The following is a 97461-nucleotide window of genomic DNA, read 5'->3' as shown; positions in this document are numbered from 1 at the left end:
GGCATATTTTCATTGATCCGGATCCGGTGGCGGGGGTGTCGTTCGGGGAGCGGAGGCGGTTGTTCGGGTTGGCGCGGTCGTCGTGGGCGGATTACGACACCTCGCTGATCAGCGAGGGCGGCGGCGTTTGGGATCGCACCGTGAAGGCCATACCGGTGAGCCCGCAGATCCGGCGCGCCCTCGGTCTCGACGAGGATGTCGTATCCCTGTCTCCGCCGGACATGATCCGGGCCATTCTGCTGGCGCCGGTGCAATTGCTGTGGAACGGTGGAATCGGTACCTACATCAAGGCCAGTACGGAATCGAACGGCGATGTCGGCGACAAGTCCAATGATGCGGTGCGCGTGAATGCGAGCGATCTGCGCGTGCGCGTCATCGGGGAGGGTGGCAACCTCGGCGTCACCGCCTTGGGACGCATCGAATTCTGCAAGCTCGGCGGCAAATGCAATACCGACGCCCTCGACAATTCCGCCGGAGTCGACTGCTCGGACCACGAGGTCAACATCAAGGTGCTGCTGGACGGGGTCGTCTCCGCCGGCGAACTGCCGCTCGGCGACCGCAACCCGCTGCTGGCCTCGATGACCGACGACGTATCGGAAATGGTGTTGCGGGACAACGTCTCCCAGAACTTCCTGATGGGGATGTCACGCACCGAGGCTCCGCGCATGCTCAACGTGCACATGCGGGTGATCGAGGAGCTGGAACAGCGGCGCGGTCTGGACCGGGAGCTGGAGGCGCTGCCCTCCACGAAGGAACTTGCTCGCCGTGCCGAGGCGGGGACCGGTCTCACATCGCCGGAAATGGCGAATCTCCTGGCACATGTGAAGTTGTCGCTGAAGGCCGATCTCCTCGACAGCGATCTGCCCGACAGCGCGTACTTCGCCGCCCGGTTGCCGAAGTACTTCCCGGCAGCGCTGCGGCAGCGATTCGGCGGTGCCATCAAACGCCACCGGCTGCGCCGCGAAATCGTCACCACGATGGTGGTGAACGAGATGGTCGACCTCGGCGGCATCACCTATGCGCACCGGCTCAATGAGGAAATCGGCGCCAGCGCAACCGATGTGGTGCGTGCGTTCGCGGCCACCAGTCAGATCTTCGACCTCCATTCGCTGTGGGAGCGCATTCGCGCCGCCGACGTGCCGACGGCGGTGAAGGACGAATTGGAGTTGGAAACCAAGCGGACCCTGGACCGTGCGTCGCGCTGGTTGCTGAGCAACCGCCCGCAGCCGGTCGCGGTCGGCGCGGAAATCCACCGCTACAGCCGTCCGGTCCGCGAACTCGCGCCGAAGGTCCCGGGGTGGTTGCGCGGCCATCATCTCGACACGCTGTCCGAAGCTTCGGCCAAGATCGTCTCGCGTGGCGTACCGGAGGACCTGGCGACCGAGGTTTTCGGTCTGCTCAACCTGTTCCCGCTGCTCGATGTCATCGATATCGCGGACATCACCGACCGCAGTGGCGAGGAGGTCGGCGCCCTCTACTACGCGCTCAACGAGCACCTCAAAATCGATTGGCTGCTGCAGGCCGTCAGCCATCTCGAGCGGGGTGATCGCTGGCATGCGCTGGCCCGGCTCGCCCTGCGCGACGATATGTACGGGTCGTTGCGGTCGCTCACCCTGGACGTGCTATCCGCCGGCGATCCGGAGGAGACCGCAGAGGAGAAGATCGCCTACTGGGAGTCGAAGAACCAATCCCGGCTCGGCCGCGCGCGAGCGGCGCTGTCGGAATTGTTCGCCTCCGGAGCGCACGACCTGGCGACCCTCTCGGTGGCGGCGCGGCAGGTCCGCAGCATGGTCAGCGGGGTGGGGGCACAGTCGGAGGTGCCTCGCTGATCGGTGGTTGCGCCCCGAACCTGCATACTGGTTACCCGAAGCGGTCCCGGCGCGGAGTCGGACGCTGCTTCGGCTTGCTCGACCGTCCGCGCCGGCACCGTCGCACGATGCGCGCGGGGCGGTAATCCGATCGGAGGTGAACAGTGTGACCAGTGTCGGCTCGGTGAACGGAGTCCCGAGAGCGGGAGGCACCGTCGTCCTGCCCAAACGTTTTCACGCGAAGGTCGATGTCCGATGGTCGGATATGGACGTCTTCCAGCACATCAACCATGCCCGCATGGTGACGTTGCTCGAGGAGGCGCGGATTCCGTGGCTGTTCGAGGGGGAGCGGCCCACCGCCGGCCTGCGTACCGGCTGTGTGCTGGCAGATCTGCACGTCCGCTACCGCGGCCAGCTCCGGCACGAGGACACGCCGCTGGATGTGGCGATGTGGATCGAACAGCTGCGCGCGGTGGATTTCACCATCGGCTACGAGGTCCGCGCGAACGGCGTGGCACTGGATTCACCGCCGGCCGTCGTCGCTACGACCCAGATCGCGGCCTTCGATATCGACGCCCAGCGGCTGCGCCGGCTCACCGACGACGAACGGGACTATCTGAGCCTGTGGCGGGCCGAATAGCGGCGGCGACACTCACGGACGACATCGGTTCGATGCTGCGTATATCCGATCCCGCCGAGCGGGAGAATCTGGCGACCTTTCTCACCCACGCGATCCGCCTGGATCCGGCTGCCGTCGTGCGGCTGCATCGCCGCGGCGATCGCTACGTCACCGCCTGGACGGCCACCGGATTCGAGGTGCTGGCCGCCCGCACGGTGGTCGGCGAACTGGACGTCGTGGACGTCACCGTCGCCGGCGACGCCGCGTTGTCGGGACTCGAGCGGCCCGGCGCCGACGGGCACATCGAGGTGGGATATTCGATGGATTCGGCCTGGCGCACCGCCCTGCCGCCTGCTGTGGGTTTTGCCCACATCGACGATGTTCCGGCCCGGAGCCTGGTCGAACTCGCCGAACGCGGTGCGCAGGTGGCCGCCGAACACAGTGGCGGGCACGGCCCGCCGGCCTCGCTGCTGGAGCAGACGGTACTGACCGTCACCGGCGGCGACGAGCGGGTCGAGGTGCCGATGCGAGTCGTCTTCGCGCTCACCGCAATGGATTTCATTCCGCACACCGGGGGCGAAGCCGACTCTCGGCGCATCCCGCCCAGCGAGACCGTGCGGGTGCGTGCCACCCGCACCTGGTTGCGGCTGGACGCCCGTTACGGCTCGGTCGCTCGTCGTCGCAGCGGGCCACTGCTGGCCGGGTGACCGGCGCCGAATCGTTCTCTTCACTTCCCTTCCGCCACCGCAGTTCTCCACCATGCGACGGTTCCGGCCGCGACCTCCGACAGCGGTGTCGGCGCCAGGCCGAGCAGTCTCTCGCTGTGTGTGGAATCGAGCCGGAAGGGCCGCTCGAACTGGTAGTTCATCTCTGCCAGCTCCCGCATCATCGAGCTCACGACACCGGCCGTGCGCAGCGTCCAGCCGGGCAGCGCGACAACTTTCGGCATCGGCATCCGAGCCGCTTCGGCCAGCGCGGCGACCAGTTCGCGCATCGTGACGGCCGGGGCGGTCGGCGCGTGCAGGAAGGTGTTCCACAGGGAGCTGTCCGCGGTGGCCCGGATCATGGCGGCGGCGAGATCGGGCATATAGGTGAACGAATGCGGCAGATCGGCCTTGCCGAAGATCTGAACGGTCTTGCCCGCCAAGATATTCGGCACCATGCGGTCACCGGCATGTGAGGTGCGCACATGCGGCCCGATGAAATCGGAGGCGGCCACACTGACCGTCGGCGTCGGCGATGCTTCCCGGGCGCGCAGGAGTTGCACCCGGATCGCCGGTTTGCCGAAACCGGCGGTGCGCGGCATATCTTCGGTCATCGGCCGGTCGACCGGGCCGTAGGAGTACAGGCTCTCCGGGAACACCACGACCGCCCCCGCGCGCCCGGCGACGTCGAGGATCGTCTGTTCGGCGGCGGGCAGTTCCGCTCGCCAGGTCCGCGCGGAGTATCGCGACGCGTGGATGCAGTGGTAGATCGCGGTGGCGCCGTCGACCGCGGCGGCGAGCTGGTGCCGATCGTTGACGTCCACCGAGCGCCGCTCGATGAGCGGATGATCCGGACCGCTGCCCGACCGGGTCAGGATGCGGACCGTCACCCCGGTGGCGGCGAGGTGTTCGGCGATCGTGGTGCCGACGGGTCCGGCTCCGGTGACGACATGTAGATCCGACATTGTGGGCTCCAATCACTTTAGTGAGCAGCGCTCTTGCGTCCATGGACGAGTGTGCCCTACGTCCGTGGAAAAAACAAGAGCAGCGCTCACTCTGGTGAGCGACGCGCTGCGGAAGGGTCAGGCAGCGCCCTCGCCCAAGTACTGCAACCACACCGGATCCAGATCCGAGGTCGTCGACAGCAACCGCCAATGCGGCCCGGTCGGCGAGACCAGGGGGTGCATGAGCGTCCAGCCCAACTCGCTCAGGAGTTTGTCGGCCTTGCGGTGATTACAGGGAGCGCAGGAGGCTACGCAGTTTTCCCAGGAATGCGCGCCCCCACGACTACGTGGAATGACATGGTCGATGGTTTCGGCCTTCCCGCCGCAGTAAGCGCAGCGATAACGGTCCCGATGCATGAGTGCCGCACGGGTCATCGGGACCCGGGCGCGGTAGGGCACTCGCACGTAGTTTCGCAGCCGGATCACCGACGGCAGCGTGACCGAGGCTCCGGCGGAGTGAACGACCGGGCCCTCGGGATTGTGATGAACGGTATCGGCCTTGTCGCAGACCAGCAGCACGATGGCACGCCGGGCGGGCAGTGCGGTCAGTGGCTCGTAGGTGGCATTCAGAAGCAGCACCCGGTTCTTCACCCAGGCGGTAGCTGCGGATTCGGTGTTTCGGTGCGTGATCGCACCCGGGGACGAATGTCCCGGTGACGAGGACGAATGTCCCGGTGTCGAGGACGGATGTCCCGGAGAGGAATATGCGGAGAGGATGTGCAGCGGAGTAGCCCCCGACCCACGATTGTGGACATCGGCGGGCTGGAGTTGTCGGTGCGTTCTCGCCTCGTGTGACCGGGCGCCGTGCCGCTGCTTCATTGAGGGACCCCGAATTCTGCTAGGTCGGTTCGTGTGCTGATCGGCAGACACTGTCACCAAGTTGACCACGGAACGTGCCCGTGTGCACAGTGATTTCGGTGCCGAAATTCGGGCCGGTGCGCGGATCGCCGGTGGTCGACGCGGTGCGGCTCGGTATCCGATGCTCGGATACCGGTGTCGGAGGCGATTATCTGCCGTGTCGCCGTCCCCGCGACGACCGTCGTCTGAACGCCGTGTGATCCGCCGATGACAGGCGAGCGGCTCCCGCGCGGGTGGGCCGTGCGCGGATGGTACGGGCACAATGGTTGTCGGATACGGGGCAGGCGAGCAGATCGAGAGGGTCGATGACTTCCGGCGAACAGACGGCGACATCGTTCTACGAGGCGGTCGGCGGGGCGGAAACGTTCCGGCGGATCGTCGCGGCGTTCTATCGGGAGGTGGCCGCCGACGAGATCCTGCGGCCGATGTATCCGGAACAGGACCTCGGCCCGGCCGAGCGCCGGTTGCGCATGTTCCTCGAACAGTACTGGGGCGGCCCGCGCACCTATTCCGACGAGCGCGGACATCCGCGGCTGCGCATGCGGCATATGCCGTTCAGCATCGGACCGCTTCAGCGTGACGCGTGGTTGCGCTGCATGCACATCGCGATTGCCGAAATCGAGCCGGATGTTCTCGACGACGAACACCGGCGTGCGCTGCTCGACTACCTGGAGATGGCCGCGAATTCGCTGATAAATTCCCCGATGTGAACCGAGCCGGGGATTCGACTGTGACAGCGTCATCGGCCGGGGAGCAGGCTGACCTCGATGCGGTGGGGGTCGCCGCTGGGCAAGCGGAGGAATCGACGCCGCCGTGGTGGCGTTCGGCGGTCTTCTACCAGATCTATCCGCGCTCGTTCGCCGATTCCTCCGGCGACGGTGTCGGCGACCTCGCTGGTATCCACGACCGGCTCGGCTATCTGGAACTGCTGGGTGTCGCCGCGCTGTGGCTCTGTCCGGTGATGCGGTCGCCGATGGCCGACGGCGGATACGACGTCAGCGATCCGCGCGATATCGACCCGCTGTTCGGCGACCTCGCGACGATGGACCGGTTGATCGCCGAGGCCCACGAACGCGGTATCCGGGTGACGATGGATCTGGTGCCCAATCACACCAGCGACCGCCATCCGTGGTTCGCCGCGGCGGTGGCGGCCGTGCCCGGCAGCGCCGAGCGAGCCCGCTACATCTTTCGCGACGGTCGTGGACCCGACGGCTCGCTACCGCCCAACAACTGGCCCAGTATCTTCGGAGGTCCGGCGTGGACGCGCGTCACGGAGGCCGACGGCACGCCGGGGCAGTGGTATCTGCATCTGTTCGCCCGGGAGCAGCCGGATCTGAACTGGGACAATCCGGAGGTCGTCGCCGATTTCGAGCAGACCATGCGGTTCTGGCTCGACCGCGGTGTCGACGGCTTCCGCATCGATGTGGCTCACGGGATGGCCAAACCACCCGGGCTGCCGGATATGGATCCGGCCGTGGTGGCCGCGGTCGGGCTCTCCGCCGACCCGTCGGCGGCCCATACGCCGGACGCCGACGCGAAACTGCTGGTGCACGACGACAGCGATCCACGCTTCAACAATCCGGGGGTGCACGACATCCATCGTCGGCTGCGCAAGGTGATCGACGAGTATCCCGACGCGGTGTCCATCGGCGAGGTGTGGGTCGAGGACAACGTCCGCTTCGGTGAGTACGTGCGCCCGGACGAACTGCACCTCGCCTTCAACTTCCGGCTCGCCGAGACACCCTTCGACGCGGTGAAAATCCGCGCGGCAGTGGATAATTCGCTGGAATCGGTAGCGAAGGTGGGTGCCGTCCCGACCTGGACGCTGTCCAATCACGACATCGAACGGGAAGTAACCCGCTACGGCGGCGGCACGTCCGGAGTCGCCCGCGCCCGGGCGATGATCCTGCTCGAACTCGCGCTCCCGGGTGCGGTTTTCGTCTACAACGGCGCGGAATTAGGGCTGCCGAATGTCGACCTGCCTGAGGAGGTGCTTCAGGATCCGGTCTGGGAACGCTCCGGCCACACCGAACGCGGGCGCGACGGCTGCCGGGTGCCGATCCCGTGGGAGGGGACGAAACCTCCCTTCGGATTCACCGCCGGTCCCGGCTCCTGGCTGCCTATTCCGGCGGCATGGGCCGATCGGACCGTGGAGGCGCAACTCGAGTCGCTCGATTCGACGCTCTCGCTCTATCGGACCGCCCTCGAACTGCGTGGTACCCGAGCCGAATTCGACGGCGATACCGTCGACTGGCTCGGCGGGCCGCCCGACTGTCTCGCCTTCCGCCGGCCGGGGGGACTGATCTGTGTGCTCAACGCCTCCGCGGACCCGATCGCACTGCCTCCGGGCTCGGTGCTGCTGGCGAGCGAGCCACTGCACGGTGGCCTGCTCGCGCCCGAGTCGGCGGCCTGGTTGGTGTGACACGACGGCTCGGCGCGGACCGGCAAACCACGATCGTCTACCGTTGTTCTGTGAGCATTCTCGAAACAGTGCTGATCTTTCTCGGCATCCCGCTGGTGATCTACGCGGTGATCGCCGGACTGTCGTTCCTCGGCAAACCGCTGCCCGGCGAGAAGCCGGTCCACTACGACCTCGGGAAGAAGTGGACCGCGGAGCCGGTGCTGTGGAGCGCGACCGATGAGGTGACCGCCGTCGGTCACGGTGTCGCTGAGTCGTCGCATGGGCACCATGCGGCCATCGAATCCGCCGGGGCAGATCTGATCGGAGGCCGGGCAAGTGGCAACTTCTAATTGGCCTGTGGTGGACCCGTCCACCCTGCCGCACGGGTACGCCATCACTCCCAGCGGCCGGGTGTCCGGCGTGCACGAAGCCGGTGATGTGTTCAAGGAAGCGCCGTTCAACGATCGCGAGCGGCTGCTGATGGACAACACCCTCACCGAGGCGACCCGTAGCACCAAGGTCCGGTTCAACATCTACATCGGCGACCTGGGCGCGGATGCCGCCGCCGGTGCCGACGCGGTGTTTCCGTCGACCCCCGAGGCGGCACGTTCGGTGCTCATCGCCGTCTCGCCCAACGACAAGGCGGTCGAGGTTCGTTCCGGTCGCGATGTCGCCGACCGCGTGAACGACCGGGTCTGCCAGCTCGGCGTCACCGCGGCGCTCGCGTCGCTGCGGCGAGGACAGCTCATCGACGGACTCGTCTCCGCCGTCCGCGTGATGGCGTCCGCGATCGGCCGCCCGAGCTGATTCGTTCGCACTGATCGGCACGCTCGCGCCGGTTCGCATCAGGGCCACGCACCCTTTCCCGGAACAGCCGGGGAGGGGTGCGGCTGTATTCGGACGACCCGAAATACGCTGTGAGCGTAAGCAGCTCGCCCGGTCCGGCCGCGGCCGTAGGCTCACCACATGGCCGAGTATCCGCAACTGCATTCGATCCCCGGCGGACGTCACCTCGAGCCCGCGCCCTCGACCGGCGCGGACAGCGCGGCAGAGTCCGCGCCGCCGGCCGACAGCGATCCCCGACCGCAGCGAGACGTGCTGCGTTCGGTGCCGGCGCGCCCCGGCCGACCTCGGGAATCCCGCGCCGCTGGGGAACCGCTGTGGCGTGAGGTACTCGGTGAACGGTTACGCGAACTGCGCCGCGACCACGGCGAGACGTTGACCGAAACGGCCGGCCGAGCCGGGATTTCACCGCAGTATCTGTCCGAGATCGAACGCGGTCGCAAGGAACCTTCGAGCGAGATGATCGCCGCGCTCGCCGGTGCGCTCGGCACCACATTGGGCGAACTGACCGCGGAGATCGCCGCCGACCTGCTGCGTGCCACTCGCCTCGCGCCGGTACGCCCGCTGGCCGCCCGCCCACCTGCCGGCCCCACCATGCTCGCCCGCGCAGCCTGAGTGGATCGCGCCGTACGGGTGTTCGTCTACGGGCACCTGGGTGCGCACCGCGCCGTACGGGTGCTCGCCTGCGTCGCGCCTGAGTGGATCGTGCCCGGGAGTACGCCTGCGACCTCCTGAGCACTTGGTCCGGCCGGTCGAGCATTTCCCGCGCCGGGCCGAGCGCTCGTCTCGCGATGCTGGGAGGGAGGGCGGCCCGGATCGCCGCTTGTGGCGGCAGGCGAGTGCCCGTGGCGGCGGGTGAGTGCCGGCGGCGGCGGGTGAGGGCCTGCCGTGACGGGTGAGCGCTCGCCGGTCTCGACGAGCGCTCACGCGATCCGGTCAGGTCCGGGCGCCGAGGATGGTGTCGGCCAACCCGTATTCCACCGCTGCCTGCGCGGTGAACACGCGGTCGCGATCGGTGTCGTGTCGTAGCGTCGCGACGTCTTGGCCTGTGTGACGGGACAGTATCGTCTCGATTTCGGCGCGCATCCGGACGAGTTCGTCGGCCTGGATGATGACATCGGGAATCGCTCCCTGTCCACGGGTCGCCGGCTGATGCAGGACGGCGCGCGCATGCGGCAACATCGCTCGCCGCCCGGCCGCGCCGCCTGCCAGCAGCACCGCACCGACCGCGATGGCCTGGCCGACACAGGTGGTCGCCACCGGCGACGAAATGTGCTGCATGGTGTCGTAGATCGCCAGCATCGCCGACAGATCGCCGCCCTCGCAGTTGATGTAGAGGTTGATCTCCTGGCCCGCGCTCTCGGCGTCCAGATGCAGCATCTGCGCGATCAGCGCGTTCGCGACCCCGGAATCGATCGGCGTGCCGAGGTAGACGATCCGCTCGGTGAGCAGGTGCGAGTAGACGTCCATGATCCGCTCGCCGCGCGGATGCTGCGCGATGACATTGGGAATGGTGTAGCTGGTCATGTCGTGCCCCCTATGCTGTCCCAGCCGAGATTCCGATGCGCTGGCGTTGCGGGATGACCTGGTCGAAGGAGTCGACGATGTGGTCGATGAAGCCGTACTCCCGTGCCTCGGTCGCGGTGAACCAGCGGTCGTGCAGTGAGTCCTCGTAGATGCGGTCGAACGGTTGCCCGGTGTCCTCGGCGATGAGTCCGAGCACGGTGTTGACCGTGTGGCGCAGATCGTCGGCCTGTACCTCCACCTCACCCGCGCTGCCGCCGATGCCCGCCGATCCCTGATGCATGAGGATGCGCGCGTGCGGCAGCGCGTAGCGGCGGCCACGGGTTCCGGCCGAGAGCAGGAATTGCCCTGCGCTGCAGGCCAATCCGAGCGCCAGGGTGGATACCCGGCACGGCACCAGTCGCATCACGTCGCGAATCGCGAGCATCGACGGCACCGACCCGCCGGGCGAGTGAATCCACAGTGAGATGTCGGCGTCGGAGTCTTCGGCCGCGAGGGTGAGCATCTGGGTCGTGAGCAGCGTGCCGTTGTCGTCGTCGAGCCCGCCGTCGAGGACGAGGATGCGGCGGCTGAGCAGTTGCTCGCGCGACCGCCAACTGAACAACGGAATCTTGTTGTCGTCGTGAGCCATACGCCCACCGTGCCGCAGCGGACACGGCACGGGCCCGCAATGCTGCTGTGAGCAGATCTGCCCACGGCAGCGGCAGTGATTCGCGGCCGAGGCTGCGCGTCGCTCAGGTCTCGAGGCGAGCCGGCACGTCCCGATTCCGGGCCCGTGGTGGCGACTGCACCACCACGAGCAACCAGACCTCAGGCGATGTCGGCGGCGCGGGCGCGCAGCGAGCGCTCGATTCCCGCCTTGCCCTCGATCACCAAGCGGCGCAGGGCCGGCGGGTGTTCATCGGCGAGGAATTTGTCGGCCACGGCCACCGCTTCCTCGCTGATCGCCCAGTGCGGGTAGAGGCCGACCACGACGGTCTGCGCGACCTCGCTGGAGCGGCGCTCCCACACCGAGGCGATCTCGTCGAAGTAGCGCTGCACGTAGGGCGCGAGCAGTTCGCCCTGGCCGATGGGAGCGAAGCCGCCGACGATGGCGCGGGCGGTGATGTTCGGGACGGAGTCGTCGTCCATCACCGTCCGCCACGCCTTCTGCTTGACCTCGGCCTGCGGCCGGGCGGTGGCGGCCGCGGCCGCCTGGCGCCGGCCCGCGGCCGTGGGGTCACGCTCGAGTTCGGCGTCGATGACCGGGGTGTCGATGCTCTCGGCATCGAGCTGACCGGCCGCCGCCAGCGCCTGCACGATCCGCCAGCGCAGATCGGTGTCCACCGCGAGCCCGGGCAGTTCGACCGCGGCCGGATCGGAATCCAGCAGCAGCGTGCCCAGCACTTCGCTGTGCCACGGCGACAGGCGCGCGGCGGTGAGGGCGTTGACGAAGGCCAGCTGATGGTCCGAACCCGGTTCGGCCGCACGGGCCAACTCCAGGAGCCGGTCGGCGAAGGCCGGCCATCCGGTCTGATCGGCCCACTCGGGGTCGGCGTAGCTCGCCAGGGCGGTCTGCGCCTGCATCAGAAGCCGTTGCACCACACCGATTTCGGTTTCGGCGCCGATCCCGCGTTGCACCAGCGCCACGAAATCCCGCGCCCGCATCTCCGCCTGCCGTGTCATCTCCCATGCCGCCGACCAGCACAGCGTGCGAGGCAGGGATTCGGCGATATCGGCGATGCGTGCGACCACGGTGTCCAGTGACTGCGGATCCAGGCGCAGCGAGCAGTAGGTCAGGTCGTCGTCGTTCACCAGCACCAGCTGACCGCGCTCGACGCCCACCAGTTCGGCGACCTCGGTGCGCTCGGCAGCGTCGAGATCGAGTTCGACCCGCTTGGTGCGCACCAGCTTTCCGTCGCGATCGTCGTAGACGCCGATGGCCAGGCGGTGTACCCGATATTCACCGGCGCCGGGTTCGGCGCCGCCCTGCACGACCGCGAATCGGGTGAATTTCCCGTCGGCGTCGACCTCGAAGTCGGGACGCAGCGTATTCAGGCCGGTGGTCTTGAGCCACTGCGCGCCCCACCCGGAAAGGTCACGCCCGGAGGACTTCTCGAGCGCACCGACCAGATCGTCGAAGGTGGCGTTGCCGAAGGCGTGTGCGGCGAAGTAGTCCCGCAGCCCGGCCAGGAACGGCTCCAGCCCCACGTAGGCCACCAGCTGTTTGAGCACCGAGGCACCCTTGGCGTAGGTGATGCCGTCGAAGTTGACCTCCACGGCCGCCAGATCCGGAATGTCGGCGGCGATGGGATGGGTGGAAGGCAGCTGATCCTGCCGGTATGCCCACGACTTCTCCACATTGGCGAAAGTCGTCCAGGCGCCGGTGTATTCGGTGGCCTCGGCCTGGCACAGGACCGAGGCGAAGGTGGCGAACGATTCGTTCAGCCACAGATCGTCCCACCACTTCATGGTGACGAGATCGCCGAACCACATATGCGCCATCTCGTGCAGCACGGTCTCGGCGCGACGTTCGTAGGAGGCCCGGGTGACCTTGGACCGGAACACGTAGTCCTCGAGGAACGTCACCGCGCCGGCGTTCTCCATCGCGCCGGCGTTGAACTCGGGAACGAACAGCTGATCGTATTTCCCGAACACGTAAGGGACACCGAAATTGCGGTGGTAGAACGCGAAGCCCTGTTTGGTTTCGGTGAAAAGCCTTTCCGCGTCCATGAATTCGGCGAGCGAGGCGCGGCAATAGACGCCGAGCGGGATCGTGGACCGATCGTCGGTGTACACATCGATCCACTTGGCGTACGGCCCGGCGATCAGCGCGACCAGATAGGTGCTCATCCGCGGCGTCGTGGCGAAGGTGTGCTCGACCACCTCGCCGACGGTGCGGGTGGCGGTCGCGGCGCCGTTGGAGATCACCTCCCAGTCGGCGGGTGCGGTGACCGTCATGTCGTAGGTCGCCTTGAGGTCGGGCTGGTCGAAGCAGGCGAACATCCGCTTGGCGTCGGCGGTTTCGAACTGCGAGTACAGATAGACCTTGTCGTCGGTCGGATCGACGAAGCGGTGCAGACCCTCACCGGTGTGCGAGTACACGCAGTCGGCCTCGACCACCAGGACATTGTTCTCGGCCAGATCGGTCAGGGTGAGGCCCTGGGACTCGTCGTAGCCGGAAACGTCGAGTTCGGTGCCGTTGAGAACGGCCGAACGCACACCCGCGGCGACGATATCGATGAAGGTCCGCGCGCCAGGGGTGGCGGTGAACGTGACGGTGGAGCGCGAGAAGAACGTCTCGCCGGCGGTGGCCGCGGGACCGGTCGGCTGCCCGGTGAGGTCGAGTTCGACGCGATAGTTCTCCACACTGATCGTCGCGGCCCGCGCGATGGCTTGGTCGCGGGTGAGGTTCGGTGCAGACAAGGAGACTCCTTCGCTCGGACCGGTCGTGTGAACCACGCTGCGGATGCAGTCGCTGACGGTGCCCAGAATGCCACGTTCGCCACCACACGGCTGGGCCGACCGTGCATCCGCACCCCGTGCGGGACGAAACGCCGCGCGCCACGCCACCGAGCGTCCGGGCCCGCCGGGGCGCTCGGTAGGCTGGGCGTTCGTGTGCGGCGGACAGCGAAGCGAGGAGGGCCGGTGAAGCACATCCACGCCGGTAAGGTGCGCGATCTCTACGAGGACGGGGAATCGCTGATTCTGGTCGCCTCCGATCGGGTCTCGGTCTACGACGTGGTGCTGCCGACGCCGATTCCGGACAAGGGCGCGCTGCTCACCCAGTTGTCGAACTGGTGGTTCGACTACTTCTCCGATGTGCCGAACCACGTGCTCTCGACCACCGACGTGCCCGGCGAATTCGCCGGACGGGCGGTGCGCGTGCGGCCGCTGAAGATGGTGCAGGTGGAATGCATCGCCCGCGGCTACCTGGTCGGCTCCGGCCTGCAGGAGTACCGCCGCACCGGCGCGGTCTCCGGGGTGGCGCTGCCCGGCGGGCTGCGTGAGGGCGACAAACTTCCCGAGCCGATCTTCACTCCCACCACCAAGGCGTCCGCGGGACACGACGAGCCGATCACCTTCGACGATGTGGTGAGTCAGGAGGGCCGCGAGGTCGCCGAGAAACTCCGCGACCTGACCCTGCACATCTACACCCGCGGCGCCGAGCACGCCGCGGGGCGCGGGGTGATCATCGCCGACACCAAGGTCGAATTCGGCTGGGACGGTGAGGTTCTCACTCTGGGTGACGAGGTCCTGACCTCCGACTCGTCGCGGTTCTGGCCGGCCGACGAATGGGAGCCGGGCCGGGCGCAGCGTTCGTTCGACAAGCAGTTCGTCCGCGACTGGGCGACCTCCACCGGCTGGGACAAGGAACCGCCCGGCCCGGAGATTCCCGCCGATGTCGTAGCCGTCACTCGCGAGAAGTACATGGATGCCTATCAGCGCATCACGGGCAACACCTGGTCGTGAGATCGGTCGCTTCGCATTCGAAACGGTTGCGTCGCATCGAATTTCGATGATCGGCGGGTCCCGGCGCCGGCCGACTACGACGCGCGCAGCTCGGCCGCGCGCAGCATGAGGTAGTCGCGCTCGGGCGTACTCGTGGTCAGGTGAGCAGCTGCCGTATAGGACTCGATCGCCGCCGGGCGGTCGCCCGCCATCTCGTACAGGTGTCCCCGTACCGCCTCGAGTCGATGGCTGCCTCGCAGGCGATCCGCCAGCGCGTTCACCGACTCCAGTCCGGCGGCGGGCCCGTGCACCATGGCCACGGCCACGGCGCGATTCAGACTCACCATCGGATTGTCCGAAATCCGCTCGAAGACGTTGTACAGCAGGAGAATTCGCTCCCAATCGGTCTCCTCGGCGCTCGGTGCCCGGGTATGCAGTGCGGCGATCGCGGCCTGGACACGGTAGGGACCGCCCAGTCCCGCCTCGACCGCCGCCGTTGCCAGCCGCATTCCCTCCCGGGCGCGTTCGCGGTCCCACCGGGTGCGGTCCTGTTCGGCCAGCGGTATCAGTTCACCGCTGGGGCCCAGGCGTGCCGCGCGGCGGGCGTCGGTGAGCAGCATCAGTGCGAGCAGCCCCGTAACCTCCGGATCGTCCGGGCGCAGCCGGTGGACCTTGCGGGTCAGGCGAATCGCCTCCGCCGCCAGATCGGTGCGGTACAACCGGGTGCCGCCGGTCGCGGTATGCCCCTCGGTGAACATCACGTACAGCACGTGCAGGACCGGTCCGAGCCGCGGCCCCCATTCTTCCGGCGCCACAGCGAATTCGGCGAACGGGCGCGGCAGTGCGGCGAGCCGCTTCTTGGCGCGTGAAATACGCTGGGCCATAGTGGTTTCCGGCAGCAGGAAGGCCCGGGCGATCTCCTCGGTGGTGAGACCGCCCACCGCGCGCAGCGTCACCGCGATCGCACTGGCGGGCGACAAAGCTGGATGGCAGCACAGCAGCAACAACGTCAACGTGTCGTCGGCGGCCGAATCGGTATCGGCGGGTGGCACGTCCTGCAGGGCAGCCGTCGTCTCGCGAGAGCGGCGTGCGATCTCCGAACGCACCGAGTCGATCAATCGCCGTTGCGCGACCTGGAGCAGCCATGCCCGCGGATTGTCCGGGTAGCCCTTGTCCGGCCACTGGGTGACCGCGGCGAGCATCGCCTCCTGCACCGCGTCCTCGGCCGCGTCGAAATCGCCGTAGCGGCGCATCAGAATTCCCAGTACGACCGGTGCGATCTCACGCAGGAGCCGCGCGGCCTCCTGAGCGGAGTCGCCGCGCTGCTCATCACGCTCCGACGGCTGGGGGACAGGGTCGTCCGGTACCTGTGATCCGGGCATGGCGCGGCGGCTCAGGCCTCGCTCACCGGGGCGTCCATCACCGCGCGCACCTCGATGTATTCACCGATCGGGGCGCCGCCCGGGCCCGGTGCGGCCGATGCCTGCGCGGCGATCTCCAACGCCCGGTCGGCGCTGTCCACATCGACGATCCAGTAGCCCGCCAGGAATTCCTTGGTCTCCGGGAACGGGCCGTCGGTGACCACCGGCGCGGACCGCCCGTCGGCGCTGACGATGCGGGCCTGATCCGGAAACGCCAGGCCCTGGGCGTCGACCAGTTCACCCGATTCGCGCAGTGCCGCACCGAGCGCACGTTGGAATTCGATATGGGCCGCGATGTCCTCCGGCGGCCATTCGCCGATCGGAGTGTCGCAGTGCGCGGCGGGGCGGTAGGTCTTGAGCAGCATGTACTTCACGATGATCTCCTCGGCTCGCCGGCGCGCCACCGCGGCGCGCTCACGATCGGGTCGGAGCCGGCCGCGGCTCGTCGACCTACCTCGACTGTGACTGTGGTCACAAGTTGGTGCTCGGGTCGGCCAGTGCGTCCGGATTCACCGGTTCGCCGCCGAGGATCAGTTCCTTGATCCGATCGGTGACGTCCCAGATGTTGACGTTCATCCCGGCCAGCATGCGATTGCCCTGGTCCAGCCAGAACGCGACGAATTCGCGGCTGCCGGTGTCGCCGCGCACCACCACGGACGTGGTCGCGCCTGGTGCGACGAAACCGGTGTACTCCATGCCGAGGTCGTACTGGTCGGTGAAGAAGTACGGCAGTCGATCGTAGGTCGCGGGCCGGTCGAGCATCGTCAGCGCCGCCACGGCCGGTTGGTTGAGTGCGGTCGCCCAGTGTTCCACCCGCACCCGCTGTCCGAGCACCGGATGCTGCTGGTCGGCGATATCGCCCACCGCGACGATATCCGGATCGCTGCTGGCCAGGCTCTCGTCGACCAGCACGCCGCCCTCGACCGCGAGCCCCGCGTCGGCGGCCAGTTCGATATTCGGCCGGGCGCCGACCGCGATCAGCACCGCATCGGCGTCCACGACCGTGTCGTCGGCGAGCCGGACTCCGGTGGCCTTCCCGCCGGCGGTCACGATCTCGGCGGCCTTCACGCCACAGCGCAGATCGACGCCGTGCGCGCGGTGCAGCTCGCCGAAGACCGCGCCCATCTCCTCGCCGAGCGCGGCCTGCAGCGGGACCGCGCCGACCTCCAGGACGGTCACCTCGAGACCTGCGGTGCGCGCGGCCGCGGTGACCTCCAGGCCGATCCAGCCCGCGCCGATGACGACCAGCCGCCGCGCCGAGCCGAACAGTGAGATCAGCGCATCGGACTGCTCGATCGTGCGCAACATGTGCACGCCCTCGGCATCGGCGCCGGGAATCGGCAATCGGCGCGAGCGCGATCCGGTGGCGAGGGCCAGTTTGTCGTAGGGCCGGGTCGAACCGTCCGGCAGCGCAACCGTTTTCGACGAACGGTCGATGGCCGTGACGGTGGTGCCGAGCAGCAGTTCGACCTCGTGATCGCGGTACCACTGCTCGGGGTGCACGGTGAAATCGGCGAGCGACTTCTTGCCGAGCAGATGTTCCTTCGACAGCGGCGGCCGCTCGTAGGGTAGCTGCGCCTCCTCGCCGATCAACGTGATGGCGCCGTCGAAATCGTTGTCGCGCAACGACTCCGCCAGCTTCGCGGCGGCCAGACCACCACCGACGACGACGAATCTGGAATCTGTGGGCATGGGGAAAACCTCCGGGCAGCGGGCAACCAGGGTCGCATCCGACCCTACTGTGCGATCTCGCGGCGATCGGGAAATATCGCCAACTTCGCTGCGTTGACCAATGCTGAGGGCGGGTGGCGTGCGGCCTCCCCACTGTTTCTTCGAAGGGACGAAATGTGAGCGATCAGACGACCACCGCCGGTTCCAGGGACCGCGTCGATTTCTGGTTCGATCCGCTGTGCCCGTGGTGCTGGATCACCTCGCGCTGGATTCTGGAGGTCGGGAAGGTCCGCGATATCGACACACACTTCCACGTCATGAGTCTGGCCGTGCTCAACGAGGGCCGTGAGGATCTCCCCGAGCGCTACGTCGAGATGATGAAATCGGCATGGGGGCCGGTCCGGGTGGCCATCGCGGCGGCCGAACAGCACGGTGAGAAGGTGCTCTCGCCGCTGTACACCGCGATGGGCACCCGCATACACAATCGCAAGGAAGAGTACGAGCGCGAAAACCAGGCGGACAGCCTGGCCGCGGTCGTCGCCGACGCTCTCGCCGAGGTGGGGCTGCCCGCCGAGCTGGCAGGGGCCGCCACGAGCACCGAGTACGACGAGGCGGTGCGCAAGAGCCACCACGCCGGCATGGACAAGGTGGGGCCCGATGTCGGCACGCCGACCATCCATATCAACAACACCGCCTTCTTCGGCCCGGTGCTGTCGCGGATCCCGCGCGGCGAGGAGGCGGGGAAGGTGTGGGACGGGGCGGTCGCCCTGGCGTCCTACCCACACTTCTTCGAGCTCAAGCGGACCCGCACCGAGGACCCGCAGTTCGACTAGTGCGTCGACGGCACGGGGCGAACCGCGCCCCGTGCCGGGCGCACTGCTATCGCGGCGGCAGCCCCGGAATCTCGCCGTACCCGGGGTAGCTGCCCGGCTGGGCGGGCGGTCCGGCCGGTGGCGTCGGCTGCGGCGGGGCCGCTGGCGACGACGGGTACAGCGGGGCTGCCGGTGACGGGTACGGCGGAGGCATCGCCGTCATTCGCGGCGGCGGCGGACCGCTCGGCCGCAGGAACATTCGCCCGTGCCGGCTACGGTCGCGCAGCGCCCACATCCGCCAGGTCAGCACGGGATGCGAGGACATGGCGTTGACCATCCAGACGAAGAAGCCCTTGTCCTGTGGCGCGCGGTCGGCCATCTCGTCGAAATCGACCAGCGAGTTCAGATATTTACCGCCCGCAAGGGTTTTCATCGCGCCCGGGGCGCCGAGATGGCGGTTGCAGAAACCGTGATTGTCGGCGGTGTACTCCTGCGCGCGAATCAGCGAGTTGCCGATGATCGGCAGGAACGGCACGAGGAACATGCCCAGCTGGCGCCAGTACGACACATGGCCGGCCGCGATGTGGCCGACCTCGTGGCCGATGATGAAGGCCAGCGCGTCAGGGTCACGAGCCTGACCGCCGATCTCGAACAGATCGCTGTAGACGACCACGTAGCGGCGGAATCCGTGTCCCGAGGCGAAGGCGTTGATCTGCCCGTTGCCGAGCACCACGTAGGCATCCGGTACGGTCGCCATGCCGAAGCGCGCGGCCGCCTCGACCACCATCCGGTATCCCTCCGGAAACTGAGTGGGCGACATCTTCACGGCATTGAGCCGCTGCATCGAATAATTGGTGCCGCGGCCGAACCACAGCAGCAGGGGCGCGAGGATCAGCAGCAGGACGTAATAGTTCACCGCACCGACGAGCAGGAACAGCAGCGCGATCAGATATCCGCTGACGGTGGCCAGGATCACGACGATCAGCAGCGGGATCTCCCAGCTGTGCCGGGCCGGCATACCCCACGGCGACAGCCCTCGCGTCGGTTGGTACGGAGGGATGTGCGGCGGCGAAAACGTTTGCTGCGGACCCCATCCCGGCGGTCCCAGCCGAGGATCCCACCCTGCCATACCGGTCACCGGATTCCACCCCGGTCCGCGCTCCTGCTGTGGTGACTGATCGGCCCACTGATCTTCGGACTGCATGGGCTGAACTCTATAGAGGATCGGGAAACGACCCCATGTGGAGCGAAACCACCCACCTGACAGAATCTCAGCCATGCGCGTATACCTGGGTGCCGACCACGCCGGCTTCGAATTGAAGAACCAAGTGAAGGATCATCTGACGCAGGCCGGTCACGACGTGGTCGACTGCGGAGCCCACGAGTACGACGCCGTCGACGACTACCCGGCCTTCTGCATCGAGGCCGCCCGCCGCGTCGTCGCCGACCCAGGCAGCCTCGGCATCGTATTCGGTGGCAGCGGTAACGGTGAGCAGATCGCCGCGAACAAGGTTCCCGGCGCGCGCTGTGCGCTGGCCTGGAGCGTGGAGACCGCGAAACTGGCTCGTGAACACAACAATGCGCAGCTCATGGGCATCGGCGGCCGGATGCACAGCACCGAGGAGGCCTTCGCCATCATCGATGCGTTCCTGGCGACGCCGTGGTCGGACGAGGCGCGGCATCAGCGGCGGATCGACATCATCGCCGAATACGAGAAGACCGGTCAGCCGCCGGCGGTGCGGAGCTAGCGGGTACCGAACCGGGCCGGGCGGCGCCGTCCGGCCGAGGGCCGGTGGAAGTGGAACGGAATTCGGTCGATGCCTGAGGGGCATACGCTGCATCGCCTGGCGAAGCTGCATCAGCAGCGCTTCGCGGGCGGTGTGGTGCGGGTATCCAGCCCGCAGGGGCGGTTCGCCGACGGTGCCGCCCTGGTCGACGGAGCCACGCTGACCAAGGCCGAGGCGTGGGGTAAACACCTTCTGCACCACTACGACTCGGGCCTGGTGGTCCATGTGCACCTCGGTCTCTACGGCACCTTCACCGAATCGCCCGCGCCGCTGAGCGATCCGGTCGGCCAGGTGCGGATGCGGATGATCGGCGCCGGCAGGTCGGCGAGCGCGCTGTATGGGACCGATCTGCGCGGGCCGACCGCGTGCGAGGTCCTGCACGGACCGGAAGTCGACGTCCTCATCGCCCGGCTCGGGCCGGATCCGCTGCGGCGCGATGCCGATCCGGATCGGGCGGCGCAGCGGATCCGCCGCTCGAACCGGCCGGTCGCGGCGCTGCTGATGGATCAGTCGGTGGTGGCGGGTGTGGGCAATGTCTACCGCGCGGAAGTGCTCTTCCGGCACGGCATTTCACCGCAACGTCCCGGCCGAGCGGTCACCGCCGGGGAGTGGAACGCGCTGTGGGCGGATCTGGTCGCGTTGATGAAGGTCGGCGTGCGCCGGGGCGCCATCGTGGTGGTGCGCCCCGAACACGACCGCGGCGCGCCGTCCTATGCGGTCGGCAAACCGCGCACCTACGTCTATCGCCGTGCGGGAGAGCCCTGCCGGATCTGTGGAACCACCGTCGCGCACGTCGTGCTCGAGGGGCGAAACCTGTTCTGGTGCCCCACCTGTCAGCCGGACTGAGCGGCCGGTATCGCCGGGGCGCGACGCCGGAGCACGCGCGTGAGCGCGAGTCCGAGCAGCGCGACGGCGACGAGGACGTAGGTATTGCCCAGCAAGTGCTGCCACCAATTCCAGTCGAGCTCCCGGTCCCCACCACCTGGCACCAGCACCTGTCCGATCAGGAACGGCGCGGCGACGGCGGCGACCGCGCCGGCCACCGCCGTCGCGGATCTGCTCGTGGACCACAGGGCGGCGGTCACCAGTGCGGGCGCCACCCACACCCAGTGATGGGTCCACGACACCGGCGAAACCAATAGCAGCACCGCGGCATTCACCAGCAGGGCGGCGACCGAGAATTTCGTGATCGCGGAGGCATCCCCGGATGCGATCGGGCCGGTGCCGGCGGTGCGCTCGGCGCGCAGGAGCAGGTACATCGCGACCGCGCCGGCGGCGACGGCGGCGAGCCCGAGTCCGAGCCATATCGCCACTGCCGCGGATTCGGGCAGGCCGAGTCGATAGACCAGGCCTTTGAGGGACTGGTTACCGGCGTAGTACGGCGCGCCGATGCGTCCGGTCTCGACGATCGCGTGCAGCCAGTACTGCGTGGACGTCCGCGGGAACAGCACGAATCCGGCGAGCACCACCCCCGCGGCGGTCGCCGCCGCCGTTCCCGCCGCCTTCCAGTCCCGGCGGATCAGCAGATACAGCACGAAGGCCGCGGGAGTCAGTTTCGTGACGGCCGCAATGCCGATCAACACGCCTCGGGGCCAGCGGGGTTTCACGGTGAGGCAGTCCAGCGCGACCGCGGCCATCAGGATGATGTTGATCTGCCCGAACCACAGCGTCGTATGCACTGGTTCGAGCGCCGCCATCGCGATGACGACCGGGGTGGTCAGGGTTGCTTTCGACCGGGGGCTGAGATCGGGCCGGATCCGGGAGAGGACGAGCCAGACGGTCACCGACAGACAGGCCAGCGAACTGGCCGTCACCGCGATCTCCGCCAGCCAGAGCGGCATCACGGCCAGCGGCGTCATCAGTACCGCCGCCGACGGGGGATAGGTGAACGGCAGGTCGGTGTGGCCGGCCACCGGGAGCGGGGGTCCGTACAGTGCGCCGCGGTGCAACCAGGCCTGGGTGTCGACCCGATAGACCTGCAGATCGAGGAAACCGTGCAGCGCCGAGATGAGCAGGGCGGCCGACACCGAGAGCAGAATTCCGATCACGATCGGAATGCGGGGGAAATATCTCGTGTCGTCCGCACGCTGGTGGCGGAGCAGCCGGCGCCGTTCCGTCCGCACCGTGATCATGAAGCTGAGACCGACCTTTCGATGTTCGCCGTTCGGCGCTCGGGCGCGGCGAACCACGTCGTGTAGAAGAGGGAGATCACGGCGGCGAGTGCGGCCAGGACGGCGAGTCCGGACGGCAGCGGGTGGGCGGCCATGGTCTCCGCGAGGAAACGATAGGACAGCAGCAGCCCCGCGAAAACCCCGGCGCCGAGCGCCACCATCCGGATTCGGTGGCCGTCCCAGCCGCGATCGGGTTCGCGCAGCGCGGATTCCACGGTCAGGCACAGGACCGCGCCCGCCACGAGATCGCAGCCGTAGTGGTAGCCGAAGCCCAGCGTCGCCAGCAGCGTGCACACCAGCCACACCGCCCCGCCCCAGCGCAGCCACCGCGGGCCGGAGCGGGAATGAATGAACAGTGCCGTGGCCCAAGCGGTATGCATCGACGGCATGCAGTTACGTGCGGTGCCGGAATCGAAGAGCATCGGCGCCGGGGTGCCGGATATCGCCGGCACCGCATGCGGCCAGTCGCCGATCTGCATGCCGTGGCCCAGCGGACCGTAGGCGAAGACCGGGCCGACCACGGGAAACAGCACGTAGACGAGCGGCCCGACGATGCCCAGTGCCAGGAACGTGCGCAGCAGGTTGTGCCGCGGCCACGGCCTTGTCGTCACATGGCGCAGCTGCCAGACCGCGACCACCACGGCCGCCGCCGGCAATTGGATGTACACCGCGTGCAACACGTTCGACGGAATCGGGCCCGCGGCGTCGAGCATGCTGCCCACCACCCACGCCGGATCACCCAATGCCCGATCGGCATACTGCACGTACTGATCCAGTACGCGGGGACCGGCGGAAATGCTCACCAGCAGCCACGTATCGGCGAGCTTCGAGGCCATGATCAACAACACGCCGAACGCGATGGCGCGCAGAGCGATCCGCCGTGGCCGGCCATGCCATCGGGCGACGGTCAGCACCAGCGCGGTCAAGACCAGCGTGGGTCCGGTTCCGATCGAAAGGTGCCAGCCGCACAGCGCCTGCACGCCGAGCACCAGCAGGTCCAGCACCGCCGCGGAGGCGAGGCTGACGATCCGGATGCGCGCGGGCACACCGACGCAGGCCAGGCCCAGCCCCGCCCAGGAGACGAACGCCGACTGCGGGTCGGCCGCGTAATCGGCGAGGAGACTACGAAGGGGCCCGAGGGCGCCGTGGGCGGACGCCCACACCTGGGCAATGGTGAGCAGGGCCACAGCGGCGGCGAATGCGGCAGCGGCCCATAGTCGGGGCTTTGTCCCACCCCTGGATAACGACGACGAGGGAACTACCCTCGCCTCGTGGTCGATCAACACTGAAGATCGATAACACAACGTAAACGGAGGCGCAACTTCCGGTTGCCGGAAAGCTAAAAACCTCCGTCGAATCCGCCGAAGTCGCCCCCGTCGAAGCCGCCACCACCGCCGTCGAAGAAGCCGCCCCCATCGAAGCCACCGCCGTCATATCCGCCGCCGTCGTACCCGCCACCCTGGTCGTAGGCGCCGCCGTCGTACCCGGCGGTGTCGTATCCGCCCTGGTCGCCGCCGTCGAAGCCTTGCCCGGGATCCTGACCGGCGTCCTGCCCCGCGTCGAATCCGGCGTCATAGCCTGCGCCGTAACCGTTTTCGAAACCGGCCGCGCCGTAGCCGACGCCGTGCATGCCGCCGAACAGCGCGTCGAACAGCAGTACCGAGCCCACACCCCAGGCGCCGGCCACCAGTGCGGTCTTCCACCACGGCTCGGAGTACCAGCCGGCGGGCACCGGACGACCGGCGACCCGGCCGCCCGGGTAGTAGTTCGGAGTTTGCGGGGAGGGTGTGGGCGACGCCTCGATGCGGCGGCCGTCGAAGTCGACGGTGCGGTCCTCGGTGACGCGTCCGGCGGACCGCTGCCCGTCCAGTTCAGGCACCGGGGGACCGGGGTCGAGATTCATCGCGGTCCGCGCCGCGCGCACGTAGTACAGGCCCTCGATCGCGGTTTCCTTGGCCAGCCGCGCCTGGGTGACGGTGGTGGCCTGATCGATCTGCGAGCCGGCGGCGTTGAGTCGTTCACCCGCATCCGCGAGCGCCTGTTTGGACGCCTGGTCGGTCCCCGTGAGGTTGTAGACCTGGCCGCCGAGGCGTTCGATCAACCGGCGGGCGTCAGCCTTCGCGTCGGCGAGTTGGTTGTTCTCCCGGGTGCGTTGGTTCGAACGCCCCGCGACCGCCATCGCGACGAACGCGATCAGCACGACGACCAGAAGAATCAGCAAGAGCCACACGTCGACCAGAGTACGCGTCGACGGTTTGCCCGAGGCTTGCTCTCAGCCGGCGACGGCCGCGTCGTAGTGGAGTCGGGCGGCGCCGTAACCGCCCGGCTCGCCGTCGGAATCGCCGAGTTCGGAGAGTGCGAATTGCCGCTTGCCGGCCGTCTTGGCCGAGTACATCGCGCGATCCGCGCTGCGCAGCAGATCGGAGAAGTCGCACGGACGTCCGGGTGGGGAGAACGCGGTGCCGACGCTCGCGGACACCGGCACCGGCCCGGCATCGGTCGGTACCGGATCGCGCAGCGCGGTCAGCACACGCATCGCCACCTCGGCGAGCGTATTGCGGCGGGCGGGCAGGGCGAGGACGAATTCGTCGCCGCCGTAGCGGCATACGACCGTTTCGTCCGGGCAGGCCGCGCGCAGCCGCCGCGAGATCTCCACCAGCACCTCGTCGCCGACGGAATGGCCGTAGCCGTCGTTGATCTGCTTGAAGTCGTCCAGATCGATCAGCAGCAGGCCGACGCCGCGGGTGTGATCGGTGGCCATCAGTCGCATCCGCTCCTGCAACAGGGAGCGGTTGGCGAGGTCGGTGAGCGCGTCGTGCGTCGCCTCGTGCCGCAGCCGGTTCTGCAGCGCGGCGATCTCCTGCACCCGCACCGAAACTGCCGCGGTGAGACTTCGCTCCTGCTGGGCCAGGGCGCGTTGCTGCAGGGCCTCGGCATAGCTGTCGATGGCATGGCTGGCCACGAACGGCCACCGGGTCGCCACCAGGGAGCCGGACTCACCCGGCGCGAAGCCCAGCAGCGCTCTGGTGGCAGGGGCGAGCATGCGGGTGCGGTCGAAGGGCGCTTCGGCCAGCCGTCGCCCGATCGCGCGGGCGGCGGGCACCGGAAACGGTTCGGACTGTGCAAGATTCAACAATTCGTCGACGATGGCCGCGAACACCTGCTCGAGGTGTTCGGGACCGACTGTCAGCCCGCTGCCGGGATAGACGGCACGAACCCAGTCCCGTGTCGTCGCCGCGACGATCGCGGCGGTCTGCGCGTCGAGTTCGGCAGGCATCGCCGATCACCTCGCGCAGACGTCGTCGACGCCGGCGCTCCGGCCGGTCCCGCCCTCCGGAACGCGCTCACTGCTTCGCGGTCGAGTACACCTTCGGCGCACGCTCACCGCCCCCTTTCCAGATACCCCCGTCCGGCAAAAAGGATCCTAGCAAGCCACTCGGCACCGAAAGACGCTGTTTTACAACCTGTTCCGACACCTCGCGAATGGCGATCGGCAGTGTGATCGACGCCGGGCCTGCGGCGTTACACCGCGCCCCAGCGTGTCGCTCACGGCGTGTTGCCGCTCACGTTCACCCGCGGGTGGGCGGGACTTCCCGAATCGTTCTTATCGCAGGCCAGGGGCCTTGACGTCGCACCGGATCGAGCGGCTGCGGCGAGAGTCGCCGGTGACGAGTATCACAGGGCGCTGGGGGGTCGGCCGTGGAGTAAATGTTCGGCGTCGCACCCGCGAGAAGGGTCGCTGCGGTACCGCGTGGTGCCCAGGTGTGGGAACGGGCCGCGCCGGATGGGCGCACCGGCCGCCGGTGGGGTGAGCATTGCCTTCGGGTGTCGCGGCGGTGGAATGCCGGAACCGCTCGGGAGGCGCCACTCGACCGGTCGACGTGGTTGCTGTGCGGTCGCTGTAGGTAAGTTGCGGGTGGAGTCGGGCGCATCGGTGAGCGGGCCGGCGGACGCGCCGTGTGAAAACCGGGTGTGCGATTGGCATTCCGGAACTGAAGTTCGGTACAGTCCTACACGCAGACGACATCGTGGCGATCCCATTGGTGTCGTATGCCTGCGGGTGTAGTTCAATGGTAGAACCTCAGCCTTCCAAGCTGATGGTGCGGGTTCGATTCCCGTCACCCGCTCCGATGAGGGATTGTCGGCAATCCCCGCCGCCGGATCCCGTCCATCGGGAGGCGCCAGCGGAGCCGCTGGACGGAAACGGGATGTAGCGCAGCTTGGTAGCGCATCCGCTTTGGGAGCGGAGGGTCGCAGGTTCAAATCCTGTCATCCCGACGTGAGCGGCCTTAGTTGAACCAGCGACCGAAAAAACGCTGGCGAGACTAGGGCCGCTTTGGTCTTTCTGTGGCGGCTCGCCGTTCAATGCCGCTCTCTTCGCTGGATGTCCAGCACGCTCCTCGACCAGGGCAAGCCCGTCCGGAACGGCCGCGTGATGCTGCCGGTAGGCACAGTGTGCGTCGTGCAGCTCATGCATGATCGGCGTTTTGTCGTCTTCAACCACTTCAAGGTCATCGAGGTAGAACCGCTCGTAGAACGTCTCATTGAGCAGTCGCCGAGTTGCGTCGTCGGCGCCTTGGTAGAGCTGCTGCGGGTCCGAAGCCAGGTGCAGCGCATCGTTCAGGACCTGCGCACCGGCGGCGAGTTCGGCGCTGGTTTGGGTCAGGCCTGCTTCTGCTCGTTCACGCTCAATCTGAACATCGAGCAGTTCGGTACGGATCTTCGCCTCCGGCATAGAGCCGAAGCGCATGAGTCGGATTAGCCGGTCCTCCTGGTCATCGAGTTCTTTCAGTCTGCGGGTGAGGGCGGCGTGCATCTCTCGGGTTGTTGTCGTCTCGTCAGCGACGACCTTCGCCATCCGGGCGCGAATCTCCGTGATGAAGTCGGCGGGCAATGTGAGGGTGTCGTAGTGGTCGATGACGGCTTGCTCCACCAGCTCGACTGGGAGATGTGGCAGGTTACAGACGCCATCTTGCCGGCCGCGGCAGACGAAGTAGCGGTAACGGATGCCGCCCCGGCCTTGGGGCTCGGTGTAGATCAGACGGGACGTTCGTCCGGCCTTTCGGCACCGCTGGCAGAACAAGAAGCCCTTGAGGTGATGCTGGTGTACCCGGTCGCGCTGTCCTCGGCCACTGCGCAGTCCGAGGACTTCTTGCACGCGCTCGAACAGTTCGTGGCTGACGAGGGGCTCATGGCGTCCGGGGTATACCTGCCCCTTGTACCTCACAAAGCCGATGTAGTAAGGGTCGCTCAGCATCGTGTGGAGTTTGCTGCCCGAAACAGGCTGCTCTGGATAGCGTTTCGTCGCCTTCGTGGTGAGCCCGAGGTCGGCCATTGTGGCTTCGAGCCGTTCGATCGAGTACTCGTTGGTGGCGTACAGCTCGAATGCTCGTAGCACCAACGGTGCTCGTTGCTCGTCCAGTCGGATCGTGTTGACGTCGTGGCCGTCCACTTTGATCGTGACGTTCAGATAACCCAGCTTGGCCCGTCCCAGCGTGCCGCCGAGATCGACAGCCTTGCGGCGCATCTTCTCCTGGATGTCGAGGCCCTGGACGGTCGTCGTGAGCTGGTTCATTACGTCGACCACTCCAGCGATGGCGTCGGCGTAAGGGCCTTCGCCGAAATCCTCGTGGACGCTCACCAGACGGATGCCGAGCTGTTTGAGCTGGTGCTCCACGATGGCGGCTTCGTAGCGGTTGCGGAATATCCGCGAGCGCATGTAGACGATGACGTACTCGACATCGCGGTGCGTCGTGACGTATGTCCAGAGGTCCTTGAACACCGGCCGCTGCTCGATGGTGAGCTTGGATGCGGAGTAGCCCGGCTCGATGAAGAACTCGACCACCTCTGCGCTCAGGGAGACGGCTTTAGTCTGGGTGCTAGCGCGTTGGGTGCCGATGGACAGCCCGTCAGGGTCAGCATCCATCGCAGCGCCAAGTTGCCCCTTGCTTGATACGCGAAGCAGCGCGACGGCCTTCTTGAGCCTGAAACGCTCATCGCGTGCGGATGGTTCGGTCAACGGTTCCTCCTAGAAATCAAGGTCTGCTGGCGACGGACTATTGGTGAATGGCGTTGTGAGCGGCGTGAGGGTTTCCCGCAGTGGAATCCACTCCCACAGCACAAGATTCGCCTGGTCGGGTTGACGGCTATTTCTGACGGCTACAGCGCCGAGGACGTGCGTGTTCGTAGCAACGCGCAGACGTTGGAGTATTGAGGTGGCACCGGGGTCGCGCCGGAGGTACGAGATTTTAGTGGAAAAAAAATCTTCTCGGATTTGGAACGTCACGGCTGACCGCTGTTGAAATGGAGCACTAACCGCAGCCAATGCCAGTTTTGACGGTTGAGTTTGACGGCTACCGCCACTGTCATCTACGGCCAGTAGCAATCGATCCTCCAGACGGCTCAAAGCTTCGTGCTGAGCTTCACTATCGCCGTGTTGATAGATTTCCTGAGTCGTTGATATTCGTGAGTGCCCAAGAATGAGCTGAATGTCGCGATCCGGGACGTGATAGTTCTTTAGCAAAGTTGCGGCAGTATGCCGAAGGTCATGTATGCGAATGCGACGCACTCCAGCACGCTTGCAGATATCCGAGAAGACTCGGTATAGCTGGGACTGTGACAATGGTTCGCCGTTGTCGGCAACGAAGACGAAGCGACTCGGGTTAGCGCGAGAAGAGCGATCGTCGACGACGGCCTGGTACTTGTTGAGCGCCTGGCGCACGAAGGTGAGCAGAGGGAGGCGTCGTTTTCCCTTGGCCGTCTTGACCGGCCCCACGTGCATCTTTCCTCGTATTACCTGGCGCTGCTGGCGTATACGAAAGGCGTCTCTATCCCAATCAATATCAGACCATTGCAGCCCAAGCGCTTCGCCCTTTCTCATACCATAGAGCGTCAGTATCAGAAAGAGGGGATATAGTTCTTCCGATTGGGCGGCCACAAGAAACCGCGCCGCTTCGTCAGCCGACCAGGGTTCAACTTCCTTCGGGTCGTGGTGCGGCAGCACGACAAGGCGTGCAACGTTCCTGACAATAAGGTCTTCACGCATGGCGCGGGTAAGAGCCGCGCTCAACACAAGCTTTGCTTGCATCGCAGTCGGAATCGTCATGCCTCCAGCGATCTCGTTATCGAAGACCTGCTGCAAGCCAGTGACAGTTAAGCGGGTGAGCGGGCGTGACCCGAGCATCGGCTTTAGATGGTGCTCGATGACGTTAGAGTAGCCGGATATGGTTGCAGGTCGGAGCGTCTTCGGGGCTACTTCCTGAATGAAGTAGTCCAGGTAAGCTCTGACTGACCACGATTGTTCTGGAATGGGAATACCGCGCCTTGCGTCGGCAATTTGGAGAGTTAGCTTATCGCCGGTTTCCTTGCGAGTTTTGCCATATACACGCACTCGGCGCAGTTTTCCGCTCGCAGTGGGCAGATAGGCAGCACCCTCCCAACGCCCATCTTTTCGCAGATAGATACTACCTTCACCTCGACCACGACGAGTCATAGAACACTCCCATCGGCAATGAGAGTCTTGAGGAAGCGCTCGACCTCGCGAGCAGGCACAAACCTTCGGCTACCAACCTTTACGGTTCGCAGCTCACCGTTGTGCATCAGCTTGTAAACACTCCATTTGCTGAGCCGAAGACGCGAACACGCCTCCGCAAGCGTGAGCAGATCATCATTATCGACGCGGCGGATATTGAGTCGCGCAAGCTCGCTGGTCAGCCAACGATGATCGGGAATATCTCCCTCCGATAGTTTCAAAGCAAGTGTGCCGAGAACTCGAAGGAGTGGCTGAACGTCACGAAGCAGAGCAGGGGAAATATCATCATTTCGTTGCGCCGCTCTCATCGGTGCTTTCGGTTTCTCTAGTAGTTGATTCATGATCCCTCCTCTCTCCTGTTAGGTCGAAAGATTTGCTATATGAACGGGGTACGTTCAGACGGGTTGTACGGGTCGAGATCAAAACTGACGCCATATTGTTCAGACAGCGCCACAAGGTAGCCCCTGATACGTTGATGCGCCTCAGCGGGCAACTCGCTGTACCTAGCCTGTAGATACGGGCTGATGGTCGGTAAATCTGCCGACGGTAGCCAGCCGAGTAGAACAAACAGATCAGCACACGATAAATCGAGAGCACGTGCAATTGCGGTAATGTTCTCAACTTGCGGCTTGGCCACTGTACCTGTTTCGATACGCCAATACGTCGTATGATCGAGATTGGCACGTTTGGCAACTTGTTGACTGCTCAGGTGCAGCACTTGCCGCCGTTCGACTAGCACCGACTGTAGTATTGAGCTGCTGTCTGATTTCATTTTTATTTAATAATTCTCCTTGGTATTGCAATGATACCGAAATTCATTGCATCCATGCAATAGAAAAATACAATTTGACAACACGAATTGGAGACGATTCTTCTGTTTTTCATTTCTCTTTCAGTTTTGTGTGTTGAGCCGGTCGGGCGGCAGCCGAACAAAATGTTCGTGCTGCCACCCTTCCGGCGTGCCGAGTGCTGAACGTTCAGTTCAGCTTTCCGTTGACCCCTGATCGCTCTTCTGGCCCCGGCGGGACCGGGTGCGCGTCCCGCTGTCGGTGTCACTGTCGGGCGACGGTGACGGGGCGGCGGGAGCAGTGAAGAGTGCGTCAATCGCCTCTTGCCGAGCGCGGGCCTCGCGCTCGATCTCCTCACGGACCTTGGCGGCCTGGCTCAGGAGTTCCTGATCCTGCTTCGCCGCCTCGATATGGGCGTCGATGGCGTCGAGGAACTCTTGAGTCAGTGTGTTGCCGCGGAGCTTCGCGATCCAAGAGAGTTGGGTGTGACGGTAGGGATTGAGCCCGACGGCAAGTTTCTTTTCTTGCCCGTCGGGTGCATCGGGTGTGGACATTTTGGTGCCTCCTCGGCGGTGGTGCGACCGGTAAGCGCTGGTGACTTACGACAACGGCCGCATAGCGCCGATGAGGCTGTTACGCAGCAGCTTCTACCGGTCCCGCTCGCGGCCGGATCGGTGAAGCCGCTGTACGTGCCGCCTCGATCCGTTTGCTCGCAAGCCGGGCGAATACCGGGTTGAGTTCGACCCCGATCCAGTCGCGGCCGAGTCGTTCGGCAGCTACTGCCGTCGTGCCGCTGCCCATGAAGGGGTCGAGCACGAGTCCAGGCTCCGGCACGGCGTCACAATGACAGGACGGAGCGAGCGCCGACCGAACGGCCCGGCCGCCGAGCTGGCGAATCACCCGGCGCCGCAACGGCAATCTGCACACGGAGCAACGCTGCTCGGGTGCGCCGGCCTGGATGGCACGATCAGCCAGCGACAGCGGAAAGGTCGCGTGGTGGGCTCCCCGAAAGGTAGAGGTGGCCAGCCGCCAGACGTCGCCAGGATTCTTGCCGAGCGGATGCCCGACGCGCCCCTCTTGCTTGACCACAGCGAGGCCATTCGTCGTGTCGGTGTTCGGTCCACGCCACTCGCGGCCCCGGTGTGGCACGGCCGTGAGAGGCGATTTCGGAGGACGTGAGAGGTGCGGCGTGCGGATGCTATCCAGATCGAAGAAGTACGACGACTGTTTCGCCAGCACATACACCAGTTCGTACGTCGTGTTCAGGCGGTCACGGGTGTTGCTCGGGATCGGGTTGGACTTCGCCCAGACAATCTTGTTGCGCACGATCCAGCCGTCCGACTGGAGCCCGAGCAGTAGTCGTTCGGGTGCTAGGAGCAGACTCTTGTATGCGGCTCCCTGGCGTCGATGGGTCGAGTACGTGTCGCCGAGATTCAGCCAGTACGTCCCCGTGGGCACCAGTACGCGGTGTACCTGGCGACTGACCTCCAGTAGGCGGCCCGTCCACTCGTCGACGTGGCTTTCAAGTCCGAGTTGCCCGGTGGCCTTGTAGTTGCGCAGGCGAAAATACGGCGGGCTGGTCAGCACCATATCGACTGCGGCGTCTGGCATTTGGCGAAGCCTCGTCGTAGCGTCACCGATGAGCAGGCTATTTCTAGATAGAGTCATAGGCTGCCTCCTTGCTTCGTGAGGCTGACCAACTCATCGGCAACGATGACGCAGAACAGTTCACTCGGGAGATTTCGATCTCGGTCGATCGCCTCCCGAAGCGCCACCTTGCGCCGCTGCGCTTTGGCCGGATCTTTGGCGGACATGCTCCAAATGATGCGCGGGAATGCGCCGTCATTTCGGTCCTGTTCGATACCCGTCCGCCGATACGTCTCGTAATCTCGGCACTTCTTGATAAGGCGAGGTATCGGCTCGGTGCCCCGGTCTACCTCCAAGAAGTAATCGTCTATATAGTCGCTCCCGACGCTTGGCGAGACGCTGAAGTGCATATCCGGCTTGAGAGTGAGGCGCGCGCCGCCGGGAGCAATATAGCGCCGCCAACACGCAGGCTCCATCGTGTACGACAAAAGCTCCAGTTCGCCCGTACGGTGAGCGCACGCCAGTGTCACATGCACGTCCGCGATGGCGAGCGTGTGTTTTAGGAACGTCTCGCTCGGATCGGTGAGATGACGCCTGACCGGTCGCCCGGTTTCCGCGCGTAGCAGCCGTTCGCCGTTCGTGTCGACAAAATGCACCATGCCGTCCGAGCCCGCTTCAGATCCTCCTTTTCGCCGCTCAATATCTCCCAGGACGTGCAGCCCGCGCAGCCGTTCGAGCACGCGCTGTGCACTGCGTCGTCCGTGGGTTAGGCTGAGGTCGGCAAAGTGGAGTTCGTAGACCTGCCTGACCGTCAAGAACCGGTGTTCGTAGACGGAACGGAGGATGTCCCAATCCCGTTCACTGAGACTTTCGCCGATGCTCCACACATCGCGGCGCACGACCACCGATCTGCCAGGGTCGGCCGGGGGTGTGGTGCCCGTATGGGCACCATCAGTCGTTGCACGAGTGGCCCGATGGACACGGCTGACCAGCGGTGATGCTGTGGAATCCGCTGAGGCGAAGTGGCTACCGATACGGCTACTCGGAACGGCTCTAATCTTCACGTCTACCTCCACTGTCATGTCTTGAGAACCGTTCATGTCTGCCTCCTTCGCCGATGCGTCGCGGCAGGTGCGTCGCTGATGTCGTCGAGCAGTCCCGCGAAGTCGGCCTCGATCTCATCGAGGGGCTGTCCGTATTGCGCTCGACTCAGGCGACGAATTTCCTCCGGATTGCTCACGACTGGAGGTGGCGGCAACGTCACCCCTGATATCCAGGGCTGAACGCTGTTGTCGCGCACCAGGCGGGCGTATATGTGATAGGCGGGCAGTTCGCTGAAATCTTCAGGGCTGAGGACGGATTGCCCGGCCGCTGCGTTCTTGGCGTCGCCTGGTTGTAGTTGAAAGGAAATGCGGTTGCGAGCATTGTTGCGAAATGCCTCCAACATGGTTTTGGGGAGTTGCGCCTCATGCTGGTGTGCCACGTGGAATCCAGCTCGCAGGCTGCGAGCCATCGCCAGCGCGTCGGGGAGGTCCTGCGAAAAGCGTAGAAATTCTTGAGCTTCATCGACATAGACCATGACGGGCGTGCGGCTCGCTTCGGGTGTCCCGGCGCGTTCCAATATGGCGTTCCACAGCTGATAAAGCACTCCTGCGGATAGCAGCTGCGCCGACTCGGGACCAATGACACCTTTCTGAAGTGGCACCAAGAGGACCTTGTTTTCGGTGAGTACCTGTCGCACATCGAACTTCGGGCTGCGCTGCGCTAGCACGCCGCGAAGCTGTTTCGTCAGCAGTGGGCGCAGTTTGTTGGACAGCGGGGCAATGATGCTGGTGGCCGTCTCTGGCGATAGGCTGTCGAATTTTTCCCAGAACCAGGCCGCGTTATATGGATCGTCTTTAATGACGCGCTGGGTGATCGACCGCCGAAAACCTGGATTGGTCAACAGGATCGGCAGCATGATGAGAGAGGTGCTGTCGTGAAAAGCGAGGGCGAGCAATGCGTTTCGCAAGATATCCTCACTGCGGTAGCCGAGGTTATCGCTGTAGATGGACTTGAACATGCCGAACAGCGAGTCGGCTACGACGTACGGCGTCCGGTTGCCTCGGTAGCGTCCGCCAAGCGGATTGAGGCCCACCGGCGCGCTGTCCATCGGATCGAGCAGCACCACATCATGTTTGCGGTGCTCGGGGATGCGTTCCAGCAGATCGACAATCAGATCCTTTGGCTCGATCACCACCACGGAGCGATTGGCTTCGAGGTCTTGCACGATCAGGTTGAGCAGCAGCGCCGATTTGCCGACGCCGGACGGGCCGGTGATCCAGGTGTGCCGAAGGGCGTCAACGACGTCGTACCCGATCGTCCCGGCCGCGCCGGGTGCGTTGGCCAGAGCGACGGTCCGCGTGCCAGTTTGGACGGCAGCGGTGGGCCGGACCGGCTTCGGGTGTATCGGCGGTTGTCCGGGGAACTGGTCGCTGTCGTGGTCACTGATCGGCCAGGCGACAAGCGAACTCACTTCGGGCACGCTCAGGTGCTGCGATGGCATGAACAGCGACCAGCGGGGTTGCGGCGTATTCACGTGTGCCGCTTTGTCATCAGCGAGGCGCAAGCGGACTCCGGCCGCTTCTACCGTGCTGATCGCCGCGGCCAATCCGAGCAGTAACGTCCGGCGCCGCTCGGCCGTCACTGCGTGTACGCCGAGCCGTAGGACAACCTCGAACCCGTGTTGACCGAGCTTGCGGGTCAAGGCCTGCCGCACGTCGGCGCGACGGTCGGGCAAAATCCCTTGGAGCAGTTTGCTCGTAACCGTCTGATCGTCGCGGGCTCGAATCGGCGGCGGCAAGGCCGGCTCGTGTCGAGGTCCGAGAACAGCTTGGATGACCAATCGTTCGTTTCGCCCGACTGCGGTTAGCGCACTCAGGATGGAGCGGTGAGAGGCCACCGCGTCGACCGGCTCCAACGGCCGGTTGGTGGTACTGGCACGCAAGCGGCGAGCCGTGCTGACGGTCGCCCGGTCGGTGTGCTCGAACTGGGTGACGATGCTGCCGCGCACGAGCTGTTCGACAGTGCGCCGAATCGCCTCTGCGTGACGGAGGCGGCTGCCGATCAGATATTCGACTCCGGTCACATCAGCACGAGCTTCGAGGATCAGGAGCGGCGCGTGTTTCTGCGCGGCCCATGTCGTCAGGAGCGACAGCGCCGCCGCTTCTTTGAGCGGGTGCGGCCAGTGCACCTGTTGCCACACCAACGTGTCGGGGCCGAGTGAGGAGGGATGCTCAATCGTCATGGTCGAGTTCCTCCTCTTCGCTCCCGGCCGCGAGGGCCTGCGCTTCGGCCTCGGCCATCGCCGCGGCAATGACAGCCCGACCGAGCTTGCGCAGATCCGGCACGCCGCGCCGTTCGCTGTGAACTGTGATGCGACGATTCGGCCGACTACGCCGACCGCTTAGTCGTGGGTTGGTACGTCCTGTTTTTGACATGCGTCGATCCCTCCTTGAATATCCGTTAGTTGATTGGCCCACTCAGACTGCCACTGCGGTCCGGGGCTCCTTGCTATTGCATCCGTGCAATAGCTCTGCACTCACTATGTATTGCACGAGTGAAATAGACAATTGAGGTTGGCATTTCTACAACACCCGATACGGCTGCGCGCCCTTGCGACGAAAACGCTTGCCTTACCACTTTTGTCGAGTTGTACGGAAGACAACAATCCCCAGCCACACCAGTCCGGCCAGGCCCGCGACGGCCAGAATGACAATGAGGATGGGCAGCAGTACTTTTAAGACCTGGACGGCCAAGTAGAGGAGGATGACTCCCAAGAAGACGCGGAGACAGCGGCTGAAAAAGCCGTCTATCATGCCGCTCGGTTCTTTCACTAGCTTCTCCTGTTCACTTCGTCTCGGATACGTTGTTGGGCTTGCCAATACGCAGCATGGAGGCGACTCACGCTCTCGGCCGCGTCGTCGTCAATACGCTGCAAGGCAGCGCCGGTGGCCTGGCGCAGTTTCTTGGCCTCACGGCGCTGCTGCCGATGCTTGTCACTCCTCAATAGGAGTTCGAGGAACACGATCGACAGCAGAAAGCCAAGAGCGACCAGAACGAACACTCCGGTGATCGCGCCGGTAACGGCCCAAAAGCCCTGGGCGAGAATGGCGGTCGTCACTGCGCCAACCCCTTCACCCACGCCAAGGTGGCCTGTGCGACCTCTTGGGCGAAGGTCATGACGCGGTGTGCACTCACCGGAGCCATGTCCTGATGGACGTCGACCATCATCCTGATGTCGGCCAGTGCGCTCGACATGGAGACGACGACACCGGTCGCCAGGTGTTCGGCGACGATGGGGTGATCGCCGGGCGGCGTCACCTTCAGCAGATCGGCCAGTTCGCGGGCCATCTGGTCGAAGTCTTCAGGCTCGCTGGCGTTCTCGGGAAGATCGGAAATACTCATGGTGCATCCTTTCGTGGATTGGGTTGAGGGAAGAGGGTGAGCGACCTGCGTAGATCGCTCACCCAGCGATGCGTCAGTGGCGGAAACGGGCGACCTCGCTGCCGACGTAGGTGGCGTACTGGTCGACGATGTGCCCGAGGCGGGCAGCCGCCGCTGGATCGCCGTCAGCCTGAAAAGCCGCCTCGCGGCTGAGCATGGCTGTGGTCTGGAGGCCGACAGCCGCGACCATGCCGGCGGCTTGCACGCGGGTGGCTGTCACCAACCCGCGGGCGAGCTCCTTGTTCTGAAGGCGTTGCAGCTCCTTGCCCTCGGAGCGGCTGAAGCCGTCCGGAATGGTTGACTCCAGCTGAGCACTGGGGCGGGGGATGAGGTTGGACATGCTTTGCTCCCTACTGAGTGGTGATGTTCAACGACATCCAGGCTGCGCCAAAAAAGCGGGCTGAACTGAGCGGATATTCGGCCCAAAGTGGGCGGAAGTGAGCAGAAGTGGGCGCGCTGTCATGTTGCTCGGCTCCACCAGGGTTCGCCCCGTGACGTCACGCTGGATGGGGCATGATCGGTGGATGACCGACAGCGCGCTGCTGCCCTCTACCGACGAGGTCTACGGGGACTTGGTTGTTGTCCGAAAGAAGGGTGTTAACCAACTTGGCCGAGTCAACGTACCGGCGCTTCAGAAGTGCGCTGAGCTCGTTCAGTCTTTAGCGACACCAAAAGACATTGAAACCCTTCTCAACATCAGCGTCGATCGCATGGCGATTGAGGATGAACGGGCTGCTATAAAATGCCTACTGGGTCTCGCGTCCGACCTACGCCGCACATCACTTACGGTCCGCCGCGACCAAGCCGCAAGAGCAGTCCATCTGTCATCCGAGGGTTTCCGGCGGCACATGGAAGCGACCCTTATTCGTAAATTCGCCATCGCGGTTTTGGATGAGTGCAAAGAGCGAATCACCAAGGAGGAAGAGCGGCGGGCGGAGGAGCCAGAACCAGAGCCGGAGGAAACAGCCAACGCCGAGGAAGAGGCACAAACCCCAGAGGAAAAGCGTTGGCGGCGGTTCTACCAACGCATGGAGGAAAGAGCGAAGAAGCTCAATGATTCAGAGACACTAAAGGCGGTAGGCATGGGAGGCGGGGCGATCTTAGCCGTTATCGCCCTAATAGGGTGGCTTAGCCAGTGTCAGAGCCCGCACGACACAGCGCAGCAAAGTCCACCCGCAGTATCCCCGCAGCCCTATCCAGGGGGACCGCCGCCGCCCTCGAATCCGTCAGCCACGAATGAGATATATATCGCAGGCAATAGATTCGTAAACCAAGGGTTCGAAGACGCAGATGAAGCCTACTGCGGCAAATCACCGGCCTCGAATCGCGCCGATGCATATCTTTGTGCGATTCCACCACAACTAGGACCGACCCGCGCCAAGCTCGACCCATGCTTCGGTGTCGATGACAAGTCCGTCGTATGCGGCAATCTCAGCGAACCGCAGAAGTTCTGGCGATTTCACGCCCGCGGCGTCCAGGCGGCTGACTCAAACCCTGTACCTCCTGGCACGCATACCTGGCCATTTCAGGTTGTTCTAGACGACGGCACCGTATGCCGTTCATTTACCGGCGTAATGGTCCGGGAGGGTGACAGCTATCTTATGGATCTTCGAAACCAGCCTTCGCTTGAACACCAGCCCGGCTATTTCTGCGGTAATCAGTTTGGCTCAACATTGGCAACCGGGTGGCGAGTCGGCAGTGATGGCCTTCTTGATGCCGTGCGCTGGCTTGAACCGCCTGATACAAAGAAGTCTCAGCTCAGTAGCTTAACTGTTGAAGGCGGTTCTTGGTACGCCATGTACTCACCCCAGGAGGGCACACCGTACAAGCGTACCCACATTGCTATGGCTGCCTTCTAAGGGCATTCTTGCGCCGAGGTCGGTCAATAAGAAACCACCTAATCCCGAGTTGGACGAGTCCTACCAAGCCGATGAGAGGGAAGATAAACAGAAGAACTACATAGATTATTAGTTCAGTCTTCATGGTACGCATCTTACGATGCCATGTTGTTTCATCGGCATAATCTTGAGATTTGAGAGCTGATTCATTTTTCGTCATAATTGCTTGTAATTATACTTAAATATAATCTATCTGCAAACACTCGCTAAGGTCACCCCTTCCTCTAATTGACTATTAATACAAAATATGATACAATAATGTTGCCGTATTCAATACGCCACAAGTCTTAATGGCGCGGTGTCTGCGGTCGTCGGCATTCTCGTCGCGACCCCTGGTTTTATCCAGGAGCTTTCGCTTCGGAGGTTCTAATGACGGCGATACTCCGTTCCTTCAATCAGTGGCACGATGGCTGGCGCTACAGTTGGTACGGCGTGTTTGTGCACGCCGTCTACGAGCCCGCGCTCATCGTCTTCGGGCTCGTCAATCTGTACTACCAGTGGGACTGCATGTCGACGTGGAATCGAGCATTTTTCATCGTCTGTGCAGCTGGCGTTCTCGCCTGCTTCGTCAAGACGGTCAACTGCTTCCGATACCGGCTGGACGAATACGCCGAGCGGTGTGATCTGGCCCAAGACTACTGGGACACAATGATCCAGTTGCAGGACGAGTTGGCAGAACTGCGGGGCGAGGAGCCCAGCACAGTCGACACGAACACTGACGCCACATGAAGGGACAGGGCCGCATTGTCAAAAGGCAATGCGGCCCTCTTCATTTATTGAATTTCCGTTACGAGAAGTCTTCTTTCATCCACGGAGGTCGCCGAATTGGCGTGCTGCGTCGGGCAGGCAGGAGGTCCTGTATCCGCGGCAGTACCTCCGTATCGTCCTCGTCACTCCACCAGCGGCGAGCCTGGGGCGGGGCCGGCGATGGGCTGCTCTCGTCGTTGATCTCGCCGTCATCGTCCGCCAGCTCCTCGTCCCACTCATCTTCTGTCGGCATCATGCCTGCGCGGTGCCGCCCTGGGGTATCAGCCGAACGCCAATGTGCCCCAAGGCGAAAGCTCAGCACCGCAGTGAAGAACAGGGAACTTGGCCACAGAATCCAGACGAGCGAAGCTGTCACCTCAGTCGACCTCGATTAGCAGCAGGTAGGCCGCCTCCAGATGCACCACGCACTCGTCGGGGTGGTGGTGCCGGTGGATGAATCGCAGTTCCTCGGCACGCTTCGGCGTCAGCTCCATCAGGTGCGCACAACACAGCACTTCGGCCAGCACGCTATCGGCGTAAACGAATGTCCGATCCGGCACTGACCTGCTCATGCCGGATTCCTCCCGGTAGTGCTGCTCTCAGGCCACACCCGCCGTGGCGGAAACTCGGTTCCGTCCCCCTCCGGTCCCTGTTCCGGCGGCAGTCGCAGCCGTCCAGCCTGCACCGCTACCACCAATTCGTTGAACGACTCGATACACCAGTTGAGTTCAGCCGCGTCACGCTCGCGGTGCGCGGGATCGTTCTGCCGGAGCGCATAGAGCAGGTATTTCCAGACCAACCACGCGACCCATTGGCCATAGGTTGAGGGTGCCAGCGGCGTATCTGCTTGGTGTGCAACCTCTTTGATGTGTCCGCCCGCTTCGCGGTCGATGAACCAAATAGACAGATTGATTTGTTCGTTCAGCTTCTCCAGCTCGCCCGGATCGCGTGGCCGCTGTTCATGGATATGACGCCAGAGGCCGACGAGTTGCACGGTCACGCGCTCAATGACCGTGGTTGGCTCTGCTACCCCGGCGCACACCCGCAGAAATGGCCCGGCGTCCGGTAGCGGCTGCTCGGGCGTCGCCTCGACCGGCGGCACCGTGAAGGCCACCGGCCGGGTGGGGTCGAAGCCGTAATAGACGGTGTGCTGAGGACGATCTTCGGGCATGGGCTGTGTTCCCTCCAGCGGATGATTCGTTAAAGTTTCTGGGCTGCAACAGCTTTGGCGCTCATTTCCAGAGTTCGGCACACGGCAACAGCGGGAGATCGGCGCGCACGTCGTCGTCCACCGTGACGATCAGTTCCAGCGCGGCCAGCAGGCCATTCGCCAGCTCCTCGGCAACCTGGCGGGCTTGTTCGGCTGAGGCTTGGTAATCCAGCTTCAGCGCGCCGGACTCGATGTGGATGTGTCGCACACGGCGCATGTCCACCATCTCCGTTTCGTTAATCGGCCAAAATGCCTGGTAACGAGGGTGAATGGCCGACGCGCCCGCATCCATACGCGAACCCATTGGTCGGTATACGTCGGGCGTATATGGCGGTGCGCGGGAGGGGAATAAGCTCAGCCTGCTCGCGTCTTGTCGCAAAACTGCAGGTCAACTACTATAAAAGAAGGAACTTCACTTCATGACTGAGACGATTGCTCCGCAGACCGCCAGCTCAAAGCCCCAGCGCCACAAGGTGACAGGGGATGCACATCTCGTATTGCGCCGAGGCAATGAGGTGCTGTTCGGTCAACGCCAGAACACCGGCTTCGAGGATGGAGCCTGGCACCTGCCGAGCGGCCACCTCGAAGCCGACGAATCGGTGATCGACGCCCTGATTCGCGAGGCCGAAGAGGAGATCGGCGTCACCATCGCGCCGGGTGATGTGCACTTCAGCCACATCATGCACAACTCGTCGTCCGGCGGTCGGATGGCCTTCTTCTTCACTGTGCGTACGTGGCAGGGAGAGCCGACGAATCGAGAGCCCGAGAAGTGCAGCGCGCTCGAATGGTTCGCGGCCGACACCTTGCCGGACCACATGATCGACTACTGCCGAGTGGCGATGGAGCACATCGCCCACGGTCGTTCGTTCTCCGTCTACGGCTGGTAGCAATGAGCAGCCCGGCCGGGCCGGTGGTGTGCGTCAGCTACTTGGCGCTGGCGGAACTGTGGACGGTGCCGCAGTTCCCGCTTGCCAACCACGGGACGGCAATCCGAAGCATCGAATGGTCGGTAGCGGCCGATGGACCGATGACAGCGGCGGCACTTGCCTCTATGGGAGCGCCAGCTCTGCTGATCGCCAACGATATTGGCGATGACGAACACGGCCACTACGTTCGGGGGTGGCTCGATGAGCGTCACGTCGAACATGCGGTTGCCGCGCGGCCGGAGCTTGTCACGCCGCGGATCGTCGTGACTGGCGACGACCAGCACACGCGCACTTGGTTCGCGTACGTGCCGGATGTGGTGGCCAGTTTGCAGCGTGCCGACCTCTCATCCCTGGCCAGGGCCTCGTTCATCTATCTGGACTGCTACGAGCTGATCGAGGTCGCAGCGCTCCGCGTGATCGAGGCCGGCCGGGCCGCCGAGGTGCCCTTGCTGCTCAATCTCGGAGGTTCCGAACTCTCGCCTGAACTGGTGGCCGCGGTACGCGGGTACTCCGGCCTCCTGGTGCAAACCAACGTCGATGACGCTGCACATAATGACGCCGCAGCTCTGGCCCGATCTGTTCTGCATCAGACGCAAGCAGCCTGGGCGATCGTGACCGCTGGCGCCTACGGTGCAGTAGCGCTCAGCTGTTCGGAACTGGTTGAGGTGTCAGCGTTCCCGGTGGAGGTTCGCCATACTCACTGTGCCGGTGCCGCCTTTTCGGCTGGTCTCGTCTACGGCCTGCGGGCAGGGTGGCCGATGCAGCGGAGCATGTGGCTCGGCTCGGCGAGCGGTGCGCTGAGATGCGCACGACTTCAGAAGGCCCCGCTGCCAACGCTGGCTGAACTTCTGGCGATGCTTCCGACAGTAGAGCGCCCGGCTGCAAGCTGACCCGCAGCGGGGCAAGGAAGTGTCATCGTAAGAAACCCACGTCGTCATGGAGGTCACTATGTGTGAGCAGGTATATCGGGAGCGGGCGCATCTGGTAGCCCATCTTGCCGCCGTCTACCCGAGCGTGCGAGTGACCGATCCTGAAGAACCCGATGCTCCAACTGTCGTCACCGTATGGCTGCCGACAGGTCCGGCAGGCTGGCACATTCGACCTAATGATCTGCCTCTGTTCGATCACGTGCCGCTGGGCGATAATCACTACGATGGTTACAACACCGAGGAAAAATATCGTCGCCTCGATGAGGCGACGAAGCGACTGGTGGAAACTGAAAAAGGTCGGTAACTCCTAGAGTCGACCTCTATGCGTTGATCTCCTGATCTAAGTTCTTTTTGAACTCGTCTCTCCACTCGACGTCGCCTTTACCCTGGGCAACTGCGGTTAACTCACCTATATATTCACTCAAATTCACCGCTACACCGTTATCTTCTCCAACCCATGAAACCAACAATGACACGAGTCCGCGTAGGCGATCCAATTGCACAGGATCATCTTTTGCAGCCTCCGTTAGGATAAGGATGTCTTTTGCGAATTTGATTTGGTCTTCTCGTGATATTTCCATAATAATATTCAGTCCATACCCATAAGGTAGTGATTGAGCAGTTTTGCACCATGCTCAGGGTGAAGAGGTTTTATATCACTCTCAGGATGGGAGAAGGTGAGGGATTACCGCCCGCGACCGTTGTACTGGCCGCGATTGGTGCCGTTGTTGTTGGGACCGCTCCCCGAGCCGTAGTGGTCGTGGTTGGGGTGATCGAGAAAGTTCACCTCACTGCGATCGCCGTCACCCAACATGGTTTCACCCTCCCTTTGCCCCGAGCCGAATGAGACCGTGAGCGGATTTCCATCCGCATCACCGCCGCCCATCGGCTCGCTCCAGTTGCTGGGGCGCTTCTTGGGTTGCCGCTGCCGACTCTTCTTGGGCTGCGACTGCCGCCTCTGGTGCGGCGGCTGCCAACCTCGTTTGCACGAGGAGCACGGACAACCGGGTTCGTACGAATGGCCTGCCATTTCCATATCCTCTCAAGGGGATGTGCGAGGTCGTTCTCGCGCGGGAATTGCGCCTATTCGGAATCTACTACTATCAGTAGTAGATTCTTACCATAACATCTAAATAGTGACCTGACAATACAAATAGCCCGAAATGGCTGACATTTCAATTACCATTTAATGGTGATTTAATAAATGGAGCATCAAACGGCCTGCTAGTACTGCAATATCGCCAAAAAGGCCACTATCCGCCAGTCGGTAGGATAGTGGCCTTTTGTCAGCAGTTCACGCTACGCCCCACTCCTCCAGCCACCCCGTCACCTCCGCGAACCGCGCCCGGCTCATCTGCTTCTTTTTGGCATCCGCTTTGGATTCATCCTTCGCCCCGAACTGCCACCACGCCTCGTTCGTGTGCCGATCCATGACCAGGAACTTGTCTTTCACCGCTGGCCCGCGGACGACGAGGCTCGCGGTGAACGGCTCGGCGACGACGGCGTGCACCATCGAGTGATGCAGGGCGTACGTGGCGCCCACCGGCTCCTCACGAACGTGCAGCACGGGCAACTTGTCCGGCTCCACTTGTTCGTCCAGTTCGGCGTTGCCGAACAGGTAATGCCGGTAGTGCCCCCGCAGAATCTTGCTGGCGTAGCTCCAACGGTGGTTATGTGGCCGGTCGAAGTACCCCGGCAGGAACACGTGAAGCCGCACCCGCACGCCCGGATCGTCCTCGCTGGCCAGCACGATTTTGTCCAGGACGTCGTAGTGCTCGCACAGCTTCAGCAGCTCCGGCCGATTCACGAGGTCGGCCAGCCGGCCCCGAACGATGCTCGGATTCGCCACCAGTTCATCGAGGGCAGCCCGACACATCACCTCAACTTCATCGATGTCGTGCCAATCGATCCAGCACAGCTCTTCGACCACTCGGTCCATGTCATCCATCGGTGTCACTCCTCAGGCTTCGCGCTGGATTTCCAGAGGCGGCAGACCGGCACGATGTCGTCGTAGGCCGCACAGGAGGATTGGCCCATCACGACCTCTTCGGCCGGGCAGCCACCCAGACAGGCTCCCGCCTTGCAACCACCACAAGCACTTTCAACGAGCGGCTGCGTGAACAGATCGAACTCGTTGACGCCGTGGTTGAGCTGGACGTGGCCGTCGACCATCTGCGCGAAGTACAAGTCGGTGTCGAACAAGTACGAGCAGACGTAACACCGACCGTCCGGGAAAATGGAGATCCGGTCCAGCGTGCGGCCGATACATCCCTGGTAGCCCTCGGCGGCGTAGCGCTCCATGTCGCTGACACGGGCGTACGTCGGCTGATACCACACCCGCGTCTTGTACTGCGGCGCAACTTCGCTCAGCCGATCGCAGAAGCCCACCCATTCCGGCGGCGTCATGGCCATGTCAGCGTTGCCGTGGCCAGTGCCGATGGTCGAGAAGACGTGAAACTTCACCAGGTTGACGCCCAACACGTCCGCAATGTCGAGGAGCTGCAAGACATCTCGCTCGTTGGCCTTGTTGACGGTGCAGATGATCCGAACATCGAAGCCGCGTTCGGCCAGCTCGCGCGTGGTTTCCATCGCCTCGTCAAACGTGCCAGACCCGCGCACGGCATCGTGCGTCTCCCGGCTGCCGCCATCGAGACTGACTTGGACGTAGGCGAAGTCATCCGGCGCGAGCTGACGGAATCGGCGAAGCGCGGGCTTCTGCGCGTTCGTCGTGGTGATGACGTGCTCGTAGCCGAGTTGCCGACTGAGCCGGATCACCTCGCAGTAATGCGGGTGCAGCGTCGGTTCGCCACCGAGGATGGTCAATTTGCTCCCACCCAGCCGGCGCCAGGTGGTGAGCGTGTCGACGATCTTCGGGAGTGGCATTTTCAACGCCCGCTCCAGACGTTCGCCCATGTAGCAGTGCTCACAGCGCAGTTGACAGGCCTCGGTGATGTAGAGGTAGACGTTGCGGAACCGCCCGTACGCCACACGGTCGATCTTCTGCGGCTCGGGGACGTTTCCGCCCCTGGGCATCCGGGCGTGGCCGTAGCCGTTGCCGCTCAGCTTCAGCGACGGCATGGGCAGGTTGGTACTCGTCATGACACTGGACTCCGTGAAATAAGTAGCGGTGCAAGCAGATTGGCTGCGCCGTCGATGGTGTTGGTGGTATCGAGCTGCGTGACCGCCAGGCCGGAGGCGGCAAAACCCTCCCGGATACCTTCGGCCGCTTGGTGGTAACGCTGGAGCCGGGCTTTGAACAGCCGCGGTGAATCGCCGCGCCTCGGATGGAGCAGGCCGCCGCATCGGCTACATGCCCAATCGTCGTCCTGCGCAGGTACAGCAGGCAGCCGAGGATCGTGAATCGGGTCGTGTTCGCACCGGTGACAGACCTTGCGGTTACGGGCGCGCTGCTTCAATGTTCGTGCGTCCGTGACGATCTCGACCGGTTCGATATGGACTCGTGGCAGAAGCGGCCAGACCGTTGCAAGCAGTTGGCTTACCTGAGAGCCGGAACCGGGAAAGTTGTCCAGGAGTACCGTGTGCACCGTGGAATCGGCCTGGACGTTCGCGAAGTAGGCACGGAGCGCATCGGCCACGGTGAACTCGTCAATCCAGCCCAAGCGAGCGCTATCCGTAGCAGTGGCGGCAAGTACCTCTTTCGGAACGTGTTCGCGCAGACGGAAAATGGTCCGGCCTGGCGACAGACCGAGCTGGAGCGTGAGCGTTGTTTTTCCTGCGGCCGGTGGGCCGAATATGGGCACTACCAGGCTCAATGGCATGGCCAACCCCTTTCGATAGGACCGGGTGTGTCCGGTCCCCAGGGTCGGTTTCGGGCCGACATGCCACCACGACCACGGCGAATGCGCGGTATACATGAAATGTATATCCATCCGGAAAATCCGGTGGTAGCGTCGTTCGACCAGGGCAAACGGGGTGGTAAGGGTGCCCCAACGACCAAAACCGGAGCGGCCCCATGACGCGCGTACCCGACCAGCAGCGCTACTGCGCCCGCTGCGGGAGCAGGCTCAACAGCTATAACGGCGAATCACTATGCGGCCCTTGTACTCTCGGTGCTCGCCGCGAACTGCATCAGCCTCCGGCCGTGCCACTCGCGTTCTGGCAGACCGACCAGATGCGCGATGCGCTCGCTACGTGGCACATGGGTCGCGTGATCTACGCCTACCGATTCCACCCGTACCATCGGCAGCCTCTGCCGCAAGATCGGGTTGCGGAGTGGCTTGGCGTGACACAGGCGCAGCTCAGTCGATTGGAGAACGGGCCAGCTCCAGAAAATTTGTCCAAGCTGCGGCGCTGGGCTGAAACTCTGAACGTCCCTCCGGAACTGCTGTGGTTCAAGCTGCCAGGGGCTGTGATCGCTACGCTCGAAGACGTGAAGCGCCAGGATTTTCTACGTGCCGCCCTCGGCGTCACAGTGACGGGGGCTGCCGCACCGCTGCTTGAGTTGCTGAACACGCTGGAGCCAACCCCGGTGCCGTCCCTGGTCGGCCCGACCGAGATCGAACAGATACGGCGAACTGCGCGCGAGTTCAGCACCTGGGACCACACCTACGGAGGTGGGCTCGTTCGAGAAGCGGTCGGTGCGCAGCTCCGCTACGCCGTGACCCTCCTGAACGCCAACTGTTCGGAGAAGCATCGAACCGACCTCCAAAGCGCTGTCGGGTTCCTCGGTCATACCGCGGCGTTCATGGCCTTCGACGCCTACGCCCACGCCGACGCTCGAAGCATGTTCCGGCTGGCTTGGACATGCGCCGAGGAGGCCGGCGACTGGCACCTACGTGGCAAGGTGCTCTCGTCAATGGCTCGCCAGGCGATCTGGTGCGGCAGTGCGGACGACGGACTGACCTACATCGAACTCGCGATGGTGCGCTCTGACCGACTGACAGCGACCGAACGCGCCATGCTGCATTCGGCAAGGGCACGGGCACTCGCCAAACTGCATCGGGTAGAAGAAGCAGCTCAAGCGGTTGGGCAGGCCGACGAGGAGTTTGCCCATTCCGCACCGCAGAACGATCCACCTTGGATGAGTTACTACGACGCAGCGCAGCACTCTGGCGATACCGGCCACGCACTGTTCGACCTGGCGCTTCAGGGCCACTTCGTCAGCGAGGCGCGCTCGCGACTTCAGACGGCGGTAGAGGGCCACACCGAAGCGTACGTTCGGTCCAAGGCGATTTCGGGGATCAAATTGGCGTCGCTCACGATGGCGATCGGTGATCCGGACGAGGCCACAGCCTTCGGGAACGCTGCGCTCCTCGATGCCGGACACATTCGGTCACGACGGGCAGCCGACGATCTGCGCGAGCTGGCCGGATTGTCCGAACAGCACAGCAAGACAACCGAAGTCGAAGAACTTCGAACCCAGATCAGCGCCACTGTGGCGGGTGTATGACCGCCGAGTCAACCGCAAACGATTCGCTCCGCATCCTTCGTGCCGCCTGCGCGAAGGTCGGTCACGACGCAGATGGCGCAGAGTTGATTCATCGGAGCGAGAACGCCATCTACCGGCTGCCGGGTAGCGTGGTGGCACGCATCAGCCGACCAGGCCAGTATGCCGCCGCTCAGCGTGAGGTCAACGTCGCGCGGTGGCTGGAGACCTCCGGCATATCCGCCATACGGGCCGTTCCGAACGTGGAACAGCCCGTTGAGGTCGACAACCGGTCGGTGACGTTCTGGCGAGAGCTGCCACCTCATCACCACGGCACACCTGCTCAGGTTGCCGCTGCACTCAAGCAGCTTCACGCGCTGGCACCGCCGGCGGATTTCATGCTTGGCGAGGTCGCGCCTTTCGTTCGCCTCGAAGACAGGATCAAGGCGGCAACCGTTCTTTCAGACGACGACCGACAATGGATGTTCGAGCACTTGGCGGAACTGCAACGGCGGTGGGGCGAACTGCCAGAAGGGTTGCCGTGGTGCGTGATCCACGGTGACGCCTGGGTGGGCAACGTCGTAGCTGCTGACGACGACCGCGTGATCCTTCTCGACTTGGAGCGGACCTCCATCGGGCCGCCTGAGTGGGATCTGGTGCACACGGCGATCAAGTGGACGTCCTTCGACTGGATCAGCGCGAAACAGTACGGCGAGTTCTGCGATGTCTACGGGTATGACGTCACGACGTGGGAGGGCTTCGAGCTGCTGCGGGACATCCGGGAGTTCCGGATGACGACGATGGCAGTGCAGACAGCCTCGACCAACCCTGATTGGCGAGACCAAGCCGATCACCGGCTCAGGTCCATTCGAGGCGGGATGGACGAGCGACCGTGGAAAGGATGGGCCGCGCTCAGCTAAGCGCACTGGACCTCGCCCGAGGTACCTCCCAATAACGACGCGCAACGGTATTCTCAATGCCTTCAAATTCTGTTATTTTTATCATATGCAGGGGAGTAAAGTGTGACAAATTCCGAAAATGAAACACCAAGCCCGCCACCGGGCTTCAAAGCGTTAACGCTGCATAACTGGCGTCAGTTTGAGAAAGTAGAGATCGACTTTCACCCTCATCTGACAATCCTTACAGGAGCCAATGCAACAGGCAAGAGTACAATTCTAGGCCTTCTTGGTCGTCATTTCAATTGGCAGCAGTCATATTCCGCATCCCCTGTTCGACGTCAGGGAAAAGACGATGTGGAATGGAAGACTTTCTGGAAGCAGAGGGCTGACGAACAAGACGATGCCCCAATGATAAATGAGCCAATGGTCGAGATCGGTAGCTTAACCTATGGTATCGGGGAGCCTGCGCCGATTAGTGTACCCACTCGCCCAGCGAATGACTCTCAGCGATCCAACTACGATCTACATATGCCGCACATGCAAGAGGTAAAGGGCGCATTCCTTACCTCTCACCGCTCCATGACTAATAGTTACACTCAGGTCGACACAATTCCCACCTTATTCGGTGACGCTAACCAGATTTTTGAGCAGTTCACAAATGAATTGCGCATACGGTGGGCAGGGAGCTGGAGCGGTAAGAGCCCACAACGTGCGCTAAAAGAATCGCTCATCGCAGCAGCAACGTTTGGTGGACGAGGAAATGATTCCGTTGACTTCAACCCCGAAGCCGCTGCGGTGTGGACTGGGTTTCAAGAAGTCTTGAAGAAAGTAATGCCCCGCTCCGCCGGATACACCGGCATGAGGGTCCGGGTGCCTGACGTAATAGTGCAAATGCGCTCGGGTGATTTTATTCTCGATGATGTTTCAGGCGGTTTGTCTGCAATAATCGAAGTATCGTGGCAGATCTTTCTGAAGTCTAGGACGGAGCCTTCGTTCACCGTCCTACTCGACGAGCCAGAGAATCACCTCCATCCTAGTTTGCAGCGGGAGATACTGCCGAGCCTGCTTAGGGCCTTCCCGTCGGTGCAATTCATTGTCGCTACCCATAGTCCATTCGTTGTGACCGCAACCCCCGACTCGGCAGTCTACGCATTGGACTATAATGAGTCCGAACGTGTCGAATCGAGGCTGCTCGATTATGCCAATAAGGCAGCAAACGCGGATGCGACATTGCGACGAGTACTCGGCGTGGAAAGTACTATGCCGAGATGGGCCGAGGAAGCATTCGATGAAATCGTAAATCGGTATGCATCTGCCCCCCTGGACGCTGAACGGTTGAGAGCGCTTCGGAGCGAACTTAAAGAACGTGGCCTGGATATGGAGTTTCCTGATGCTGTTATCGCCTTGACCGACCGGGACCAGCCAGGGACGTCAGTATGAAGCAGTTGACCAAAGGCGAGAAGCCAGCAATCCTCAAGGAAAAAGAAGATGAGTGGACGGCCGCCTACGTTGCTGCGGTCGCGGCCGGGAAAGAACGGAAGCCCGAACGCTGGCGAGATCCTCAAATTAAGACTGCTCTCAGTGAAGAGACTTCGGGAAAATGCGCCTATTGCGAGGCTCTTATGGCGGATATCTCGTACCCACACGTAGAGCATCTGATTCCGAAGAAGCTAAGGCCTGAGCTGGCCCATCAGTGGACTAATCTCACATGGGCGTGCCAAGTCTGCAATACGGAGAAGGGTGATTTCTACGATGAAACCGAAGGGCTAATCAATCCATACGAGGACACGATAGCCACCCATCTGCACTTCTCCGGCCCATATCTAAGCCCCCATCTCGGAGCTCAGCGGGGAGAGACAACCGTTAAGCAGCTGAAGCTCAACAGAATAGATCTGGTACATGCGCGAGCAGAGCGACTGACTAAGGTATGGGAAATGCTGGATCGCTGGCATTCTGCGACGGGCCCTCGCCGCGAGATTTTGGCCGACACCATCCGCTTAGATGCTGTGGACGGAGAGTTTACCGCGATGGTCCAAGCATACCTTCGGAGCCATGGTTTCCCCGTTGATATCGAAACGGAGGTATCGTAATAGCTGGTACTTATTCGGCGATTTGCTCGTCTCATCGACCGTACTTGAAGAGCTGAAACCCTGGTTCTTGAAAATGTGCGACAGTGCACAAATGACACCTGAGGACTTGTCAAAAATGTAATGCATTTTTGCGTAAAAGCATTGCTTTTCTGTATTACATTTGTAATACTAGGGGTATAACAAGACGCTAGGTGCAGGATGCGACAGCCTCAATCGCCAGCGGTAAAGCTTGTTTTCCCGTTTTATACGCCAAACGAATCCGGCCAACAGGCCGGGTTTTGTTTTAAACTAGTACTTACTCAGTAACACAAGAAATCCCCGTTGGAAACGGGGCTCTTGGGTGAGATTAACGTATAGTTGGTCGACCTATGTTCCCATTTTGTACGCCAAGTACTTTTTGGATTAAACTACCTTGCAGTCAATCTCTGACTCAATTGTATCGCATATCGACCGGCGCTTGCAATAGTAGAATATGCCTACTTGTGGCGAGAATGACGGGCTAAATATATCAGGTTGAGATCATGAAGGCGAAGGATTCTCTGGACAATCGGTGCGCGAAACCCTAAAGGTTGAGGTCGTTTATCGGGATATTCCGCCTCAAGACTTCGCGAACACTGCTTTTCGCCTTTCCAAGGCGTCGGCCGATCTCAGCGTACGAGTGACCCTGGTTGTATAGCTCCACAGCCTGCGCCACCTGCTGATCGTTCAAACCGCGCTGCCTCGTCTTCATTCCGGCCTCCCGGAGCAGCTTCAGGACACTGGTTTTGGACAGGCCGTAGCGCTTGCATAGCTTCGGTGTCGACATGCCCGCCTCGTAGTCGGCCACCAGTTCGGCCACCACAGCAGGCGACAACCGCCAGTCCAGCCGCCGAGCTCGAACCGGCGCGGCGTCCTCCGGCTGACGTGGCGGAACTGTGTCGACTTGCTCGATCACTCGCCGGAGTTGGTCAGATGGCCACGGGTTCGAATACCGTCCCAGTATCTCGACCACGGACGACCGGGAATTTCGCTCGGTCGTGTGCGCTGAAATCGGGAGGTCGCGTTCTGCGGCCGACCGGACGATCGCAACCGTACCCGGGCCCCGACAAGACGGTATTTCCGAAAGGAATGCCGACTATGGCGTGGATCGTATTGGTGCTGTCCGGAGTCTTCGAGGCCGTCTGGGCCACCGCCCTGGGGAAATCACACGGCTTCACCCACATCGTGCCGTCGCTCGTCTTCGCGGCCGCGTTGGTGGCCTCGATGTCGGGTCTCGCGTATGCGATGCGCACCGTGCCCGTGGGCACCGCCTACGCGGTGTGGGTAGGCATCGGGGCCGCGCTCACCGTGCTGTACGCGATGGTCACCGGGACCGAACAGGCGTCGCTGGTGAAGATCGTGCTGCTGCTGTTGATCGTTGCGGGAGTGGTGGGCTTGAAGCTGACCGGATAGCCGGTCGAGGATCACCGAACACGCCGGCGGCATCCCGGCAGCGACGTTCACCCAGATGGGGTGAGCGCTCGCTGCCGGGACCGCCGATCGGTGGACGTTCCCTATCGGTTGCCGCGCACCGGCCGCGGCGATTCCGCCGAACGAGCATGCGCCTGAGCGCGTTTCGTTCCACCGGACGAGCCGCGCTCGGTCCGGCCGGTGGCCGCCGCCGCGCGCTCGCGCGCGGGCTTGCCACCCGTGCGGGCAGGCACATCGGCGGTGCCGCGGGGTCCGCGACCCGTGCGCGCGCGTGCGCGGCCGTTGTCCGCCGCGGCCGGGCGTTCGTCGGCGGTGGTGCGCCGGTTTCGCGCCGCCGGGCCACGGCTACGCCGCGGCTTGCGAGACGGGCTGTCGGCACCCGATGCGGGACGGCGCGAATCCTGTTCGGCGCGTCCGGGTTTCGAGGCGCTGGGAGCCACCGGCGCGGCGACCGGGCCGACCAGGGCGGTGACCTCGGCGGAGTCCGGACGCACCTGTTGCGGGCGGACGTCGAGTCCGGCCTTGCGCAGCAGTACCGCGACGTCCTTGCGCTGTTCCGGCAGCATGATCGTCACCACGTCGCCGGTGCTGCCGGCGCGGGCGGTGCGCCCGGAGCGGTGCAGATAGGCCTTGTGTTCGGCGGGCGGATCGACATGCACGACGAGTTCGACGTCGTCGACGTGGACGCCGCGGGCGGCGATATCGGTCGCGACCAGGACGCGGGTGGTGCCGTCGGCGAAGGCCGCCAGATTGCGGTCGCGCGCGACCTGCGACAGATTGCCGTGCAGATCGGCGGCCGGAATTCCGGCGGTGGTGAGCTGCTTGGCCAGTCGTCGCGCGTGATGTTTGGTGCGCATGAACAGGATTCGCCGTCCGGTTCCGGAGGCGAGGGTGTGGACCAGCGCGCGCTTGGCCTCGCTGTCGCCGATCTCGAAAACGTGATGGGTCATCGCGGGCACCGGCGAGTGGGCCTCGTCGACCGTGTGCGACAACGGGTTTCGCAGGAAGCGCTGCACCAGCTTGTTCACCCCGTTGTCCAGAGTGGCGGAGAACAGCATCCGCTGACCGTCGGCCGGGGTCGCGGCGAGGATTCGGGTGACACCAGGCAGGAAGCCGAGATCGGCCATGTGGTCGGCCTCGTCCAGCACGGTGATCCGCACCTCGTCCAAAGTGACCAGACCCTGCTTGACCAGATCCTCCAGGCGGCCCGGGCAGGCGACGACGATATCGGCGCCGGAACGCAGTTCGCGGACCTGCCGGGCCTGCGGCACGCCACCGAACACCGTCACCACCCGCAACTGGCACGCATCGGTCAGCGGCTCGAGAGTCGCCGCGATCTGAGTGGCGAGCTCGCGGGTGGGTGCCAGCACCAGACCCCTGGGGCGGCCAGGGAGGCGCCGGTGACCGAGCCGGTGCAGCCGGTCGACCATGGGGATCGAGAAGGCGAGGGTCTTACCGCTGCCGGTACGCCCGCGGGCGAGTACATCGCGGCCGGCCAGCGTGTCCGGAAGCGTCGCGGCCTGGATCGGCAGCGGTGCGCTGAAACCCTGCGCGGCCAGCGCGCGCAACAGCGGCGCGCCGACGCCGAGAGTGTCGAAGGTGGCGGCAGGGCTCGGTGAACGAGTCGTCATGAGTAGTCGTGGTGCCTTTCGAGCAGCAGAGGTGATCCGCAGCGGCGCTGGGTTTCGTGGCCCGCACGAAGGCTGACCGCTGGGTGGCCGACGCGAAGAGTAGACATCCACGACGGAGGGAGTGCGAGTAACCGATACTCCCCGGCAAGCCTATCCCGTCGTGGCCGTTTCCCGGGCATCGCGCGAGGGTGACGGTTCTCTCCTCACCGGGCGGTGTGGACGACCGGGTGGCGGGGGACATCGCTGGGCGGGTTCACAGGTTTCTCCCAGCCGCGTCCCAGCGCAGCGGGGGCACGGCCGACCATCATGGCGGCCATGACCGAAACTGCTATCGCGCCTGGCCGCCCCGCCGACGGCGTGACGACGCCCGGTCGGGGCGGCACCCGGACGACGCCCGGTCGGGGCGGCACCCGGAGCCTGCCGTGGGAGTACCTGGGACTCGCCGCGCTGCTGGGCGGCACCGCAATCGCCTATCTGTGGAATCTGAGCGCGAACGGCTGGGCCAATTCCTTCTATGCGGCCGCGGTGCAGTCCGGGGCGAAATCGTGGAAGGCGTTCTTCTTCGGCTCCTCCGACTGGGGCAATTCGATCACCGTCGACAAGACGCCGGCGTCGCTGTGGCCGATGGAGATCTCGGCCCGCATCTTCGGGATGAACAGCTGGAGCATGCTGATCCCGCAGGTGGTGATCGCGGTCGCCGCGGTCGCACTGCTCCGGTCGACGCTACGCCGGACCTTCGGCCCCGGCGCCGGGCTGCTGGGCGGGCTTGCGCTGGCGGTGACGCCGGTGGCCACGCTGATGTTCCGCTACAACAACCCGGACGCGCTGCTGGTTCTGTTGATGATCGCCGCCGTATGGGCGATGACGCGTGCCCTGGAGGATGGCCGGTGGCGCTGGCTGCTGCTGTGCGGCGGCTTTGTCGGACTCGGGTTCCTGGCCAAGCAGTTGCAGGTGCTGCTGGTCGTGCCCGCCCTGGCGCTGACCTATCTGTTCGCCGGGCCGCCCCAGCTGGGTAAGCGCCTGCTGCAGCTGGTGGCCGCCGGAGCCGCGCTGGTCGCCGGTGCTGGATGGTGGGTGGTGATCGCGCAGTTGTGGCCGGCCGATTCACGGCCGTATTTCGGCGGTTCGAAACACAATTCGATCATCGAGCTGACCCTCGGCTACAACGGGCTGCAGCGGCTCGGGGTGGATTCCGGCAGTGGGTTCGGCGCGCCGCCCGGACCCGGCGGCCGCGGCCGCGGACCGTCGTTCGGTTCGGAGGCCGGGATCACGCGACTGTTCAGCGAGACGGTCGGCGGTCAGATCGCCTGGTTGATTCCGGCGGCGCTGATCCTGTGCGTCGCGGCTGTCGTGCTGCGCGGCAAGGCGTCCCGCACCGATACCCGGCGCGCCGCACTGCTGCTGTGGGGCGGCTGGGCGCTGGTCACCGCCCTGGTGTTCAGCTTCATGAAGGGAATCTTCCACCAGTACTACACCGTCGCCCTGGCACCCGGTGTCGCCGGCGCGGCCGCGATCGGGGCGGTGGTGCTGTGGCGGCAGCGCGAACGGCTCGGTGTCCGCGTGGTGCTGGCCGCGGCCACCGCGCTGACTACGGTCACCGCGGTGATATTGCTCGATCGCACTCCGGATTTCGTGCCGTGGTTGCGGTGGATCGTCGGCGTCGTGGGCGCGGTCGCGACCGTGGCGCTGGTGATACCGCAACCGCGCCGGACCGCCGCCTGGACGGCCGTTCTCGCGGTGCTCGTCGCGATCGCCGCACCGGTGGCCTATTCGATCCAGACCATCGTCTCCGCCCACAACGGTGGCATCGTCCTCGCCGGACCGAAGACCAGCGGTGGATTCGGATTCGGTTTCGGACCGGGCGGCCCCGCGGGCGCGTGCGGTCCCGCTGGGCCGAACGGATGTGCCCCGGTGGGGCCCGACGGCGGGCCGGCCGACGACGGTTCGGATTCGGCCGGCGCCAACCGATCTCCCGCACAACCGGGCCGGACATCGCGGCCGGACGTCTCGGCGGCCGCCGGACCCGACGCCACGGAACGAGGTGGTGCCGACCGCCCGGCCGGTCCCGGCATGGGTGCGCGGACGAATCAGCAGCTGATCGATCTGCTGAAGAACAACGGCGCCGGTTACACGTGGGTGGCCGCGGCCATCAGCTCGATGGGTGCCGCGGACCTGCAGCTCGATTCGGGCTACGCGGTCATGCCGATCGGTGGATTCGGTGGCGGCGATCCGTCCCCGACCCTCGATCGGTTCCGAGCCGATGTCGCACAGGGACGGATCCACTACTTCATCGGTTCCGAGCGGCGCGGCCCCGGATCGGGTGCAACCTCGGAGGCTAGCCGGATAGCCCAGTGGGTGGCGAGTACATACGAGGCCACCGATGTCGGCGGCACCAAGGTGTACGACCTGACGGCGCCGACGGCGACCCGGTAATCCGGGCGGCACAGGGTGGCGGTGGCGGCCCGGTGCCGCCGCCCCGGTCCGGTGCGGCAGACTGCGACCATGACCGGAGCCACGGCGTCGAAATACAGTGCGGGAGTTCTGCTGTTCCGGCAGGCCCCGCGGCTGCAGGTCCTGCTCGGACACATGGGTGGTCCGTACTGGGCGCGCAAGGATGCCGGCGCCTGGTCGGTGCCGAAGGGGGAGTACGAACCGGATTCCGAGGATGCCCGGACCGCCGCGGCGCGTGAGTTCATCGAGGAACTGGGCCTGCCCGTGCCGGACGGTGAGTGGATCGCGCTGGGGCACGCGCAGTACGGCAGTGGTCGCTCCCGTAAGCAGGTCACCGTATGGGCCGTGGCCGGCGACCTGGATCCGGAGCAGGTGGTCCCCGGCACCTTCGAGATGCAGTGGCCGCCGAGATCCGGGCGGATGCAGACGTTCCCGGAGATCGATCGGGTCGAGTGGCTCGAACCGGAACTCGCCCGCGCGAAGATCGTCGTCGGTCAGCGTCCGTTTCTGGACCGGCTCACCGAGGTACTCGCCGCCACCTGAGGCTCAGCGGTAGGCGTCTGCGAACCGCTCGCCGCCGGCTTCGATGAGCCGCACGCCCTGGAGTTCGTGGACGGTCAGCCGATGCGCGGGGCGCGCCGCGTCCCAGGCCGGGATGAGATTGCGGCGGCGGGCGGCGTAGGCGGTCATGAGATCGCGTGCCAGCAGGGCCGGCGATACTCGGTCGACCGCGGCCCGCCGCAGAATCACCACCAACAGATGTTGCGGAATCTCCTCGGCGTCGCCGAGCGGCCGGAAAGTCCTCGCCCGCACCGGAACCGAAAGTGGCGCAGCCGTTTCCGTCTCCACGAATTCGCTGATCGCCTCCGGCAAATCGGCCGCGGCCACCGGCGTCGGCACCAGTCGCGGCAACACCGCGGTGGTCGCGGACAAAACCCGGGCCGCGGCACTCGAACCGGGCATCGGATATACGGTCCGCAACTGTTCGTGCCGTGCGATCAGATCGGCGAAGGCGTCACGCAATCCGACGGCGTAGAGATATCCCGTGAAATGCAAGGTGAACGATGCCGTGCCCGCGGGCGTCGGATCGACAGGCGGCACGGCGGGGACCACCGCGGGGGTAGAGCGCAGTTCCATGCGGTATTTCCGTTCCTCGTTCGCACCCCCGTCCCGGCGGGCACACGCGGAGCCTAACTCCGAACGGCCGCCCGCGCTGTTCGACAGGTGCGACGAGGATTATCGGCCGTACGGCCAGCGCCAGTCGGCCACCTCCGGAATATCGGCGCCGTGCTCGCGAGTCCAGATACGCGCGGCCAAACGGGCGTCGGCCATTTCCTGGCGGAGGCCGGCCGCCTGGGTGCCCAGCCCCGGAACCCGGTCGATCACGTCCATCACCAGGTGATAGCGGTCGAGATCGTTGAGCATCACCATGTCGAACGGAGTCGTGGTGGTGCCCTTCTCCTTGTATCCGCGCACGTGCAATTCGGAATGATTGGTGCGCCGATAGGTGAGCCGATGGATCAGCCAGGGATAGCCGTGGAAGGCGAAGATGATCGGCCGATCCCGGGTGAACAGGGTGTCGAATTCGCGATCGGGCAGGCCGTGCGGATGTTCGTCCGCCGGCAGCAGCCGCATCAGATCGACCACGTTCACCACGCGAATGCGCAACTGCGGCAGCCGCTCGCGCAGAATGGCGGCGGCCGCCAGCGTCTCCAAAGTTGGTACGTCACCGGCACACGCCAGCACCACATCGGGTGTCGTGCCCGCCTCGTCGTTGTGGCCGGCCCATTCCCAGATTCCGGCGCCGCGGGCACAATGCAGCCTCGCCTCTTCGACCGTCAGCCAATCCGCCTGCGGCTGTTTGCCGGCCACCACCACGTTCACGTAATGGCGGGAACGCAGGCAATGGTCGTAGGTCGACAGCAGCGTGTTGGCGTCGGGCGGCAGATAGACGCGAACGATCGACGGCTGCTTGTTCATCACCACATCGAGAAAGCCGGGGTCCTGATGGGTGAATCCGTTGTGATCCTGCCGCCACACATGGGAGGTCAGCAGATAATTGAGGCTCGGAATGGGCCGGCGCCAGGGCACCGCGCCACTGGCGTCCAGCCATTTTGCGTGCTGGTTGAACATCGCGTCGACGATGTGGATGAACGCCTCGTAACAGGTGAAGACGCCGTGCCGTCCGGTGAGCAGATATCCCTCCAGCAGCCCCTGGCACATATGTTCCGAGAGCACCTCGATCACGCGGCCGCGGCGGTCCAATTTCACGTCGAATTCACCGATTTCGGCCTGCCAATTGCGGCCGGTGACGGTGAGCACGTCCTGGAGCCGGTTACTGGCCAATTCGTCGGGGGCGAAGATCAGAAAATTGTCGCGATTGGCGTCGGTGACATCGCGTAGCCACGTGCCCAGCACCTGGGTGGCCTCGTGCGCGGTGGCGCCCGGTGCGGGGAGCTCGACGCCGTAGCGGCGCCAGTCGGGTAGTCGTAGATCTTGCATCGTGGCGCCGCCGTTGGCCACCGGATTGGCGCTCATCCGCCGCGGCCCCGGGGGAACCTGGCGCAGCAGCCGCGGATATGGCCGGCCGTCCTCGTCGAAGAGCTCCGCGGGACGATACGACCGCAGCCACTGCTCGAGCACCCGGCGGTGATCGTCGTTGGAACGCGCGGCCGGCAGCGGAACCTGGTGAGCCCGGAAGGTGCCTTCGACGCGGTCGCCGTCGACCACCGGCGGGCACGTCCAGCCCTTCGGCGTGCGCAGCACGATCATCGGCCAGCGGGAACGCGTGCCGTCGGCGCTCTCGCGCGCGGCGCGCTGGAATTCGGCGATGCGGTCCAGGCTGCGATCCAGCGCCGCGGCCATCGCCTGGTGAACGGCCGCGGGGTCGTGCCCGGCGACGATGATCGGGTCGTAGCCGTAACCGTGCAGCAGCGACAGCAGTTCGGCTTCCGGAATGCGGGCCAGCAGGGTGGGATTCGCGATCTTGTATTCGTTGAGCGCCAGAATCGGCAGTACCGCCCCGTCGCGCGCCGGATTGAGGAATTTGTTCGCGTGCCAGCTGGTCGCCAGAGGTCCGGTTTCGGCCTCGCCGTCGCCGATCACGCAGAACACGGTCAGGTCGGGATGGTCGAGCGCGGCGCCGTAGGCGTGCAACAGGGAATAGCCGAGTTCGCCGCCCTCGTGGAAGGAGCCCGGCGTCTCGGGCGCGCAATGGCTGGGCACGCCGCCGGGAAAGGAGAACTGCGCGAACAGCGCGCCCATTCCTGTCGCGTCGCGCGAAATATTGCTGTACAGCTCGGAATACGTGCCTTCCAGCCAGGCACACGCGTTGGGCCCGGGGCCGCCGTGGCCGGGTCCGGCGACGAAGACCGCGTCCAGATCCCGTGCCCGGATCGCCCGATTGGCATGTGTCCACACCAGATTCAGTCCCGGCACGGTTCCGAAGTGCCCGAGCAGCCGCGGTTTGATGTGTTCGGGCGTCAGCGGGGTGCGCAGCAGGGGATTGTCCGTCAGATAGATCTGGCCCACCGCGAGATAGTTCGCGGCGCGCCACCAAGCGTCCAGATCGGCGAGCTCGTCCGGGGCGAGCGGGCCGGGAACCTCGGCCAGCCGATACGGCTCGGGCGCGATCGTGGCACCGCCGCTGCCGCCGACATTGTCGGCCGCGGTATCCGTTTCGGTCGGGGCGGTGGCCGGGACCTGTCCTTCCGAGCCAGCCAAGTCGGTCACGGTCGTGCTCCTCACAGTGGGATGTTCGGGTTACCGCTTCGGATGGAGACTCGACGCCAGGCTACCGGGCCGAGACCGTGCCGGGCGGATCCGCACCCGCTGCCGGAATATCCGCCCTCGTGCCTCGAAAACTTCCCGGCGTGGCGGTGACGGGGCCCACAGGTAGGCCGTGCGGAGCACCGATTAGGGTGCCGCGCATGCAGACTTTGGCCAGGATCATCGGCTCGGCCGCCGTCGCGGTGGCCGCGGTCGCTCTCACCGCCTGCGGGGGCAACGACGACAACAACTCGGCGAGCCCGTCGACCACCGCGCCGGGCACCCGCGCGCCGGCCGCGACCTCGGCCGCCGCGGCGCCGACGGCGAGCCACGGCCGCGAATGCACCGCCGACGACATCGGCGTCACCGGCGGCTTCGGCCAGGCGCCGACCATCACCATCCCCGACGACTGCGATCCGCCGAAGCAGCTGGTCACCAAGGACCTCGTCGAGGGCACCGGCCCGGCGGCGGCGACCGGCCGGCCGGTGGAGATGAACTACTCGCTGGTCACCTGGTCGGACAAGAAGAAGCTGGACAGTTCCTTCGATCGCGGCCAGACCTTCCCGCTCACCCTCGGCACCGGTGAGGTGATCCAGGGCTGGGACCAGGGCCTGATCGGTATCAAACAGGGCGGCCGCCGCCTGCTGATCATCCCGCCGGACCTCGGCTACGGCCAGGGCGGGCAAGGCGTGAAGCCCAACGAGACCCTGGTGTTCGTCACCGATGCCGTGAAGGTCGGCTGAGTACCGCACGCCAGACGTGGGATAGCCGATTGTCGGGTGTAGGCCGGTGTCGACTACCCTGATCGGGATGCGATTTCGGGGGGAAACGACGCCGTCGTCTCACGGCACCCGAACATCGTCGTCGGCGGATCACACCTCCGTCCGGCGGCCACACAGACCACTGAACAACGAACAAGGAGCATGTCCGTGAAGAGCACCGTCGAGCAGCTGAGCCCGACCCGGGTCCGCATCAATGTCGAGGTGCCCTTCGAGGAGCTGAAGCCGGACTTCGACAAGGCGTACCGGGCGCTGGCGCAGCAGGTTCGCATTCCCGGCTTCCGCCCGGGCAAGGCCCCGGCCAAGCTGCTCGAGGCCCGCCTCGGTCGTGGCGCCATCCTGGAGCAGGTCGTCAACGACGCGCTGCCGGCGCGCTACAGCGAGGCCGTCACCACCTCCGAGGTGAAGGTACTCGGTCAGCCGGAAATCGAGATCACCAAGATCGAGGACGGCGATGAACTGGCGTTCACCGCCGAGGTCGACGTCCGTCCCGACATCGCGCTGCCCGACTTCGAGAGCATCGAGGTCACCGTCGATCCGCTGACCATCGGCGACGAGGACATCGAGCAGCAGTTGCTGTCGCTGCGCCAGCGCTTCGGCACCCTGAAGAGCGTCGAGCGTGCCGTCCAGGAGGGTGATTTCGTCTCCATCGACCTGTCGGCCACCGTGGACGGCGAAGAGGTCTCCGAGGCGACCACCTCCGGGCTGTCGCACGAGGTCGGCTCCGGCCAGCTGATCGAGGGCCTGGACGACACCCTCGTCGGCCTGAAGGCGGAGGAGTCCAAGGACTTCACCTCCACGCTGGTGGCCGGCGAGCATGCCGGTAAGGAAGCCGTCATCACCGTGAAGGTGAACTCGGTCAAGGAGCGCGAGCTGCCCGAGGCCGACGACGAATTCGCCCAGATGGCAAGCGAATTCGACACTATCGACGAGCTGAAGGAAGACCTGCGCAAGCGGGTCGAGCAGAGCAAGAAGGTGCAGCAGGCCGGCGAGATCCGCGACAAGGTGCTCGAGGCGCTGCTGGACAAGACCGAGGTGCCGCTGCCCGAGGCCGCGGTGCAGGCCGAGGTGGACGCCGTGCTGCACGACGCGGTGCACGGCTTCGACCACGACGAGGCGAAGTTCGCCGAGGCGCTCGAGGCCCAGGGCAGCACTCGTGAGGAGTTCGACAAGGACTCCAAGGAGGCCGCCGAGAAGTCGGTGAAGACCCAGCTGCTGCTGGACGCCGTCGCCGAAGCCGAGAACACCGAGGTCGGCCAGCAGGAGCTGACCGAGCGGATCCTGTTCCAGTCGCAGCGCTACGGCATGGCGCCGGAACAGTTCATTCAGCAGATCCAGCAGGCCGGACAGCTCGGCGCGATCTTCGCAGACGTGCGTCGTGGTAAGGCGCTGGCCGGCGTGGTGATCAAGGCCAAGGTCACCGACACCGAGGGCAACACGGTCGATACCGCCGAGATGTTCGGTGAGCCCGCCGAGGCGGTGTCCGATACAGCCGAGGCGGTGTCCGATTCCGAGGGTGCCGAGAACGCCGCCGAGTAGCCATCGGCGACATATGAGTCAGCTGTAAGCGAAGCAAGGCGGTACCGGGAGTTCGGTGCCGCCTTGTTTCGTTAGGGTTTGTGTCAACCGAATCAGGCCGCGGTCGAGGCCCGGGATCGAAGGCGGTAGCTTGCGTAACCGGGCCCCGCGAGACCGCACATTGGACAGATGCTGTGCCGGCAGGCATCGTGCCGGCGAGAGAGGGCAGGTATCCGTGACAATCAATCAGGCTGTGGCACCTTTGAAGTCGGGGCCGGTCATGACATCCGCGACTGCTGGGCTCAACCTCAGTGATTCGGTGTACGAGCGTTTGCTCCGCGACCGCATCATCTTCCTGGGCACCCAGGTCGACGACGACATCGCCAACAAGCTGTGCGCGCAGATCCTGCTGCTGGCGGCCGAGGACCCGACACGCGACATCCAGCTGTACATCAACTCGCCCGGTGGTTCGGTCACCGCGGGCATGGCCATCTACGACACCATGCAGTTCGCCGAGTGCGACATCGTGACCATCTCGTTCGGCCTGGCCGCCTCGATGGGCCAGTTCCTGCTCACCGCGGGCAGCAAAGGCAAGCGCTACGCGCTGCCGCACACCCGGATCATGATGCACCAGCCCTCCGCCGGTATCGGCGGTAGCGCTGCCGACATCTCGATCTACGCCGAGCAGCTCGCCCACACCAAGCGGGAGCTGAACGAGCTGCAGGCGCTGCACACCGGCCAGTCCGTGGAGCAGGTCACCGCCGACGCCGACCGCGACCGCTGGTTCACCGCGAAGCAGGCCCTGGAGTACGGCTTCATCGACCACGTGATCACCAATGCCCGCCAGGCGAACGGCACCGGTAACTGAGCGCGAGACCGCTCATACCCCATCGACTTTGGAGACGAAGATGACCCTCATCGATCCGCGTGCCGGCCTGTCCGGTATCGCACCGGCGAGCCCGCAGGCCCGCTACATCCTGCCGTCGTTCATCGAGCACTCGAGCTTCGGCGTCAAGGAGTCCAACCCCTACAACAAGCTGTTCGAGGAGCGCATCATCTTCCTCGGCGTACAGGTGGACGACGCCTCGGCCAACGACGTCATGGCGCAGCTGCTGGTGCTGGAGTCGCTGGATCCCGACCGCGACATCACCATGTACATCAACTCGCCCGGTGGTTCCTTCACCTCGTTGATGGCCATCTACGACACCATGCAGTACGTGCGTGCCGATGTCGCAACGGTCTGCCTGGGACAGGCGGCCTCGGCGGCGGCGGTGCTGCTGGCGGCCGGTACTCCGGGTAAGCGGGCCTGTCTGCCCAACGCCCGCGTGCTGATCCACCAGCCCTCGCTGGAGGGTGGCATCCAGGGCCAGGTCTCCGATCTGGAGATCCAGGCCGCCGAGATCGAGCGCATGCGCCGGTTGATGGAGACCACGCTGGCCCGCCACACCGGTAAGGATGCCGACACCATCCGCAAGGACACCGATCGGGACAAGATCCTGACCGCCGACGAGGCCAAGGACTACGGGATCATCGATACGGTGTTCGACTACCGGAAGCTGAGCGCCCAGAAGAAGTGATTCCGCCGCGGGGCTCGCGGTGCGAGCTCCGCGGGCGCTGGTCCGGGCGGCGGAACGAGGTCGGCACCGCCCGGATCGGCAGCCGGGATGGTCGTGGCGAGCGTGTCGGGTGAGCTTTGCGACACTCTCTCCGCGAGAAACATCCTCGAGTTGTCGACCTCCGTCGCGTCGACCGGGTACGGTCGGTCTAGGGACCTTGGCTCATTGGGTGTCGGCACAAACGACCGACCCGGACGACATACGCCGAAGTGCGAGAATCCGATCGACGCGCGACACTGATCGGATGCACGGCGGGTAGCGTTGTTCGAAGGCGGCTTGTCGGCATCCGGGACAGACGGTTGCACGCGGACAAGGAAGTAGGGACCCACGAGATGGCGCGCATCGGTGATGGCGGCGATCTGCTGAAATGCTCGTTCTGCGGAAAGAGTCAGAAGCAGGTCAAGAAGCTCATTGCGGGACCAGGGGTGTACATCTGCGACGAGTGCATCGACCTCTGCAACGAGATCATCGAAGAGGAGCTGGCCGAGTCGAGTGAGGTCAAACTCGACGAGCTGCCCAAGCCGGCCGAGATCCGCGAATTCCTCGAGCAGTATGTGATCGGCCAGGATTCGGCCAAGCGCACGCTGGCGGTGGCCGTCTACAACCACTACAAGCGCATCCAGGCCGGTGACAAGGGCCGCGACAGCCGCGGCGAGCCGGTCGAGCTGATGAAGTCGAACATTCTCATGCTCGGCCCCACCGGCTGCGGTAAGACCTACCTCGCGCAGACGCTGGCCAAGATGCTCAACGTCCCCTTCGCCATCGCGGACGCCACCGCGCTGACCGAGGCCGGCTATGTCGGTGAGGATGTCGAGAACATCCTGCTCAAGCTGATCCAGGCCGCCGATTACGACGTCAAGCGGGCCGAGACCGGCATCATCTACATCGACGAGGTCGACAAGATCGCCCGCAAGAGCGAGAACCCGTCGATCACCCGCGACGTCTCCGGTGAGGGCGTGCAGCAGGCGCTGCTGAAGATCCTCGAGGGCACCCAGGCGAGCGTGCCGCCGCAGGGCGGACGCAAGCATCCGCATCAGGAGTTCATCCAGATCGACACGACGAACGTGTTGTTCATTGTGGCCGGCGCCTTCGCCGGACTGGAGAAGATCGTGCAGGACCGGGTCGGCAAGCGCGGCATCGGTTTCGGCGCCGAGGTCCGGTCCAAGGCCGAGATCGACACCGCGGATCATTTCGCCGAGGTCATGCCGGAGGATCTGATCAAGTTCGGCCTGATCCCCGAGTTCATCGGCCGCCTGCCGATGGTCGCCTCGGTGACCAATCTGGACAAGGAGTCGCTGGTCCGCATCCTGTCCGAGCCGAAGAACGCTCTGGTGAAGCAGTACGTCCGGCTGTTCGAGATGGACGGCGTGGACCTGGAGTTCACCAAGGACGCGCTGGAGGCCGTGGCGGATCAAGCCATCCTGCGCGGTACCGGCGCTCGCGGTCTGCGCGCCATCATGGAAGAGGTGCTGCTGCCGGTGATGTATGACATCCCCAGCCGCGACGACGTGGCCAAGGTGGTCATCAACGCCGATACGGTCAACGACAACGTGCTGCCGACCATCGTGCCGCGCAAGCGCCAGGCGGCCGAACGCCGCGAGAAGTCGGCCTGATCGGAGCGCATTTCCGAAAGCTGCGAAGAGGGGCGGGAGGCCGAAACCTCCCGCCCCTTTCTGGTGTCCGCGATCGTCGCGTCTCGCTCAGTCCTGTGCCCAGGGCACTCGACAGGAATCGGTGCTGAAGCCCTGCGCGATGATGCCGAGCGCCGAATACGTTCGGGCGCGGGAATTCTCCAGTGCGATCTGATAACTCAACTCCACCACGCCCGCGTCGCCGAAGCGGGCCCGTAGGTCCTCGATCTGCTCATCGGTGACCGTGGTGGGAGTGGCGGTCATGGCGTCGGCGTAGGCGATCGCGGCGCGCTCGTCCGCGCTGTAGGCCGCCGAGGTCTCGTAGTCCGCGATCTGCTTCAGCTTGTCGATATCGAGGTGGCTCAGCCGCATGAGCATCGTGCCGAAATCGACGCACCAGGAACAGCCGACCGTCCAGGCCACCCGGTAAACCGCGATCTCGAGAACATCGTCGGGTACGACGGAGGTGGCGCGGCCGACCAGGGATTCGTGGGCCGCGTAGGCCGTGAGCATCTTCGGGTGATTGGCGAGCACGGCCATCGGCTCGGGCACCTCGCCGAACCTGCGCTTGCTGACGCGGTACATGATCCGGGTCAGTAGGCCCGCCTGCTGCGGCGGCACCGGGGGGATGCGGGTGGCACTCATGATTCTCCCTTCGGAAGACGGTTCACCCCTTGGACGAGACGCCGTCCCGCGATGTGACGGGCCACGAACGTGATGCCGGTCTCACCTATTCCCTAGCGTAATCGCCGCGGTAAGCCGAAATAATAAGCATAGACATATGATATGCAGGAGCATACGATAAGCTCATGAGTGATATTTCCGATCTCGACCGCAAGGCGGTCGAGTACAGCGTGACGATCGTGTCGAAGGTGGCCCGTGCCGATCTGCACCGGCCTACACCCTGTGGCGAATGGGATCTGACCCAACTGCTCACCCATATGGCCGTGCAGCACCGCGGTTTCGCGGCCGCCGCGCGTGGCCACGGCGGCGATACGGCCGTCTGGCGGCTGGATCCACCGGCGGATCCGGTGGTCGTGTATCGCGAGGCGGCGGCCGATGTGACGGCGGCCTTCTCCGAAACCGGGGTGCTGGAAAGGGATTTCGAACTTCCCGAATTCGGCCCCGGGTTCACCGCGGCGGGCAGTCAGGCGATCGGCTTCCATCTCATCGACTATGTCGTGCACGGGTGGGATGTGGCCCGGGCGATCGGTCTGCCCTACGAACTGGACCCGCAACTGGCGGAGCCCGCCCTGCGGATCGCCGAGGCGGTACCCGACGGCGACTTCCGCTTGCGGCCGGGTTCGGCGTTCGCGCCCGCGGTGCCGGATACCGACCCCTCCGATCCGCTCGCTCGGATCCTCAGCCTGCTGGGCCGGTCGCCGTCCTGGCCGGTAGGGGTGAAATAGGCGCCCGCACAATGGGATTGCGCAACCGGGCGCTCGAGCTCCCGGTTGTACCGGCGAAGTCGGCCGGACCCCGGCCGAAGCGGACCGGCGGGCACGTATCTTGTTCGGCATGGCGGATGCGCAGCGACCCGATCTGGCGGCGATGATCGTGCCGCTCGGACGTGCCCTGATGGCGGCCGAGCGGCCGGTACTCGAATCGCACGGGCTGACGATGTGGGCCTATTCGGTACTGCTGGCGCTGGGCCGAGGGCCGGCGCGAGGGCAGGGCGTGCTCGCGGAGGAGATCGGCGCCGACAAGACCCGCATCATCGCCGTCCTCGACGATCTGCAGGAGCGCGGCCTGATCGAGCGCTATCCCGATCCGGCCGACCGGAGGGCCCGCCTGCTGGCCGTGACCGCGGCAGGGCAGGCCCTGGCGCAGGCGGCCCAGTCCGATATCCAGGCCAAGGAGGAGGAGTTGCTCGGCCGCCTGGATGCGGCGGATCGAACCGGGTTCCTCAATGCGCTGATGGCGCTTGCGGCGGTTCCGCGCGCCGACATCGTCGATGCCGGCGCGGATTCGCAGTAGAAGTATCGAGTTGTATCGAGTTGTGACGGTAGCGAGTGGAGCTGGTCGGAGGCGGTGACGACCGGTCGCCCCGTCGCGCCCGCTTGCCGAAGATCGCCGTTGATCTTCCGTGGTTCGCCGTTGAACCTTTTCTCCGATGCTTGCTCATCGCCTCGGGGAGTGGTCCCGTTACTGCTGTTCGGAGAGCATTCCTGCGGCTGCCGAGCAGCTTCATCTACTATGACGGCGCGGGAAGCGGATAGTCATCGGCGCCGGATCGCGTAGCCGCACCCGTTCTCGCGGCGCGGCCACGACAATGGCCGCGGCCAGTGCCGGCAGCAGGGTGGCGGCGATCAGGCTGACGGCGTAGTTGTCGCCGCCCATCTGCTCCGGCTTGTGCGCGACGTGATAGATCAGGTGCGGAATTCCGAAGACCAGCCAGCCGATTCCGGCGACGCGGGCGACCATGCTGTCGCGGTAGTACAGCGCCGCCAGGCTGAGCGCGCCGAAGCCGAGGAAGAAGGCACCGACATCCGTCGCCAGGTGGTGGTTGTACGGACCGTCGCTGCCCACCCAGTTCAGTCCGAAGCCGGGGAAACTGCGAAACCACGGCTCGGGGAGCAGCACCGCCCAGACACCGACCACGATGCCGTTGATCGCCAACAGCCACAACGAGATTCTGGTGATCAGCCGGCGGCGGCGGTTGGCGTCCAGGCGCATCCGCACCTGGACTCCCCCACCCGTGCCGTGTACCGAAATTCGCATCGCGCGCCCTCCCGTCCGCCGGGTTGTCGCCTTACGGTAAGCCGGGCAAAACGGATGGACAAGAGGTCCATGTGGACTCCCTGGAATTGAAACGTGTTCTAGTTGGCGGGTAGCAGGCTTGCGTGGATCCGGTCGCCGGTTCGCGGGTCAGGTGCCGGTGGCCGCCGCGGGCGTGGTCGCCAGCCGGTCGACCCCGCTGTAGATGTTCATCGTGTCGCCGCGCAGGAAGCCGGCCAGGGTGAGTCCGTTGTCGGCGGCCAGGTCGACGGCCAGCGAACTGGGCGCCGAGACCGCGCCGAGTACCGGAATGCCCGCCATGACGGCCTTCTGGACGAGCTCGAACGACGCCCGGCCACTGACGATCAGCAGTGTGTCGTGAGCCGGCACGCGTCCTTCGCGCAGCGCCCAGCCGACCACCTTGTCCACCGCGTTGTGCCGGCCGATGTCCTCGCGCACGACCAGTGCGGTGCCGTCGGGGGTGAACAGCCCGGCCGCGTGCAGTCCGCCGGTGGCATCGAAAACCGCCTGACGCGAACGCAACTCACCGGGCAGGGCGGCCAGCAGCGTCGGATCGACGCGCGGCGAGTCGGCCGGTGGCCGGAAGCGGCTGCGCGTGCGCACCTGATCGAGCGCGGTGGTACCGCACAATCCGCAGGCGCTGTTGGTCACGAACCCGCGGGGCTGGATGGGAACCGCACGGCGTAATCGGATATCGAGCACGTTGTAGGTGTTGCGACCTTCGGTGTCCGTGCCGGCGCAGTACCGGGCCGAATCGATGTCGTCCGCCGACTCGATGATGTTCTCGCTGAACAGGAATCCGTGCAGCAGGTCGATGTCGTGGCCGGGGGTGCGCATGGTGACGGTCAGGGCCGTTCCGTCGACGCGCAGTTCCAACGGCTCCTCCACGGCCAGCGTATCGGGCCGGGAGACGATGCCCGCGGGTGTGATGCGCCGGGTGGGTCTGCGCGCGGTTACTCTGCTCACAAGCTGCCTCGCAGTTCTGGTCGGTGCCGTCGTGCGGTCACGCGGTGAGGTGGCGGTGCGGCTCCAGCCGGATCACGACAGCCTTGGACACGGGGGTGTTGGAGCGCTCGGCGACGTGGTCGAGCGGGACCAGAGGGTTGGTCTCGGGATAGTAGGCCGCGGCGTTGCCGCGCGGCGTGGCGTAGCCGACGATCCGGAAACCGGTGACCCGGCGCTCGACGCCGTCGCTGAATTCGGAGATCACATCCACGAGATCGCCGTCGGCGAAACCGAATTCGGCGATATCGTCCGGATGCGCCAGCACGACGCGGCGGGCGTTGTGTATGCCCCGATAGCGGTCGTCGAGGCCATAGATCGTGGTGTTGTACTGGTCGTGGCTGCGCAGCGTCTGCAACAGCAGCCGCCCCTGCGGGATCCGCGGCCAGTGCAGGTCGTTGACCGCGAAGTTGGCCTTCCCGGAGGCGGTACGGAACTCGCGGTTGTCGCGGGGCGGATGCGGCAGCTGAAAACCGTTGCGACTGCGCACCTTCCGGTTGTAGTCGGCGCAGCCGGGTACCACCTGGGCGATGGCGTCGCGAATGTGGTCGTAGTCGCGCCGGAATCGCTCCCACGGTACGGGATGATCGGGGCCGAACAACTCGGCGGCCAGCTCGCAGACGATCGCGACCTCACTGCGCAGATCGTCGCTCACCGGCTGCAGCCGGCCGGTGGACAGATGCACCATCGACATCGAATCCTCCACCGACACCTGCTGTCTGGTCCCCTCCTGCAGATCGAGATCGGTGCGGCCCAGGGTCGGCAGAATCAGTGCGGTACGGCCGTGCACGACGTGGCTGCGGTTGAGTTTGGTCGAAATCTGCACGGTCAGCTCGCACGCGCGCAGAGCGGCCTCGGTGACCTCGGTATCCGGCGTCGCCGAGACGAAGTTGCCGCCCATGCCGATGAACACCCTGGCGCGCCCGTCGCGCATGGCGCGTATGGAATCGACCGTGTCCCAACCATGTTCGCGCGGCACGGTGATACCGAATTCGGAATCCAACGCGTCGAGGAAACTCTCGGGCATCTTCTCCCAGATACCCATGGTCCGGTCGCCCTGCACGTTGGAATGCCCGCGTACCGGGCAGACGCCCGCGCCCGGTTTGCCGATCATGCCGCGCAGCAACAGCAGATTCGTCGCCTCCTCGATGGTGGCGACACCGTGGCGCTGCTGCGTCAGACCCATCGCCCAGCAGATGATGGTGGACTTCGAGCGGGCCAGCAGCTCGGCCGTGCGGTCGAGCTGTTCGCGGGTCAGACCCGTCGCCTCGACGACCTCGTCGAGATCGACTGCGCGCATATGCTTTTCGTATTCGGCGAAGCCGGCGGTGTGCGCGTCGACGAAGACCCGGTCCACCACCGTGCCGGGTGCGCGATCCTCCGCGTCGAACAGCAGTTTCGCCAGACCCTGGAACAGGGCCATATCGCCGCCGAGGCGAATCTGCAGGAAATCGTCGGCGATGGTGACGCCGGAGGTGAAACCCTTCACCGTCTGCGGATCCCGGAAGCCGATCAGCCCGGTCTCCGGCAGCGGATTCACCGCGATCACCGTGGCGCCGTGCGCTTTCGCGGTGCTCAGCGCCGACAGCATGCGCGGATGATTGGTGCCGGGATTCTGTCCCGCCACGATGATCAGATCGGCGGCGGCGAAATCGTCGATCGACACCGACCCCTTGCCGATGCCGATCGACCGGGTGAGCGCCGCACCGGAGGATTCGTGGCACATGTTCGAACAGTCGGGCAGATTGTTCGTGCCGAAGCTGCGCACCAGCAGTTGATAGAGAAAGGCCGTCTCGTTGGCGGTGCGCCCGGAGGTGTAGAACACGGCCTCGTCCGGTGAGGCCAGGCCGCGCAGGGTGTCCGCGATCAGCCGATAGGCCTGCTCCCAGGCGATGGGGGAGTAGTGGGTGTCGCCGGGCCGCAACACCATCGGATGGGTCAGGCGTCCCTGCTGCCCCAGCCAGTACCCGGTCTTGCCGGCGAGGTCGTCCAGCGAGTGGGTGGCGAAGAATTCCGGCGTGACCGTGCGCAGGGTCGCCTCCTCGGCGACGGCCTTGGCCCCGTTCTCGCAGAATTCGGCCGGGCGGCGGTGGCCGGTGGGTTCGGGCCACGCGCAGCCGGGGCAGTCGAAACCGTGGCGCTGGTTGACCCGGGTGAGGGTGCGGGCTGTGCGAACGACGCCCATCTCCTCGACGGCCCGGTCGAGGGCGACCGCGACGGCAGTGACGCCGGCGGCCTGCTTCTTCGGCGGGGTCACCGCCAGCTTGGCTTCATCGATATCGCGAGTCGGCGGTTTGCGGTGCATAGCCCCATCGTCCTCCTGCGCGTGCGGGCGCCGTCCGCGGCCCGCAGATCGCGCCACATCGACGCCGCGAACCGGGCCGTGCGGGGCGAGCCTACGGGGTATCGTGCCGACAGACCGTGCGGCGCTGTCGGGGAGGTTCGCGCACGCCAGACGGTCTCGGTTCGCGCCGCGGCGCCTACGACGAGGACGGCATCATGCACGAGACGACGATCAGCGGGCCGCCCCGGCAGCGGGTGCGCCGTCGGGCCGCCACGGTAGTGTCCGGCGGCATCCTCGGCGCGGCGGCCGTGTTCGCGGCGGCGTTCCCGCAGACGGCGAATGCCGCGGTGACCAGACTCGGCGCCACCCCCGACATGAACTTCGGCATCGCCACCGATTACGGCAGCGGATGCAGTTACACCCTGCAGGCGAATGTCACCGATCCGGTCGCGCCGGTCACCTTCTACGACAACGGAGTTCCGATCGGCGTGACGCCGCCCGGCGGCGCGTATGCGCTCATCACGTGGGTTCCGGCGGTTCCGGGGCAGCACACGCTCAGTGCGGTGCAAGCCGGCCGGCCCGCGCAGATGCCGTCGGCGACGCTCGATCTTCCGGTCGGCACCGGCATCCGCCTCGGATATGCCTGCCTGGTCGCCGGCGGTTAGGGCTCACCCCGGCGGGTGAGCTCCTCCCGCGCGCCCGGTAGCCCCGCGTCGGCGGCGAGGACGGCCAGTGCCGATTGCAGTGCGGTGCGTTGTGCGCCGGTCAAGGACCCGGTGAATTCGCGGTCGAGCCGTCGCGCCCGTTCCTCGGTCGCGGCGAGCAATTCACGCCCGTGGTCGGTGAGGGTGAGGATCTGACGCCGGCGGTCGTCCGGATCTCGATCGCGACGGACCGCTCCGAGTCGTTCGAGATGGTCGGCCAGCGCGACGACCAGGCTGGGGGCGACACCCAGCCGTGTCGCCAGGTCCTGCTGTGAGGTGGCGACGCCGTGATCGAGTGCGACCAGCACGCCGACGTGTTTCGGCTTGAGATCCAATTCCTCGATCGCCACGGCGAAACGATCGGTCACGTTCGCGCCCAGGGTGCCGAGGCGGAAGGCGATCGTCGCGGGAACCGCGGTCTTGACGTGCGTCACGTCCACTAGTATATCTTTTCCTGAACGATTCAGATCGTGAATGATTACACCTGGCGACAGCGGCATGGTTGTTCGCGCGGTGACGCGGCGGTTGTCTCAGCCGACCCGGGTCGGTAGGTCGCGCCGATCGAACGAGACCGCGCTGCCGTCGTTGCCGGCACCATGCCCGCCGGGGTTCCCGACGGCCGCATCGCGGCCTTCCGGTCGCAAGCCCAGCAGTGCCGCCAGCACGGTCGCCGCACACGCCGCGGCGCCGACCCAGAACGCGATGATGAACTGACTGTCCTGTGGCAGCGGCAGGTGGGGCAACAGTTTCGCCGTCAGCAGGGTGGTGATGATGGCGCTGGCCAGCGAGCTGCCGACGGTGCGGGAGATCGAATTGATGCCGTTGGCGATTCCGCTCTGGTGATGCGGGACGTTTGCCGCGATCAGTGCGGGCATCGCCGCGTAGGCGAAGCTGATCGCGACGCCGATCACCACGCTCGCGGCGATCACCGAGCCGGTCGCGTCGTGTGCCAGTGCCAGCCAGCCGAATCCGGCCGCACCGATCGCGCCCGACAGGGCCAGCACGCGACGGCCGCCGAGCCGGCCGACCAAGATTCCGCCCGCCGGTGCGGCCAGCATCGACGAGAGTGTCGCGGGCAGCAGATATTCGACCGAGGCGCGCAGGATCGAGGCGCCGAATCCGTAACCGGCCACTCCCAGAATCGGCACGGCCTGGGTCTGCATGACCGTGACGATCATCGCCGCGAAGGCCAATACGCCGGTCAGCAGCGAACCTCTGCGTTCCACAGCCACCTCCATAAAATTGAAGACCTATATGTTTGAAGACCTATATGTTTGAAGACCTCAAGCATTTAAGGAGTCGACGATAGCCGTTGTCAATCGTTTGGGTAGCATCGGAGCTATGTCACCGGACACAGCGCAGAGCCCGCTGGCATTGCTGATCGCGCGCTTCGTTTCGGCCTACCTGCAGGATTTCCTGACTGCGGCCGAGGGGCACGGGCTCACGCTGACCCAAGCCAAGCTGCTGCTGGCGCTCAACGAACCGCCCGCCGAACTGCCCATGCGGGTACTGGCCGACCGGATGGCGTGCGATCCGTCGAACCTGACCGGTGTCGCCGATCGCATGGAGTCGCGCGGCCTGGTCCAGCGCACGGTGAATCCCGCCGATCGGCGCGTCAAATACCTCGTGTCCACCGGCGCCGGCCGTGAGTTGGCCGCGCAGATCCGCGGCTCACAGGTGCGCGCGTACAAGGCGCTGGCCGAATTGGCGCCGGAGGACGAAGCGGTGCTGCGGGAGTTACTGGAACGTCTGGTCCCGAAACTCGAGAACGCGGATTAGAGCCGCGGCGCCACTGTTCTCAGGAGACGAATCGTCCGCTGCGCACAGCGCTTTCGCGGTGCTGCGGCGGAAAGCCCGGCCCCAGCCGAGCTGAGACTTCGGCATGCCGCAGGGGTTCTCCACAGTGCGCGCACACTACTTCGGCGTGGGTGTCGTGCCCGCAGGTGTCGTGGTGGACGACCACCGGCGGTCCGGCCTCCGGGGCGAGCCAGCGGTCACCCCAGCGCATCATGGCGGTGAGCACCGGGAAGAAATCGCGTCCCTTGTCGGTGAGGCGGTATTCGTAGCGGACCGGACGATCCTGATAGGGGACCTTTTCCAGCATTCCCTCCTCGACCAGCCGCGTCAGGCGCTGGGTGAGGACATTGCGGCTCAGGCCCAGCGTGCGTTCGAAATCGTCGAAACGCGTTGTGCCGTAGAATGCTTCGCGCAGCACCAGCGGCGTCCACCAGTCACCGATCAGATCGACCGTGCGGGCGACCGAACAGGGCCAGGTGGCAAAGGTGGTGCGCTTCATGTACCCACCGTATCGATCCGGGCGGGCACGTACTTGTGCCACGGGGTGCCGACCCATTCGTCGCGATCGTCGAAAGCCGTCAACTCGTTGGGGGCGGCCCCGCTGGTGAGGACCTCGCCCGCCGCTACGACGGACAAGCCGAGGCCGTTGGGCAGCGCCAGATGTCCGCTGCGCATGCGATCGGTCGGCTCGACGGTCACCTGCGCACTGCCGGTGCGGGTGGTGAGTCGCACCTCATCGCCGGAGGTCAGGCCCAGCCGGAGGGCATCGGCGGTGCTGATTCGCAGCGCGCCTCCGGGATCGCGTTTGCGCCACGCCGGATCGCGCATGATGGTGTTGGCGGTGAAGGCGCGCCGCTCCCCGGCGGCAAGGACGAACGGCCAGTCGTGGTCCTCGTCCGGTACGGGGAGCGTGGCCAGCGCCGCCAGCAGTTCCGGAACGGCGAGCCGGACGATGCCGCCGCGCACCCGGTTCCAGGTCTCGTCGACCTCGTCGTCGGTGATGACGACGCCGTGTTCGCCGGTGAGGATCGCCTCGAACAGCCGCTCCCCGGCAGCGAGTCCGGTGCCGTAGCCGGCTCGCTCCACGCCGGCCGGGTTCTTCCGGGCGCAGGTGTAGGCGGCGCCCCACAACACCGCGGCGGCAGCGGCGCCGTCGGGCAGGGTCGGGCCGAGGGTGCGGTAGAGCAGGATCGGAGCCAGCTTCGCCTTCGCCGGATCGGTGAGGACGGCGAGAAATGCCATGGCGAAGGCATCGCGGCCCTGGTCGAGTGCCCGGCGCAGCGGTCGGTAATCGTCCTCGGTCAGGACGCCGGCGGCCTCGACGAGCCGGGCGTGGATCTCGGGTTCGGCGAGGACGCCGGCCGGAGCCGGAAGCACCGGATGCCGGAGATGGAAGATGTTGCGCGGGAATTCGAAGTTGAAGAAGGTCGCCTCGTACTTTTCGAACTGGGTCGGCGCGGGCAGGACGTAGTCGGCCGCGCGGGCGGTTTCGGTCATCGCCACGTCGATGACGACCACCAGTTCCAGCGCCGCGAGTGCGTCTCGCATCCGGGCCGAATCCGCCAGTGAGTGAACGGGATTGGCGCTCTCGACGATCATCGCCCGATAGCGGGCGGGATGGTCGGTCAGAATCTCCTCGGTGATCACATTGCACGGCACCAGTCCGCTGATGATGCGCGCGCCCACGACCGGGCTGCGCGGACCGGAGTCGGCCGGATGGCCGCGATCGTGCCCGATCGCCGCCATCCCGGAAAAGGCATACTGCGTCCCGGGTTTGCCCAGGTTTCCGGTGAGCAGCCAGAGCAGTTTCTCGACGTAGCTGACCAGTGTCGAGTGGCGGTTCATCTGGACACCGAGGTCCTCGAGCGCGGCGACCGAGTCCGCCGCGGCCAGGCGGTGAGTCGCCGCGGTGACCAGGTCGATCTCGACATCGGCCAGGGCGCAGTACTCCTCGATCGGCACCGTGCGCAGCACCGCCGCCACCTCGTCGAAACCTTCGGTGCGCGCGGCCAGCCAGTCGTGGTCGACCAGGTCGTCGCGGACCAGGATCGCCGCCATCGCCGCCAGCAGATAGATGTCGGTCCCGGGACGTAGTTGCAGATGGAAATCCGCCAGTTCGGCGGTTTCGGTGCGAACCGGGTCGAGCACGATGATCGACCGCTGCGGATCGCGCGCGATCTCCTTCAATACCGAGCGGGCGCGCGGGAAGCCATGGGATTGATACGGATTCTTACCGACGAACAGCGCCACCTCGGCATGTTCGACGTCCGAGCGGACCGGATGGCCGGTCATCCGCGCGCCGACCCAGAAGTCGCCGGTCTTCTCCTGGGCCAGCGCGCTGGATCGATAGCGCATGCCGTAGGCGGCCATGGTGGCCGGAGCGTAGGCGCCGCCGAGATGATTGCCCTGACCGCCGCCACCGTAGTAGAAGATCGATTCGCCGCCATATTCGGCGCCGATCTCGCGCATGCGTGCGGAGATCTCCGAAATAGCTGTGTCCCAATCGATTTCGGTGAAAGATCCGTCGGAGTTGCGGCGCAGCGGCGCGGTCAGGCGACCGGTGCGCCCGTTCTGGTACCGATCCAGCTGCAGGGCCTTGTTGCAGGTGTAGCCGGCCGAGGAGGGATGGAGCTTGTCGCCGCGAATCTTGTCGAAGCTGCGGCCGTCGGCGCCCAGCAGCACCTGGATGCCGCAGTTGCACTCGCAGAGGATGCATGCCGTCGGATGCCATTCGGTCATAGGAGCAGCGTAGAAGGGTTAGTTCACAAACGCTACCCGCAAATCGGGCCGGCGGCCGCGTCGTGCCAGGCGTGGACCGGGACGATGAGTTTGTCCGTCCGACGCCGTCGTATCGGTGAGAGAACGCAATCCCCATCCAGAGGAGCGAGCATGTCCTACACCTTCGAACCCGGAGACCCGTGCTGGATCGAGCTGTTCACCGCCGACACCGATCGAGCCATCGATTTCTACGGCGAGTTGTTCGGCTGGACCGCCGAGAGCGATGAGCGGTACGGCGGATACATCACCTTCCGCAAGGACGGCAATGCCGTCGCCGGCGGGATGCGCAACGACGGCACCGACGGTGCGCCCGATCAATGGACCGTGTATCTGACCAGTGTCGATGTTCATGCCACCGCCGCCTCCGCCGCCGACCACGGCGGCCGGGTCGTGGTGGAGCCGATGGCCGTCGGCGACGTGGGCGCTATGGCCGTACTCGCCGATCCGTCCGGCGCGGGCGTCGGTGCGTGGCAGCCCGGCGTCCATCGCGGGTTCGGTTCCTTCGGCGTCGCCGGTGGCGGCAACTGGAGCGGGCACGTCGGGTACCCGTCGTGGTTCGAACTGCACACACCGGCCTATGCCGAGGCGTTGCAGTTCTACCGCGAGGTATTCGGCTGGCGCGATCCCTTCACCGTCGGTGATTCGCCCGAGTTCCGTTACACCACAATTCATTCCGCGACGCCGATGCTCGGTGGCGTGATGGATTCGGCGGCGCACCTGCCCGCGGGATCGCCCGGCGGGTGGCGCGTCTACATCGGCGCCGAGGATGTCGATGCGACGGTGAAGCAGGCGGTGAGCCTGGGTGGTTCGGTCGAAGTCGAGCCGCAGAACTCGCCGTACGGGCGGTTGGCCGCGCTGCGCGATCCGAGCGGCGTCGCGTTCAGCGTGGGTGGCAACGCGTCCTGACATTTCATTACCTGTCCGGTAATCGCGCCGGGGGAATGGTCGTCGCTACCGTCGAGGTTGTCCCGAGCAATCGGGAACGCGGAACGAGATGTGGAGCGGTGATGCCGGACGAACGGGCGCTGGTGATCGGCGGCGGTGGAGTGGCGGGTATCGCCTGGGCGAACGGCGTGATCGCCGGGTTGGCCGATGCGGGCCTCGATCTCACCGCCGCCGATGTGTACATCGGCACGTCGGCGGGCGCCAATGTGGCGGCACAGCTGACCAGCGGGCTGACCCCGGAGGAGCTGTTCCGCCGCCAGATCGACCCGGCGTTGCAGAGCGTCGAAATCGTGCCGGAGGGCAATCCGCTCGAGGGGGTGTGGGAGACGATCGGCCAGATCATCACCGCGAGCGACGGGGATATGGCCGCGGCGCGGCGGCGACTCGGCAACCTCGCCCTGGCGGCCGAGACGGTGCCGGAATCCGCGCGGCGCGCGGTGATCGAATCGCGGCTGCCGGTGCACCAATGGCCGCGGCAGCGGCTGCTGATCACCGCCGTCGACGCCGGCACCGGTGAACCCCATATCTTCGATCGGGACTCCGGAGTCGCGCTGGTCGACGCGGTGACCGCCAGTTCGGCGGTGCCGCTGGTTTGGCCGGCGCACACCGTCGACGGTGTGCGCTATACCGACGGTGGCGTGCGGACCAGTGTCAATGCCGATCTGGCGGCCGGATTCGGCCGGGTGCTGATCATCGCGCCGCTGCCCGATCCGGCGCTGGAAGGCGAGATCGCGGGACTGGCCGAACGGGGCGCGCGAGTGGAATCGATCGTCCCCGACGAGGCCGCGGTGGCCGCCTTCGGGGCGAACCCGCTCGACACCGCCTCCCGAGTCCCGTCGGCACACGCCGGTCGGGTGCAGGGGAAGTCGGCGGCGGCGCGGATCGCCGGGCTGTGGGGATAGTCGGGCTGTGGGGATAGTCGGGCTGTGGGGATAGTCGGGCTGTGGGGATAGTCGCCGTTCCGGGCTCGTGACCCTGCCGCCCCGACGTTGCGAACCGATCCCGCCGTGCGGGGCGCGGCTCCCTGTGGGCGGTGGCCGCCCCGCTGTTCCGGGATGACGTCACGCGGGCTGAGGTCGCTCAGGCGCGGCTGGCTGCGAGCACTTCCCGCGCGGCCGGAAGGGCGGCGGCTCGGTCGCTGTCGACCAGGCCGATCCGGGTCCGGCGGTCCAGCAGATCGTCTTCGTCGAGGGCACCTTCATGGGTTGTCGCATAGGCGAACTCGGCGCGCAGCACGTCGATACCGGGTGCGACCGATTCCGCGAGGCGCGGATCGCGCCGCGCCGCGGCGAGCACCTGTGTGGCCTGATCTCCGTACCGCTCGACCAGCACCGGCGCCGCCGCGACACGGTCGCGTGCACGACCGGATACCGCTCCTACCAACGGGATTCGCTTGGTCCGGCAGGGCGCCGCGGACAGGCCGGCGGCGGCCACGGCGGCGTCGACCGCATCCTCGGCCATCTGCCGGTAGGTGGTCAGCTTGCCGCCGACGATGGTGATCGGGCCACCGGGGGAGTGCAGGACCGCGTGTTCCCGGGAGATGTCGGCGGTGGAATCCCCGGCGGTGCGCAGCAGTGGCCGCAGGCCCGCGAACGATCCGCGAATATCGCTGCGCCGCAACGGTTCCCGCAGCACGGTGTTCACCGTGTAGAGGAGGAAATCGACCTCGGAGTCGGTGGGCTTCGGTTCGTCGGGGACCGGGCCGGGTGCGTCCTCGTCGGTCAGGCCCAGATATACGCGGCCGTGCGCGGCCGGGAGGGCGAAGACGAAACGGCTGGTGCTGCCCGGAATCGGCACGGTCAGCGAGGCGGTGAGCCCGCCGAAGGCCGCGGCGTCGAAGACCAGGTGGGTGCCGCGGCTGGGCCGCAACTCGATGCTCGGATCGACCTGGTCGGCCCACACCCCGGACGCGTTGATCACCGAACGGGCTCGTACCGACAGGGTTTCACCGGTCAGCACATCGTGCAGCACCGCGGACTCACCGGTCACCTGCTCGGCGCGTACTCGGGTGAGCACGGTCGCGCCGTGCGCCGCGGCAGTGCGTGCGATCGTCACCACCAGCCGCGCGTCGTCGACGAGCTGGCCGTCCCAGGCCGTCGTCCCGCCGCGCAACCCGGCGCGGCGCAGTGTGGGCGCCAGGCGCAGCGCTTCGGCCGCAGCCACCCGGCGCGATCGCGGCAATACCTCCGGCGAGGTTCCAGCGCTGCGCCGCAGTACATCTCCGGCCAGGAAGCCCGCGCGGACCAGCAGTCGCTGCGGCAGGGAACCGCCGGAGAACGCCGGGACCAGCTGAGGAATCGAGCGAGTCAGGTGGGGTGCGGTGGTGGTGAGCAGGATGTCGCGTTCCACCGCGCTCTCGTGGGCGATGCCGACCCCGCCGGAGGCCAGATAGCGCAATCCGCCGTGGACGAGTTTCGAACTCCACCGGCTGGTCCCGAAGGCCAGATCGTGCGCCTCCACCAGGACGGTTCGCAGGCCGCGGGCCGCCGCGTCCAACGCCACCCCCGCACCGGTGACACCGCCGCCGATGACCAGGACGTCGATGCGGTCCGCATCGCCGAGCACCCGCAGTTCGCGGCCGCGGCGGGCTGCGTTGAGTGCCGAATCTCCCACGGTATCGCCGAGCCCGTGGCCCGCCGTCGATGCGCTCTCGTCGAGCATGCGCTGTCTCGCTCTCTGTTTTCGGGACTAGTCGGTATCGGGACTAGTCGGTATCGGCACGCAGGTACCGGTCGACGACGCGGGCGAGCTCGACATCGAGCCCGGCGTCGTCGAGCAGATGGCTGACCGTGTTCGCCGACTGCACGGTGGACTGGCCGATCAGTAGCAGCATGGTGGCCAGGTGATCGGGATCGCCGGCGCGGATGGACCCGTCGCGCTGTCCCTCGCGCACGGCGCTGGAGAACACCTGGATCAACTGCCGCTGGTTGCGGCCGAGCCGGCCGAACACGTAGGTCAGCATCAGATCGGTATCGATGCGGAAGATCTTGGCGAACAACGGATTCGAGCGGATCTCGGCCGCGCCCGAGACGATGCCCTCCACCAGTCGCGCACGGGCCGGACCGTCGGTGGGAATGCTCGCCGTCACGATCGCGCTGAGTTCCCGAACCAGCAGCTCGGCGATCAGCGACCGGGTGTCGGGCCAGCGCCGGTACACCGTGGGGCGGCTGACGCCGGCGCGCCGGGCGACTTCACTCAGCGTGGTCCGGCGTACGCCGAACTCCTCGACACAGGCGCGTCCCGCCTCCAGGATCGCCAGGTCGATGGCCGGCAGTTCGCCATCGGGGCCGGGGGATTCGTTGGGCTCCATCAACAGCTCACCATCGATCTGTGTTCGTCAACTACGTCCGTGTTCGTTACTGCTTGACAGTCTATGTCAGACTGTAACGCATGGTCGATACGCGACAGGACACATCGGAGGGACAACCGGAAAACTCGACGCCGGGCGAGTCGTCCGATCGTCCGAGTATGGTGTGGGACGCCTGGGGCATCGCCTCGGCGCATGCGCCGCTTCCGGACCGGATACGGACCCTGGTGGCGCGGGTGTTCGGAGTGTCCGGGGAACCGGTGGCTCGTCGCGATGAGGGCGACGTGCCGCTGCGGGAATCCGGCTTGACGGCCACGCATCGAGCGGGGCTGTCGGCGGTGGTCGGTGCGGATCAGGTCGCGGCCGACCACCGCGACCGGTTGCTGCACGCGGGCGGTAAGAGCACCCCCGACCTGCTGCGCCGCCGCGCCGACGAGCCGCAGGACGCGCCCGACGCCGTCGTCTTTCCCGCCGATCACGACCAGGTGCTGGCCGTTCTGGCCTACTGTGCCGAACAGTCCATCGCGGTCGTCCCCTTCGGTGGCGGCACCAGCGTGGTGGGTGGCGTGGATCCCGGGCGGGGGCGCTTCGCCACCGTGATCGCCCTGGATCTGCGGCGCCTCGACGGACTGACCGAGGTCGACCCGGTGAGCGGCACCGCGACCCTGGGCGCCGGACTGACCGGGCCGCAGGCGGAGAAACTGCTCGCCGGCCACGGGCTGTCGCTCGGGCATTTCCCGCAGAGCTTCGAATACGCCAGCATCGGCGGCTTCGCGGCCACCCGATCCTCGGGCCAGGCCTCGGCCGGCTACGGCCGCTTCGACGACATGATCATGCGCCTGAAGGTCGCAACACCCACGGGCACAGTCGATCTCGGCCGGGCACCCGCCTCGGCCGCCGGACCGGATCTGCGCGAGTTGTTCGCCGGATCCGAGGGCACGCTCGGCGTCATCACCGAGGTGACGCTGCGGGTGCACCCGATTCCGGAGACCACCGCGTATCAGGCGTGGTCGTTCCCGGACTTCGCCACCGGCGCCGCCGCGCTACGCACCGTCGTGCAGAACGGCGCGGCGCCGACCGTGCTGCGATTGTCCGACGGGGCCGAGACCGGGCTCAATCTGGCACGGTCCGGTGATATCGGCGGGGCGCCGGTCAGCGGCTGCCTGGCCGTGACCACGTTCGAGGGCACCGCGGCTCATGTCGCCGCGCGCAGCGCCGAAGCCTCGGCCCTGCTCGCCGCGGCGGGCGGCACCGCACTCGGTGAACAACCGGCGCGTGAATGGGAACACGGCCGGTTCGCCGCGCCGTATCTGCGTGATGCGCTGCTCGACATCGGCGTGCTGTGCGAAACGCTCGAGACGGCGACCAGCTGGTCGAATGTCGATCGCCTCAAGGCGGCGGTCACCACCGCACTCACCGAATCGCTCGGGGCGCAGGGCACTCCCGCGCTGGTGATGTGTCATATCTCGCATACCTACCCGACCGGCGCCTCGCTGTACTTCACCGTCGTCGCCAAGCAGGCCGACGATCCGCTGGCGCAGTGGGCGCAGGCCAAACGCGCCGTCGGCGACGCCATCGCCGGACACGGTGGCACCATCACCCACCACCACGCCGTCGGCGCGGACCACCGGCCGTGGATGACCGCCGAGATCGGCGACCTCGGCGCGCGCATCCTGCGTGCGGTCAAGGATGCCGTCGACCCGGCGGGAATCCTCAACCCGGGCAAGCTGATTCCATGACCGCCATCCGATCGGTCGCGCTGGTGACCAACCCGCACTCCGGCCACGGCCGGGGACTGGCCGCGGCCGCCGCGGCCACCGCCCGCTTCGCCGAGCGCGGTGTGCGGGTGCGCGAGATCCGCGGTGCCGACGCTGCCGAAACCGTTCGCCTGATCCGGGATTCGGTGCGCGGACCCGAGTGTCCCGACGCGGTCGTCTGCGCGGGCGGTGACGGACTGGTCTGCGTCACGCTGCAGGCCATCGCCTCGACCGGAGTGCCGCTGGGGCTGCTGCCCGGCGGCACCGGTAACGACCTGGCCCGGGAGCTGGGGGTGCCCGACGACGATCCGCGCGCCGCGGCCGATATCGTGCTCGGCGGTTCCGTGCGCACCATCGACCTCGGCGCGATCGAATCCCGGCCCGATCCCGAGCACACCCAGGGGTGGTCGGCCGGCATCGAACCCGCGGTCGCGCATCGGCCCATGCGATTCGCCACCATCGCCGGCACCGGCTTCGACGCGCGAGTGACCTTGCGCGCCAACAGCATGCGCCGGCCGAAGGGCTCGCTGCGGTACTCCTTCGCCGCGGTACCGGAACTGCTCGGGCAACTCGGGGTGCCCTACCGGATCGAATTGTCCGGCGAGCCGGGTGCGGCCGGTGATCGCGTCTTCGAGACCGAGGCCGTGATGGTGGCGGTCGGCAATACCCGGACCTACGGCGGAGGCATGCTCATCTGCCCCGACGCGATCGTCGACGATGGCCTGCTCGATGTGACCGTGGTCGGCGCCATGTCGCGGCTGCAGATGGTTCGTCTGCTCCCGGCGCTGGCCGCGGGCAAGCGTATCGATCATCCGGCGGTCGGGCACTATCGGGCCCGCACCATCACCCTCACCGCCGCGGTACCGGCGACCGCCGACGGCGACCCGGCGGGACTGCTACCGGCTACCTTCCGCGCCGAACCCGGAGCGCTGGCGATCCTCGTGCCGTGACCCGCCGCGCGCAAGCGGGGCGCGGCCTCCGCATCCCGGCGGCGAACCTGCGAGCATGCTGAGTGGCAAACCCACACCTGCACAACGGATTCGGGCAAAAGCTGAGAATTGCATATGGATTGGTGTATTGCGCCGATCCGGGCGGTAGTCTCGAAGACGTGGGCGGGGTTTTCGGTGTCCCTCATCCGCCGAAACCCCCGCCCTATATCTTTCTCCGGTGCCGTGTGCAGGGCCGTGTCGAGTCCACCTGTTCAACTCCGTAGAATCGCACGGTGACCAGCGCAGCCCCTGATAACTCGCGAAATCGTGCCGACGCCCTCCCCAAGACCTGGAACCCCAGCGATGTAGAGGCCGACCTGTACGAGCGCTGGGTAGCGGCCGGTTACTTCACCGCCGACCCGGCCAGCGACAAGCCGCCCTATTCGATCGTGCTGCCACCGCCGAACGTCACCGGCAACCTGCACATGGGCCACGCCTTCGACCACACCCTGATGGACCTGCTCACCCGCCGCAAGCGGATGCAGGGCTACGAAGTGCTGTGGCTGCCCGGTATGGACCACGCCGGTATCGCCACCCAGACCGTGGTCGAGAAGCAGCTCGCCGTCGACGGCAAGACCAAGGAAGACTTCGGTCGCGAACTGTTCGTCGACAAGGTCTGGGATTGGAAGCGCGAATCCGGCGGCGCCATCCAGGGCCAGATGCGCCGCCTCGGCGACGGCATCGACTGGAGCCGCGACCGCTTCACCATGGACGAGGGCCTGTCCCGCGCGGTGCAGACCATCTTCAAGCGCCTCTACGACGCCGGACTGATCTACCGGGCCGAGCGCCTGGTGAACTGGTCGCCCTCGCTCGAGACCGCCATCTCCGACGTCGAGGTGAAATACGAGGACGTCGAGGGTGAACTCGTCTCGCTGCGCTACGGCTCGCTGAACGACGACGAACCGCACGTCATCGTGGCCACCACCCGGGTGGAGACCATGCTCGGCGATACCGCGGTGGCGGTGCATCCCGAGGACGAGCGATACCGGGCACTGATCGGCACCACCGTCTACCACCCGATCACCGGCCGCCAGATCCCGATCGTCGCCGACGACTACGTCGACCCCGAATTCGGTTCCGGCGCAGTGAAGATCACCCCCGCGCACGACCCCAACGACTTTGAGATCGGCCTGCGGCACAACCTGCCGATGCCGACCATCATGGACAAGACCGGCAAAATCGCCGACACCGGAACCGAATTCGACGGGATGGACCGGTTCGAGGCGCGCGTCAAGATTCGTGAGCGGCTGGCCGCCGAGGGGCGCATCGTCGCCGAGAAGCGTCCGTACCTGCACAGCGTCGGCCACTCCGAGCGCTCCGGCGAACCGATCGAACCGCGCCTGTCGATGCAGTGGTGGGTGAAGGTCGAATCGCTGGCCAAGGCCGCCGGTGACGCGGTGCGCAACGGCGCGGTGACGATCTATCCGGCGAGCCAGGAACCGCGCTGGTTCGAGTGGGTCGACAACATGCACGACTGGTGCATCTCGCGGCAGCTGTGGTGGGGCCACCGCATCCCGATCTGGTACGGCCCCGAGGGCGAGATCGCGTGCGTGGGCCCCGACGAGCAGGCGCCCGAGGGCTGGGTGCAGGACCCGGACGTCCTCGACACCTGGTTCTCCTCCGGCCTGTGGCCCTTCTCCACCATGGGCTGGCCGGACGCCACCCCGGAACTGGTGAAGTTCTATCCGACCAGCGTGCTGGTCACCGGCTACGACATCCTGTTCTTCTGGGTGGCCCGGATGATGATGTTCGGCATGTTCGTCTCCGAGGATCCCGTCATCGCCACAGGCAAGGATGCCGGGCGACAGCAGGTTCCGTTCGACGACGTCTTCCTGCACGGCCTCATCCGCGACGAATTCGGCCGCAAATACTCCAAATCCAAGGGCATCGGCGTCGACCCGCTGGTGTGGATCGACGAATACGGTGCGGACGCAACACGTTTCACCCTCGCCCGGGGCGCTCAGCCGGGCAGCGACCTGTCGGTCGGTCCGCCGCACGTGCAGGCCTCGCGCAACTTCATCACGAAGCTGTTCAACGCCAGCAAGTTCGCGCTCATGAACGGGGCCGCGCCGGGCGAACTGCCCGAACGCGCCACCCTCACCGATACCGACCGCTGGATCCTCGACCGGCTGGACGAGGTGCGCGCCGAGGTGGACTCGGCCTTCGACCGCTACGAATTCGGCAAAGCCTGTGAGGCGCTGTACCACTTCGCCTGGGACGAGCTGTGTGACTGGTACCTCGAATTGGCCAAGGTGCAGTTCGCCCAATCGGAGGAGCGGGCCGCGAGCACGCGCGTCGTCCTCGGCAACGTGCTGGATTCGGTGCTGCGCCTGCTGCACCCGGCCATCCCGTTCGTCACCGAAACACTGTGGCAGGCCCTCACCGAGGCCGGCGAGGACCACTCGCTGGTGATCGCGGCGTGGCCGCGGTCCTCGGGGGTCGCCACCGATACCGTTGCGGCGCAGCGCATCGCGGATCTGCAGAAGCTCGTCACCGAGATCCGCCGGTTCCGCAGCGACCAGGGCCTGACCGACAAGCAGAAGGTCGCCGCGAAACTGATCGGCATCGATATCGCCGACCTCACCGGGCTGCACGCGGAGATCGCCAGCCTGGCCCGGCTCACCGATCCGGACGCCGGCTTCTCCGCGACCGCCGCGGTGGAGGTGCGCCTGTCCGGCGCCACCGTCACCGTCGAACTGGACACCTCCGGCGCGGTCGACCTCGACGCTGAACGCCGCCGGCTGGAGAAGGATCTCGCGGCCGCACAGAAGGACCTCGCCGCCACCAGCGCCAAACTCGGCAACGAGGCCTTCCTGGCCAAGGCGCCCGACGAGGTGGTCGCCAAGATCCGCACCCGCCGCGAGGTCGCCGAATCCGAGGTGACCCGGATCGGGGCTCGGCTGGCGCAGATCACGGAGCTGGCGGCGAAGAAGTGAGTGGCGGCGAAGGATTCGACCGCGAACCGCTCGCCGGCGGTGCGGACCGGCTGCGCACCGGTCCCTCGCCGGTGGACCTCGCCGAAATGGCCCTGGTCGAGGCCGAACTCGACCAGCGTTGGGGTGAGACCAAGATCGAGCCGTCGCTGACCCGGATCGCGACGCTGATGGACCTGCTCGGCTCCCCGCAGCAGAGCTATCCCGCCATCCACATCGCCGGCACCAACGGCAAGACCTCGGTCACCCGGATGGTCGACGCGCTGCTCACCGCGCTACACCGGCGCACCGGGCGGTTCACCAGCCCGCATCTGCAACTGGCGACCGAACGCATCGCCGTCGACAACGCGCCGATCACCCCGGCCCGCTACGTCGAGATCTATCGGGAACTGCTGCCCTACGTCGAGATGATCGACGCGCGATCGACCGACGGCGCTCTCGGCGACGGACCGGGACCGCGGATGAGCAAATTCGAGGTCCTCGTCGCGATGGCGTACGCGGCGTTCGCCGAGGCGCCCGTCGATGTCGCGGTCGTCGAAACCGGGATGGGCGGCACCTGGGACGCGACCAACGTCATCGACGGGCAGGTCGCGGTGATCACGCCGATCGGCCTGGACCACACCGACTATCTGGGGCCGGATCTGGCCTCGATCGCCGGTGAGAAGGCCGGGATCATCAAGAAGTCGCCGCAGGATCTGCTGATTCCGCGCGACACGGTCGCCGTCATCGCCGAACAGGATCCCGAGGCGATGCAGGTGCTGCTGCGGCGCGCGGTGGAGGCCGATGCCGCAGTGGCCCGTGCCGGCTCCGAGTTCCGGGTGCTGTCACGGCGCGTCGCGATCGGCGGTCAGGTACTGGAGATCCAGGGGCTCGGTGGGGTCTACGACGAGATCTTCCTGCCGCTGCATGGCGAACACCAGGCGCACAACGCGGCGCTGGCACTCGCCGCGGTCGAGGCGTTCTTCGGCGCCGGCGCGCAGAAACAACTCGACATCGACGCGGTGCGCGCCGGATTCGCTGCTGCGGCCAGCCCGGGCCGGATGGAACGAATGCGCAGCGCGCCCACCATCTTCATCGACGCCGCGCACAATCCCGCCGGTGCGCGAGCGCTGGCCGCGACCCTCACCGAGGAATTCGACTTCCGTAGGTTGGTAGGTGTGGTCGCGGTGCTCGCGGACAAGGACGCGGGCGGCATCCTCGCCGCGCTGGAGCCGGTGCTGGACGAGATCGTCGTCACCACCAACGGTTCACCGCGGGCGCTCGGCGTCGACGAACTCGCCGACCTGGCGGTCCAGCGTTTCGGTGACGAGCGAGTCGTCACCGCGAACAGCCTCGCCGATGCGGTCGAAACCGCGATCGCCATCGCCGAGGAAGCGGGCGACGCCGGCGAACCGGTATCCGGCGCGGGCATCGTGGTCACCGGCTCGGTGGTCACCGCGGGTGCGGCGCGCTCGTTGTTCGGGAAGGACCCCGCGTGAAGCGGTGGGCCGGAGGCGGTAGCTTGCGTGACCACGCAGGCCCGGCGGAACGCGGCATCGGATACAGCGTGAAGCGGTGGGCCGGAGGCGGTAGCTTGCGTGACCACGCAGGCCCGGCGGAACGCGGCATCGGATACAGCGTGAAGCGGTGGGGCGGAGGCGGTAGCTTGCGTGACCACGCAGGCCCGGCGGAACGTGGATGCAGCGTGCAGTGGGAAGCTGGTGTCGACGGCATCGGCGGTCGGGCGCGGAGGAGGCAACGTGAGTAGCGAGGACGAGGTCCGCGGTGAGCGCGGGACACCGAAGCCGGGTGTACCCGCGCCCGTGACCGACCCGTGGAAGAGTTTCCGCGGGGTGATGGCCGGTGCGCTGGTACTCGAGGCCATCACAGTGCTGCTGGCGCTGCCGGTGGTCGGTGCCGTCGGCGGCGGACTGAGCTGGTGGTCGGTGACCTATCTGGTCGGCCTGGCCGTACTGATGTTCATCGGCTCCGGAATGCAGCGCCGCTCGTGGGCCGTGCCGTTCAATCTCGGCCTGCAGGTGCTGGTGCTGGCCGGGGGATTCGTTCATCTGTCGATCGGCATCATCGGCGTCGTGTTCGCTGCGGTGTGGGCGTTCATTCTGGTCCTGCGCTCCGACGTCAAACGCCGCATGGACCAGGGTTTACTGCCCAGCCAGCGGATGCAGGGCTCGTCCTGACGGCTCGGTTCGGAGTCCTGTGGCAGCGCCGGTTAGAGTGGCGCCGTGACTGAGCAGACGTTGGTACTCATCAAGCCGGACGGCGTGGCCCGAGGCCTGGTTGGTGAGATCATCACCCGCATCGAACGCAAAGGCCTGAAGATCGCGGCCCTCAAGCTCGAACAGGTTTCCGAAGAACTTGCCGCCGCCCACTACGCCGAACACGCCGACAAGCCGTTCTACGGCTCGCTGATCGAATTCATCACCTCCGGACCGGTCGTCGCGGCCATCCTCGAAGGCCCGCGCGCCATCGCCGCCTTCCGCCAGCTCGCCGGCGGCACCGACCCCGTCGAGAAGGCCGTCCCCGGCAGCATCCGCGGCGACTACGCCCTGGAAACCCAGTTCAACCTCGTGCACGGTTCCGATTCGCCGGAATCCGCGAAGCGCGAAATCGCACTCTGGTTCTAGCCTGAATCTTTTGGCTTCGCTTCGCTCGCGAACGGTCGCTCGTAAGACTAGCTCCGTGCGGGGCCGGATAAGCGGGTCGGGTGCCTTCCGGTTGTCGGGTTTTGCCGTCGGCTCAGTCGTCACTCTCTGGTGATCGTGCTGTGGTCGGTGGGATTTCCCTCGGCCCACTGTGATCATTTGCTCGTGGGTCGCCGCGACACTCCAGCGAGTGATGCGCGTGGCTAGGGAAAGACCTACTCAGGTGTAGGAAAGGGCCGCCGGTGGGGCCACGGAAACGGTGCGGTCGCGCTCCGATGGCGTGCCAGTGGGTCGCTGTGTGGGATACTGGAAGCGGATGTGATCGACGCCTACCTATCGGGGCAGGTGGCGAACGCAACCGAATGGCACCGCGGCTCGACGCCGATCATCGCTGCCCCGGACGGCTACAAGACTCGGCTGTTCGGCGGCACGCTGGATGAGCGCTCGAGCTCAGGTGTGAAAGCCAACAGCCAGGCGCCGCGTGACCAGTTAGCCCGAACGACGTACGACAGGTGATAACCGGGCACGCGGGGCGAGACCATCAGACCTTGCGCCACAGGCGTGAGGCGAACGGACAGCGCCCCCGCGTCGGCCGCGTCACTCTCGTACGAGTGGGACGCGCCCGGGGGCCCGAGGAGATTTCGTGGCCGATCAAGAGCCGCAAGGAACATCGCAGAGCAATGGTGAATCCACCTCGACCGAGGTGGCCGGGGTAGGGGAGGCAGCGCAGTTGCCCGAACGTATCCGGGTGCACGCGCTGGCGAAACTTCTGGGAACCACCAGCAAGCGCATCCTTGCCCACCTGACCGAACTGGGCGCAGAAGCGCGCAGCGCCCAATCCAGCCTGGACCGGACCGTCGCCGAATCCGTGCGCGACGCGCTCGTTCCCCCACCACCCGGCACCGAGCAACCGGTCGCCGAACAGGCCGAGACGCCCGCTCCGGCGCCCGCTGAGAGTGCGTCTCCGGCGACCACATCCACCGCCGCGGCCGATACCGCGCAGACCGCCACCTCGCCGGATACGGCCGGCCGGTCCGAGCCGAGCGAGTCCGGCGCATCCACCGCGGTTGCCGAAGCCGAGACCGCCGAGACCGAGACGGCCGACACCGAGACCGCCGACACCGTGCAGGCCACCGGCGTCGTCGAGACCGCGAACCCGATGGCATCGGAATCGCCCGCCGAGCCCGAAGCACCGCATACTTCGCTGTTCACCAGCCCCTTCCAGCAGCCCGCCACGCAGCCCGAACAGCCGGTCGTCTTCGAGTCGGCGAGTATCGCGGCCGCGCCGCTGTTCTTGCCGCCGGATGCCGCGGCCGCCGAGGAGATGCGCCGCCGCCGCCGCGCCGAGCGCGAGGCCAAGGCCGCCGAGAAGGTCGCAGAGAAGGCCGCCGAGAAGGTCGCAGAGAAGGCCCCCGAACCCCTGCCGGAGGAAACGCCCGCCGAGCCCGAGACCGTCGCGGCAGCCGAAACCGAGACCGAATCCGGCGGCGACTGGGACGACGAGCAGTCGCGCGACGAGCAGGAGGACGGCGGTCGTTCGCGTCGTCGCCGCCGCGGCCGGCGCGGTCGCGGCCGGGGCCGGGGCGAACAGCACGCCGATCACGAGTCCGACGACGAATCCGACGACGAGGACGAGTCGCACGCCGACTCCGAGGAATCCGCCGAGGAGACGGCCGCCGAGCAGAGCGACGAGGAGAGCGACGACGAATCGGGTTCGATGCCGGAGGGTTCCACCCGCCGCCGTCGCCGTCGCCGTCGGCGCAAGGCCGGTGAGGACAACGAATCCGAGCCCGCCGACGACGATCCGCCGAACACCGTCGTGCACGAGCGGGAACCCCGCAACAAGCGCCGCACGGTCGACGAGGTGCAGGGCATCAGCGGGTCGACCCGGCTGGAGGCCAAGCGGCAGCGTCGTCGCGACGGTCGTGAGGCCGGTCGCCGCCGCCCGCCGATCCTCACCGAGTCGGAGTTCCTGGCCCGCCGCGAAGCGGTCGACCGGGTCATGGTGGTCCGCGAGAAGTCCTTCCCGGCCGGTGAACACTCGCATGTCGGCGCGACTACCCAGGTGGCGGTGCTCGAGGACAACATCCTGGTCGAGCATTTCGTCACCAACACCGGCACCGCGTCCATGGTCGGCAACGTCTATCTGGGCAAGGTGCAAAACGTGCTGCCCAGCATGGAGGCGGCGTTCATCGATATCGGCCGCGGTCGCAACGGCGTCCTCTACGCCGGTGAGGTGAACTGGGAGGCCGCCGGGCTCGGCGGCAAGGAACGCAAGATCGAGCAGGCTCTCAAACCCGGCGACACCGTCCTGGTGCAGGTCAGCAAGGATCCGGTCGGGCACAAGGGCGCCCGGCTGACCACACAGATCAGCCTGGCCGGTCGCTTCCTGGTCTATGTCCCAGGCGGGACCTCGACCGGTATCAGCCGCAAACTGCCCGACACCGAGCGCAAGCGGCTCAAGGAGATCCTGCGCGATATCGTCCCGCAGGATGCCGGAGTGATCATCCGCACCGCGTCCGAGGGTGTGAGCGAGACCGAGCTGGCCCGCGATGTCGAGCGGCTGCAGGCCACCTGGAAGACCATCGAGAAGCAGGCCGAGAACGGGTCGGGAGCGCCGAAGACCCTGTACGAAGAGCCGGACCTGCTGGTGAAGGTGGTCCGGGACCTGTTCAACGAGGACTTCTCCAAGCTGGTCATCGAGGGTGACCGGGCGTGGACGACGGTCGAGAACTACGTCCGCACCGTCGCACCGGACATGCTGGCCCGGGTCGAGCGCTACGAGAACAACGGCGTGGACGTCTTCGGCAGCCTGCGCATCGACGAGCAGCTGGCGAAGGCCCTCGACCGCAAGGTGTGGCTGCCTTCGGGCGGCACCCTGGTCATCGACCGCACCGAGGCGATGACTGTGATCGACGTCAACACCGGCAAATTCACCGGTTCCGGCGGCAGCAATCTGGAAGAAACGGTCACACGCAACAACCTGGAGGCCGCCGAGGAGATCGTGCGCCAGATGCGGTTGCGCGATATCGGCGGCATGATCGTCGTCGACTTCATCGACATGGTGCTGGAATCCAACCGGGATCTGGTGCTGCGTCGCCTCACCGAGGCGCTCGGGCGCGACCGCACGCGCCATCAGGTGTCGGAGGTCACCTCGCTCGGCCTGGTCCAGATGACCCGCAAGAAGCTGGGTACCGGACTGGTCGAGGCGTTCTCCACCACCTGTGAGCACTGCCACGGCCGCGGCATTATCGTGCACAACTACCCGGTCGAGACGGCGCCCGCGGACGAAGGGTCCGGCCGCCGCGAAGGCCGTCGCCGCCGCAAGGACAAGGATCGCGACAAGGACACCAAGCAGGCGGGCACCGCCGTGCCCGAGACCGCGGATTCGCATCCCGAGGAGGAGGCGGCCGCCAGGCGTGCTCATCCGGTCGCGCTCGCGATGGCCGCGCATCACGCCGACGACGAGGTAGCCGAGGCCGCTGCGCCGGTCGAGGCGAAGGCGGAACCGAGGCCGCAGGCCAAGGACTCGCGGGATTCGCGCCGGGGACGTGCGAAGGCGGCGGCCGCGGTCGCCGAATCCGCCGAAACCGAGGCCGGCCGAGCCGAACCCGCGCACGCGGAAGCAGCCGAACCGGTGGCCGCCGAACAGGTGGGCGCCGGTCGAGACGGCGCCGAGCCGGTCGCGGAGCCCGAGCGGCCCGCGCGTGAGCCCGCTGCCGAGCCGGAGCCCGCGGTCACCGGCCGAGTCGGAGCCCAGTCGGCGTCGGCCGAGCCTGTGTCCACTCCCGCTCCGGCGGAGACGAAGCCGGTCGAGACGAAGCCGATCGAGACGAAGCCGACCGAGACGAAGCCGACCGAGCAGGGTCTGGAGGCAGGTGCCCGCCGTGGCCGTCGCCGGGTGGCTCGCACCGCGTCGGCTCCGTCGACCGACAGCCGAGGCGCGGTCTTCGTCCTGACCGACGCCGATCAGGACAGCGCGCCGAAGTTCTCGCTCGACGAACTGGCTCCGGCCGAGGTGACCCCGCGGCAGCGGACCCGTCGCCGGGCCGCCGGGCGGGCCGCGGGCGCGCCGGAGTCGCCGAACTGATCCGAGGCGTCGAACCGGAGAACTCGCAGCACAGGCCCCGCCCGCACGGCGGGCGGGGCGCCGCCGCGGATCGCGTTCGAAGTGGTGGCGACCCGGTTTGGTGCGTGGGGTGGCAGTCCTGTAATCTTGGACAGTCGCTGCCCGGTGACAGCACCGTGTTGTGTTGAGAAAAACGCTGCGCTGTCATGAGATCCGGCTCGAAACGAGCCCTCCGGTGCGGAAGAAGTACCGAGGCGGCGGTGACTATCAGACCAGTCGTACGGCGGTTTCCGGTGTCCACCGGCAGGCGGCCGTGTGAGCAGAGTGCCGAGCACTAGTTGAGGAAAGAGGGCAGCCGACCGATGGCAACGTACGCGATCGTCAAGACCGGCGGAAAGCAGTACAAGGTCGCGGTCGGTGACCTGGTGAAGGTCGAGAAGATCGAGGGTGAACCGGGCACGGCCGTATCGCTGTCGCCGGTGCTGGTGGTTGACGGCGCCGAGCTGACTACCGATGCCGACAAGCTGGCCAAGGTTTCGGTGTCCGCCGAGGTGGTCGAGCAGACCAAGGGCCCGAAGATCCGGATCCACAAGTTCAAGAACAAGACCGGCTACCACAAGCGTCAGGGCCACCGTCAGAAGCTGACGGTCCTGAAGGTCACCGGCATCAAGTAATTTCGACCTAGCGGAACCACCCGGTTTCGAATCGAGGAGTTTTCAGCCATGGCACATAAGAAGGGTGCGTCCAGCTCTCGCAACGGTCGCGATTCCAATTCCAAGCGGCTGGGTGTGAAGCGCTTCGGCGGCCAGGCCGTCAAGGCCGGCGAGATCCTGGTTCGCCAGCGCGGAACCCACTTCCACCCCGGCGTCAACGTCGGCCGCGGCGGCGACGACACGCTGTTCGCCCTCGAGGCGGGCGCGGTCCGGTTCGGCACCAAGCGGGGCCGCAAGACCGTCAACATCGTGGTACCGGAGCCGGTGCAGGCCTGAGCCGCGCCGGAGCCTTCTCCACACATTCTTCGAAGCGGGCCAGGGTTTAGCAGATAAACCCTGGCCCGTTCGCCGTTCCGGGAGGCTCACCACCACCGTCCACCGAAACACAGAGGTCCAGCTGGCATGTCCAAATTCATCGATCGTGTGGTACTGCACGTCCGCGCCGGTAAGGGCGGCCACGGCTGTGCCTCGGTGCATCGGGAGAAGTACAAGCCGCTCGGCGGACCCGACGGTGGCAACGGTGGCAACGGCGGGGATGTGATTCTCGAAGTCGACCCGAACGTGCACACGCTCTTGGACTTCCACTTCCACCCGCACGCCAAGGCCGGCAACGGCAAACCCGGCGAGGGCGGTAACCGCGATGGCAAACAGGGTTCGGAGCTGCTGCTGAAGGTGCCCGACGGCACTGTCGTCATCGATGACGACGGGGAGGTCGTGGCCGATCTGGTCGGCGCCGGCACCCGGTTCGTAGCGGCGCGCGGTGGCCGCGGCGGCCTCGGCAACGCGGCGCTGGTGTCGCGTGCCCGCAAGGCGCCCGGCTTCGCCCTGCTCGGTGAGGAGGGCGAGGAGCGCGATCTCGTGCTCGAACTGAAATCCGTCGCCGATGTCGGTCTGGTCGGCTTCCCCTCGGCCGGAAAATCCTCGCTCGTCTCGGTGCTCTCGGCGGCCAAGCCCAAGATCGCCGATTACCCCTTTACCACGTTGGTGCCGAATCTCGGCGTGGTGTCCAGCGGTGACACCACTTTCACCGTCGCCGATGTTCCGGGCCTGATCCCCGGCGCCAGCGACGGGCGCGGGCTGGGGCTGGACTTCCTGCGGCATCTCGAGCGATGCGCGGTGCTGGCCCACGTAGTCGATTGCGCCACACTGGAACCCGGCCGCGATCCGATCTCCGATGTCGACGCGCTCGAGGCCGAACTGGCCGCCTACCGCCCCGCCCTGCAGGCCGACGCCGGGCTGGGCGATCTGGCCGATCGGCCGCGCGTCGTCATCCTCAACAAGGCCGACATCCCCGATGCCGCCGAATTGGCCGAGATGGTGACGCCCGAGTTCACCGAGCGCGGCTGGCCGGTGTTCACCATTTCCGCGGTGAGCCGGGAAGGCTTGCGGCCGTTGATCTTCGCTCTGGCGGACATGGTCCGCGAGTATCGCGAGGCGCATCCGAAAGCGGCGCCGAAGCGTCCGGTGATCCGGCCCGTGGTGGCCGGGGAGACCGGCTTCACCGTCGAACCCGATCCGGAGGTCGAGGGCGGATTCATCGTCCGCGGGGAGCGCCCCGAAAGATGGGTGCGCCAAACGCAGTTCGACAACGACGAGGCCGTCGGCTACCTGGCCGACCGGCTCGCGCGCCTCGGCGTCGAGGACGAACTGGTCCGCCAGGGCGCCGAGCCCGGCGCCGAGGTCACCATCGGCGATGTGAGCTTCGAGTGGGAGCCGCAGATCTCGGCCGGTGTCGATATGGTGATGACCGGGCGCGGGACCGACCCCCGCCTGGACCAGACCGACCGCATCTCCGCCGCCGAGCGCAAGCATGCCTCCCGGGTGCGCCGCGGCCTGGTCGCGGAGGACGAGGACCAACCGTGATGGCCCGCCACGCCGGTTTCGCCGGTGTGCGCGGGCATGCCGGTCCGGTGGTCGTCGTGCGTCACGGTGGTGGCGCGTCAAGTGAGTGAGTGTTGTTGTGGCACAGGTGGATTCTGACAAGGGAGCGGTAACTACTCGGCAGTCGATCCGGACCGCGCGCAGCGTGGTGGTCAAGATCGGCTCGTCGGCGCTGACCAGCCTGGAGGGCGGACTCGACAACGCGCGTCTGGACAAGCTCGCCGAGGCGATCGAGGCGCGTATGCGCGCCGGGTCGGATGTGGTGGTGGTGTCATCCGGCGCGATCGGCGCCGGCATAGCCCCGCTCGGATTGGCCTCCCGCCCAAGGGATCTCGCGACGAAACAGGCCGCGGCGAGCGTCGGCCAATTGGCGCTGGCCCACGCCTGGGGCACCTCGTTCGCCCGATTCGACCGGGTTGTGGGGCAGGTGTTGCTCACCGCGGGTGACTTCGCCCGGCGCGAACACCACCGCAACGCACAGCGCACCCTCGACCGCTTGCGCGCCCTGCACGCGGTCGCGGTGGTGAACGAGAACGACACCATCGCCACCGAGGAGATTCGCTTCGGTGACAACGACCGGCTGGCCGCGCTGGTGGCGCATCTGGTCGGTGCGGATGCGCTGGTTCTGCTGTCGGATGTGGATGGACTCTACGACGGCGACCCCCGCAAGGGCGCCGCCACGTTCATTCCCGAGGTGCGCAGCAGTGCCGACCTCGACGGTGTGATCGCCGGTAGCGGTGGCGCGCTCGGCACCGGCGGTATGGCGTCGAAGCTCTCGGCCGCGCGCCTCGCCGCCGACGCCGGCGTGCCCGTCCTGTTGGCCGCCGCCTCCGACGCGGCGCTGGCACTGCGCGACGCCTCGGTGGGCACGGCCTTCGCCGCGCGTCCGATCCGGTTGTCGGCCCGCAAGTTCTGGGTCCGCCACGCCGCCGACAGCCGCGGCGCCATCCACCTCGACGCCGGCGCCGTCAGAGCCGTCGCGCATTCGCGCCGGTCGCTCCTCGCCGCCGGCATCACCGGCGTCAGGGGCCGCTTCTACGGCGGTGATGTGGTCGACCTGCTTGCTCCCGACGGCCGTACCGTGGCGCGCGGCGTCGTCGAATACGACAGCACCGAACTGCAGGCCATGGCCGGCCACTCCACCTCCGAACTGCCGGAAGGTATGCAACGCCCCGTCATTCACGCCGACGATCTGGTGAAGTTGTAGGGACGTCATCCCCAGCGCGAATGCCACGGGTCATCCCCGCCACCGCCATCCCGCGCTGATCACCAGCTCTACCCGGTCTGGGCGGTCGATGCGTTCCCCCGGCCACCGCCCCGGACTGCCGACATCTCTCGCGATTCCGACTCCTGCGCACCCCGGCGCGGATACCCCGGGTTGGTCGGGAGTCGCCGGTGTGTCGGCCGTCTGGCGAATATCGATCATCCCGGCGGCGATACCCCGGGTTGGTCGGGAGTCGTGGGCGTATCGGTGTTGGGGATGGGACCGGTGATACCTGGCTGACCTTCCTGGTCGGTGAGCGGAGGCGCCGACGGGGCGGGTGGGCC

The 97461-nt window shown here is 65.9% G+C and carries 95 protein-coding genes, 2 tRNA genes, 1 pseudogene and 1 riboswitch; of the genes and pseudogenes, 51 read left to right on the top strand and 47 right to left on the bottom strand.

Features of this window, described 5'->3' with window-relative positions:
• The 3 genes from C5E41_RS25650 to C5E41_RS25640 form a co-directional block, all read left to right on the top strand.
• Positions 1-1829, top strand: a 1829-nt coding sequence (locus C5E41_RS25650) for an NAD-glutamate dehydrogenase domain-containing protein (RefSeq protein WP_146097683.1), incomplete at its 5' end; no start/stop codon positions are given.
• Positions 1830-1992: 163 nt separating this feature from the next.
• Positions 1993-2448, top strand: a complete 456-nt coding sequence (locus tag C5E41_RS25645; protein ID WP_439956550.1) for an acyl-CoA thioesterase — start codon at positions 1993-1995, stop codon at positions 2446-2448.
• Positions 2449-2480: 32 nt separating this feature from the next.
• The gene (locus C5E41_RS25640; protein ID WP_104378312.1) at positions 2481-3134 is read left to right on the top strand and encodes a hypothetical protein; all 654 of its coding nucleotides are present in this window, start codon (positions 2481-2483) and stop codon (positions 3132-3134) included.
• Between the two features lie 20 nt (positions 3135-3154).
• Here the strand turns inward: C5E41_RS25640 and C5E41_RS25635 are convergent, their stop codons facing one another.
• Positions 3155-4096, bottom strand: coding sequence for an NAD-dependent epimerase/dehydratase family protein (locus C5E41_RS25635; RefSeq protein WP_104378295.1), 942 nt, complete (start codon positions 4094-4096; stop codon positions 3155-3157).
• Between the two features lie 117 nt (positions 4097-4213).
• Positions 4214-4954, bottom strand: coding sequence for an HNH endonuclease (locus C5E41_RS25630; RefSeq protein ID WP_258081254.1), 741 nt, complete (start codon positions 4952-4954; stop codon positions 4214-4216).
• Between the two features lie 344 nt (positions 4955-5298).
• On the opposite strand from C5E41_RS25630, the gene C5E41_RS25625 reads away from it, so the two are divergent.
• The 5 genes from C5E41_RS25625 (at position 5299) to C5E41_RS25605 (ending at position 8852) form a co-directional block, all read left to right on the top strand.
• Positions 5299-5703, top strand: coding sequence for a globin (locus tag C5E41_RS25625; RefSeq protein WP_104378293.1), 405 nt, complete (start codon positions 5299-5301; stop codon positions 5701-5703).
• A gap of 62 nt (positions 5704-5765) precedes the next feature.
• Complete coding sequence (locus C5E41_RS25620) at positions 5766-7415, top strand: glycoside hydrolase family 13 protein (protein ID WP_104378292.1); 1650 nt, start codon at positions 5766-5768, stop codon at positions 7413-7415.
• A 50-nt stretch (positions 7416-7465) separates the two neighbouring features.
• Positions 7466-7744: an aa3-type cytochrome oxidase subunit CtaJ gene (gene ctaJ / locus C5E41_RS25615; protein ID WP_104378291.1), complete on the top strand. Its 279-nt coding sequence runs from the start codon at positions 7466-7468 to the stop codon at positions 7742-7744.
• 10 nt (positions 7745-7754) lie between these two features.
• The gene (locus C5E41_RS25610; protein ID WP_104378311.1) at positions 7755-8201 is read left to right on the top strand and encodes a DUF5130 family protein; all 447 of its coding nucleotides are present in this window, start codon (positions 7755-7757) and stop codon (positions 8199-8201) included.
• A gap of 159 nt (positions 8202-8360) precedes the next feature.
• The gene (locus C5E41_RS25605) at positions 8361-8852 is read left to right on the top strand and encodes a helix-turn-helix domain-containing protein (protein ID WP_439956494.1); all 492 of its coding nucleotides are present in this window, start codon (positions 8361-8363) and stop codon (positions 8850-8852) included.
• Positions 8853-9173: 321 nt separating this feature from the next.
• Here C5E41_RS25605 and C5E41_RS25600 read toward each other — a convergent pair whose 3' ends face one another.
• The 3 genes from C5E41_RS25600 to pepN form a co-directional block, all read right to left on the bottom strand.
• Positions 9174-9764, bottom strand: coding sequence for a ClpP family protease (locus tag C5E41_RS25600; RefSeq protein ID WP_104378290.1), 591 nt, complete (start codon positions 9762-9764; stop codon positions 9174-9176).
• A gap of 10 nt (positions 9765-9774) precedes the next feature.
• The gene (locus C5E41_RS25595; protein ID WP_104378289.1) at positions 9775-10392 is read right to left on the bottom strand and encodes a ClpP family protease; all 618 of its coding nucleotides are present in this window, start codon (positions 10390-10392) and stop codon (positions 9775-9777) included.
• 179 nt (positions 10393-10571) lie between these two features.
• On the bottom strand, positions 10572-13166 hold the full coding sequence (pepN, locus tag C5E41_RS25590; protein ID WP_104378309.1) for an aminopeptidase N: 2595 nt from the start codon (positions 13164-13166) through the stop codon (positions 10572-10574).
• Positions 13167-13388: 222 nt separating this feature from the next.
• On the opposite strand from pepN, the gene C5E41_RS25585 reads away from it, so the two are divergent.
• Positions 13389-14213, top strand: coding sequence for a phosphoribosylaminoimidazolesuccinocarboxamide synthase (locus C5E41_RS25585; protein WP_104378288.1), 825 nt, complete (start codon positions 13389-13391; stop codon positions 14211-14213).
• Positions 14214-14287: 74 nt separating this feature from the next.
• On the opposite strand, the gene C5E41_RS25580 is transcribed toward C5E41_RS25585, so the two are convergent.
• The 3 genes from C5E41_RS25580 to C5E41_RS25570 form a co-directional block, all read right to left on the bottom strand.
• On the bottom strand, positions 14288-15574 hold the full coding sequence (locus C5E41_RS25580) for an RNA polymerase sigma factor (RefSeq protein ID WP_104378287.1): 1287 nt from the start codon (positions 15572-15574) through the stop codon (positions 14288-14290).
• Positions 15575-15585: 11 nt separating this feature from the next.
• Positions 15586-15987: a YciI family protein gene (locus C5E41_RS25575; protein WP_181063417.1), complete on the bottom strand. Its 402-nt coding sequence runs from the start codon at positions 15985-15987 to the stop codon at positions 15586-15588.
• A 97-nt stretch (positions 15988-16084) separates the two neighbouring features.
• The gene (locus tag C5E41_RS25570; RefSeq protein ID WP_104378286.1) at positions 16085-17305 is read right to left on the bottom strand and encodes an NAD(P)/FAD-dependent oxidoreductase; all 1221 of its coding nucleotides are present in this window, start codon (positions 17303-17305) and stop codon (positions 16085-16087) included.
• Between the two features lie 155 nt (positions 17306-17460).
• Between C5E41_RS25570 and C5E41_RS25565 the strand changes: the two genes are divergently transcribed.
• Entirely contained in the window at positions 17461-18117 is a 657-nt protein-coding gene (locus C5E41_RS25565; protein ID WP_104378285.1) for a mycothiol-dependent nitroreductase Rv2466c family protein, read from the top strand.
• 46 nt (positions 18118-18163) lie between these two features.
• On the opposite strand, the gene C5E41_RS25560 is transcribed toward C5E41_RS25565, so the two are convergent.
• The gene (locus C5E41_RS25560) at positions 18164-19300 is read right to left on the bottom strand and encodes a M48 family metallopeptidase (RefSeq protein WP_439956492.1); all 1137 of its coding nucleotides are present in this window, start codon (positions 19298-19300) and stop codon (positions 18164-18166) included.
• Positions 19301-19373: 73 nt separating this feature from the next.
• On the opposite strand from C5E41_RS25560, the gene C5E41_RS25555 reads away from it, so the two are divergent.
• A complete protein-coding gene (locus C5E41_RS25555; protein ID WP_104378284.1) occupies positions 19374-19844 on the top strand; it encodes a ribose-5-phosphate isomerase in 471 nt (156 codons plus the stop codon).
• Between the two features lie 69 nt (positions 19845-19913).
• A complete protein-coding gene (locus C5E41_RS25550) occupies positions 19914-20729 on the top strand; it encodes an Fpg/Nei family DNA glycosylase (RefSeq protein ID WP_104378283.1) in 816 nt (271 codons plus the stop codon).
• On the opposite strand, the gene C5E41_RS25545 is transcribed toward C5E41_RS25550, so the two are convergent.
• The 4 genes from C5E41_RS25545 to C5E41_RS25530 form a co-directional block, all read right to left on the bottom strand.
• On the bottom strand, positions 20717-22015 hold the full coding sequence (locus tag C5E41_RS25545) for a glycosyltransferase family 87 protein (RefSeq protein ID WP_258081253.1): 1299 nt from the start codon (positions 22013-22015) through the stop codon (positions 20717-20719). The genes C5E41_RS25550 and C5E41_RS25545 overlap by 13 nt on opposite strands.
• On the bottom strand, positions 22012-23340 hold the full coding sequence (locus tag C5E41_RS25540) for a phosphatase PAP2 family protein (RefSeq protein ID WP_258081252.1): 1329 nt from the start codon (positions 23338-23340) through the stop codon (positions 22012-22014). Before C5E41_RS25540 ends, C5E41_RS25545 begins: the two co-directional genes overlap by 4 nt.
• Positions 23341-23393: 53 nt before the next feature.
• Positions 23394-24233 carry a DUF1542 domain-containing protein gene (locus C5E41_RS25535; RefSeq protein WP_439956496.1) on the bottom strand — a complete coding sequence of 280 codons (840 nt, stop codon included), beginning with the start codon at positions 24231-24233 and terminating at the stop codon, positions 23394-23396.
• A 93-nt stretch (positions 24234-24326) separates the two neighbouring features.
• Positions 24327-25331: a GGDEF domain-containing protein gene (locus tag C5E41_RS25530; protein ID WP_104378280.1), complete on the bottom strand. Its 1005-nt coding sequence runs from the start codon at positions 25329-25331 to the stop codon at positions 24327-24329.
• A 779-nt stretch (positions 25332-26110) separates the two neighbouring features.
• Here C5E41_RS25530 and C5E41_RS25525 point away from each other — a divergent pair.
• From C5E41_RS25525 to C5E41_RS25515, 3 genes are all read left to right on the top strand, one after another.
• Positions 26111-26181 (top strand) — tRNA-Gly (locus tag C5E41_RS25525).
• 77 nt (positions 26182-26258) lie between these two features.
• Positions 26259-26332 (top strand) — tRNA-Pro (locus C5E41_RS25520).
• A 106-nt stretch (positions 26333-26438) separates the two neighbouring features.
• Complete coding sequence (locus C5E41_RS25515; RefSeq protein ID WP_104378279.1) at positions 26439-26816, top strand: hypothetical protein; 378 nt, start codon at positions 26439-26441, stop codon at positions 26814-26816.
• Positions 26817-27020: 204 nt separating this feature from the next.
• On the opposite strand, the pseudogene C5E41_RS36030 reads toward C5E41_RS25515, so the two are convergent.
• From C5E41_RS36030 to C5E41_RS25470, 8 genes and pseudogenes are all read right to left on the bottom strand, one after another.
• Positions 27021-27980: pseudogene (locus C5E41_RS36030) on the bottom strand (recombinase family protein); the annotation flags it as partial.
• A gap of 102 nt (positions 27981-28082) precedes the next feature.
• Positions 28083-29546, bottom strand: a complete 1464-nt coding sequence (locus C5E41_RS25500; protein WP_104378278.1) for a tyrosine-type recombinase/integrase — start codon at positions 29544-29546, stop codon at positions 28083-28085.
• Positions 29543-29926, bottom strand: coding sequence for an excisionase family DNA-binding protein (locus C5E41_RS25495; protein WP_258081249.1), 384 nt, complete (start codon positions 29924-29926; stop codon positions 29543-29545). Before C5E41_RS25495 ends, C5E41_RS25500 begins: the two co-directional genes overlap by 4 nt.
• 35 nt (positions 29927-29961) lie before the next feature.
• The gene (locus C5E41_RS25490) at positions 29962-30357 is read right to left on the bottom strand and encodes a helix-turn-helix domain-containing protein (protein WP_104378276.1); all 396 of its coding nucleotides are present in this window, start codon (positions 30355-30357) and stop codon (positions 29962-29964) included.
• A gap of 210 nt (positions 30358-30567) precedes the next feature.
• Positions 30568-30927 (bottom strand): hypothetical protein, encoded by a 360-nt coding sequence (locus tag C5E41_RS25485; protein ID WP_104378275.1) that lies wholly within the window; start codon positions 30925-30927, stop codon positions 30568-30570.
• A gap of 79 nt (positions 30928-31006) precedes the next feature.
• Positions 31007-32041 (bottom strand): DNA-methyltransferase, encoded by a 1035-nt coding sequence (locus tag C5E41_RS25480; RefSeq protein ID WP_104378274.1) that lies wholly within the window; start codon positions 32039-32041, stop codon positions 31007-31009.
• Positions 32038-32865 carry a replication-relaxation family protein gene (locus C5E41_RS25475; protein ID WP_181063415.1) on the bottom strand — a complete coding sequence of 276 codons (828 nt, stop codon included), beginning with the start codon at positions 32863-32865 and terminating at the stop codon, positions 32038-32040. Before C5E41_RS25475 ends, C5E41_RS25480 begins: the two co-directional genes overlap by 4 nt.
• A 191-nt stretch (positions 32866-33056) precedes the next feature.
• Positions 33057-35246, bottom strand: a complete 2190-nt coding sequence (locus C5E41_RS25470) for a type IV secretory system conjugative DNA transfer family protein (protein ID WP_104378272.1) — start codon at positions 35244-35246, stop codon at positions 33057-33059.
• Here C5E41_RS25470 and C5E41_RS34115 point away from each other — a divergent pair.
• Entirely contained in the window at positions 35245-35409 is a 165-nt protein-coding gene (locus tag C5E41_RS34115) for a hypothetical protein (RefSeq protein WP_181063414.1), read from the top strand. The genes C5E41_RS25470 and C5E41_RS34115 overlap by 2 nt on opposite strands.
• 225 nt (positions 35410-35634) lie before the next feature.
• On the opposite strand, the gene C5E41_RS25465 is transcribed toward C5E41_RS34115, so the two are convergent.
• From C5E41_RS25465 to C5E41_RS25450, 4 genes are all read right to left on the bottom strand, one after another.
• Positions 35635-35835, bottom strand: coding sequence for a hypothetical protein (locus C5E41_RS25465; protein WP_104378271.1), 201 nt, complete (start codon positions 35833-35835; stop codon positions 35635-35637).
• A complete protein-coding gene (locus tag C5E41_RS25460) occupies positions 35835-36122 on the bottom strand; it encodes a hypothetical protein (RefSeq protein WP_104378270.1) in 288 nt (95 codons plus the stop codon). The genes C5E41_RS25465 and C5E41_RS25460 overlap by 1 nt, the downstream gene beginning before the upstream one ends.
• Complete coding sequence (locus tag C5E41_RS25455) at positions 36119-36406, bottom strand: hypothetical protein (RefSeq protein ID WP_104378269.1); 288 nt, start codon at positions 36404-36406, stop codon at positions 36119-36121. The genes C5E41_RS25460 and C5E41_RS25455 overlap by 4 nt, the downstream gene beginning before the upstream one ends.
• A gap of 73 nt (positions 36407-36479) precedes the next feature.
• On the bottom strand, positions 36480-36785 hold the full coding sequence (locus C5E41_RS25450; RefSeq protein ID WP_104378268.1) for a hypothetical protein: 306 nt from the start codon (positions 36783-36785) through the stop codon (positions 36480-36482).
• Between the two features lie 184 nt (positions 36786-36969).
• Between C5E41_RS25450 and C5E41_RS33455 the strand changes: the two genes are divergently transcribed.
• Positions 36970-38304, top strand: coding sequence for a hypothetical protein (locus C5E41_RS33455; RefSeq protein WP_146097682.1), 1335 nt, complete (start codon positions 36970-36972; stop codon positions 38302-38304).
• Positions 38305-38712: 408 nt separating this feature from the next.
• On the top strand, positions 38713-39072 hold the full coding sequence (locus tag C5E41_RS25445) for a hypothetical protein (RefSeq protein WP_104378267.1): 360 nt from the start codon (positions 38713-38715) through the stop codon (positions 39070-39072).
• A gap of 395 nt (positions 39073-39467) precedes the next feature.
• Here the strand turns inward: C5E41_RS25445 and C5E41_RS25435 are convergent, their stop codons facing one another.
• The 3 genes from C5E41_RS25435 to C5E41_RS25425 all read right to left on the bottom strand — a co-directional run bounded on the left by C5E41_RS25435 (position 39468) and on the right by C5E41_RS25425 (position 40592).
• A complete protein-coding gene (locus tag C5E41_RS25435; protein ID WP_104378265.1) occupies positions 39468-39662 on the bottom strand; it encodes a hypothetical protein in 195 nt (64 codons plus the stop codon).
• Positions 39659-40261, bottom strand: a complete 603-nt coding sequence (locus C5E41_RS25430; RefSeq protein ID WP_104378264.1) for a hypothetical protein — start codon at positions 40259-40261, stop codon at positions 39659-39661. Before C5E41_RS25430 ends, C5E41_RS25435 begins: the two co-directional genes overlap by 4 nt.
• A 61-nt stretch (positions 40262-40322) precedes the next feature.
• Positions 40323-40592, bottom strand: coding sequence for a hypothetical protein (locus tag C5E41_RS25425; protein WP_146097681.1), 270 nt, complete (start codon positions 40590-40592; stop codon positions 40323-40325).
• A 127-nt stretch (positions 40593-40719) separates the two neighbouring features.
• On the opposite strand from C5E41_RS25425, the gene C5E41_RS25420 reads away from it, so the two are divergent.
• The 3 genes from C5E41_RS25420 to C5E41_RS33450 are packed head-to-tail and all read left to right on the top strand — an operon-like array spanning position 40720 to position 42459.
• Positions 40720-41187, top strand: coding sequence for an NUDIX hydrolase (locus C5E41_RS25420; RefSeq protein ID WP_104378262.1), 468 nt, complete (start codon positions 40720-40722; stop codon positions 41185-41187).
• A 2-nt stretch (positions 41188-41189) separates the two neighbouring features.
• A complete protein-coding gene (locus C5E41_RS25415; RefSeq protein WP_104378261.1) occupies positions 41190-42116 on the top strand; it encodes a carbohydrate kinase family protein in 927 nt (308 codons plus the stop codon).
• A gap of 58 nt (positions 42117-42174) precedes the next feature.
• On the top strand, positions 42175-42459 hold the full coding sequence (locus tag C5E41_RS33450) for a hypothetical protein (protein ID WP_146097680.1): 285 nt from the start codon (positions 42175-42177) through the stop codon (positions 42457-42459).
• A 16-nt stretch (positions 42460-42475) separates the two neighbouring features.
• On the opposite strand, the gene C5E41_RS33445 is transcribed toward C5E41_RS33450, so the two are convergent.
• The 5 genes from C5E41_RS33445 to C5E41_RS25395 form a co-directional block, all read right to left on the bottom strand.
• Positions 42476-42736, bottom strand: coding sequence for a hypothetical protein (locus C5E41_RS33445; protein ID WP_146097679.1), 261 nt, complete (start codon positions 42734-42736; stop codon positions 42476-42478).
• 104 nt (positions 42737-42840) lie between these two features.
• Entirely contained in the window at positions 42841-42969 is a 129-nt protein-coding gene (locus tag C5E41_RS35355; RefSeq protein ID WP_258081248.1) for a hypothetical protein, read from the bottom strand.
• Between the two features lie 480 nt (positions 42970-43449).
• Positions 43450-44094, bottom strand: a complete 645-nt coding sequence (locus tag C5E41_RS25405) for a hypothetical protein (protein WP_181063418.1) — start codon at positions 44092-44094, stop codon at positions 43450-43452.
• A gap of 14 nt (positions 44095-44108) precedes the next feature.
• The gene (locus C5E41_RS25400) at positions 44109-45254 is read right to left on the bottom strand and encodes a radical SAM protein (RefSeq protein ID WP_104378258.1); all 1146 of its coding nucleotides are present in this window, start codon (positions 45252-45254) and stop codon (positions 44109-44111) included.
• Entirely contained in the window at positions 45251-46030 is a 780-nt protein-coding gene (locus tag C5E41_RS25395; protein WP_258081247.1) for a hypothetical protein, read from the bottom strand. Before C5E41_RS25395 ends, C5E41_RS25400 begins: the two co-directional genes overlap by 4 nt.
• Positions 46031-46257: 227 nt before the next feature.
• Between C5E41_RS25395 and C5E41_RS25390 the strand changes: the two genes are divergently transcribed.
• The 4 genes from C5E41_RS25390 (at position 46258) to C5E41_RS25375 (ending at position 50530) form a co-directional block, all read left to right on the top strand.
• On the top strand, positions 46258-47565 hold the full coding sequence (locus C5E41_RS25390) for a helix-turn-helix domain-containing protein (RefSeq protein ID WP_258081246.1): 1308 nt from the start codon (positions 46258-46260) through the stop codon (positions 47563-47565).
• Entirely contained in the window at positions 47562-48461 is a 900-nt protein-coding gene (locus C5E41_RS25385) for a phosphotransferase enzyme family protein (protein ID WP_104378257.1), read from the top strand. The genes C5E41_RS25390 and C5E41_RS25385 overlap by 4 nt, the downstream gene beginning before the upstream one ends.
• 102 nt (positions 48462-48563) lie before the next feature.
• Complete coding sequence (locus C5E41_RS25380; protein ID WP_104378256.1) at positions 48564-49880, top strand: AAA family ATPase; 1317 nt, start codon at positions 48564-48566, stop codon at positions 49878-49880.
• Positions 49877-50530: an HNH endonuclease gene (locus tag C5E41_RS25375; RefSeq protein WP_104378255.1), complete on the top strand. Its 654-nt coding sequence runs from the start codon at positions 49877-49879 to the stop codon at positions 50528-50530. The genes C5E41_RS25380 and C5E41_RS25375 overlap by 4 nt, the downstream gene beginning before the upstream one ends.
• A gap of 562 nt (positions 50531-51092) precedes the next feature.
• Here the strand turns inward: C5E41_RS25375 and C5E41_RS25370 are convergent.
• Positions 51093-51464, bottom strand: coding sequence for a helix-turn-helix domain-containing protein (locus tag C5E41_RS25370; RefSeq protein WP_104378254.1), 372 nt, complete (start codon positions 51462-51464; stop codon positions 51093-51095).
• A gap of 97 nt (positions 51465-51561) precedes the next feature.
• A riboswitch (guanidine-III (ykkC-III) riboswitch) is annotated at positions 51562-51629 on the top strand.
• 17 nt (positions 51630-51646) lie between these two features.
• On the opposite strand from C5E41_RS25370, the gene C5E41_RS25365 reads away from it, so the two are divergent.
• Positions 51647-51961, top strand: coding sequence for a DMT family transporter (locus C5E41_RS25365; RefSeq protein ID WP_104378253.1), 315 nt, complete (start codon positions 51647-51649; stop codon positions 51959-51961).
• 101 nt (positions 51962-52062) lie between these two features.
• Here C5E41_RS25365 and C5E41_RS25360 read toward each other — a convergent pair whose 3' ends face one another.
• A complete protein-coding gene (locus C5E41_RS25360) occupies positions 52063-53610 on the bottom strand; it encodes a DEAD/DEAH box helicase (protein WP_104378252.1) in 1548 nt (515 codons plus the stop codon).
• 315 nt (positions 53611-53925) lie between these two features.
• On the opposite strand from C5E41_RS25360, the gene C5E41_RS25355 reads away from it, so the two are divergent.
• Together C5E41_RS25355 and C5E41_RS25350 are read left to right on the top strand one after the other, a co-directional pair.
• Complete coding sequence (locus tag C5E41_RS25355) at positions 53926-56043, top strand: glycosyltransferase family 39 protein (RefSeq protein WP_104378303.1); 2118 nt, start codon at positions 53926-53928, stop codon at positions 56041-56043.
• A 69-nt stretch (positions 56044-56112) separates the two neighbouring features.
• Entirely contained in the window at positions 56113-56604 is a 492-nt protein-coding gene (locus tag C5E41_RS25350; protein ID WP_104378302.1) for an NUDIX domain-containing protein, read from the top strand.
• Between the two features lie 3 nt (positions 56605-56607).
• Here the strand turns inward: C5E41_RS25350 and C5E41_RS25345 are convergent, their stop codons facing one another.
• Entirely contained in the window at positions 56608-57198 is a 591-nt protein-coding gene (locus C5E41_RS25345; protein WP_104378251.1) for a hypothetical protein, read from the bottom strand.
• A gap of 99 nt (positions 57199-57297) precedes the next feature.
• The gene (locus C5E41_RS25340; protein ID WP_439956491.1) at positions 57298-59793 is read right to left on the bottom strand and encodes a phosphoketolase family protein; all 2496 of its coding nucleotides are present in this window, start codon (positions 59791-59793) and stop codon (positions 57298-57300) included.
• A 197-nt stretch (positions 59794-59990) separates the two neighbouring features.
• Between C5E41_RS25340 and C5E41_RS25335 the strand changes: the two genes are divergently transcribed.
• From C5E41_RS25335 to clpX, 5 genes are all read left to right on the top strand, one after another.
• Positions 59991-60572: an FKBP-type peptidyl-prolyl cis-trans isomerase gene (locus C5E41_RS25335; protein ID WP_104378250.1), complete on the top strand. Its 582-nt coding sequence runs from the start codon at positions 59991-59993 to the stop codon at positions 60570-60572.
• Positions 60573-60758: 186 nt separating this feature from the next.
• A complete protein-coding gene (gene tig / locus C5E41_RS25330) occupies positions 60759-62147 on the top strand; it encodes a trigger factor (protein WP_104378300.1) in 1389 nt (462 codons plus the stop codon).
• A gap of 259 nt (positions 62148-62406) precedes the next feature.
• On the top strand, positions 62407-62994 hold the full coding sequence (locus tag C5E41_RS25325; protein WP_104378249.1) for an ATP-dependent Clp protease proteolytic subunit: 588 nt from the start codon (positions 62407-62409) through the stop codon (positions 62992-62994).
• Between the two features lie 40 nt (positions 62995-63034).
• Positions 63035-63703 carry an ATP-dependent Clp protease proteolytic subunit gene (locus C5E41_RS25320; protein ID WP_063029924.1) on the top strand — a complete coding sequence of 223 codons (669 nt, stop codon included), beginning with the start codon at positions 63035-63037 and terminating at the stop codon, positions 63701-63703.
• Between the two features lie 371 nt (positions 63704-64074).
• Complete coding sequence (gene clpX / locus C5E41_RS25315) at positions 64075-65355, top strand: ATP-dependent Clp protease ATP-binding subunit ClpX (RefSeq protein WP_030512721.1); 1281 nt, start codon at positions 64075-64077, stop codon at positions 65353-65355.
• 87 nt (positions 65356-65442) lie between these two features.
• Here clpX and C5E41_RS25310 read toward each other — a convergent pair whose 3' ends face one another.
• Positions 65443-66018 (bottom strand): carboxymuconolactone decarboxylase family protein, encoded by a 576-nt coding sequence (locus C5E41_RS25310; RefSeq protein WP_104378248.1) that lies wholly within the window; start codon positions 66016-66018, stop codon positions 65443-65445.
• A 164-nt stretch (positions 66019-66182) separates the two neighbouring features.
• Here C5E41_RS25310 and C5E41_RS25305 point away from each other — a divergent pair, with 164 nt between their 5' ends.
• Together C5E41_RS25305 and C5E41_RS25300 are read left to right on the top strand one after the other, a co-directional pair.
• The gene (locus C5E41_RS25305) at positions 66183-66782 is read left to right on the top strand and encodes a TIGR03086 family metal-binding protein (RefSeq protein ID WP_104378247.1); all 600 of its coding nucleotides are present in this window, start codon (positions 66183-66185) and stop codon (positions 66780-66782) included.
• 109 nt (positions 66783-66891) lie between these two features.
• The gene (locus C5E41_RS25300) at positions 66892-67350 is read left to right on the top strand and encodes a MarR family winged helix-turn-helix transcriptional regulator (protein WP_104378246.1); all 459 of its coding nucleotides are present in this window, start codon (positions 66892-66894) and stop codon (positions 67348-67350) included.
• Between the two features lie 210 nt (positions 67351-67560).
• Here the strand turns inward: C5E41_RS25300 and C5E41_RS25295 are convergent, their stop codons facing one another.
• The 3 genes from C5E41_RS25295 to C5E41_RS25285 all read right to left on the bottom strand — a co-directional run bounded on the left by C5E41_RS25295 (position 67561) and on the right by C5E41_RS25285 (position 71419).
• On the bottom strand, positions 67561-68094 hold the full coding sequence (locus C5E41_RS25295; protein WP_104378245.1) for a hypothetical protein: 534 nt from the start codon (positions 68092-68094) through the stop codon (positions 67561-67563).
• A gap of 147 nt (positions 68095-68241) precedes the next feature.
• Complete coding sequence (gene fdhD, locus C5E41_RS25290) at positions 68242-69078, bottom strand: formate dehydrogenase accessory sulfurtransferase FdhD (RefSeq protein ID WP_104378244.1); 837 nt, start codon at positions 69076-69078, stop codon at positions 68242-68244.
• A 37-nt stretch (positions 69079-69115) separates the two neighbouring features.
• Positions 69116-71419 (bottom strand): FdhF/YdeP family oxidoreductase, encoded by a 2304-nt coding sequence (locus C5E41_RS25285; protein ID WP_104378243.1) that lies wholly within the window; start codon positions 71417-71419, stop codon positions 69116-69118.
• Between the two features lie 194 nt (positions 71420-71613).
• On the opposite strand from C5E41_RS25285, the gene C5E41_RS25280 reads away from it, so the two are divergent.
• On the top strand, positions 71614-72063 hold the full coding sequence (locus C5E41_RS25280; RefSeq protein ID WP_146097678.1) for a hypothetical protein: 450 nt from the start codon (positions 71614-71616) through the stop codon (positions 72061-72063).
• Here C5E41_RS25280 and C5E41_RS25275 read toward each other — a convergent pair.
• Positions 72060-72536 (bottom strand): MarR family winged helix-turn-helix transcriptional regulator, encoded by a 477-nt coding sequence (locus C5E41_RS25275; protein ID WP_219823241.1) that lies wholly within the window; start codon positions 72534-72536, stop codon positions 72060-72062. The genes C5E41_RS25280 and C5E41_RS25275 overlap by 4 nt on opposite strands.
• 96 nt (positions 72537-72632) lie before the next feature.
• Positions 72633-73328: an MFS transporter gene (locus C5E41_RS25270; protein WP_258081245.1), complete on the bottom strand. Its 696-nt coding sequence runs from the start codon at positions 73326-73328 to the stop codon at positions 72633-72635.
• Between the two features lie 115 nt (positions 73329-73443).
• Here C5E41_RS25270 and C5E41_RS25265 point away from each other — a divergent pair, with 115 nt between their 5' ends.
• On the top strand, positions 73444-73881 hold the full coding sequence (locus C5E41_RS25265; protein ID WP_104378240.1) for a MarR family winged helix-turn-helix transcriptional regulator: 438 nt from the start codon (positions 73444-73446) through the stop codon (positions 73879-73881).
• A gap of 19 nt (positions 73882-73900) precedes the next feature.
• Here the strand turns inward: C5E41_RS25265 and C5E41_RS25260 are convergent, their stop codons facing one another.
• Positions 73901-74398: a winged helix-turn-helix transcriptional regulator gene (locus C5E41_RS25260; RefSeq protein WP_104378239.1), complete on the bottom strand. Its 498-nt coding sequence runs from the start codon at positions 74396-74398 to the stop codon at positions 73901-73903.
• Positions 74395-76638: a molybdopterin-dependent oxidoreductase gene (locus tag C5E41_RS25255; RefSeq protein ID WP_104378238.1), complete on the bottom strand. Its 2244-nt coding sequence runs from the start codon at positions 76636-76638 to the stop codon at positions 74395-74397. The genes C5E41_RS25260 and C5E41_RS25255 overlap by 4 nt, the downstream gene beginning before the upstream one ends.
• A 150-nt stretch (positions 76639-76788) precedes the next feature.
• Here C5E41_RS25255 and C5E41_RS25250 point away from each other — a divergent pair, with 150 nt between their 5' ends.
• Together C5E41_RS25250 and C5E41_RS25245 are read left to right on the top strand one after the other, a co-directional pair.
• Positions 76789-77583 carry a VOC family protein gene (locus C5E41_RS25250; protein ID WP_104378237.1) on the top strand — a complete coding sequence of 265 codons (795 nt, stop codon included), beginning with the start codon at positions 76789-76791 and terminating at the stop codon, positions 77581-77583.
• Positions 77584-77684: 101 nt separating this feature from the next.
• Positions 77685-78524, top strand: a complete 840-nt coding sequence (locus C5E41_RS25245; protein WP_104378236.1) for a patatin-like phospholipase family protein — start codon at positions 77685-77687, stop codon at positions 78522-78524.
• Between the two features lie 178 nt (positions 78525-78702).
• Here C5E41_RS25245 and C5E41_RS25240 read toward each other — a convergent pair whose 3' ends face one another.
• Positions 78703-80283, bottom strand: coding sequence for a glycerol-3-phosphate dehydrogenase/oxidase (locus C5E41_RS25240; RefSeq protein WP_104378235.1), 1581 nt, complete (start codon positions 80281-80283; stop codon positions 78703-78705).
• Between the two features lie 43 nt (positions 80284-80326).
• A complete protein-coding gene (locus C5E41_RS25235) occupies positions 80327-80932 on the bottom strand; it encodes a TetR/AcrR family transcriptional regulator (RefSeq protein ID WP_104378234.1) in 606 nt (201 codons plus the stop codon).
• 80 nt (positions 80933-81012) lie between these two features.
• Between C5E41_RS25235 and C5E41_RS25230 the strand changes: the two genes are divergently transcribed.
• From C5E41_RS25230 to proB, 12 genes are all read left to right on the top strand, one after another.
• Positions 81013-82668 carry an FAD-binding oxidoreductase gene (locus tag C5E41_RS25230; protein WP_439956549.1) on the top strand — a complete coding sequence of 552 codons (1656 nt, stop codon included), beginning with the start codon at positions 81013-81015 and terminating at the stop codon, positions 82666-82668.
• A complete protein-coding gene (locus C5E41_RS25225) occupies positions 82665-83636 on the top strand; it encodes a diacylglycerol kinase family protein (RefSeq protein WP_104378233.1) in 972 nt (323 codons plus the stop codon). The genes C5E41_RS25230 and C5E41_RS25225 overlap by 4 nt, the downstream gene beginning before the upstream one ends.
• 272 nt (positions 83637-83908) lie before the next feature.
• Complete coding sequence (locus tag C5E41_RS25220) at positions 83909-86611, top strand: valine--tRNA ligase (RefSeq protein WP_104378232.1); 2703 nt, start codon at positions 83909-83911, stop codon at positions 86609-86611.
• A 50-nt stretch (positions 86612-86661) separates the two neighbouring features.
• On the top strand, positions 86662-88086 hold the full coding sequence (gene folC, locus C5E41_RS25215) for a bifunctional tetrahydrofolate synthase/dihydrofolate synthase (protein ID WP_439956495.1): 1425 nt from the start codon (positions 86662-86664) through the stop codon (positions 88084-88086).
• A 261-nt stretch (positions 88087-88347) separates the two neighbouring features.
• Positions 88348-88785, top strand: coding sequence for a DUF4233 domain-containing protein (locus C5E41_RS25210; protein ID WP_439956490.1), 438 nt, complete (start codon positions 88348-88350; stop codon positions 88783-88785).
• Positions 88786-88830: 45 nt separating this feature from the next.
• Positions 88831-89232: a nucleoside-diphosphate kinase gene (ndk, locus tag C5E41_RS25205; protein WP_030512744.1), complete on the top strand. Its 402-nt coding sequence runs from the start codon at positions 88831-88833 to the stop codon at positions 89230-89232.
• Positions 89233-89568: 336 nt separating this feature from the next.
• Complete coding sequence (locus C5E41_RS25200) at positions 89569-89766, top strand: hypothetical protein (protein ID WP_104378231.1); 198 nt, start codon at positions 89569-89571, stop codon at positions 89764-89766.
• A 127-nt stretch (positions 89767-89893) separates the two neighbouring features.
• Positions 89894-93340 carry a translation initiation factor IF-2 N-terminal domain-containing protein gene (locus tag C5E41_RS25195; RefSeq protein ID WP_104378230.1) on the top strand — a complete coding sequence of 1149 codons (3447 nt, stop codon included), beginning with the start codon at positions 89894-89896 and terminating at the stop codon, positions 93338-93340.
• A 341-nt stretch (positions 93341-93681) separates the two neighbouring features.
• Positions 93682-93993, top strand: a complete 312-nt coding sequence (rplU, locus tag C5E41_RS25190; RefSeq protein WP_030512746.1) for a 50S ribosomal protein L21 — start codon at positions 93682-93684, stop codon at positions 93991-93993.
• 48 nt (positions 93994-94041) lie between these two features.
• Entirely contained in the window at positions 94042-94308 is a 267-nt protein-coding gene (gene rpmA, locus C5E41_RS25185; protein WP_104378229.1) for a 50S ribosomal protein L27, read from the top strand.
• A 126-nt stretch (positions 94309-94434) separates the two neighbouring features.
• Positions 94435-95895 (top strand): GTPase ObgE, encoded by a 1461-nt coding sequence (obgE, locus tag C5E41_RS25180; RefSeq protein WP_104378228.1) that lies wholly within the window; start codon positions 94435-94437, stop codon positions 95893-95895.
• A gap of 106 nt (positions 95896-96001) precedes the next feature.
• Positions 96002-97120, top strand: a complete 1119-nt coding sequence (gene proB, locus C5E41_RS25175) for a glutamate 5-kinase (protein ID WP_104378296.1) — start codon at positions 96002-96004, stop codon at positions 97118-97120.
• Positions 97121-97461: the final 341 nt, after the last annotated feature.

It is taken from the genome of Nocardia nova, assembly GCF_002933465.1.
GTDB lineage: Bacteria > Actinomycetota > Actinomycetes > Mycobacteriales > Mycobacteriaceae > Nocardia > Nocardia nova_B.
Note: the sequence above shows the minus strand (reverse complement) of the source record. Positions and strands in the feature narration are given on the sequence as shown.

Bases quoted from the DNA above. Each gene is read 5' to 3' on its own strand.
- C5E41_RS25435 (WP_104378265.1), bottom strand. From the start codon at position 39,662: ATGAGCAGGTCAGTGCCGGATCGGACATTCGTTTACGCCGATAGCGTG.
- C5E41_RS25405 (WP_181063418.1), bottom strand. From the start codon at position 44,094: ATGGACCGAGTGGTCGAAGAGCTGTGCTGGATCGATTGGCACGACATC.
- C5E41_RS25570 (WP_104378286.1), bottom strand. From the start codon at position 17,305: ATGCCCACAGATTCCAGATTCGTCGTCGTCGGTGGTGGTCTGGCCGCC.
- clpX (WP_030512721.1), top strand. From the start codon at position 64,075: ATGGCGCGCATCGGTGATGGCGGCGATCTGCTGAAATGCTCGTTCTGC.
- C5E41_RS25595 (WP_104378289.1), bottom strand. From the start codon at position 10,392: ATGGCTCACGACGACAACAAGATTCCGTTGTTCAGTTGGCGGTCGCGC.
- C5E41_RS25400 (WP_104378258.1), bottom strand. From the start codon at position 45,254: ATGACGAGTACCAACCTGCCCATGCCGTCGCTGAAGCTGAGCGGCAAC.
- C5E41_RS33445 (WP_146097679.1), bottom strand. From the start codon at position 42,736: ATGGAAATATCACGAGAAGACCAAATCAAATTCGCAAAAGACATCCTT.
- C5E41_RS25580 (WP_104378287.1), bottom strand. From the start codon at position 15,574: ATGCCCGGATCACAGGTACCGGACGACCCTGTCCCCCAGCCGTCGGAG.
- C5E41_RS33450 (WP_146097680.1), top strand. From the start codon at position 42,175: ATGTGTGAGCAGGTATATCGGGAGCGGGCGCATCTGGTAGCCCATCTT.
- C5E41_RS25600 (WP_104378290.1), bottom strand. From the start codon at position 9,764: ATGACCAGCTACACCATTCCCAATGTCATCGCGCAGCATCCGCGCGGC.
- C5E41_RS25300 (WP_104378246.1), top strand. From the start codon at position 66,892: ATGGCGGATGCGCAGCGACCCGATCTGGCGGCGATGATCGTGCCGCTC.
- obgE (WP_104378228.1), top strand. From the start codon at position 94,435: ATGTCCAAATTCATCGATCGTGTGGTACTGCACGTCCGCGCCGGTAAG.
- C5E41_RS25485 (WP_104378275.1), bottom strand. From the start codon at position 30,927: ATGTCCACACCCGATGCACCCGACGGGCAAGAAAAGAAACTTGCCGTC.
- C5E41_RS33455 (WP_146097682.1), top strand. From the start codon at position 36,970: ATGACCGACAGCGCGCTGCTGCCCTCTACCGACGAGGTCTACGGGGAC.
- C5E41_RS25420 (WP_104378262.1), top strand. From the start codon at position 40,720: ATGACTGAGACGATTGCTCCGCAGACCGCCAGCTCAAAGCCCCAGCGC.
- C5E41_RS25250 (WP_104378237.1), top strand. From the start codon at position 76,789: ATGTCCTACACCTTCGAACCCGGAGACCCGTGCTGGATCGAGCTGTTC.
- C5E41_RS34115 (WP_181063414.1), top strand. From the start codon at position 35,245: ATGGTCGAGTTCCTCCTCTTCGCTCCCGGCCGCGAGGGCCTGCGCTTC.
- C5E41_RS25335 (WP_104378250.1), top strand. From the start codon at position 59,991: ATGCAGACTTTGGCCAGGATCATCGGCTCGGCCGCCGTCGCGGTGGCC.
- C5E41_RS25385 (WP_104378257.1), top strand. From the start codon at position 47,562: ATGACCGCCGAGTCAACCGCAAACGATTCGCTCCGCATCCTTCGTGCC.
- C5E41_RS25605 (WP_439956494.1), top strand. From the start codon at position 8,361: ATGGCCGAGTATCCGCAACTGCATTCGATCCCCGGCGGACGTCACCTC.
- C5E41_RS25425 (WP_146097681.1), bottom strand. From the start codon at position 40,592: ATGGATGCGGGCGCGTCGGCCATTCACCCTCGTTACCAGGCATTTTGG.
- C5E41_RS25530 (WP_104378280.1), bottom strand. From the start codon at position 25,331: ATGCCTGCCGAACTCGACGCGCAGACCGCCGCGATCGTCGCGGCGACG.
- C5E41_RS25535 (WP_439956496.1), bottom strand. From the start codon at position 24,233: ATGGCGGTCGCGGGGCGTTCGAACCAACGCACCCGGGAGAACAACCAA.
- C5E41_RS25445 (WP_104378267.1), top strand. From the start codon at position 38,713: ATGACGGCGATACTCCGTTCCTTCAATCAGTGGCACGATGGCTGGCGC.
- C5E41_RS25310 (WP_104378248.1), bottom strand. From the start codon at position 66,018: ATGAGTGCCACCCGCATCCCCCCGGTGCCGCCGCAGCAGGCGGGCCTA.
- C5E41_RS25345 (WP_104378251.1), bottom strand. From the start codon at position 57,198: ATGGAACTGCGCTCTACCCCCGCGGTGGTCCCCGCCGTGCCGCCTGTC.
- rplU (WP_030512746.1), top strand. From the start codon at position 93,682: ATGGCAACGTACGCGATCGTCAAGACCGGCGGAAAGCAGTACAAGGTC.
- C5E41_RS25555 (WP_104378284.1), top strand. From the start codon at position 19,374: ATGCGCGTATACCTGGGTGCCGACCACGCCGGCTTCGAATTGAAGAAC.
- C5E41_RS25625 (WP_104378293.1), top strand. From the start codon at position 5,299: ATGACTTCCGGCGAACAGACGGCGACATCGTTCTACGAGGCGGTCGGC.
- C5E41_RS25280 (WP_146097678.1), top strand. From the start codon at position 71,614: ATGCACGAGACGACGATCAGCGGGCCGCCCCGGCAGCGGGTGCGCCGT.
- C5E41_RS25450 (WP_104378268.1), bottom strand. From the start codon at position 36,785: ATGTCCAACCTCATCCCCCGCCCCAGTGCTCAGCTGGAGTCAACCATT.
- C5E41_RS25350 (WP_104378302.1), top strand. From the start codon at position 56,113: ATGACCGGAGCCACGGCGTCGAAATACAGTGCGGGAGTTCTGCTGTTC.
- C5E41_RS25305 (WP_104378247.1), top strand. From the start codon at position 66,183: ATGAGTGATATTTCCGATCTCGACCGCAAGGCGGTCGAGTACAGCGTG.
- C5E41_RS25235 (WP_104378234.1), bottom strand. From the start codon at position 80,932: ATGGAGCCCAACGAATCCCCCGGCCCCGATGGCGAACTGCCGGCCATC.
- C5E41_RS25325 (WP_104378249.1), top strand. From the start codon at position 62,407: ATGACATCCGCGACTGCTGGGCTCAACCTCAGTGATTCGGTGTACGAG.
- C5E41_RS25560 (WP_439956492.1), bottom strand. From the start codon at position 19,300: ATGCAGTCCGAAGATCAGTGGGCCGATCAGTCACCACAGCAGGAGCGC.
- C5E41_RS25260 (WP_104378239.1), bottom strand. From the start codon at position 74,398: ATGAAGCGCACCACCTTTGCCACCTGGCCCTGTTCGGTCGCCCGCACG.
- C5E41_RS25225 (WP_104378233.1), top strand. From the start codon at position 82,665: ATGACCGCCATCCGATCGGTCGCGCTGGTGACCAACCCGCACTCCGGC.
- C5E41_RS25550 (WP_104378283.1), top strand. From the start codon at position 19,914: ATGCCTGAGGGGCATACGCTGCATCGCCTGGCGAAGCTGCATCAGCAG.
- C5E41_RS25455 (WP_104378269.1), bottom strand. From the start codon at position 36,406: ATGAGTATTTCCGATCTTCCCGAGAACGCCAGCGAGCCTGAAGACTTC.
- C5E41_RS25515 (WP_104378279.1), top strand. From the start codon at position 26,439: ATGTCCAGCACGCTCCTCGACCAGGGCAAGCCCGTCCGGAACGGCCGC.
- C5E41_RS25285 (WP_104378243.1), bottom strand. From the start codon at position 71,419: ATGCACCGCAAACCGCCGACTCGCGATATCGATGAAGCCAAGCTGGCG.
- rpmA (WP_104378229.1), top strand. From the start codon at position 94,042: ATGGCACATAAGAAGGGTGCGTCCAGCTCTCGCAACGGTCGCGATTCC.
- C5E41_RS25295 (WP_104378245.1), bottom strand. From the start codon at position 68,094: ATGCGAATTTCGGTACACGGCACGGGTGGGGGAGTCCAGGTGCGGATG.
- C5E41_RS25415 (WP_104378261.1), top strand. From the start codon at position 41,190: ATGAGCAGCCCGGCCGGGCCGGTGGTGTGCGTCAGCTACTTGGCGCTG.
- C5E41_RS25355 (WP_104378303.1), top strand. From the start codon at position 53,926: ATGACCGAAACTGCTATCGCGCCTGGCCGCCCCGCCGACGGCGTGACG.
- C5E41_RS25395 (WP_258081247.1), bottom strand. From the start codon at position 46,030: ATGTATACCGCGCATTCGCCGTGGTCGTGGTGGCATGTCGGCCCGAAA.
- C5E41_RS25245 (WP_104378236.1), top strand. From the start codon at position 77,685: ATGCCGGACGAACGGGCGCTGGTGATCGGCGGCGGTGGAGTGGCGGGT.
- C5E41_RS25375 (WP_104378255.1), top strand. From the start codon at position 49,877: ATGAAGCAGTTGACCAAAGGCGAGAAGCCAGCAATCCTCAAGGAAAAA.
- C5E41_RS25500 (WP_104378278.1), bottom strand. From the start codon at position 29,546: ATGACTCGTCGTGGTCGAGGTGAAGGTAGTATCTATCTGCGAAAAGAT.
- C5E41_RS25240 (WP_104378235.1), bottom strand. From the start codon at position 80,283: ATGCTCGACGAGAGCGCATCGACGGCGGGCCACGGGCTCGGCGATACC.
- C5E41_RS25480 (WP_104378274.1), bottom strand. From the start codon at position 32,041: ATGACTCTATCTAGAAATAGCCTGCTCATCGGTGACGCTACGACGAGG.
- C5E41_RS25630 (WP_258081254.1), bottom strand. From the start codon at position 4,954: ATGAAGCAGCGGCACGGCGCCCGGTCACACGAGGCGAGAACGCACCGA.
- C5E41_RS25430 (WP_104378264.1), bottom strand. From the start codon at position 40,261: ATGCCCGAAGATCGTCCTCAGCACACCGTCTATTACGGCTTCGACCCC.
- C5E41_RS25255 (WP_104378238.1), bottom strand. From the start codon at position 76,638: ATGACCGAATGGCATCCGACGGCATGCATCCTCTGCGAGTGCAACTGC.
- C5E41_RS25640 (WP_104378312.1), top strand. From the start codon at position 2,481: ATGCTGCGTATATCCGATCCCGCCGAGCGGGAGAATCTGGCGACCTTT.
- C5E41_RS25230 (WP_439956549.1), top strand. From the start codon at position 81,013: ATGGTCGATACGCGACAGGACACATCGGAGGGACAACCGGAAAACTCG.
- C5E41_RS25265 (WP_104378240.1), top strand. From the start codon at position 73,444: ATGTCACCGGACACAGCGCAGAGCCCGCTGGCATTGCTGATCGCGCGC.
- C5E41_RS25365 (WP_104378253.1), top strand. From the start codon at position 51,647: ATGGCGTGGATCGTATTGGTGCTGTCCGGAGTCTTCGAGGCCGTCTGG.
- C5E41_RS25490 (WP_104378276.1), bottom strand. From the start codon at position 30,357: ATGAAATCAGACAGCAGCTCAATACTACAGTCGGTGCTAGTCGAACGG.
- C5E41_RS25320 (WP_063029924.1), top strand. From the start codon at position 63,035: ATGACCCTCATCGATCCGCGTGCCGGCCTGTCCGGTATCGCACCGGCG.
- C5E41_RS25360 (WP_104378252.1), bottom strand. From the start codon at position 53,610: ATGACGACTCGTTCACCGAGCCCTGCCGCCACCTTCGACACTCTCGGC.
- C5E41_RS25470 (WP_104378272.1), bottom strand. From the start codon at position 35,246: ATGACGATTGAGCATCCCTCCTCACTCGGCCCCGACACGTTGGTGTGG.
- C5E41_RS25635 (WP_104378295.1), bottom strand. From the start codon at position 4,096: ATGTCGGATCTACATGTCGTCACCGGAGCCGGACCCGTCGGCACCACG.
- C5E41_RS25545 (WP_258081253.1), bottom strand. From the start codon at position 22,015: ATGATCACGGTGCGGACGGAACGGCGCCGGCTGCTCCGCCACCAGCGT.
- C5E41_RS25495 (WP_258081249.1), bottom strand. From the start codon at position 29,926: ATGAATCAACTACTAGAGAAACCGAAAGCACCGATGAGAGCGGCGCAA.
- C5E41_RS35355 (WP_258081248.1), bottom strand. From the start codon at position 42,969: ATGTTGGGTGACGGCGATCGCAGTGAGGTGAACTTTCTCGATCACCCC.